101 protein-coding genes (2 of these 101 cut by a window edge) are annotated in these 115,343 nt (G+C 33.9%); 28 read left to right on the top strand and 73 right to left on the bottom strand.

Annotated features, from left to right (window positions below; all coding sequences use genetic code 11):
* Window positions 1–872 carry the 3' portion of an RIP metalloprotease RseP gene (gene rseP / locus WHC90_RS08630; protein ID WP_188598074.1) on the top strand. The gene continues 478 nt to the left of window position 1, outside the view, so the window shows 872 of its 1,350 coding nt (coding positions 479–1,350); its start codon lies off the left edge, out of view; it ends in the stop codon at window positions 870–872.
* 83 nt (window positions 873–955) lie between these two features.
* Here rseP and WHC90_RS08625 read toward each other — a convergent pair whose 3' ends face one another.
* From WHC90_RS08625 to WHC90_RS08610, 4 genes are all read right to left on the bottom strand, one after another.
* Window positions 956–1,831: a cupin-like domain-containing protein gene (locus tag WHC90_RS08625; protein WP_188598073.1), complete on the bottom strand. Its 876-nt coding sequence runs from the start codon at window positions 1,829–1,831 to the stop codon at window positions 956–958.
* 213 nt (window positions 1,832–2,044) lie between these two features.
* Window positions 2,045–3,466 (bottom strand): flotillin family protein, encoded by a 1,422-nt coding sequence (locus WHC90_RS08620; RefSeq protein WP_188598072.1) that lies wholly within the window; start codon window positions 3,464–3,466, stop codon window positions 2,045–2,047.
* Window positions 3,467–3,476: 10 nt separating this feature from the next.
* Complete coding sequence (locus WHC90_RS08615; RefSeq protein WP_188598071.1) at window positions 3,477–4,052, bottom strand: hypothetical protein; 576 nt, start codon at window positions 4,050–4,052, stop codon at window positions 3,477–3,479.
* A 226-nt stretch (window positions 4,053–4,278) separates the two neighbouring features.
* On the bottom strand, window positions 4,279–6,096 hold the full coding sequence (locus tag WHC90_RS08610) for a TonB-dependent receptor domain-containing protein (protein ID WP_188598070.1): 1,818 nt from the start codon (window positions 6,094–6,096) through the stop codon (window positions 4,279–4,281).
* A gap of 69 nt (window positions 6,097–6,165) precedes the next feature.
* Between WHC90_RS08610 and WHC90_RS08605 the strand changes: the two genes are divergently transcribed.
* From WHC90_RS08605 to WHC90_RS08585, 5 genes are all read left to right on the top strand, one after another.
* Complete coding sequence (locus tag WHC90_RS08605; RefSeq protein WP_188598069.1) at window positions 6,166–7,662, top strand: PLP-dependent aminotransferase family protein; 1,497 nt, start codon at window positions 6,166–6,168, stop codon at window positions 7,660–7,662.
* 169 nt (window positions 7,663–7,831) lie between these two features.
* A complete protein-coding gene (locus WHC90_RS08600) occupies window positions 7,832–8,392 on the top strand; it encodes a DUF2975 domain-containing protein (RefSeq protein ID WP_188598068.1) in 561 nt (186 codons plus the stop codon).
* Window positions 8,393–8,407: 15 nt separating this feature from the next.
* Window positions 8,408–8,914, top strand: coding sequence for a DUF2975 domain-containing protein (locus tag WHC90_RS08595; protein ID WP_188598067.1), 507 nt, complete (start codon window positions 8,408–8,410; stop codon window positions 8,912–8,914).
* Between the two features lie 2 nt (window positions 8,915–8,916).
* Window positions 8,917–9,123, top strand: a complete 207-nt coding sequence (locus WHC90_RS08590; protein ID WP_188598066.1) for a helix-turn-helix domain-containing protein — start codon at window positions 8,917–8,919, stop codon at window positions 9,121–9,123.
* A gap of 45 nt (window positions 9,124–9,168) precedes the next feature.
* Window positions 9,169–10,971: a M61 family metallopeptidase gene (locus tag WHC90_RS08585; protein WP_188598065.1), complete on the top strand. Its 1,803-nt coding sequence runs from the start codon at window positions 9,169–9,171 to the stop codon at window positions 10,969–10,971.
* 63 nt (window positions 10,972–11,034) lie between these two features.
* Here the strand turns inward: WHC90_RS08585 and WHC90_RS08580 are convergent, their stop codons facing one another.
* The 8 genes from WHC90_RS08580 to WHC90_RS08545 form a co-directional block, all read right to left on the bottom strand.
* On the bottom strand, window positions 11,035–13,524 hold the full coding sequence (locus WHC90_RS08580) for a S9 family peptidase (RefSeq protein WP_188598064.1): 2,490 nt from the start codon (window positions 13,522–13,524) through the stop codon (window positions 11,035–11,037).
* Window positions 13,525–13,675: 151 nt separating this feature from the next.
* Window positions 13,676–13,969, bottom strand: coding sequence for a FoF1 ATP synthase subunit delta/epsilon (locus WHC90_RS08575; RefSeq protein WP_188598063.1), 294 nt, complete (start codon window positions 13,967–13,969; stop codon window positions 13,676–13,678).
* A gap of 64 nt (window positions 13,970–14,033) precedes the next feature.
* Entirely contained in the window at window positions 14,034–15,545 is a 1,512-nt protein-coding gene (atpD, locus tag WHC90_RS08570) for a F0F1 ATP synthase subunit beta (RefSeq protein WP_188598062.1), read from the bottom strand.
* 217 nt (window positions 15,546–15,762) lie between these two features.
* Entirely contained in the window at window positions 15,763–17,103 is a 1,341-nt protein-coding gene (locus tag WHC90_RS08565; protein ID WP_188598061.1) for an OmpA family protein, read from the bottom strand.
* 114 nt (window positions 17,104–17,217) lie between these two features.
* The gene (gene kbl, locus WHC90_RS08560) at window positions 17,218–18,411 is read right to left on the bottom strand and encodes a glycine C-acetyltransferase (protein ID WP_188598060.1); all 1,194 of its coding nucleotides are present in this window, start codon (window positions 18,409–18,411) and stop codon (window positions 17,218–17,220) included.
* Between the two features lie 57 nt (window positions 18,412–18,468).
* Window positions 18,469–21,609, bottom strand: coding sequence for a UvrD-helicase domain-containing protein (locus tag WHC90_RS08555; RefSeq protein ID WP_188598059.1), 3,141 nt, complete (start codon window positions 21,607–21,609; stop codon window positions 18,469–18,471).
* A gap of 70 nt (window positions 21,610–21,679) precedes the next feature.
* Entirely contained in the window at window positions 21,680–22,516 is an 837-nt protein-coding gene (locus tag WHC90_RS08550) for a ZIP family metal transporter (RefSeq protein WP_188598058.1), read from the bottom strand.
* Window positions 22,513–23,169: a metal-dependent transcriptional regulator gene (locus WHC90_RS08545; RefSeq protein WP_188598057.1), complete on the bottom strand. Its 657-nt coding sequence runs from the start codon at window positions 23,167–23,169 to the stop codon at window positions 22,513–22,515. The genes WHC90_RS08550 and WHC90_RS08545 overlap by 4 nt, the downstream gene beginning before the upstream one ends.
* Before the next feature lie 100 nt (window positions 23,170–23,269).
* Between WHC90_RS08545 and WHC90_RS08540 the strand changes: the two genes are divergently transcribed.
* The 3 genes from WHC90_RS08540 (at window position 23,270) to WHC90_RS08530 (ending at window position 28,265) form a co-directional block, all read left to right on the top strand.
* A complete protein-coding gene (locus WHC90_RS08540; RefSeq protein ID WP_188598056.1) occupies window positions 23,270–24,013 on the top strand; it encodes a transporter in 744 nt (247 codons plus the stop codon).
* 62 nt (window positions 24,014–24,075) lie between these two features.
* A complete protein-coding gene (gene mfd / locus WHC90_RS08535) occupies window positions 24,076–27,405 on the top strand; it encodes a transcription-repair coupling factor (protein WP_188598055.1) in 3,330 nt (1,109 codons plus the stop codon).
* Window positions 27,405–28,265, top strand: a complete 861-nt coding sequence (locus WHC90_RS08530; RefSeq protein WP_188598054.1) for a DMT family transporter — start codon at window positions 27,405–27,407, stop codon at window positions 28,263–28,265. The genes mfd and WHC90_RS08530 overlap by 1 nt, the downstream gene beginning before the upstream one ends.
* Window positions 28,266–28,460: 195 nt before the next feature.
* On the opposite strand, the gene dprA is transcribed toward WHC90_RS08530, so the two are convergent.
* Window positions 28,461–29,564: a DNA-processing protein DprA gene (dprA, locus tag WHC90_RS08525; RefSeq protein WP_188598053.1), complete on the bottom strand. Its 1,104-nt coding sequence runs from the start codon at window positions 29,562–29,564 to the stop codon at window positions 28,461–28,463.
* Window positions 29,565–29,660: 96 nt separating this feature from the next.
* Between dprA and WHC90_RS08520 the strand changes: the two genes are divergently transcribed.
* Both WHC90_RS08520 and WHC90_RS08515 read left to right on the top strand, forming a co-directional pair.
* The gene (locus WHC90_RS08520) at window positions 29,661–30,566 is read left to right on the top strand and encodes an SPOR domain-containing protein (RefSeq protein WP_188598052.1); all 906 of its coding nucleotides are present in this window, start codon (window positions 29,661–29,663) and stop codon (window positions 30,564–30,566) included.
* A gap of 82 nt (window positions 30,567–30,648) precedes the next feature.
* Window positions 30,649–31,161 carry an acyl-CoA thioesterase gene (locus tag WHC90_RS08515; protein WP_188598051.1) on the top strand — a complete coding sequence of 171 codons (513 nt, stop codon included), beginning with the start codon at window positions 30,649–30,651 and terminating at the stop codon, window positions 31,159–31,161.
* A 3-nt stretch (window positions 31,162–31,164) separates the two neighbouring features.
* Here the strand turns inward: WHC90_RS08515 and WHC90_RS08510 are convergent, their stop codons facing one another.
* From WHC90_RS08510 to WHC90_RS08495, 4 genes are read right to left on the bottom strand one after another with little or no spacing between them, the layout of a single operon-like run.
* Window positions 31,165–32,379 (bottom strand): murein hydrolase activator EnvC family protein, encoded by a 1,215-nt coding sequence (locus WHC90_RS08510; RefSeq protein WP_229664894.1) that lies wholly within the window; start codon window positions 32,377–32,379, stop codon window positions 31,165–31,167.
* Window positions 32,372–33,151 (bottom strand): DUF4292 domain-containing protein, encoded by a 780-nt coding sequence (locus WHC90_RS08505; RefSeq protein WP_188598050.1) that lies wholly within the window; start codon window positions 33,149–33,151, stop codon window positions 32,372–32,374. The genes WHC90_RS08510 and WHC90_RS08505 overlap by 8 nt, the downstream gene beginning before the upstream one ends.
* A gap of 5 nt (window positions 33,152–33,156) precedes the next feature.
* Window positions 33,157–34,101 carry a tetratricopeptide repeat protein gene (locus tag WHC90_RS08500; RefSeq protein WP_188598049.1) on the bottom strand — a complete coding sequence of 315 codons (945 nt, stop codon included), beginning with the start codon at window positions 34,099–34,101 and terminating at the stop codon, window positions 33,157–33,159.
* 5 nt (window positions 34,102–34,106) lie between these two features.
* Window positions 34,107–35,123, bottom strand: coding sequence for a sugar phosphate nucleotidyltransferase (locus WHC90_RS08495; protein WP_188598048.1), 1,017 nt, complete (start codon window positions 35,121–35,123; stop codon window positions 34,107–34,109).
* Window positions 35,124–35,252: 129 nt separating this feature from the next.
* Between WHC90_RS08495 and WHC90_RS08490 the strand changes: the two genes are divergently transcribed.
* Entirely contained in the window at window positions 35,253–37,109 is a 1,857-nt protein-coding gene (locus tag WHC90_RS08490) for an ABC-F family ATP-binding cassette domain-containing protein (protein ID WP_188598047.1), read from the top strand.
* Here WHC90_RS08490 and WHC90_RS08485 read toward each other — a convergent pair.
* The 3 genes from WHC90_RS08485 to WHC90_RS08475 form a co-directional block, all read right to left on the bottom strand.
* Entirely contained in the window at window positions 37,106–37,825 is a 720-nt protein-coding gene (locus WHC90_RS08485) for a 3'-5' exonuclease (RefSeq protein WP_188598046.1), read from the bottom strand. The genes WHC90_RS08490 and WHC90_RS08485 overlap by 4 nt on opposite strands.
* A gap of 86 nt (window positions 37,826–37,911) precedes the next feature.
* On the bottom strand, window positions 37,912–39,018 hold the full coding sequence (locus WHC90_RS08480) for a hypothetical protein (protein ID WP_188598045.1): 1,107 nt from the start codon (window positions 39,016–39,018) through the stop codon (window positions 37,912–37,914).
* A 117-nt stretch (window positions 39,019–39,135) separates the two neighbouring features.
* Entirely contained in the window at window positions 39,136–41,901 is a 2,766-nt protein-coding gene (locus tag WHC90_RS08475) for a TonB-dependent receptor (RefSeq protein WP_188598044.1), read from the bottom strand.
* 197 nt (window positions 41,902–42,098) lie between these two features.
* Between WHC90_RS08475 and WHC90_RS08470 the strand changes: the two genes are divergently transcribed.
* On the top strand, window positions 42,099–42,794 hold the full coding sequence (locus tag WHC90_RS08470) for a response regulator transcription factor (protein WP_188598043.1): 696 nt from the start codon (window positions 42,099–42,101) through the stop codon (window positions 42,792–42,794).
* A gap of 15 nt (window positions 42,795–42,809) precedes the next feature.
* Window positions 42,810–43,847: a sensor histidine kinase gene (locus WHC90_RS08465; RefSeq protein WP_188598042.1), complete on the top strand. Its 1,038-nt coding sequence runs from the start codon at window positions 42,810–42,812 to the stop codon at window positions 43,845–43,847.
* On the opposite strand, the gene WHC90_RS08460 is transcribed toward WHC90_RS08465, so the two are convergent.
* From WHC90_RS08460 to rnpA, 21 genes are read right to left on the bottom strand one after another with little or no spacing between them, the layout of a single operon-like run.
* Window positions 43,830–44,864 (bottom strand): glycosyltransferase, encoded by a 1,035-nt coding sequence (locus WHC90_RS08460; protein ID WP_188598041.1) that lies wholly within the window; start codon window positions 44,862–44,864, stop codon window positions 43,830–43,832. The two genes, WHC90_RS08465 and WHC90_RS08460, sit on opposite strands and share 18 nt — an antisense overlap.
* A 2-nt stretch (window positions 44,865–44,866) precedes the next feature.
* Window positions 44,867–46,141 carry a phosphoribosylamine--glycine ligase gene (gene purD / locus WHC90_RS08455; RefSeq protein WP_188598040.1) on the bottom strand — a complete coding sequence of 425 codons (1,275 nt, stop codon included), beginning with the start codon at window positions 46,139–46,141 and terminating at the stop codon, window positions 44,867–44,869.
* 54 nt (window positions 46,142–46,195) lie between these two features.
* Window positions 46,196–46,966 carry a glycosyltransferase gene (locus WHC90_RS08450; protein ID WP_188598039.1) on the bottom strand — a complete coding sequence of 257 codons (771 nt, stop codon included), beginning with the start codon at window positions 46,964–46,966 and terminating at the stop codon, window positions 46,196–46,198.
* A gap of 3 nt (window positions 46,967–46,969) precedes the next feature.
* The gene (locus WHC90_RS08445) at window positions 46,970–48,331 is read right to left on the bottom strand and encodes an exopolysaccharide biosynthesis polyprenyl glycosylphosphotransferase (RefSeq protein ID WP_188598038.1); all 1,362 of its coding nucleotides are present in this window, start codon (window positions 48,329–48,331) and stop codon (window positions 46,970–46,972) included.
* The gene (locus tag WHC90_RS08440) at window positions 48,331–49,551 is read right to left on the bottom strand and encodes a WcaI family glycosyltransferase (protein WP_188598037.1); all 1,221 of its coding nucleotides are present in this window, start codon (window positions 49,549–49,551) and stop codon (window positions 48,331–48,333) included. The genes WHC90_RS08445 and WHC90_RS08440 overlap by 1 nt, the downstream gene beginning before the upstream one ends.
* The gene (locus tag WHC90_RS08435; protein WP_188598036.1) at window positions 49,520–50,107 is read right to left on the bottom strand and encodes a WcaF family extracellular polysaccharide biosynthesis acetyltransferase; all 588 of its coding nucleotides are present in this window, start codon (window positions 50,105–50,107) and stop codon (window positions 49,520–49,522) included. Before WHC90_RS08435 ends, WHC90_RS08440 begins: the two co-directional genes overlap by 32 nt.
* Entirely contained in the window at window positions 50,089–51,048 is a 960-nt protein-coding gene (locus WHC90_RS08430; RefSeq protein ID WP_188598035.1) for an NAD-dependent epimerase/dehydratase family protein, read from the bottom strand. Before WHC90_RS08430 ends, WHC90_RS08435 begins: the two co-directional genes overlap by 19 nt.
* Window positions 51,045–52,286: an O-antigen ligase family protein gene (locus tag WHC90_RS08425; RefSeq protein ID WP_188598034.1), complete on the bottom strand. Its 1,242-nt coding sequence runs from the start codon at window positions 52,284–52,286 to the stop codon at window positions 51,045–51,047. Before WHC90_RS08425 ends, WHC90_RS08430 begins: the two co-directional genes overlap by 4 nt.
* Window positions 52,279–53,370, bottom strand: a complete 1,092-nt coding sequence (locus tag WHC90_RS08420; protein ID WP_188598033.1) for a glycosyltransferase — start codon at window positions 53,368–53,370, stop codon at window positions 52,279–52,281. Before WHC90_RS08420 ends, WHC90_RS08425 begins: the two co-directional genes overlap by 8 nt.
* Window positions 53,348–54,535 carry an O-antigen ligase family protein gene (locus tag WHC90_RS08415; RefSeq protein ID WP_188598032.1) on the bottom strand — a complete coding sequence of 396 codons (1,188 nt, stop codon included), beginning with the start codon at window positions 54,533–54,535 and terminating at the stop codon, window positions 53,348–53,350. Before WHC90_RS08415 ends, WHC90_RS08420 begins: the two co-directional genes overlap by 23 nt.
* Window positions 54,519–55,295: a glycosyltransferase family 2 protein gene (locus tag WHC90_RS08410; RefSeq protein ID WP_188598031.1), complete on the bottom strand. Its 777-nt coding sequence runs from the start codon at window positions 55,293–55,295 to the stop codon at window positions 54,519–54,521. The genes WHC90_RS08415 and WHC90_RS08410 overlap by 17 nt, the downstream gene beginning before the upstream one ends.
* Window positions 55,296–56,603 carry a lipopolysaccharide biosynthesis protein gene (locus WHC90_RS08405; RefSeq protein WP_188598030.1) on the bottom strand — a complete coding sequence of 436 codons (1,308 nt, stop codon included), beginning with the start codon at window positions 56,601–56,603 and terminating at the stop codon, window positions 55,296–55,298. It lies immediately after the preceding gene.
* A complete protein-coding gene (locus WHC90_RS08400) occupies window positions 56,604–57,674 on the bottom strand; it encodes a GDP-L-fucose synthase family protein (protein ID WP_188598029.1) in 1,071 nt (356 codons plus the stop codon).
* On the bottom strand, window positions 57,667–58,782 hold the full coding sequence (gene gmd / locus WHC90_RS08395; protein WP_188598028.1) for a GDP-mannose 4,6-dehydratase: 1,116 nt from the start codon (window positions 58,780–58,782) through the stop codon (window positions 57,667–57,669). The genes WHC90_RS08400 and gmd overlap by 8 nt, the downstream gene beginning before the upstream one ends.
* A 4-nt stretch (window positions 58,783–58,786) precedes the next feature.
* The gene (gene rfbC / locus WHC90_RS08390) at window positions 58,787–59,329 is read right to left on the bottom strand and encodes a dTDP-4-dehydrorhamnose 3,5-epimerase (RefSeq protein ID WP_188598027.1); all 543 of its coding nucleotides are present in this window, start codon (window positions 59,327–59,329) and stop codon (window positions 58,787–58,789) included.
* Window positions 59,329–60,183: a glucose-1-phosphate thymidylyltransferase RfbA gene (gene rfbA / locus WHC90_RS08385; RefSeq protein ID WP_188598026.1), complete on the bottom strand. Its 855-nt coding sequence runs from the start codon at window positions 60,181–60,183 to the stop codon at window positions 59,329–59,331. Before rfbA ends, rfbC begins: the two co-directional genes overlap by 1 nt.
* Before the next feature lies 1 nt (window position 60,184).
* Window positions 60,185–61,195, bottom strand: a complete 1,011-nt coding sequence (rfbB, locus tag WHC90_RS08380; protein ID WP_188598025.1) for a dTDP-glucose 4,6-dehydratase — start codon at window positions 61,193–61,195, stop codon at window positions 60,185–60,187.
* Between the two features lies 1 nt (window position 61,196).
* Complete coding sequence (locus WHC90_RS08375) at window positions 61,197–62,237, bottom strand: hypothetical protein (protein ID WP_188598024.1); 1,041 nt, start codon at window positions 62,235–62,237, stop codon at window positions 61,197–61,199.
* Window positions 62,238–62,269: 32 nt separating this feature from the next.
* Window positions 62,270–63,934, bottom strand: coding sequence for a DUF6909 family protein (locus WHC90_RS08370; RefSeq protein WP_188598023.1), 1,665 nt, complete (start codon window positions 63,932–63,934; stop codon window positions 62,270–62,272).
* A gap of 51 nt (window positions 63,935–63,985) precedes the next feature.
* Window positions 63,986–65,626: a S41 family peptidase gene (locus tag WHC90_RS08365; RefSeq protein WP_188598022.1), complete on the bottom strand. Its 1,641-nt coding sequence runs from the start codon at window positions 65,624–65,626 to the stop codon at window positions 63,986–63,988.
* Window positions 65,607–66,008 (bottom strand): ribonuclease P protein component, encoded by a 402-nt coding sequence (rnpA, locus tag WHC90_RS08360; RefSeq protein ID WP_188598021.1) that lies wholly within the window; start codon window positions 66,006–66,008, stop codon window positions 65,607–65,609. The genes WHC90_RS08365 and rnpA overlap by 20 nt, the downstream gene beginning before the upstream one ends.
* 176 nt (window positions 66,009–66,184) lie before the next feature.
* Between rnpA and WHC90_RS08355 the strand changes: the two genes are divergently transcribed.
* On the top strand, window positions 66,185–67,363 hold the full coding sequence (locus tag WHC90_RS08355; RefSeq protein WP_188598020.1) for an acyl-CoA dehydrogenase family protein: 1,179 nt from the start codon (window positions 66,185–66,187) through the stop codon (window positions 67,361–67,363).
* A 36-nt stretch (window positions 67,364–67,399) separates the two neighbouring features.
* On the opposite strand, the gene WHC90_RS08350 is transcribed toward WHC90_RS08355, so the two are convergent.
* The 15 genes from WHC90_RS08350 to WHC90_RS08280 form a co-directional block, all read right to left on the bottom strand.
* Window positions 67,400–68,665 carry a TolC family protein gene (locus WHC90_RS08350; RefSeq protein ID WP_229664893.1) on the bottom strand — a complete coding sequence of 422 codons (1,266 nt, stop codon included), beginning with the start codon at window positions 68,663–68,665 and terminating at the stop codon, window positions 67,400–67,402.
* A 40-nt stretch (window positions 68,666–68,705) separates the two neighbouring features.
* Window positions 68,706–71,888 (bottom strand): efflux RND transporter permease subunit, encoded by a 3,183-nt coding sequence (locus tag WHC90_RS08345; protein ID WP_188598019.1) that lies wholly within the window; start codon window positions 71,886–71,888, stop codon window positions 68,706–68,708.
* Window positions 71,889–71,891: 3 nt separating this feature from the next.
* Entirely contained in the window at window positions 71,892–73,007 is a 1,116-nt protein-coding gene (locus tag WHC90_RS08340; protein ID WP_188598018.1) for an efflux RND transporter periplasmic adaptor subunit, read from the bottom strand.
* A gap of 334 nt (window positions 73,008–73,341) precedes the next feature.
* Window positions 73,342–73,527: a YgaP family membrane protein gene (locus WHC90_RS08335; protein ID WP_188598017.1), complete on the bottom strand. Its 186-nt coding sequence runs from the start codon at window positions 73,525–73,527 to the stop codon at window positions 73,342–73,344.
* 17 nt (window positions 73,528–73,544) lie between these two features.
* Window positions 73,545–73,850: a hypothetical protein gene (locus WHC90_RS08330; protein WP_188598016.1), complete on the bottom strand. Its 306-nt coding sequence runs from the start codon at window positions 73,848–73,850 to the stop codon at window positions 73,545–73,547.
* A gap of 7 nt (window positions 73,851–73,857) precedes the next feature.
* On the bottom strand, window positions 73,858–77,073 hold the full coding sequence (locus tag WHC90_RS08325; RefSeq protein ID WP_188598015.1) for an efflux RND transporter permease subunit: 3,216 nt from the start codon (window positions 77,071–77,073) through the stop codon (window positions 73,858–73,860).
* A 140-nt stretch (window positions 77,074–77,213) separates the two neighbouring features.
* Window positions 77,214–78,293, bottom strand: coding sequence for an efflux RND transporter periplasmic adaptor subunit (locus WHC90_RS08320; protein WP_188598014.1), 1,080 nt, complete (start codon window positions 78,291–78,293; stop codon window positions 77,214–77,216).
* A gap of 43 nt (window positions 78,294–78,336) precedes the next feature.
* Window positions 78,337–79,647: a TolC family protein gene (locus WHC90_RS08315; protein ID WP_188598013.1), complete on the bottom strand. Its 1,311-nt coding sequence runs from the start codon at window positions 79,645–79,647 to the stop codon at window positions 78,337–78,339.
* A 134-nt stretch (window positions 79,648–79,781) separates the two neighbouring features.
* Window positions 79,782–79,910: a hypothetical protein gene (locus WHC90_RS08310; RefSeq protein ID WP_262890146.1), complete on the bottom strand. Its 129-nt coding sequence runs from the start codon at window positions 79,908–79,910 to the stop codon at window positions 79,782–79,784.
* Between the two features lie 58 nt (window positions 79,911–79,968).
* Complete coding sequence (locus WHC90_RS08305) at window positions 79,969–81,426, bottom strand: NAD(P)/FAD-dependent oxidoreductase (protein WP_188598012.1); 1,458 nt, start codon at window positions 81,424–81,426, stop codon at window positions 79,969–79,971.
* A gap of 79 nt (window positions 81,427–81,505) precedes the next feature.
* On the bottom strand, window positions 81,506–81,799 hold the full coding sequence (locus WHC90_RS08300) for a hypothetical protein (RefSeq protein WP_188598011.1): 294 nt from the start codon (window positions 81,797–81,799) through the stop codon (window positions 81,506–81,508).
* Window positions 81,800–81,825: 26 nt separating this feature from the next.
* On the bottom strand, window positions 81,826–82,902 hold the full coding sequence (cydB, locus tag WHC90_RS08295; RefSeq protein ID WP_188598010.1) for a cytochrome d ubiquinol oxidase subunit II: 1,077 nt from the start codon (window positions 82,900–82,902) through the stop codon (window positions 81,826–81,828).
* Window positions 82,903–82,904: 2 nt separating this feature from the next.
* Entirely contained in the window at window positions 82,905–84,236 is a 1,332-nt protein-coding gene (locus tag WHC90_RS08290) for a cytochrome ubiquinol oxidase subunit I (RefSeq protein ID WP_188598009.1), read from the bottom strand.
* 81 nt (window positions 84,237–84,317) lie between these two features.
* The gene (locus tag WHC90_RS08285; protein WP_188598008.1) at window positions 84,318–84,896 is read right to left on the bottom strand and encodes a methyltransferase domain-containing protein; all 579 of its coding nucleotides are present in this window, start codon (window positions 84,894–84,896) and stop codon (window positions 84,318–84,320) included.
* 70 nt (window positions 84,897–84,966) lie between these two features.
* Window positions 84,967–85,686 carry a peroxiredoxin gene (locus WHC90_RS08280; RefSeq protein ID WP_188598007.1) on the bottom strand — a complete coding sequence of 240 codons (720 nt, stop codon included), beginning with the start codon at window positions 85,684–85,686 and terminating at the stop codon, window positions 84,967–84,969.
* Window positions 85,687–85,868: 182 nt separating this feature from the next.
* Between WHC90_RS08280 and WHC90_RS08275 the strand changes: the two genes are divergently transcribed.
* Window positions 85,869–86,867, top strand: coding sequence for a metal-dependent hydrolase (locus WHC90_RS08275; protein WP_188598006.1), 999 nt, complete (start codon window positions 85,869–85,871; stop codon window positions 86,865–86,867).
* 17 nt (window positions 86,868–86,884) lie between these two features.
* Here the strand turns inward: WHC90_RS08275 and WHC90_RS08270 are convergent, their stop codons facing one another.
* The 4 genes from WHC90_RS08270 to WHC90_RS08255 form a co-directional block, all read right to left on the bottom strand.
* The gene (locus tag WHC90_RS08270; protein WP_188598005.1) at window positions 86,885–87,022 is read right to left on the bottom strand and encodes a hypothetical protein; all 138 of its coding nucleotides are present in this window, start codon (window positions 87,020–87,022) and stop codon (window positions 86,885–86,887) included.
* Window positions 87,023–87,090: 68 nt separating this feature from the next.
* Window positions 87,091–87,390 (bottom strand): thioredoxin, encoded by a 300-nt coding sequence (gene trxA / locus WHC90_RS08265; protein ID WP_188598004.1) that lies wholly within the window; start codon window positions 87,388–87,390, stop codon window positions 87,091–87,093.
* A 9-nt stretch (window positions 87,391–87,399) separates the two neighbouring features.
* Entirely contained in the window at window positions 87,400–88,356 is a 957-nt protein-coding gene (locus WHC90_RS08260; protein WP_188598003.1) for a c-type heme family protein, read from the bottom strand.
* Between the two features lie 60 nt (window positions 88,357–88,416).
* The gene (locus tag WHC90_RS08255; RefSeq protein ID WP_188598002.1) at window positions 88,417–89,049 is read right to left on the bottom strand and encodes a Crp/Fnr family transcriptional regulator; all 633 of its coding nucleotides are present in this window, start codon (window positions 89,047–89,049) and stop codon (window positions 88,417–88,419) included.
* A 111-nt stretch (window positions 89,050–89,160) separates the two neighbouring features.
* On the opposite strand from WHC90_RS08255, the gene WHC90_RS08250 reads away from it, so the two are divergent.
* Genes WHC90_RS08250 through WHC90_RS08240 form a run of 3 tightly spaced genes read left to right on the top strand, consistent with a single transcriptional unit; the run spans window position 89,161 to window position 91,616 of the window.
* On the top strand, window positions 89,161–90,357 hold the full coding sequence (locus WHC90_RS08250) for a GNAT family N-acetyltransferase (protein WP_188598001.1): 1,197 nt from the start codon (window positions 89,161–89,163) through the stop codon (window positions 90,355–90,357).
* 36 nt (window positions 90,358–90,393) lie between these two features.
* Window positions 90,394–91,266, top strand: a complete 873-nt coding sequence (locus WHC90_RS08245) for an acyl-CoA thioesterase (protein WP_188598000.1) — start codon at window positions 90,394–90,396, stop codon at window positions 91,264–91,266.
* Window positions 91,266–91,616 carry an SdpI family protein gene (locus WHC90_RS08240; protein WP_188597999.1) on the top strand — a complete coding sequence of 117 codons (351 nt, stop codon included), beginning with the start codon at window positions 91,266–91,268 and terminating at the stop codon, window positions 91,614–91,616. Before WHC90_RS08245 ends, WHC90_RS08240 begins: the two co-directional genes overlap by 1 nt.
* A 4-nt stretch (window positions 91,617–91,620) precedes the next feature.
* Here the strand turns inward: WHC90_RS08240 and recO are convergent, their stop codons facing one another.
* Window positions 91,621–92,343, bottom strand: coding sequence for a DNA repair protein RecO (gene recO, locus WHC90_RS08235; protein WP_188597998.1), 723 nt, complete (start codon window positions 92,341–92,343; stop codon window positions 91,621–91,623).
* Window positions 92,343–94,667, bottom strand: coding sequence for a two-component regulator propeller domain-containing protein (locus WHC90_RS08230; RefSeq protein ID WP_188597997.1), 2,325 nt, complete (start codon window positions 94,665–94,667; stop codon window positions 92,343–92,345). The genes recO and WHC90_RS08230 overlap by 1 nt, the downstream gene beginning before the upstream one ends.
* A 91-nt stretch (window positions 94,668–94,758) precedes the next feature.
* On the opposite strand from WHC90_RS08230, the gene WHC90_RS08225 reads away from it, so the two are divergent.
* Window positions 94,759–95,247, top strand: coding sequence for a CYTH domain-containing protein (locus tag WHC90_RS08225; RefSeq protein ID WP_188597996.1), 489 nt, complete (start codon window positions 94,759–94,761; stop codon window positions 95,245–95,247).
* Window positions 95,248–95,426: 179 nt separating this feature from the next.
* Here WHC90_RS08225 and trhA read toward each other — a convergent pair whose 3' ends face one another.
* Together trhA and WHC90_RS08215 are read right to left on the bottom strand one after the other, a co-directional pair.
* Window positions 95,427–96,065 carry a PAQR family membrane homeostasis protein TrhA gene (gene trhA / locus WHC90_RS08220; protein ID WP_188597995.1) on the bottom strand — a complete coding sequence of 213 codons (639 nt, stop codon included), beginning with the start codon at window positions 96,063–96,065 and terminating at the stop codon, window positions 95,427–95,429.
* The gene (locus WHC90_RS08215; RefSeq protein ID WP_229664892.1) at window positions 96,058–96,831 is read right to left on the bottom strand and encodes a lysophospholipid acyltransferase family protein; all 774 of its coding nucleotides are present in this window, start codon (window positions 96,829–96,831) and stop codon (window positions 96,058–96,060) included. Before WHC90_RS08215 ends, trhA begins: the two co-directional genes overlap by 8 nt.
* 93 nt (window positions 96,832–96,924) lie before the next feature.
* Here WHC90_RS08215 and trpS point away from each other — a divergent pair, with 93 nt between their 5' ends.
* A complete protein-coding gene (trpS, locus tag WHC90_RS08210) occupies window positions 96,925–97,893 on the top strand; it encodes a tryptophan--tRNA ligase (RefSeq protein ID WP_188597994.1) in 969 nt (322 codons plus the stop codon).
* Between the two features lies 1 nt (window position 97,894).
* The gene (locus WHC90_RS08205) at window positions 97,895–98,203 is read left to right on the top strand and encodes a DUF6370 family protein (RefSeq protein ID WP_340818954.1); all 309 of its coding nucleotides are present in this window, start codon (window positions 97,895–97,897) and stop codon (window positions 98,201–98,203) included.
* Between the two features lie 6 nt (window positions 98,204–98,209).
* Here WHC90_RS08205 and WHC90_RS08200 read toward each other — a convergent pair whose 3' ends face one another.
* A complete protein-coding gene (locus tag WHC90_RS08200) occupies window positions 98,210–99,247 on the bottom strand; it encodes an NADP(H)-dependent aldo-keto reductase (protein WP_188597993.1) in 1,038 nt (345 codons plus the stop codon).
* Between the two features lie 44 nt (window positions 99,248–99,291).
* Window positions 99,292–100,479, bottom strand: coding sequence for a phosphoglycerate kinase (locus tag WHC90_RS08195; RefSeq protein ID WP_188597992.1), 1,188 nt, complete (start codon window positions 100,477–100,479; stop codon window positions 99,292–99,294).
* Window positions 100,480–100,586: 107 nt separating this feature from the next.
* Here WHC90_RS08195 and WHC90_RS08190 point away from each other — a divergent pair, with 107 nt between their 5' ends.
* Together WHC90_RS08190 and WHC90_RS08185 are read left to right on the top strand one after the other, a co-directional pair.
* On the top strand, window positions 100,587–101,738 hold the full coding sequence (locus tag WHC90_RS08190) for an ATP-binding protein (protein ID WP_188597991.1): 1,152 nt from the start codon (window positions 100,587–100,589) through the stop codon (window positions 101,736–101,738).
* A gap of 17 nt (window positions 101,739–101,755) precedes the next feature.
* Window positions 101,756–102,154: a DoxX family protein gene (locus WHC90_RS08185; RefSeq protein WP_188597990.1), complete on the top strand. Its 399-nt coding sequence runs from the start codon at window positions 101,756–101,758 to the stop codon at window positions 102,152–102,154.
* Window positions 102,155–102,305: 151 nt separating this feature from the next.
* Here the strand turns inward: WHC90_RS08185 and WHC90_RS08180 are convergent, their stop codons facing one another.
* The 4 genes from WHC90_RS08180 to WHC90_RS08165 are packed head-to-tail and all read right to left on the bottom strand — an operon-like array spanning window position 102,306 to window position 108,580.
* Window positions 102,306–103,166 carry a class I SAM-dependent methyltransferase gene (locus WHC90_RS08180; protein ID WP_188597989.1) on the bottom strand — a complete coding sequence of 287 codons (861 nt, stop codon included), beginning with the start codon at window positions 103,164–103,166 and terminating at the stop codon, window positions 102,306–102,308.
* 54 nt (window positions 103,167–103,220) lie between these two features.
* Window positions 103,221–105,098, bottom strand: a complete 1,878-nt coding sequence (gene mnmG, locus WHC90_RS08175; protein ID WP_188597988.1) for a tRNA uridine-5-carboxymethylaminomethyl(34) synthesis enzyme MnmG — start codon at window positions 105,096–105,098, stop codon at window positions 103,221–103,223.
* Between the two features lie 43 nt (window positions 105,099–105,141).
* The gene (gene ybeY / locus WHC90_RS08170; RefSeq protein WP_188597987.1) at window positions 105,142–105,555 is read right to left on the bottom strand and encodes an rRNA maturation RNase YbeY; all 414 of its coding nucleotides are present in this window, start codon (window positions 105,553–105,555) and stop codon (window positions 105,142–105,144) included.
* Entirely contained in the window at window positions 105,548–108,580 is a 3,033-nt protein-coding gene (locus WHC90_RS08165; protein ID WP_229664891.1) for a DUF4175 family protein, read from the bottom strand. The genes ybeY and WHC90_RS08165 overlap by 8 nt, the downstream gene beginning before the upstream one ends.
* Window positions 108,581–108,947: 367 nt before the next feature.
* Here WHC90_RS08165 and gltX point away from each other — a divergent pair, with 367 nt between their 5' ends.
* The 4 genes from gltX (at window position 108,948) to WHC90_RS08145 (ending at window position 112,493) form a co-directional block, all read left to right on the top strand.
* Entirely contained in the window at window positions 108,948–110,468 is a 1,521-nt protein-coding gene (gene gltX, locus WHC90_RS08160) for a glutamate--tRNA ligase (protein ID WP_188597985.1), read from the top strand.
* A gap of 1 nt (window position 110,469) precedes the next feature.
* On the top strand, window positions 110,470–111,225 hold the full coding sequence (locus tag WHC90_RS08155; RefSeq protein ID WP_188597984.1) for a DUF481 domain-containing protein: 756 nt from the start codon (window positions 110,470–110,472) through the stop codon (window positions 111,223–111,225).
* A gap of 71 nt (window positions 111,226–111,296) precedes the next feature.
* Entirely contained in the window at window positions 111,297–111,614 is a 318-nt protein-coding gene (locus WHC90_RS08150) for a heavy metal-binding domain-containing protein (protein WP_188597983.1), read from the top strand.
* 3 nt (window positions 111,615–111,617) lie between these two features.
* Window positions 111,618–112,493, top strand: a complete 876-nt coding sequence (locus tag WHC90_RS08145; protein ID WP_188597982.1) for a LytTR family DNA-binding domain-containing protein — start codon at window positions 111,618–111,620, stop codon at window positions 112,491–112,493.
* Window positions 112,494–112,654: 161 nt separating this feature from the next.
* Here the strand turns inward: WHC90_RS08145 and tatA are convergent, their stop codons facing one another.
* The 3 genes from tatA to rnr all read right to left on the bottom strand — a co-directional run.
* Window positions 112,655–112,852: a twin-arginine translocase TatA/TatE family subunit gene (tatA, locus tag WHC90_RS08140; RefSeq protein WP_188597981.1), complete on the bottom strand. Its 198-nt coding sequence runs from the start codon at window positions 112,850–112,852 to the stop codon at window positions 112,655–112,657.
* Window positions 112,853–112,891: 39 nt separating this feature from the next.
* Window positions 112,892–113,569, bottom strand: coding sequence for a head GIN domain-containing protein (locus tag WHC90_RS08135; RefSeq protein ID WP_188597980.1), 678 nt, complete (start codon window positions 113,567–113,569; stop codon window positions 112,892–112,894).
* Between the two features lie 64 nt (window positions 113,570–113,633).
* Window positions 113,634–115,343 carry the 3' portion of a ribonuclease R gene (gene rnr, locus WHC90_RS08130; protein WP_188597979.1) on the bottom strand. The gene runs 504 nt beyond the window's last position, so 1,710 of the gene's 2,214 nt are visible here — the last part of the coding sequence; the start codon falls outside the window, past its right edge — the gene reads right to left on this strand; its stop codon occupies window positions 113,634–113,636.

Here is a 115,343-nt window from a genome sequence, read left to right as displayed (position 1 = left end):
TTCTAAGTATTGACGGTAATTCAGTTCGAAAATTTAACAGCCTACCTGTAGAATTCATCAACGGAAACAACTATACCATTGAAAGAAATGGTCAAGTTATCGAAAAAGAAATCCCAATCGACTTTATCTCAAAATTAATAGAACGCGGTAAAAACGAAGGTTCTTTTATTTTACCAAGATATCCTTTTATGGTAGGAGCTCTTTCTAAAGACTCTCCAAATTTAAAAAGTGGTTTGGCTACTAAAGATATTATTACTGCTATTAACGGTGTCTCTATTACTTATTTTGATGAAGCTCAAAAGCATCTAGAAGGTCTAAAAGGACAAGACATTGAGATTAGCGTTAAACGATCAAATAAAACCCTTAATCTACCTGTAAAAGTTACAGAAGATGGAGCCTTGGGTGTTTCCCTGGCAAGATTGTCTGTATCTGACTTAGAAAAGCTTGGTTATTACGAATTGGAAAACAATCAATTTACTTTTGCCGAAGCGATTCCTGCCGGAGCCAATAAAGCTTATGAAACCTTAGCGGGCTACATTAAACAATTGAAAAAAATATTTAATCCAAGCACTGGTGCTTATAAAGGATTAGGAGGCTTTATCTCTATCGGGAGCATCTTTCCTTCTGAGTGGAGCGCAGAATCTTTTTGGAACATCACAGCCTTTTTGTCTATCATGTTAGGGTTTATGAATTTATTGCCAATCCCTGCATTAGATGGAGGTCATGTGGTATTTACCCTTTGGGAAATGATTACCGGAAAAAAACCAGGAGATAAGTTTTTAGAATATGCTCAAATCGCAGGTTTTTTCTTATTAATTATCCTGCTGCTCTTTGCCAACGGAAACGATATATATCGATGGCTCTTTAAATAAGCCAAACCATACAAACAAAAAAGCTCTTGAAAATTCAAGAGCTTTTTTTATAGGGTATAAAATCATTTAAAAACAAGAGGACCTTAACGCCCTTCTTTTTCTAGAACCTTATTTGTTTTTACAATCGCTTGATTATTCTTCCAGTCTATCCATTTTTGTCCTTTAATTCTTCGCATAAGATTGTCTATGCTTCGCATGATAAAAACATTGTAAACGGCCTTTGAAAAGTTCTTTGGTTTTCTTGCAATGGCTCTTAGACTCATAGAAAAGCCTGGAGTAAGATATTTCATATAGTGCCAATAACCCTCAGGCATATACAAAACTTCACCGTGGTTTAATTGGGTTTCATAGCCTTTTGCATTTTTTAAAGCTGGCCATTTTTCAAAATCTGGGTTAGAAAAATCTATATCTTCTCGAGTAATCAAAGAGTGTGGCACCTTGTACAAATACTTGTTCTGTTTTTGATCAAAAAGAATAACTCTCTTGGTTCCTTCAAAATGAAAATGGAAAATATTTGCCAAATCAATATCGTAATGCATAAAAGTATAAGAGTCCTTTCCTCCAAAAAACAACATGGGCAAACCCTTCATTAAACGCAGACCAAAATCAGGATACCGATAATCTTTTTGAAGACTTGGAACCTCTTTTAAAATGTTCCATAAAAAGATTCTAAATTTTGTAGGTTCTCTTTTAAGAAGATTAATATAATCAGCCATTTTCATGGTGGCGTGTGGCTCATTAAACCCATCCTTATAATCTACAGGTCTATCATCATACAAAGGCACTATTTTGTCTCCTACCTGCTCTTTCATATAGTCTAAGCTCCATTTGTTGTAGGCTGGCCAATCAGTAATAAACTGCTCAATAACTACAGGCTTTTGAGGCTTAAAGTAGTTTTTTATAAAATCTTCTTTGGTAATTGTTTTTACCCTCTCAATTTGAGATAACTGTAAATCCATGTAAAAAAATTAAAGCACAAAGTTACTAAATTGTAAAATGTTCTTTAAATAAACAGGCGTATTCTCTCGTTAAAAAGTTCCTAATATTAATCAAGGAGTTCTCAAAGAAGGAATATGAACGGAATAGCTTTAGAAAAACAGCTAAACCTCTAAGCAGGTGCTATAAACCAAAAAATTCCGCAAATGTTGCGGAATTTTTTAGTTTTTGATTTCTTATGATTTGGAAGAAGTATCCTCTGTAACATCTTCTGATGGGTCTGTCGGAAGTTCTTTTCCTTTTAAATAGTCTGGCAATTGCATACCTGCCATATTAAACATCTCTTGCAAAGGCGGTACAGATTTGTACATGCCTGAGATAAAGTTGGACGTTGATGACTTTCCGTTTTCACCTCCACCGTTTTCCCAAACAGTCACCTTATCAATCTTAATGTTTTTAATAGCTTCTGCTTGTGTTTTAACCAGCTCTGGTAATTTATCAGCAATCAATAATAATACAGCATCTTTAGAACTGTTTCCTGCTGCTTTTACAATCTGATCAAGACCTGCTGCCTGCTTGGTTAATACTTCGTATTGTCCTTGTGCCTCAGCCTGCGCTTTAAACAAGATGGCATCTGCCTCTCCTTTTGCAATTCTTCTAATATTTTCTGCTCTTGCCTCTGCATCAATTTCTACTTTTCTTTTATCGATTTCTGCAGGAACAATAACATCTGCTAACTGTGAAGAACGCTCTCTTTCTGCTCTGGCAGTTTCTGCTTCTTGCTCTGCTGCATACGATTCTTTTAAGGCGTTTGCTGTTTGTACTTTTTCTGATGCAATTGCAACACGTTCTGCTTCAGCTTCACGTTGTCTACGCAAGGAGTCAGAGTTGGCAACCGCAATTTTTGCTGTATTCTCTCCTTCAACTGCTTGTGCATTTGCTGCTGCAACTTGGGTTCTTTCATCTTGAACGGCATTGGCTTCACCAATAGAACCATCTCTATTTTTTTCTGCTACAGACTTACGTGCCGCATTAATAGCATGTGCTGCAGCTTCTTTACCCAAAGCTTCAATATAACCAGACTCATCAACAATATCTGTAATATTTACGTTGATCAGTTTTAAACCAACTTTCTTTAATTCTGATTCTACACTTTGAGAAATATTGGTTAAAAATTTATCTCTATCACTATTAATTTCTTCAATATCCATAGATGCAACTACCAAACGCAGTTGACCAAAAATTATTTCTTGTGCCAATTCTTGAATATCTGCTTGTGCTAAACCTAATAAACGCTCAGCTGCATTTTGCATGATTCCTGGCTCAGTAGAAACCCCAATAGTAAATCTTGATGGTACATTAACACGAATGTTTTGTTTAGACAGTGCATTGACCAAATTAACTTCGATAGAAATCGGTGTTAAATCAAGAAACTGATAATCTTGAATCACAGGGAAGATAAATGCTGCTCCACCGTGAATACATTTTGCTGATTCACCACCACCAACTTTTCCATACACCACTAAAATTCTGTCTGATGGACATCTTTTATAGCGTTTAACAAGTGTCACGAAAATGACAATAATCGATAGCACAGCTACCACAATGGTAGGTAACGGCCCAAAAGATTCTAATTGAAATAAAGGTATTTGTAACATAGTCTATTTTTTATTTTGTTTGAGGTTCTATAATTAATATGCCATTCTTGGTTACTTCTATAACCTTGATCACATGTCCTTGTTTTAAATCAGTATCGTGATCTGTCAAGGCTTCTAACTCTCTTAGAGCTCCCTGTACTTTTACTTGTACTTTACCAATAGAAGATCTATTTGCACCTACGGTTAAATAAACTTCGCCAATGGCATTGAGCGCATTATTCATTTTAAGAGTTCCACTAGAGACTAGCTTGCTGATATAATAAAACATAGAAGCCATAATGGCCATCATAATCAATCCACAGATTACAGAAATAATAATGGTAAGGGTCTTTGAGTTTCCGGCATCAATACTTGCGATACCACTCCATCCGAATATGGCGAAAAAAGAAACCATATTTTTTAAAGTAAAAAACTGAAATCCCGCTCCTGTATCGGCATCAATCTCAGCGTCCACATCCCCAACATCCCCTTGATCTGCTCCGATAAAAGTTCCTATCAAAACAAACAGAAAAAGAAGTGTAGCGACACCTGTAATTACCCAATACACTTTTTCGAAGAGCGTAAAATCTGAAAACCATTCTGACATAAAGCAATTGTTTTAAATGAGTTACTAAAGATAGAAAATCTTTGATTAAATAACAGCTGTTCTGTTAATTAAAAAGAAACCTTATTACAGTAAAGAAAAGTCTCTTTTAAGGTCTTCCTACCTAATTAGTATTAAAATTAGACTTTTTGTTACATGAATTCAAAAAAAATAGCTCATTAAATAAAAAACACCTTGATAAAAATTACCAAGGTGTTTTTAAGATTGTTTAAAAGGCGTATCTCAGACCAGCCATAAAACTACTTGGTGGCATGGGTATAAAACCAGATTCTATATAGTCTGCATCAAATATATTGTTGGCAGTAAGTGTAAAATCAAAAGATTTAAAAGCCACTATTATAGAAGCATCCCAAACATTATAACTGGTTCCAATGGTTCGTTCTGCGTGCTTGTAAATAAGGTTTTGTTCTATGTTCTTAAAAAACTTTGTTGTTAGACGAGTTGTAAATTGATGCCTAAGTGTGTTTAAAGAATAGCGTGATAAATCTTTGTTTTGATCTAAAATATCATCGTCCAAATAACTGTATCCTACAGCTATTGATTGTTGATAATCGCTTATTTTAAATTGGTAAGAAGCATCCAACTCAAAGCCTTTGGTGGTTACCTCTGCAATATTAGCAGCTGTAAAAACACTTTGGTTGGTGTTGGGTCTAATATAATCGATTAGGTTTTTAGCAGATCTGTTAAAAAAAGCAATGGATCCAAAAAAGTTAGACTGGTTAAATTTTATACCTAGTTCTTGCGAAAGGGCTTCCTCTGGTTCTAAGTTTTCATTCCCAATGGTTACGGGATCTTTATAAAACAAATCTGTATAGGTTGGGATTCTGTAGGTGTAGCCAATATTACCATACACCTTTAAATTGTCTGATAAGGCATAGCCGATATCCATCCCCGGAAAGGCGTGAAATTTAAAATCCGAAAAATAGGTAATGGCAACTCCTGGAGTAATGTCTAATTTTTCATTGAAAAATTTAAAACGGTGCTCAACAAAAAGCGATGCCATCATACGGTCTCTTTTTCCTAAGTTATTACTGCTAATAGAAACGCCAGAAACATCCAATCCAAAACCTGTTACTCCTAAGTTTGATGTATAAGAAGCATTGGCCTCTACACCCACCTTGTTAGTAATGTGTAAATTTCTATAAAAGCCAGGATCATCTCTTTTTAGCAAAAAGATATCTTGGCCTCTTTTCCAATAAACTCTGGGTGTAATTTTAAACTTTTCTGTACGAAATGTGGTTGAAACACCCACCAAACTACTTTGAGTCTCTTCGTATTCATGAAAAGCAGGATTGGTGGTATAGAAATTTTCTGCGCCATAATTTTTATCAAAAAATGTAGCAATCAATTCTATGGGCTGTTTTTTCTTATTAAAAATTCCTTTTAAAAAGTAATTGTAGTTTTTGTAGTCTGTATTTGTTCGATATCCATCAGAGGTTAAAGCGCTTGCATGTGCAATAAATGAGGTATGCTCATACTCTTTACCCACAGTGATTGCTCCATTTAACTGACCAAAAGAACCCGCTTCTACTTGGGTAATGACCGTATTTTCTAATCTCTTTTTGGTAACGATATTAATGGCTCCAGTAAAGGCATTTTGTCCAAAAACTCTGGCAGCAGGCCCTTTTACAATTTCGATTCGCTGGATGACTTCTAGAGGAAGTGCTGCATTTAAGGTATGATGTCCTGTTTGTGAATCATCCATTTTAATTCCGTCTATTAATAAAAGTGTTTGGTCAAAACCACCTCCTCTAATATAGAGATCTGCCTGGCTTCCGGCGGTACCTCTTGTTCTGATGTCTACTCCTGCAACTTGTTTTAAAAGCGCAACCACATTGGTAGCAGCACTATTTTTAATAGCTGCAGCGGTGATAATATGTAAGGTTCTAGAATTTTCTTTAAAAGGCAAGTCGATTCTTGACGATTTAATTACCACAGTATCCAGTTGTTGGACGGGTATATTTTCTTGAGAAAATAAGGTGAGTTGCATCAGAAAAAATGCAAGAAAAAATGTATTGCGTATCATGTTGTTTTTTATTTAAAAGCAAGACAAAAGTAGTAACTTGCCGGACGATTAAACTAGTCCAGTTTTAAAATGAAAGATAGTCCGGTAATTGCCTTGTTTAAAGAGTTAATAGTTTTTGATAAAACTAGCGCTCAGCCTGTGTACATCCAAGTTTCACAACAGATTATAAATGCAATCCAACGAAGGTACCTAAGCAAGGGGACGCTCCTTCCCGGAACGCGTGTTCTAAGCAAGCTACTAAATATCCATAGAAATACAGCTGTTGCTATCTATGAAGAGCTGGCATCGCAAGGTTGGGTAGAAATACTCCCAAACAAAGGGACCTTTGTTTTAGAGCCAGAGTTAAAGATCGCAAAAATAAAAGCACCCTCTCAAAAAATAAATGAGGCTTACAAATACGCAAAAACAACAGGGTTTCCTTTTCAAAAATCCTTTCACTTAGCATCCACAGCTCAGTTGACAAATGCAAGCTTTACAATTAATGATGGCAAACCAGACTTGCGTTTGCATCCTGTACATCAGTTTACACGATGGTACAGTGCTGTAATGAAAAAAAAGACGTTGATAAAAAAATGGAACAGACCGCAGGAGTTTTCCTATTCTCATTATCAAACGCAGTTGTGTAATTTTTTAAATGCGACTAGAGGTTTTCATATGAGTCCTAGCAATTTGTTAAGCACGCGTAGTACAGAAATGAGTTTGTACATCGTTTCTCAATTATTGATAAAAAAAAACGATGTGGTATTGGTAGGGAATTTAAGTAATTATGCAGCCAATATGATTTTCCAGCAAGTAGGCGCAAACATTAAAACAGTTCCTGTAGATAAAGAGGGTTTAGATATTGAATACATTAAAAAACATTTTGTAAAACAAGGCATTCGATGTGTCTATGTATCTGCCCAGAGAGATTATCCCACCGTAGTAACATTAAGTGCAAAACGTCGTTTGGCATTGCTAGAACTTGCTAAAGAATATGGCTTTGCCATTATAGAAGATGATTACGATTACGATTTTCAGTTTGAAGGCTCTGCAATGTTGCCTATGGCAAGTGCAAATGCCAGCGGAATGGTGATTTATTTAGGGAAGATGGGGCAATCTTTGTTTCCGAGTTTTCAAACAGGATTTATAGTTGCGCCAGAAAACTTAATCTCTGAAGCAACTAATTATTTACAATTGCTTGATACACAAGGCGATTTGATACAAGAGCAAATGCTTTCTGAATTAATTAGCGAGGGCGAAATCTATCGCCTTATGAAAAAAAATATCGTTGTGTATAAGCAACGAAGAGATTGTTTAAGCAAGCTTTTAACTCATTATTTTTCAGAAATCGCAACCTGGGAAATCCCTTCTGGTGGCTTGGCCATTTGGTTAGAGTTTACCGCTAAAATATCCTTAGTACAACTAGCTGAACAAGCAGAGAAGCTCCATTTATTCTTACCAAAAACGATACTTTATCAGGATAAAAACACCTGTGCCATCCGCTTTGGATTTGGACATTTAAATGAAGAAGAACTAGAAACTGTGGTTCAAAAGTTAAAGAGTGCCTATCTTAAAGTAGCTATCTAAGCTATTCTGTTAATATTCATGCTGTTGTTTTTAGGATTATACGACTTTAAACTAGTTCATGAATTGATGTTATCGCCAGCGAACAAAGAATTAAAATCATTCTTTTTTAATAATTTATTATTGTTTTTCAATAATTTGTATATATTTGCTGCATCTAAACTTATCAAACATGAAAACAATTCAAATTTTAAGAACTCTTATCAATCTATTATTTTACACCTTAATTGCGATTTTTGCCCTAGGGTTTGCATTTGGGGTAATACTATTGTTTTTTCCAGAAATATTACCAAGTCCATACAATGCTTATACCATGCTGTTTAGTAGTTTTTTTACTTGGAAAATGTATTTAATGCCCAGCATCGCAATTATAAATTACGTCCTCTTAATTTTGGCAATTTTCTTTTTAAAGAAAAGTGTTTCTTCTTTTTTAAAATCAGATTTTTATAGCGAAAGAGTGACGAAAAACTTACAAAAAGGAGGGTCTCTTTTTATATTTATTGGAGTTTCAACAATTACAATTCAATTCTTTTCTGCAATTTATATTCAAAACATAGCAAACGACATGATTGGTGGTCAATATAATTTTTTAATTCGATGGTCAAATATCCTAGCAGCTGCTATTGATTTAAAAAGTATCATCGCCATCATCATCGGCTTGTTCTTTTTGTTATTTAGCAAAATTTTTGAAAACTCAAGAGTTTTAAAACAAGAAAACGATTTAACAATTTAATAAAACATTTAAACGATGAAAGCTATCAAAACGATACAATGGGTTATCAACTTGCTGTTTTATATCTCAATACTAAGTGTAGGAATCTTTGTATTGTCCTACCCAGTCTGGCTGTTTATGGGCGATAAAATTCCATTTACGTTTAAAGAAATTCAATTTATCTACAACAGCAATTGGTCTACTAAAGTGTTGTTTTTAGTGGTGATCATTTCACAAATACTGTTCACGATCGGATTTTACCACTTAAAGACCGTGACAAGGCTCTTTATTTCAAACAAAACATTTTCATTAGCCAGTATTACTCATTTAAAAAAAGCGGGAAATTTGTTTACTTTTATTGGTCTTTTAATATTGCTCCTTAGAGCTTTCAATTGGATTTTTGATACAAGTATTGTATCTATTTGGAACGGAATAGACATGCTCTACCTTTTTATTTTATTTATAGGTTTGTTCTTTATACTGATTAGTAAAGTACTCATAGAAGCTCGACAACTAAAACAAGAAAACGACTTAACAATTTAACTATGGCAATTATTGTAAATTTAGATGTAATGCTTGCCAAACGGAAAATGAAAAGCAAAGACTTGGCAGAACAGATAGGCATTACCACGGCCAATTTGTCCATTTTAAAATCAGGGAAAGCCAAAGCGATTCGGTTTTCTACACTCGAAGCCATCTGCCAAGCTCTCGATTGTCAACCATCAGATCTTTTAGAATATGTAAATGATTAATCAATTTTCCGTAGTTTTGAGTTCTCGTATTTAAAACTATAGATTATGCGTTTTTCAGTTATCAAAATTTTATTTTTAAGTCTCTGTATTGTTCAAATGAGCGCTGCCCAAAGTTATATCACCTATGATGTTTCTTTTAACAATGCAGCACAACACGAAGCAGAAATTACCGTTTCTTTTACAAAAATTAAAGCCGGTAAGTTTTCATTTAGAATGAGTAGAACCTCTCCTGGTCGCTACGCGATCCATGAATTTGCTAAAAATGTTTACAATGTAAAAGCGGTAAACAGCAAAGGAGAAACTCTGAAAATCACCAGACCAAACCCATACCAATGGGATGTAGAAAAACACGATGGAACTGTAAAGGTAAGCTACACCCTTTTTGCTAATAGAGCAGATGGAACCTATGCGCAAATTGATGAGACCCATGCGCACTTAAACATTCCTGCAACATTTATGTTTGCGCCGTCTTTAGCAGCAACACCAATACAAGTTACCTTTAATCCGAGAGCAGATTGGAAAATTGCTACTCAATTAAAGAAGATGTTTAACAACACTTACTACGCTCCAAATTTGCAATACTTTATGGACAGCCCAGTAGAGTTAAGCAATCATCAGGTTCGCTCTTTTCAGGTAGCTGCAAATGATAAAAACTATACTATTAATTTAGCCTTGCATCACAACGGAACCGAAGCAGAATTGGATGCCTATTTTGAGCAGGTAAAAGCCGTTGTTTTACAAGAAAAAGCCGTTTACGGTACGTTACCTGATTTTGATTATGGAGCCTATACCTTTTTAGCCTGTTATGTGCCTAACGCAAGTGGAGATGGCATGGAACACAGAAACTCTACAGTGGTAAGTAGTTCACGAAGCTTGGCTAATGGAGGAATGAAAGGAAATATAGGAACCGTTTCTCATGAGTTTTTTCATGCTTGGAACGTAGAACGTATCCGCCCTCAATCTTTAGAGCCATTTGATTTTGAAGAGGCTAATATGAGTGGTGAACTTTGGTTTGCAGAAGGCTTTACCAGTTATTACACCAATTTAATTTTATGCCGTGCAGGCATCATGAGCCCAGAAGCTTATATTAATAGCTTAGGAGGCGCTTTTAATTATGTATGGAACTCACCAGGAAGATCTTATTTTAATCCAATAGAGATGAGCTATCAAGCTCCGTTTGTAGATGCTGCTACCTCTGTTGACCCTGTAAATAGAGAAAACACCTTTATTTCTTATTATTCTTACGGAAGCGTTTTGGGCTTGGCCTTAGATTTGTCTTTGCGAAATGAAAAAGGAAATTTAACCTTGGATGGTTTTATGCAAAAGGTTTGGAAAACCTATGGAAAAAATGAAAAACCCTATACCGTAGAAGACCTAAATAAAACCTTAAACAGTTATGCGGGTAAATTGTTTGGAGATTACTTCTTTAACAATTATATCTATAAAAGTGCAATGCCAAACTATACTCCTTTATTTGAATCTGTTGGATTGCTGTTAAAACAAGATAGCAAAAATGTCTTTTTTGGTGTTAGCGCTCCAAATGGTCTTGTTAGTGGAAATGCACAAAAAGGAAGCCCTGCTTATAAAGCTGGTTTAAATAATGGGGATCAAATTGTAGCAATTGACAATCATGCTGTGAGCAGAAACAATTCGGTAAATGCTATTTTAAGCAACTATAAGGCTGGAGATGTAATCAACATTCAATACAGTCGTTATAACAACTTAAAAACCGTAAAAACAACGCTTGTTAAAGACCCTAGATATACCATTCAATCTTTTGAAACAGCTGGTAAAAAACCAACTGAAGCCATGTTGAAAAACAGAAAGGCTTGGTTGGAGAAAAAATAACAGTTCAGTCATAAACAAAAAACGCCGAGCTTTGCTCGGCGTTTTTTTATTTGGATAAGTTCCTTATCTGTTTTGAGGAACGTCTCTATTCATCTCTGTAATGTCTACACTTGTCGCTTCTTTCCCTAAGAAATACTTGCTAAAGTGATCTGCACGCAACCAAAAAGAATACTCTGTCATGCTTCCAAAGCCATGACGTTGTCCTGGCATAATCATAAACTTAAACCTCTTGTTAGCTTTGATCAATGCATTTGCCATTCTAATGGTTCCGGCTGGATGTACATTATTATCTACATCACCATGGATTAACATTAGGTGTCCTTTTAAGTTTTCTGCCAAAGTTTGATTTACATCAATCTTATACACATAACTTGATTTTCCTTTTTCATCGATTTCTTCTTTAACTCCGTGATGCGTTTCACTCCACCAGCTGTTGTAAACAGTATTGTCATGGTTCCCTGCAGATGAAACTGCAGCTTTAAAGAAATCTGGATAAACCAACATTGCAGCAGTAGACATAAAACCTCCACCAGAGTGTCCATAGATACCTACTTTAGAAATGTCAATAAACCTGTGTTTGTTTGCCAACTGCTCAGCAACGTATTTTTTATCATCCAACCCATAATCTCTTAGGTTTCCATATCCATAATTATGATACCATTTAGAACGATCTGGGTGACCTCCTCTATTACCAAGGGTAATTACAATAAAACCTACTTGAGCCATTCTATCCAAACGATCCATGCTGTAAGAAAAAGATTTGTTTACAGACTCTGTTTGTGGACCTGGATATACATATTCTAATAAAGGATATGATAAGTTTGGGTTAAAATTAAAAGGCTTGTACATTACTCCATACAAATCTGTAATTCCATCAGCTGCTTTTACTTTAAACGGCTCTGGGAACTTATAGCCTGTTGCGAACAATTGTGTTAGATCTGCTTCTTCTAAGTCCATTACCAATCTTCCATCAGAAGTACGCAACTCAGATTTTGGTACGGTATTTACTCTAGAATAATTACTTACAAAAAACTTGTTAGAATCTGACATACTAGTTCTAGTTGTAAAATTCCCTGGATTTAGGCTTTTCATGCCAGATCCATTTAAGTTGATTTTATACATGTGCTCATAGTAAGGATCTTGACTTTTATCAGCTCCATTTGCAGTAAAATACAAGGTTCTTGATTTTTCATCCAATCCTGCAAAATTAGCAACGTGATAATCACCATCAGTTACCTGATTTTTTAATTTCCCATTGCTGTCATACAAGTAAAAATGTGCCCATCCATCACGTTCTGCCCAATGCAACATTTCTGTTTCATCATTAAATAAGATTAGAGGTCTAGACTCAATATAGGTGTTAAAACGCTCTTCTATTAGCACTTTAGATTTTCCTGTATTTAAATCTGCTACACAAATATCATATTTTTTACGATCTCTACTGATAACACTATAGTAGACTTTGCCTTTTTTAGACAACAATAATGATGGGTTAAAATCATTAGATCTATCTGACAACTTTATTGGTGCTCTAAAAACTGATACACTTTGTTGTTTGGTGGTATCCAATGCAATATTGGTAACCGATTTTGTAGGAATATCAAAAATTAACAATTCTGTCTTGCTAAATTCTGCTTCTCCTGGCATGTGGTATTTATACGTTTCTAAAACTGGTCTTTTGCTACTTACAGAGTTAATAACCCATAAGTCTTTAAGGGCTCTCGAGTCAGTTTTTTGAAAAACAAACTTTTTAGAATCGTGAGACCAAGTTCCCCAAACACCTTTACGCTTATCTTGGTTTTTAATCTTCGTTTCATTGTTTTCACCACGGCTTCCTCCGCCATAGCTATAATCTTCTACGCCATCTTTAGTCCATTGGTGTTCTACGATGGTAGAATCTTTTTCATCTTCTAAAGCTTTTAAGAAATTAGCCTTATCCATCCAAAAAAGATTGTAATTTTTAGAAAACAAAACAATAGAGCTATCTGGAGCAATGTTTGCCCAGCTCTTTCTTTTGCGATCTTCTTTTTCATTGTCAATAATGGTCAAGCTATTGCCTCCAAGCCTATACTCAAGATGGTATATCTTTTTTTCCATCTTTGGTTTTTTGCTTTTGGCTTTCGCATCCTTTTTACCTTTTTTAGCATCGTCTTCTTTTGCAGGTACTTCTTCAGTAGCCGTTACTCTAAAACGGATAGCAGTTTCACTCTCATTAAATTTAAAACTTAAACGAGGTAAATGTTGAGCATCATAAGGATCTTTAGTGATTTCTGTTAACCATTTGGCCATTTTAACATTGTCAAAAAGTGGAGTTCTGGTTTTTTTATCAGCATCAACCAAATAATAATTAGCCCCATCAGAGGTTTTATATTGATACCAAAATCGATTTCCTTTTTTTAACCAGTTAGGAGAGACTGTTGTAGAGTGTACCAACTTTGCAAGATTCTTTGGCGAATATTTAGCCGCAGCTCTGTAGTTTGGTTCTGGTGTCCGTTGTGCAGTAAGTATACTTGTAGCAAAGACAAATACAAATAGCAGGATAAGTTTTTTCATTTGATTTAGTTGTTAGTTTTTATTAGGTATAAAACTATAAAGTTCATCAAAAGAAATTACATAGCAAATTTTAGGGAAGACTTTTAGTACTATTTTAACAAAAAAAATCCCCGTTATTAACGGGGATTTAAATATTTTATAAGAAACTCAATTAATCGGCTAATAAAATGACTTTATTGTCTTTCATTTCTATAGTTCCCGAATTAATTTTCAATGTTAAAATTTTATCATCATCTGCTTTTGGCACAAGAAGCCCACTCAAATCATTTAACTCTAAATGTTCTTGAGTATGCGTGTGAATTTCAACAGTTCCAGTTCTTAAAATAGAAACGATTGGCGCGTGATTGTTCAACATTTGAAAATCTCCATTGACACCAGGAACTGAAATTGAATCAATTTCTGATGAAAATAAAATAGCTTCTGGTGATACGATTTCTAAAAACATATATCTTTTAATTTTTAGTTTTGAGTTTTTAGTTAATTCTGAACTTAAAACTTAAAACTGATTTTTACGCTTCTGCTAACATTTTTTCACCTGCCTCAATTGCATCATCAATTGAACCACGTAAGTTAAATGCTGCTTCAGGATATTTATCCAATTCTCCATCCATAATCATGTTAAATCCTTTGATGGTATCTTTAATATCTACCAATACTCCAGGGATTCCTGTAAACTGCTCTGCAACATGGAAAGGTTGAGATAAGAAACGTTGTACACGTCTTGCTCTGTGAACTGCTAATTTATCTTCTTCAGACAATTCTTCCATACCTAAGATGGCAATAATGTCTTGTAATTCTTTATAACGTTGTAACAATTCTTTTACACGAGTTGCACAGTCATAGTGCTCATCACCTAAAATATCTGCACTTAAAATTCTAGAAGTAGAATCTAAAGGATCTACTGCTGGGTAAATACCCAATTCTGCAATTTTACGAGACAATACGGTTGTTGCATCTAAATGCGCAAAAGTTGTTGCTGGTGCTGGATCTGTTAAATCATCCGCAGGTACATATACTGCTTGTACAGATGTAATTGATCCTTTTTTAGTTGAAGTAATACGTTCTTGCATTGCTCCCATCTCTGTTGCCAAAGTTGGTTGGTATCCTACCGCTGATGGCATACGTCCTAACAAAGCTGATACTTCTGATCCTGCTTGTGTAAAACGGAAGATATTATCTACGAAAAACAATACGTCTTTTCCTTGAGAATCACCTGCTCCATCACGGAAATACTCTGCAATGGTTAATCCTGACAAGGCTACACGAGCACGAGCTCCAGGAGGTTCGTTCATTTGTCCAAAAACAAATGTTGCTTTAGATTCTTTCATTCCTGGTTTATCAACCTTTGATAAATCCCATCCGCCTTCTTCCATAGAATGCATAAAGTCATCACCGTATTTGATAATTCCTGATTCTAACATCTCTCTCAACAAGTCATTTCCTTCACGAGTTCTTTCACCAACTCCTGCAAACACAGATAAACCACCGTGACCTTTTGCGATATTGTTGATCAACTCTTGAATCAATACTGTTTTACCTACACCGGCTCCACCGAATAAACCAATCTTACCTCCTTTAGAGTAAGGCTCGATTAAGTCAATTACTTTAATTCCTGTAAAAAGAACTTCAGTTGAAGTAGATAAATCTTCAAATTTAGGAGCAGAACGGTGAATTGGTAAACCATGATCACCAGTCTTGTCTAAATTCCCTAATCCATCAATAGCATCTCCTGTGACATTAAACAAACGGCCATAAATATCTCCACCTATTGGCATTTGAATTGGACTACCAGTTGCTTTTACTTCTTGTCCTCTTCTTAAACCATCCGTAGCATCCATAGAGATGGTACGTACGGTATCTTCACCGATATGTTGTTGTACTTCTAAAACCAAAATAGAACCATCAGTTTTTACAATTTCTAATGAATCGTAAATTTGAGGAAGTACTCCGTTTTCTGTATTAAATTCCACATCGATTACTGGACCAATAATTTGAGAAACTTTACCTGTTATTGTAGACATTGTCGTATCTAATTAATGTTAGTTATTTTATATTGTGAGTTTTACCTCTCTTTTTCAGGGTGCAAAGGTAAATTATTTAAAGGAACTTTAAAAGCGTTTTACAGTATTTTTTAATCAAAAGTTTAGTTAGATCAAAGAATAAAAAGAGCTTAACAATAGCACATAAAAAAAGCCTCATGTTTCCATGAGGCTTTTTAATATCTCTAAGAGATTGTTATTATTCTACTACTTTAATAACAACTCTTCTGTTCTTAGCTCTTCCTGCGCTTGTTTTGTTATCAGCAATTGGATACATTTCACCGAATCCTTTTGATTCTAAACGACTAGCGTCAACTCCATTTTTCACTAAGTAATCTCTTACAGCTTTAGCTCTTTTGTCAGAAACTTTTAAGTTTACTGCATCAGTACCAGTGCTATCAGTATGACCTTCAATGATGAAGTTAGCTCTTGGGAATTTATTCATCAACTCAACTACTTGGTCTAACTTAGCAGAAACTCCAGTTTTAAAGGTAGTTCTTCCACTGTTAAACAAGATAGATTTAGCGAAATCTTCTAATTCTTTAGCTGCAGCGTCAGTAATTACTGGCTCTGGACAACCGTTGTTAGATGCAACACCTGCTTCATTAGGACAGTTATCATCTTTGTCTAATACTCCGTCTCCGTCAGTATCTGGCCAAGGACATCCACCGTTTGCAACAGGACCTGCTACATTAGGACATTTATCATCTCTATCAACAACTCCGTCACCATCAGAATCTGGACAACCATTGTTAGCTGCAGAACCTTTAGCATCTGGACACATATCATCTTTATCAGCGATACCATCACCATCTGCATCAGGACAACCGTTTAATGAAGCTAAACCAGCAACATTAACACAAGCATCTTCAGAATCTTGTACTCCGTCACCATCAGTATCAGGACAACCATTGAAAGCTGCTAAACCAGCAACATCTGGACAAGCGTCATCTTTATCAACTACACCGTCACCATCAGTATCAACAGCACCAAAACGGTAAACAACTCCTAAAGAGTGTTGGTAATGACTAACTCTGTTTGAACCAAAAGCTTGTTTAAGTCCAGACTGGAAGTTAATACCATAGTTTTCATCTATCCAACTTGTTACTCCCCAACCAGCGTTAACTGTAAGGAATTTATTTCCGTATAAATGAGTCATCCCTGCTCCTGCAAGAATATAAGGATCAAAATACTGAGTAGTAGATCCAAAAACCATTTCTGACAATTTGTTTAAGCTGTACTTTACATTTGCATCAGCTGACAAATAAGTGTTAGAATTCACTTTTGCATAAGACAAAGCCAATTGCGCAGTAAAGTCTTCATTTAAATATCTCTCACCAGTAATTCTTGGAACACCAAATTCCCAATCACCAGTTCCAAAATAATCTTTAAGGACATTACTAATTGAGTTTCCTCCTTTAACATCAACTACAGTAACCCCAGCACTAACTGCCCAAGGATTTGATGCGTCTTGTGCGCTTACGTTGCTAACTGTTACTAACGTAAACAAAGCTATCACAGCTATTTTAAATTGTTTCATTATCAAATTTTTAAATTAAAAGTTCGTTTATTATGTATGCAAAAATAAGTGGTTAAAACTTATATTCAAAGACAAATCTACAAAAACTTCTAGAATCTACAAGTTTTTTTGTTTTTAAATAACTTTTAAGGCTTTCCCTACCTTAGTAAATGCAGCTATTGCCTTGTCTAAATGTTCTTGTGTATGAGAAGCAGATAGTTGTACTCGGATTCTCGCTTTTTCTTTAGGAACAACCGGAAAGAAAAAACCAATCACATAAATACCTTCTTCCAATAATTGATTTGCCATCTCTTGCGACAACTTTGCATCGTAAAGCATTACTGGAACTATGGCTGCATCAGCCCCAACCAAATCAAAACCAGCCTTTTCCATCCCTGTTCTAAAATAATTAGTGTTCCACTCTAAACGATCTCTAAAACTAGTGTCATTTGCAATTAGATCAAAAACCTTTAAACTGGCTCCAACAATTGCAGGAGCTAATGAGTTAGAAAATAAATAAGGTCTAGATCGTTGACGAAGCAAAGCGATAATTTCTTTTTTTCCAGTAGTATAACCTCCCATTGCGCCTCCAAGAGCTTTCCCAAAAGTACCTGTTACAATATCTACACGGCCCATCACATTTTTAAGTTCTAAAGTCCCTCTTCCTGTTTTACCGATAAAACCAGCAGCATGACATTCATCCACCATAACCAAAGCATCGTATTTATCTGCCAAATCACAAATCTCATCTAGCTTGGCAACAATACCATCCATTGAGAACACACCATCGGTTACAATAATTTTAAACCTGTGGTTTTGTTTATTTGCTTCAATCAGTTGATCTTCTAAAGATTTCATATCATTATTATCATAACGATAACGAGCTGCTTTACACAAACGAACCCCATCAATAATAGATGCGTGGTTTAAACTATCAGAAATAATAGCGTCCTGGGCAGTTAATAAAGGTTCAAAAACACCTCCATTGGCATCAAATGCTGCTGCATATAAAATGGTATCTTCTGTTTGATAAAAATCAGCAACTGTTTTTTCAAGTTGTTTGTGTATATCTTGAGTTCCGCAAATAAAACGAACTGAAGACATTCCAAACCCATGCGTATCCATAGTATCTTTTGCGGCTTGTATGACCTCAGGGTTGTTTGATAAACCCAAATAGTTGTTGGCGCAAAAATTGATAACCTCTTCTCCAGTTGAAATTTTTATGACCGCGTCTTGTGATGAAGTTATGATACGCTCTGATTTGTACAAACCTGCGTCTTTAATATCTTGTAATTCTTGTTCGAGTACTTGTTGTATTTTTCCGTACATAGTAAATATGATGTTGTAATTTTGCTGTAAAAATAGCAAAACTTTTAAAGAAGCAATCTAGAATTCCTCGACTAAAATTTCACTGTCAATATATACGAGTACTTTTTTAAGTGTTTTTAAATTCATCGAGGAAAGTACCTTTTCATACCTAAGCAGTTGTTGTTGATGTTGCTTTTCTGGTTTTCCTGTCTTATAATCTAGCAAAACCACTTCGTTTTTTGAAAGAAAAACCAACCTGTCTGGAATAATAATTTGACCGTCTGTATCTACAATCTCTCGTTCATTGTATACAGAGACCTCTGCTGAATAATATTTTTTTAAAAGTGAATGATTGACAATCTGAAGCACCTGGTTTTTAACCAACCTTTCATTTTGTTGATCTAACAACCCTTGCTGCTTATACACTTGCAAAACAGCATCTACATCATTATGCGTTTTAATTTTAGATAAAAGCTCATGAATAAGATTTCCGTATGCAATAGCCTTTCCTTGTACTGTATCCCAAAGAATCGATGAACTCGCCAAAATAGTGATGGGCAATTCTGCGATTGAATTGCTAATAAATCGCTTTTGAATCTGAGTTTTAATTTTTGTTTTCTCTACAGTACTAAGTCGATTGGCTTGTCCAAAATCATAATGCAATTTATCTTCAGACCAGTGCCCTGTTTCTTGCAAGTAATTAATAAGCAAGCCTGCCGAGGACCTAAGTTTTACTTCGCCTTTGCTAGCTGTTTTTTTATTGGCAACTATATACAACTGCTCAATAGGTCTGGTAAAAGCAACATACATCAGGTTAAAATTATCCAACTCCAGTAAGGTTTGCTGCTCTTGATAAATAGCAGCCCCTTCGTTGTTAATGTCTTGAATGTCTTTTGAGGCAGAAATAAGTAATTCATCAAAACCTTCAAAATTTTCTCCTGGTAAGTTTTGTAGCCAAGCTTTTGGTTCTTTCTGAAAATAGATATCAATATCATAGGGAAAAATCACAATCGGAAACTCTAATCCTTTGGCTTTGTGAATGGTCATAATTTGCACGGCGGCTTCATCAGAAGGTGCAACAATACTTAAACTATCTTTTTTGAGTTCCCAAAAATTTAAAAACTCTTGTACACTACTTCTTTTTTGCTGCTGTTCAAAAACAACATCTAAAAAGAATTGTAAATAGGCATCAGAACTCGGTGCCAATTGAAAGCTTCGAATAAGCATCTCTATCTTTTCGTATAAAGAACTTTGTTGAAAAACCACAAAATCAAATAGGCAACCCAAGTCATTTAATTTAGCAAAGAAACTAGCATTTTCTTCATGGACCAAGTCTGCATAAAACAGCGTTGGATCTGTATTTAGTTGAAGGTTTTTATGGAGAAAATAGAGGGCTTTTAATTTTGCAGATTGATCATTTGGGTGCTCAACAATCTGCAAGAGGTCAATCAAAAAATTAACTTTAGTACTGTTTGCTAACAACAGCGTTTCTGAAGAAACAATCCGGACATCTTTTTCTGAAAGATAATTGGCTACAGTGATGGCATTTTTTTTATTTCGAACCAATACACAGATTGAATTTCTAGAAAATGAAGGATCAATAGTTAAAATAATCTCGTGAACTCTTTTCGCGAATTTTAAATCGTCTTCTTCTTTATCTTCTTCAGTTTCTAAGAAATCAATGGAAACATAACCTCCTTTTTTGTCGGTGGTTTTTTGTTTATTTCCATCCAAAAATAAATGTTGGTAAGAGGGTTCTTGAAGATACTGAGCCACATGTTGAAAAAACTCATTGGTAAAATCAATAATTTGGCTATAACTTCTGCGATTGGTATCTAGTTTTTCAACGGTTTTTGGCACCTGAAACGGGTTGGCTGCATTTGAATTTTGCTCACTACCCAAGGCTATAAATTGCTCAGCCCTTCCTCCTCTCCATCGGTAGATTGCTTGTTTTCCATCGCCTACCAACAACAGGCTTCCACTTTCCTGCGCCAAGCTATTGTGTATTAACGGAATTAAGTTTGTCCATTGCAACACCGAGGTATCTTGCATCTCATCCAAAAAATAATTGCTAAACTTTTGACCAATTCTCTCATAAATAAAAGGCGCTGGTTCGTCGGCAATTGCATCAGAGATTAATTGATTAAACTCCGCGTTTAATCGAATATTATTGTCTTCTTTAATTTGAGAAAGTTCAGAGTTAATTTTAGAAACAACGGCTAGTGGAATCAGGTTTTTTAAAATTAATGCATTGAGTGTATAGAGTCTATAGAGTTCTTCAGACTGTTTATACAACTCTAAAAGTTCTGGCAAAATAAACTCAATGCTCGAAATACTCTCTGCGGATGTCTTTTTGCTGTAAAAAAGTTCTTCCTCAATTCTTTTTTTAAGCGATCCATTATTAAAAAACGCAGCACTTTTAATAGAGGTCCTTAATTTTACAAAGTGTTTTGGTAATAAAGAATAATAAAAATCATTGTGTTTTAAGGCTTGTCCATCAATAAGAGCAAGTCCTTTTTCTCCAAGCTCTTTGGCTTGCTGTTCAATATTTTTTTGCTGTTGTTTAAGTTTTGTTTTTAGTTCTAAAAAATCCTCTAGTGTGGTGCTTGATAATCTTTTAAAATGTTTGGCTTCATCTTCGTTTAAAAGCAATTTGGCAAAACTATTTAAATCTTTTACGATGTCCCAAGATTTATCGTCTGCTGCTTTGTCTATGGAGAAATCTATAAGAACCTTGGTAAGACTTGCGTCTACACCTATTTTAGAAATTAAGACATCAACCGCTTTGCTTAAAAGTGTAGTTGCATCCATTTCTACTTCAAAATTGAGGTTTAATCCCAAATCAAAAGCAAAGGATTTGATAATTTTATGGGTAAAGCTATCAATAGTAGTAATGTAAAAAGCCGAATAATTTTGGAGTATGGCTTTTAAAATAATTGTTGCTCGCTTGGTTGCTATTTTCTGATCTAGGGAAGTTTCTAGAAGTATGATTTTTAGAATATCTGTGGCCTCTCCTTCTGAAATAGCTTGTAAGTTTTCTAACACCCGCTCTTTCATTTCGGCAGCAGCCTTATTGGTAAAGGTGATTGCCAAAATCTTCTGAAAAGCATAAACATCCTCTGTTTGCAGTAGGATTTTTAAGTATTCTTTTACCAAAGTAAAAGTCTTTCCGCTACCTGCGGAGGCATTATAAACTTGAAAGGTTGAAACTGAATTCACAGGTTATTTTTCCTGCAAAATACAAAAAAGCCAAACAATTTTGTTTGGCTTTGGTCTTTCTTTTTTGATCTTAGCCTAAACCAACATCTAAGGACATCATGACGATAAACCCTCCTATAAAACCTAAGGTGGCAATATCTGTATATTTATCTTGTTGTGTTTCTGGAATTACTTCTTCTACCACCACAAAAATCATCGCACCTGCTGCAAAAGCTAAAGCATATGGTAAAATTGGTGTAAAAAATGAAACAGCGACTGCACCTAAAACAGCAGCAACAGGTTCAACAATCGCGGAGAGCTGTCCATACCAAAAACTCTTAAATCGACTTACACCCTGTCTTCTCAAAGGCATCGCAACAGCAAATCCTTCTGGAAAATTTTGAATCCCAATACCAATGGCTAAAGAAATGGCAGCAATGATCATTTCTGTTTGTTCTACACCTACTAAAGTTGATGCAGCACCAAACAAAACCCCGACAGCCAAACCTTCTGGAATGTTGTGAAGGGTAATTGCCAATACCAATAAGGTAGTTTTATGCCAGCCTGTTTTAACACCCTCTGCTTCGCTTTCTTTAAAGTTAATATGAAGGTGGGGTAAAATTTTATCCATCCCAAAAAGTGCCAAAGCTCCTAGAGCAAATCCAATGGCAGATGGCAATACTTTTACAAATCCTTCTCCAGGGCTATTGTCGATAGCGGGAGCCAATAAACTCCAAAAACTGGCAGCGACCATTACGCCTCCTGTAAAACCAAGCATGCCATCTAAGACAGCTCTATTCATTTTCTTAAAGAAAAACACCAATGCCGCTCCTAATGCGGTTAAGCCCCAAGTAAATAAAGAGGCATATAAGGCTGCCCAGATTGGGTTTTCTTTTGCAAATGCAACTATTTGATCAAATGTGCTCATTGTTTTTGTACGTATAAATTGTTTGCTATTTTATTTGAAATTGAAAGTGCTCTACTTCCAATTTCTATGGTTAGAGAGCCGTCAAAAGGCTCCTTATTAAGTACAGTAATCACTTGGCCCAAGGCTATCTCTTGCTTATCCAAAAATTGCAAAAACTCAGAAGAAGAATCATTAACTCCTACACAAAGTCCTTTTTCATTTTTGCTTAAAGACGCTAATAAACACTTCTCTATTTGAGGAAGGTTTCCATTGACGTCTGGAATAGGATCTCCATGTGGATCACTTTTTGGAAAACCTAAAAAAGCATCGAGTTCTGCGATTAGTTTTTTAGATCTAATATGTTCTAGCTGCTCTGCTACATCGTGTACTTCATCCCAAGAAAAATTTAATTTCTCCACTAAAAAAACTTCCCAAAGTCGATGTTTTCTAATAATATTAGCAGCTGTTTTAGTCCCTAGATCAGTCAATTTAACGCCTTGATATTTTTGATAAATCAGCACTTTTTTATCCGCCAACTTTTGAATCATATCAGTAACAGAAGACGCTTTAGTTTCTAATTTTTTAGCAATCGCATTGGTGCTAATCCCTTTTTTGGATAGCAAGCCTAAATGATAAATGCTTTTTAAATAATTTTCTTCAGCTTGGGTAAACATACTTGTATTTAGTTTCGGCAAATATACAATTTATTATTATATAAATAAATTTTTAGACAAACCTAAAAATTTATTTATATTTGACAAAATTTAAACTATCATGCACAAATTACATCCTGTCTTTTTTTTTAGTATGCTTTTAATTCCAAGTCTTATTCTTGGACAAACAATTAGTACTGATCGACCAGATCAGACTGAAGGAGCCTCTTTGGTTGCTTTAAGTAGTTTACAATTTGAAAGTGGATTTGTGTATGGCTCTTTTGATAAAGACGGGTTAGATTCTCAAAACCTGATTGCTCCTTCGATATTAGTTCGTTATGGACTAACTAACAAATTTGAAATACGCTTATTTCAAGAGTTTGAATCCCAAAAAAATGAATTGCAGAGTAAAGTTATAAACGGTTTTAAAAACTTGCAAATAGGTTTTAAATTTCAATTATTTCAAAAAAACAATACAGAAGCTGCTTTTATTTCACATCTAATAGTGCCTTTGGGTTTTAATCTAATTGACCCTGCCTTTTTTGGATCAATAAATAAGTTTGCTGTTGCCCATCGCTTAAGTGATCGTTTTAATCTCGGTTATAATATCGGCTATGATTATGAGGGTAACAACTCTTCTAAAGGAACGTATGCTGTAGCTTTGGCTATTAAAATAACCCAACAGTTGAACTTCTATCTTGAGCCTTATGGTGAATGGGAATCCTTAAAGAAATTTAAAAATAGTTTTGATACCGGTTTTACCTATTTGGTTAACAATACCATGCAATTTGATGTGTCTTATGGATTTGGCATCAACCACAACATGCAGTATCTATCTACTGGTTTTAGCTTGAATCTAGAGTAGAATTGAAAAAAAGGAAGCCAATATTTACAAATAGATAGTACCTTTACACAAATTTTGTATCCTTGAGTAAACAGATTCTTGTAAATCACTACAAAAAATCTGCTAAAACAAAGCAGATTTTAGAAGCCTTACAACACGATAAAAACCATTTTCAGATTTCGAATTTGGTAGGATCGTCGTTGTCTTTTGTTATTTCTGAAACATTTAAAGAGGCAGAAAAACCCTACTTAATCATCCTTAACGATAAAGAAGAAGCCGCCTATTATTTAAACGATTTTGAACAATTATTGGGTGATCAAAACGTACTTTTCTATCCTGGTTCGTACAGAAGACCTTATCAGATAGAAGAGGTAGACAACGCAAACGTCTTACTGCGTTCTGAGGTTTTAAATAGAATCAATTCTAGAAAAAAGCCCGCGGTAATAATTAGTTATCCTGAAGCGCTTTTTGAAAAAGTTGTCACCAAAAAAGAACTGGAAAAAAACACCTTAAAAGTGGCTGTTGGCAATCAGCTTTCTTTAGATTTTGTTAATGAGGTCTTATTTGAATATCATTTTAAGCGGGTTGACTTTGTTACCGAGCCCGGTGATTTTTCTGTAAGAGGTGGAATCATTGATGTTTTTTCGTTTTCGAATGATGAACCATATAGGATTGAATTCTTTGGCGATGAAATAGACAGTATTAGAAGTTTTGATGTAGAGACACAGCTGTCAAAAGAGACCTTAAAAAAGGTCCAAATTATGCCCAATGTAGAAAACAAAATGCTTCAAGAAAATCGAGAAAGCTTTTTACAATATATTTCTTCTAAGACGGTTGTTTTTGCTCAAAATATTGAGATGATTTCAGGTAGCTTAGACACACTTTACGAAAAAGCCCAAACTGCTTTTAAGTTGATCAACTCTGAGCTCAAACACGCTAGCCCAGAAGAACTGTTTTGCAATGGACAGCTAATTAAAGCGCAGTTAAATGAATTTACGCTAGGTCATTTTACTACAACATCAACTGCTGCATCAACAGTTTCATTTAACATGCAGGCTCAACCAAGTTTTAACAAACAATTTGACCTACTAATAGAGAACCTCAATTCTTATGGAAACAAAGGCTATGAAAATTATATTTTCTGTGCTAATGAACAGCAAGCTCAACGTTTTCATGATATTTTTGACGATGCAGAACAAGAGGTAGCCTACCAAACCATCGTCATGTCCTTACATCAAGGCTTTATTGATGAAGATGAAAAAATACTCTGCTATACAGATCATCAAATTTTTGAACGCTATCATAAGTTTCGCCTAAAAAATGGATACGCTAAAAAGCAATCTATCAGCTTAAAAGAGTTAAATAATTTAGAAATTGGCGATTATGTAACCCATATGGACCATGGAATTGGAAAATTTGGTGGCCTGCAAAAAATTGATGTAGATGGCAACAAACAAGAGGCCATTAAACTCATCTATGGCGATCGAGATATCCTGTATATCAGCATCCATTCTCTACATAAGATATCCAAGTTTAACGGCAAAGACGGCAAGGCCCCTAAAGTGTATAAATTGGGTTCTGGAGCTTGGAAAAAAATCAAACAAAAAACCAAAGCACGCGTAAAACACATTGCCTTTAACCTTATTAAACTCTACGCAAAAAGACGTCTAGAAAAAGGATTCCAGTTTGCAGAAGATAGCCATATGCAGCATGAGCTAGAAGCTAGCTTTATCTACGAAGATACTCCTGATCAGTATTCGGCCACTCAGGATGTAAAAGCAGACATGGAAAAAGAGCAGCCTATGGATCGATTGGTTTGTGGTGATGTTGGTTTTGGAAAAACAGAAGTTGCTATCAGAGCTGCATTTAAAGCTGTGGACAACGGAAAGCAAGTGGCAATTTTAGTGCCGACTACCATTCTGGCTTATCAGCATTTTAGAACATTCTCTGAACGTTTAAAAGGCTTTCCTGTCACCATAGATTACCTCAACAGGTTTCGAACAGCCAATCAAAAAACAGGGGTGATTAATGGTGTAGCTGATGGAAGTGTTGACATCGTTATTGGAACCCATCAATTAACCAATCAGCGGGTACAATTTAAAGATTTGGGCTTGTTAATTATTGATGAAGAACAAAAATTTGGTGTTGCAGTTAAAGACAAATTAAAAACTCTCAAAGAAAATGTAGATACCCTAACACTAACCGCAACGCCTATTCCGAGAACGCTGCAATTTAGCTTGATGGCTGCAAGAGATTTATCGGTAATAACCACGCCGCCACCAAACCGTCATCCAATAGAAACGAATGTTATTCGCTTTAGTGAAGAAAGCATTCGAGATGCCGTTTCGTACGAAATATCTCGTGGAGGGCAGGTGTTTTTTATTCACAATAGAATAGAAAATATTAAAGAAGTTGCAGGACTTTTACAACGTCTTTTGCCGTCTGCCAAGATTGGAATTGGTCATGGGCAAATGGAAGGGAAAAAACTTGAAGCATTGATGCTGGCTTTTATGAATAATGAATTTGATGTGTTGGTTTCTACCACCATTATAGAAAGTGGTTTGGATGTGCCAAATGCCAACACCATTTTTGTAAACAATGCCAACAATTTTGGACTTTCTGATCTGCATCAGATGCGTGGCCGCGTTGGTAGATCAAACAAAAAAGCCTTTTGTTATTTTATTACCCCGCCTTATCATATGATGACCGATGATGCCAGAAAACGAATCACAGCCTTAGAGCTGTTTTCTGATTTAGGATCTGGGATCAATATCGCCATGAAAGATTTAGAAATTCGTGGAGCAGGAGATTTACTAGGAGGAGAACAAAGTGGTTTTATCAATGATATCGGTTTTGATACCTATCAAAAAATCTTACAAGAAGCCATTGAAGAATTGAAAGAAAATGAGTTTAAAGAACTCTATCCTCAAGATCAATCAAAACCAAAAGAGTTTGTCAAAGAAGTACAGATTGATACTGACTTTGAAATTCTTTTTCCAGATGATTATGTAAATTCTATAACAGAACGTTTAAATTTATACAATAAACTAGGCCAGTTAACAAACGAAAAAGAACTGCTTGTTTTTGAGTCAGAAATTAAAGATCGCTTTGGAGAACTTCCAAAAGAAGTTGGCGCCTTACTAGACAGTGTTCGCATCAAATGGTTGGCAAAAGAACTGGGTCTAGAAAAAATCATCCTCAAGAAAAAACGTTTAGTTGGGTACTTTGTATCCAATCAGCAAAGTGATTTTTATCAAACGGATGCTTTTGGAAAAATGCTTAAATACGTACAACAAAATGGCAAAAGCTGTGTAATGAAAGAAAAAGAAACCAAAAGTGGTTTGCGCTTATTGGTGACCTTTATCCATATTGATTCCGTTGGAAAAGCCTTGTCTGTATTGAAATCTATTTGATGGAAAAAAGTCATGGAAAACACATCTCTGAAGTTTTAATTGCCACACTTTTTATAAGTACTTCTGGGGTTTTAGGAAAATACATTGCTATTCCACCTCCAGTTTTAGTGTGGTGGAGGGCTTTTATTGCCCTGTTTTTTCTGTGGATGTATTGCAGGATAAAAAAGATTGATTTACGCATTCAATCAAAAAAAGATTACCTTCCATTTGTCCTAAGTGCCGCCTGTATGGCTGCACATTGGATTAGCTATTTTTATGCTTTAAAACTATCAAACGTGGCTTTGGGAATGCTTTCCTTATACACCTTTCCTGTGATTACGGCCTTGTTAGAGCCCTTTTTTATGAAAACCAAACTAAACCCAATTCATCTTGTGTTAGGAGCAGTGGTGTTGATTGGAGTATACATATTAGCGCCTGATTTTAGCTTAGAAAACAACCATCTAAAAGGAATTTTAATAGGCATACTCTCTGCGTTGTTTTATGCGGTACGGATTTTAATTTTAAAGCAACATGTTGCTAAGTATCACGGATCTATGCTGATGTTTTACCAACTTTGTATTGTCGCTGTGCTTTTAACTCCTTTCTTGTTTTTTATGGATGTTTCTGGCATTCAAACCCAGTACCCATATGTCTTACTACTGGCATTGCTAACCACGGCTATCGGGCATACATTAATGGTACTTTCTTTGCGTTATTTCTCGGTTTCTACAGCGAGTATATTGAGCAGTATTCAACCTGTTTTTGGAATCTTTTTGGCTTTTCTTTTTTTAAATGAGGTTCCTACGTTAAATACTTTTTTTGGAGGCTTTTTGATCTTGACCACCGTCGTCATTGAAAGTGTACGGTCTAAGAAGAAGTAGTCTTTTTATTTTGATGTATCTTTTATTTAATCTCTGTGGAGCCTCAATTCTTCCTATCTGCAGACAGCTGCTCATGGATGACATTCTACTCTTTGATATTACTATTATTGTTTTTGCTTTTTTTCCATCAAAAATGCACGTGGCTTGTCATTCCCAACTTGATTGGGAATCCATTTTGGATTCAACAAAAGGGTATTAAACAGCCTCAAATAATTTTCCAGGCAAAGGACGTACAAGTCCTTTCATCTCTAGTTGAAAGAGCAAACTCGCCAAGACAGGAAGTCTAATTTGACAATCAAGCGCAATCACATCCAACAATTGTTTACCCTCTTTTAGCAAATAATCATAGACTTTTTGCTCGGTGTCATCAAGCGTAACAAAAAGCTGTTTTTGGATGGCTGGTTTTGCCTTTACCGACTGATCCCAGTTTAATAATTTTGCGATATCATCTGCGCAGGTAACGAGTGCCGCTTTGTGGTTTTTTATAAGCTGATTACAGCCTTTACTAAAAGCGTCTGAGGTTCTCCCAGGTACTGCAAAAACGTCTCTACTGTATGAGTTGGCCAAATCTGCAGTGATTAAAGAACCTCCTTTCTCAGAAGACTCAATAACCAAAGTAGCTTGTGAGATCCCGGCTACAATTCTGTTTCGCTGGATAAAATGTTCTCGTAAAGGAGGGTCCTCATGCCAAAATTCTGTAATGAATCCGCCGTTTTCTTGCACCTGATGCATGTACTTTTTATGAACCTTAGGGTATATTTCTTCAAAGCCATGTGCTAAGACCGCTATGGTTTGTAACTTGTTTTCTATAGCAGCTGTATGAGCACAAATATCTACTCCATAGGCAAAACCACTAACAACTATTGGGTTATGAATAGCCAAACCATCAATAAGCTCTTTGCAGATAGCTCTCCCATAAGAAGTCATTTTTCTGGTCCCGACAATGCTAATAATTTTTGGATTGCTAAAATTGAGATTCCCTTCTTTAAAAAACAGAATTGGAGAGTCTATACACTGAGCCAAATTTCTAGGATAATCTGGGTCTAAAAAATACACCGTATCAATAGCGTTTTTTTCTATGTACTCAAGTTCTTTAATTGCTTTAGCCTTGGTTTCAGGATCCTTAAGTTGTAGTAACGGACGAAGACCAATCCCTTCTATTTTTGCTAAATTCTTTGTTTTCTCTTCAAAAATTTGCTCCACACTCCCGGTCGCTCGGATGAGTTTTTTAGCTTGAATTGGGCCCACAGATACCGTCTTTTGTAGCCGCAAGGCTGCAAGTAGTTTTTCTTTTTTCAACACATAACAATTTGGAATTCAATATACAACAATTTTTTGTTGATAAGTTTTGGCTTTAGGGATTCTTTTTTGCAAAAAAATACTAACTTTGTTTATATGATTTTAGCCAACTACATCAGTGATTTATTATACCGATACGATTGTGTTATTGTGCCTAATTTTGGTGGTTTTGTAACCAATGCTGTCTCGGCAAAATTGAATGCTTTTTCGCATACATTTTATCCGCCTAGCAAACAAATCACCTTTAATGCACATCTAAAAAACAATGATGGCTTGTTGGCAAATCACATTGCAGTATCAGAACAAATTTCTTTTGATAAGGCAACTGAGTTAATTGCAAACAGCGTTTTAGATTGGCAAAAACAACTAAAAAATTCAGGTGTAGAGTTGGCAACTATTGGACAGCTAACTTTAAACAAAGAACAACAATTAGTTTTTGAGCCTACGCCAAGCACCAATTATTTGACCAGTTCTTTTGGTTTAGAAAGCGTGAGTTCTCCATCTATCAAACGTGCAGAATATCAAGAGCAAGCAACAAAGTTGATGGCTGTAAAAACAGCTAAGAAATCTTCTTCTTTTTTTAAGTATGCCGCTACCGCTGCAGTTGTGCTTACTTTAGGTGCTTTTGGTTGGAATGGCTATCAAGTCAATCAACAAAAAGAGATGGCTGCTCAACAACAAAAAGAAGTAGAAAACAAAATTCAATCGGCAACTTTTGTTATTGATACTCCTTTGCCAACTATTAATTTGACTTTAGAAACAGCGGCTCCAAAAAACTTTCACATTATCGCAGGTGCTTTTCAATTTCCAGAAAATGCGGCTCAAAAACTAAGTGAATTAAAAAAAGCAGGGTTTGATGCTCAGATTATCGGAAAAAATAAATGGGGCCTAATTCAGGTTACTTTTAAAAGTCTCTCAACTAGAAAAGAAGCTGAAAAAGAATTAGCAAGCTTAAAAAAGAGCCACTCAGAAGACGCTTGGCTTCTAATCAAAAAATTATAATCCTTTAGCTAAAAATTTAAAATGAACCCATCATCTCGTTGGGTTTCTATATCTTTGCATCCAATTATAAAAGCCTTTTTTGATGAACGCAAAAACACCTTCACAATCATTAACCATACTAACAGATATGGTTTTACCAGGAGAAACCAACCCTTTAAACAACCTGTTTGGTGGTGAGCTTTTGGCTAGAATGGATAGAGCTTGTAGCATTGCTGCACGACGTCATTCTCGTAGAATTGTGGTTACAGCATCCGTTAATCATGTTTCATTTACAAAGGCAGTTCCTGTAGGAAGTGTTGTTACTGTTGAGGCAAAGGTGTCACGTGCCTTTAAATCATCTATGGAAGTATATGTTGATGTTTGGATAGAAGACAGAGAATCTGGAGAAAGAGCTCGTGCCAACGAAGGAATCTACACCTTTGTGGCAGTGGATGAAACAGGAAGCCCTGTACCGATTCCTCAGATCATTCCAGAAACTGAATTAGAGAAAAATCGTTTTGATGGAGCGCTTCGTAGAAAACAACTGAGTTTAATTTTATCAGGAAAAATGAAGCCTGAAGATGCAACAGAGCTAAAAGCCTTATTTAACAACTAAATTTTATCTTTTTAAAATCCAGCTCGATGGGTTTTGCCTTTGAGTTTCTTTGTGTAGGGCAAAAATAAGAATGGTCTTTCCGGTAACCTTGTTGGTAAATATTTTTCCAAGTACTTGCCCGGTAACAACCTTGTCTCCAGTTTCTACATAGAGATTTTCTAAATTGTTATAGGTTGTAATGTAATTTCCGTGTTGTACTAACACCGCTTTTTTACCTCCAGACAAAACCTGAATTGCGAGCACCGTTCCGTTAAACACACTTTTTGCATTGGCATTTGGGTTGGTTGCGATATGCAAACCGGTACTGGTAATTGTAATCCCTCTTAAGGTCGGGTGGGCTTGAGTACCATAGCGCCTTACTACCAATCCATTATCTACAGGCCACGGTAAACTTCCTTTGTTTTTTTCAAAGCTTGCGGCCAAAGCCTTGGCTTCTGGAGTTAAAGCAAAACCAGTGTTTTTTGTAGTTCCCTTATTTGCATTTGATTTGGCTATCGCATCTTTAATAATCTTATCAATTTTTGCAGATAATACAGCTTCTTCTCGTTGTTTAATTTTGATTTCATTTCTGTATTGCTGCTCTTTTCTTTTTATCTGAGTCACCAAACCTTCTTTGCTCTTTTTATCTAATTCTATTTGAGCTTTTTGCTCTTTTTCTGATAAAATTAAGGTGTCTTTGCTTTTCTTTTGATCTCGTAAGACTTTATTAAGTTCTGAAATTTTTTGAGTTTGAACCCCTATTTCTTCACCTTGTTTTTTTCGAAACGCAGCATATTGATTCATATACTGAGTTCTTTTGTACGCTTGAGTAAAACTGGTAGATGACAATAAAAACATAATCCTACTTTGTCTTGATTTGCTTTTGTATGATTTAAAAATCATCTCGGCGTAATCTTTCTTTAAGACCTCTAGTTCTTTGCTTAGTTTGTCAATTTCCTTTTGGTTGCTATTAATCTCTCTCGTGATGGCTTTTGCCTCTTTATCTATGGTAGCAATCAACTTTTCGCGAACTTCAATTTTTTGGTTTAGATCCTTTAAATCTTCAAGGGCATTTTTTTCATTTTTCTGCGCAGTAAATAGTAATTTATTTACCCTGTTGATTTCTTCTTTAAGTAAGATTCGTTGCGCCTCAAGCTCTTGTCTGGTTTGTGAAAACATTGCTGTGTTTACAAATACAAACAAAAGAAAAACCCAAGGAAACAGCATCTTTTTACTCATCAAAAACTATTTTTTTATATCCTCTAGGAATTGAATAAGGTGTGTTAAATTGCACGTTAAAGTCAACACTTTTATAGGCAATTGTTATCTGAGTCACTTTTTCAGCCTGCTTGCCTTCTATCACAATTTCTTTTGGGAAAAAAGTTCCGTCGAAATCTGAATATCCGTGATATTCTACTTCTAACAATTGATTTTTTGCACTGTTTTTTAAGGCCTGTTTGTCTAATTTAAAATGCTGTGGATTTATCCAAAACAACAAATCAAAAAGAGGATTTTGTTTTTCTGGTGTCAACAAATGTGCATTGTTCTCTAATTTTGAACTAAAGTCTTGGTCTCCAATATTGACAATTGCTTGACCTAAAAGCATGCTTTGAAGCTGATTAAAATTAACTTCTGTACCCAATACATTTCTCAACAAGGTAAAGTCCCCGTCAAAATAGGTTTTGTTTAATTTTTCATAATAACTAACTCGAGTGGGAGTAATCTTTGCACGGGCAACTAAAAAGCCTGCATACGTAGCGTTTAACCAAATAACACTATCTTTTTGTAAACGCAGTTTAACAGAAACACTCTGTTTGTTTTTAGCATCTTGATAGACAACTTTTAACTTAGCCTCTACACTTTCTTTATCAAAGTTGGTTGCTAAGTGTTTTTTAGCAACCTTGTTTGCCGCCAAGCGTTCTGCAACCACAGCAGTACCCATTGCCTTTTTACTAGAGCCACATGAGGCCCCTAAAAAGAGTAAAACAAGTAAAAATAGATATGGTTTCATACGATTTATTTTATAGTACGCAAAGCTAAGGATTTGTTTTTCATTGCAAGGGCAGCTTCTTTATTTCCTAGTCCCTCATAACTGAAAGACATTTCTAGATAAAAATCAGCTTCTAAATTGGTATCGTCTATTACAAAATCAATGCCATTTTGCAAGGTCTCTAAGCTTTTTTTATATGATTTTTCTTTGTTTAATGCCTTTGCATAGGCTAGGTACACAAAAGATTGAGCAGGAAAAAGTTCCACTCCTTTTTTTGCATAGGCTAAAAAGATAGCAGCATCTTCTTTTTCTGACAAACTTAGAATTTTTTGTAGGCTCTCAAAACTTTGAGAGCCTTTAAAGGCTTTTAGCAAGCTTGACAAACTCTTTACTTCTACTACTGACGTCTTGGGCGTGGTTTGTTTTTCTTTTGAAAAGCTTAATAACTTCTTTAAATTAGGTGTTAACAACTGTTTCTCTTGTAAAGACATCAATAGTTCTTTTCCTTTTTTTGCTTGATTGTTTTCAAAATACAACAACACCAATTGCTCATTCCTACCAGGATTGCTCTGAGCAATTATTTCTAGCAGCTCTATAGCTGCTTTATTGTTTTTTTCTGAAAGATAGATTTCAAACAAATGCTCGAGAACCCATCGATTGTTTGGCTCCATTTTTAATGCTTGCTTAGCATAGGATACCGCTTCTATCATTTTGTTTAACAAGCCGTAGTTTTTAGAAAGCTCAAATAAGACAGAAACCGAATTTGGTTTTAACTCATTGCATTTTTCCAAATGTTCTATTGCAACCGCAAATTTTAAAATTGCTTTTTGCGCAAGAGCTTCAAAAAAATGCTCTTGAAAACTCAGGAGCTTTTCTTCTTGTTGATTGACTGCTACAGGGATGCTATCTTGTGAATAGGAATGCCCAACAATCAATATTAAAAATAGTGTATGTGCAAACTTCCTTTTCAAATTGATTAACTTAGTTCTGAATAATCTCCAATGCTTACCGAAGAAAAATCTCCATTAAAAGTAGCGTGATTTCCAATCATTGCTTGTGATAACTTGGCATTTTTAATGCTTACATGATTCTGAATCAAAGAATTTGTAATCGTTGAATTCTCTACAACACTACCAGATCCGATTGAAACAAAAGGTCCTATTTTACTATTCTTTAAAACTACATTTTCTCCTATAAAACAAGGCTGAATAATTTCTGAATTCTCTAATACGACAGAAGAAGCTACCAATTGAGCTCCATTGGCATGTTCAAAACCTAGAACTTGCGTGTTGGTATCTACAGTTGGGTCTTTTTTTCCACAGTCCATCCATGCATCTACTTTTCCGGGAATAAATCGAGCTCCTTGTTGTTTTAAAGATTCTAAAACATTGGTTAACTGATATTCACCATTTTCTCTAAGATTATTATCAATTAAATACTGGATTTCATCTCGTACCTTTTCACCATCTTTAAAATAATAGATTCCAATAATGGCCAAGTCCGAAACAAAGTCTTTAGGTTTCTCTATAAAGTCCGTAATTACGCCATCTTGCAATTTAACAACTCCAAAAGCACTTGGATCTTCAACTTGTTTTACCCAGATAGCACCATCTGCAGATGCGTCTAAAGTAAAATCCGCTTTAAATAAAGTGTCTGCAAAAGCAACAACACACGGGCCACTTAAGGAGGCTTTTGCACAGTAAATAGCGTGGGCAGTGCCCAAGGCTTCTTCTTGAATATAGACAGATCCTTTAGCCCCTAAAGTAGCTGCAATTTCTAACAACTTCTCTTGAGTATCTGCTGGGAATCCTTTGGCGGCTGGGCCAATAATAAAGGCTATTTCTTCTATTTTTTGATTGACTACCGAGGTAATATCTTCTACAAGTCTCTGAACAATTGGTTTCCCTGCGATTACAGTTAATGGTTTTGGAATGGTTAAGGTATGAGGTCTCAATCGAGAACCTATTCCTGCCATAGGAACTATGATTTTCATTTTCTTATTAATTTTTATCCTTGCAAGATACTAATTTAAAAAAGCTTTGTAAAAGCTTTTTTATAAAAGTAAAGTATCAAACACGCAATAGTTTACGAACTTTTTAAGTTCTTTGTAAAAATTATCTGTGTGAATTATTTATCTGTAGAAAACATCGCTAAATCTTATGGTGAAAAAGTCCTTTTTGAGGAGCTTTCATTTGGGATTAACAAAGATCAAAAAGTCGCTTTTGTTGCTAAAAACGGAAGTGGAAAAACTTCTATTCTAAATATTATTGCTGGTCTAGATACCCCAGATACTGGGCAGGTAATCTGTAGAAAAGGGATTCAAGTTTCATACTTAGCCCAAACAGATAACTTAGATCCTAACTTAACAATAGAAGAAACTATTTTTTCTTCAGAAAACACAGTTTTAAACATCATCAGCCAGTACAATAAGGCACTTGAAGACCCTTCGAATGAAACAGCTTATCAAGAAGCATTTGATTTGATGGAGCAGCATCAAGCTTGGGATTTTGAAACCCAATACAAACAGATTCTATCAAAATTAAAATTTGAAGATCTAGATATGAAAGTTTCAAATCTTTCTGGAGGTCAAAGAAAACGTTTAGCCCTTGCAACCGTATTAATAAACAAACCTGATTTACTCATCTTGGACGAGCCTACAAATCATTTGGATTTGGAAATGATTGAATGGCTAGAAGATTACTTTGCTAAAGAAAAGATAACACTCTTTATGGTTACTCACGACCGTTATTTTCTAGAAAGAGTCTGTAATGAAATTGTAGAGTTAGATCACGGAAAATTATATCGCTATAAAGGCAACTATTCTTATTATTTAGAGAAAAAAGAAGAACGAATCGCCTTAGAACAAGTAACGGTAGAAAAGGCTAAAAACCTTTATAATAAAGAACTGGATTGGATGCGTAGACAGCCCAAGGCAAGAACTACCAAATCAAAATCTAGGATCGATGATTTTTACGAAATCAAAGAGAAAGCTCATAAAAGAAGGCAAGATCATGTGGTTCAGTTAGAAATTAACATGGAGCGCTTGGGGAGCAAAATTTTGGAATTGCATAAAATTTCAAAAGCTTTTGACAATACCACTATTGTAGATGGGTTTGACTATGTTTTTAAACGAGGAGAACGCATTGGGATTATCGGAAAAAATGGGACAGGAAAATCTTCTTTCTTAAATTTAATCACTCAAAAGATTCCGGTAGATTCAGGAAAAGTCATCTTAGGTGAAACCGTAAAATTTGGATACTATACCCAAAGTGGAATCCATATTAAAGAAGGCCAAAAAGTCATTGAGGTTATTAAAGAGTTTGGAGAGTTTATTCCGTTGACCAAAGGTCGAAAAATTACAGCAAGTCAGTTATTAGAACGCTTTTTATTTGATCGAAAAAGACAGTATGATTTTGTCGAAAAACTTAGTGGTGGAGAACAAAAACGTTTGTATTTGTGTGCCGTTTTGATTCAGAATCCTAATTTTTTAATCTTAGATGAGCCTACCAATGATTTGGATGTGGTTACCTTAAATGTGCTTGAAGAATTTTTACTAGACTTTCCTGGAAACCTTCTAGTGGTTTCTCACGACCGTTATTTTATGGATAAGATAATGGATTCACTTCTTGTTTTTAGAGGAGATGGTTTAATAGAAAATTTTCCTGGAAACTATTCAGATTTTAGAGCTTACGAAGATTCAAAACCTCCTGAAAAACAAGAGAAAAAAGAATTAAAAGCTCCTGCCAAGCAACAGACAAGCACGGGTCTAAACTTTCAAGAAAAACGTGAGTTTGGTCAGCTTGAAACAGACATGGCTAAGTTGGAGAAAAAGAAACTAGAAATTGAAGCCCTGTTTGCAAACAATACCATTGAGGCAGAAAACATCAACAAAGCTTCAATTGAATTGCAACAAATTATTGATCAACTAGAAGAAAAAGAAGAGCGTTGGTTAGAGCTATCTATGAAACTAGAAGATTAGGCTGTAACGATATCAGTAGCTTCTAATAATGGCTCATTATTAAAGCGCAACAAGAGTTGAGCAACAGCAATGGTGTCTTTTTCACAGTAACGAACAATTCTATTTAGATCCTTTTCCTCATAATATACCTGAGCAACTTCACTCCCGTCAATATCATCTTTGGGTGAAGGAACTCCTAAAATTGTGGTGAGAAGTTTTAAAGAAGAATAGTGTTTATAATCACCAAACTTCCACAATTCCATGGTATCCATATGTGATACTTCCCAAGGTTTTTTTCCAAATAAATTAAGCTTGGCTGGTAAGTCTATTTGATTGACGATCACTCTTCTGGCTATGTAAGGGAAGTCAAATTCTTTGCCATTATGAGCACATAATACGTGTTGCTGTTTTGAAAAATGACTTTCTAATAAAGCCTTAAATTCTATTAACAACTGTTTTTCATCATCGCCATAAAAAGATTTAACCCGCAACTGTCGTTGTGAGTCATTTTGGTTAAAATAGGCTACCGAGATGCAAATAATTTTTCCGAATTCGGCCCAAATACCAGCCCGTTCATAAAACTCTTCTGGACTTAGTTCATCTTTGTTACGTTGATAGGCTGTTTTTTGAGCAAACAGTTCTTGGATAGGCTCTGAGAGCTTCTCCCATGCGTTTTCTTGAGGGACCGTTTCTATATCAAGAAACAGAATATCCCGTAAGTTTTTAGAGAAATTCATAGCAGCATTTTTAAAGTGAATATAGTGAAAATAAAAAAAAGTAGGCCGAGGCCTACTTTTTTTATCAATCAACTAACTCAAATTATTTACAATCCTCTTGTCCAGTTTGCTGCCCAAGTTGGGATATTTTTTCCATTACCAGCTCCAGTATTTGTTCCTTCTGTAAAGTAGGTTTCTGCTCCAGCATACTCATCTTTAGCTGTTACATTGTCAAACTGAATGTTCGTAATTACAATGTTTCCATTTTTGATATTGTCATTTGCTGCAGTATCTGTTGATTTTAATTTGATTCCTAAATCAAAATCTGCTGCGTAGATATTAGATGCAGTCCAGTGTCCTCCACCTTCTTTGATATACAATGCTCCTTCAGAACCAGGTCCTACAATTGTAATATTTTTTAAGACTGCAGTAGTCGTTGGTGTTGCGTTTCCATCATCACCATTGTTTGATCCTTCAATACCAGCTTTTGTTCCTTTGCTGATGTACCAAAACTCTCCAGTTCCAGACCATCCATCTGCAAAATCAATTGAATCATCTCCAGAACCAGTAGCTACTAAATACTTACCGTTTACTGTTCCTCCAAAAAATTCAATTCCGTCATCTCCTCCGTCCAATGATTGAACATACTCAAAAGTGGTTCCTGAACCCACACCGAATAAAGAAATTCCATTAAACTCTTTTGATCCGTTAAAGGTTGCTCCAGTATACTCAACTCTTAAGTATCTAACTGATCCAGAATTGTCATTTGCTACGGTACCTCCGTAGGTTAAATCTGATACCTCTGCAGTAGCTGTTGCTCCTTTATTGGTTGGCGCTTTACCACAGATTACCAAACCTCCCCAGTCTTTTGCTGCAGGACTAGCTTTTGATGAAGTCATCACTACTGGATTAGCAGCAGTTCCATCAACATAAATTTGGGCTCCTTGTGCAATAGCAATATAAGAACTTGTTCCTCCTGATGCCTTAATTACGGTACCTGCTGGAATTACTAATTTAGCTCCGTCTTCTACGATTAATGCTCCTGTCAAGTTATAAACTACACTTGCATCTAAAGTTACGGTTCCATCTTGGATTTTTCCGCTAAAATTTGCAGGATCTGCTGTAAAAGTACTGCTAGGTTCGTCGTTAGAGACGGTACAACTTGTAAAAGCAATTGCTGCAATTGCTAGTATTGATAATACTGTTTTTTTCATTTTTGTTTTAAATTTTATCTACCACAAAGAAATGGAGTGAATTAAAAATTGGTCTTATCTAAACTTTAATTATCTGTTAACTGTTAGGGTTGTTTGTTAAGGAAGTGTTAGCTCTAATTAATCTAATTTATAGCTTAAAGAGATACTTGCATTAACACCATTTTTAAAAGACAAAACCTCAACATTTTGAGTATCTTGAACTCTCTTAATAGAAGGGTTTAATAAGTTTTTCACATTAAGTCCTAGCTTTACTCTTTTAGAAAGCTGTGATTTTAAAACCAAATCTAAACTACCGACTCCTTTGTCAATTAAATCACCTTTACCTGCAGATCCAATAGCATAAACTCTATCAGAAAAATAATTAAAGGAAAGCGTTCCTAAAATGTTTGAAGTTTCATTAAATTCTCTAAAGTAAGTAAGATCAGCATTCGCAATTAAATCAGATGCACCGGTTAACTTACCTTCTAAATTGGTGAAGTTTACATTTAGCTTTGTCTCATTGATAATCTTAAAGCGATCAAAATCTTGATTTGAATACATATACGAAGCATTAAATCCTGCACTTAGTTTGTTTGCAAAATCTCCATCAACTGAAAATAATTGTTTTCTGATTTCAAATTCTGCCCCAAAAACAGTGGCTTGTTTTCCTGTGTTTAAGTAAGAAATATCATTAGTTGCTGATGCTACTACCACTTCATTGATTGGATTTTGAATAATTTTACCAAAACCTGTAAGCGAAATAACTTCTCCGCTTTTTGGAAAATACTCCCAACGTAAATCAACATTGTAATTCGTAGACAAATCTAAATCTGGGTTACCAAATTTAATTTGAGTAACTTCTTCAAACTGAAAAGGAGCTCTCTCTTTATATTGTGGTAATGTGTATGATTTACTAGCGGCTAGTTTTAGATTTTGTTTTTCAGTTACTTCATATTTAAATGATACGTTTGGCAAAAACTCAAACTTTGCAAATGCGTCTTTAGCTCCATTTGGATCTAAGGATGTTTTCCATGCAATATCTTGGTAAATATGCTCAAATCTTAATCCTCCAACTGCTGTAAACCTTGGTGTAAACTTATATTCAACATTTGCAAAACCTCCATTGATAAATTGATTTCCAGAATAGGTTTGAGGATCTAGCGCATTTAAGGTTGAAGCATCTCCTCTAAAAGTTTCTATTTTAAAATAATTGTTTGCCAAGTTTGCTTGGTTAAAGTAGTCATCCAAATTGTTTTCTGAGACTACAGGTTGATTGATGTTTCTAAGGATTTGAAAATTAAATTGAGTTGCTTGAAAAGCTACCTTTTTAAAACGACCACTATATCCCAAAGTAATTTTTCCTTTAAAAAGATCTTCACTGTCTTTGGCAAAAGCATAGCTGGCAGAAAAATTTGCAGCAGCCTCATCTTCAGTTAAGTCTTGATAAAAACGATGGTTGTCTGATGCTGCAAGATCAGAGACTGTTTTTACACCTGTTGGATCTGAGTTGTCTTTAGGAACCAACATGTTTTGTCTTCTATCTGGAATCACATTGTTAACCATATTGTAAGCAACACCCCAATCCAATTCTATTTTTTCACCAATTTTATGATTCCCTAAAAACTGATTGATTAGTAAAGTAGTCTTGTCAAAAGTAGAGCGTCTCACAAAACCTCCGCCGTTACTAGCATTGTCAAAAATATTGATTACCCCAGAATACTCATCTAAGCTTTGGTTTGACGAGTTGATAAACAAAGAACTAAAATGATACTTGTTATTTGCATTTACCTTGTAACCTAAGTTTAACATGGCAGTTGTATTGGTGTTGTAATCATAAGCTTTAAAAGCATAATCTGTAAAAGCCAAGCCTTGTGCATTTACACCTCCTCTGTTAATCCCTTCTTTATATTTAAAGCCACTTTTAAAAGATGCAGTTGCAAACAAATTGATAGATCCTTCTTCTCCTACTTGATATTTTTTTCCTCCTTTAAAAGAGATGTCTGCTCCTATTGGCGATTTTGTCGTTTTATCCCAACTGGTATTAAATGCATAACTGCTTAATGGATTTGTCGGATACTTGTTATTGTAAAAACCAGAAAAGCCAGGACCATCTTGTACATAAAAATTTCCATTACCGCTTAGGTTGGTATTTGTACCAGAACCCACTCCAATTTCTAAAGAAGGTTTTCCAACATGTTCTTTGGATACGATATTAATATTGGCGCCTCCAAAATCACCGTAAATCTCACTTTGATAAATTTTGTTGATATCAATCAATTGAACTATATCTGTAGAAAAAATATCCAAGTTGATGTTCTTTTGTGAAGGGTTGTTTGATGGAAGTGGCAAACCGTTTAAGGTAGTTGAGTTGTAGCGATCACCAAGCCCTCTTACAAACACGTTGTTTGTTCCATCTTGCTTAGAAACCCCTGTTGCTTTTGTTACCGCAGTAGCCAAATCAGAGACTCCTTTATTGTCTAATTCTTGAGCTCCGATAGTGGTCTTAATTGACACCGCTTTCTTCTGAGCCATTAAAATAGCAGAAGCTTTTGCTTTATTGATTGTCGCTTGAATTTGAATTTCATCCAAAGTAACACCTTTACTCGCGCTCAATTTTTGATTCACGACCAATGTTTTGTCTGCGGTAATTACAATTGGTTTTTCTATAGTTTCATAGCCAATAAAACTAAAAACCAACACATAATTTCCTGGAGCTACAGCAATAGAATACTTTCCATCAAAATCTGTACTCGTTCCAATCGTTGTTCCTTTAATAAGAACATTTGCAAACGGTAAAGGTTCATTGTTAACTTCTCCGTCTGTTAATAATCCGGTAACAGTTCCTTTACTTTGCGCAGCAACTAACTGAGAAACGAATACAAATGCTATGATTAATTTTTTCATTATTTTACTTTATAGGGTATATACCTTGTTTATAAAGTGCAAATGTCTCGGTGTTTTGTAAATATAAGGTTAGTTCTAAATTATGCTTGCATTAATTGAAGGTTAAGCCTGTGTTAAGGGATTAAATCATTGTTAACTATTCTCCGTTTTTAAGTTTTTATCCCTACTTTTGAGCTATATTTAGAGATAAACGTCTTATGAAAAAAAGTGACATTAAAATTTTATTGGTTGATGATGAGCCAGATATCTTAGAAATTGTAGGTTACAATTTAAAAAATGAGGGCTATCAGGTGTTTACCGCAACGAATGGGTTAGAAGCCTTAAAAACAGCAAAGAAAGTTATTCCTCATTTAATTTTATTAGACATTATGATGCCAGAAATGGACGGGATAGAAGCTTGTGAAAAAATCCGAAAGGTAACAACCCTAGAGCACGTTATTATTTCTTTCTTAACTGCCCGAGGTGAAGATTACTCACAAGTAGCTGGTTTTGATGCTGGTGCTGATGACTATATTACCAAGCCTATCAAACCTAAAGTTTTATTAAGCAAAGTAAAATCTTTACTTCGTCGATTAAAAAACACGGAAGACCAAGATACATCTACAACTATTGGAGATATCGTAATTAACAGAGAAGAATATGTTGTGTTTAAAAACAACAAAAAAATTGTACTTCCTAAAAAAGAATTTGAATTGTTTTCTTTGTTAACCTCTAAACCAGGTAAAGTCTTTAAACGTGAAACCATTTTAGATACGGTTTGGGGTAACGAGGTCGTTGTCGGGGGGAGAACCATTGATGTGCACATTAGAAAATTACGTGAAAAAATTGGAGATGACCATTTTAAAACCATCAAAGGTGTAGGCTATAAATTTGTATTAGAAGACGAAGATTAATAGAACCGCAAACTTGTGAAGTTTAAAAAAACCTATTCATTTGCATTTATATCAGCCTTGTACCTCACAGCAGTTGCAAGTCTAATTTCTTTACTTGCCTATTATCTATATCACAAATACGGCTTATTGGCTTCTGTTTTAGCAGAAATGAGTTTGTTTGTTGTTTCGTTTTTTATCATCCAGTATCGTGTAGAGTTTTTTATCTACAGAAGGGTGCGAAAAATTTATGAAGAAGTATCGCTTTTAAACGTAGATGATCTCAAAAGAAAATCAGTAACTACTGATATGGAAACCCTAAGCAAAAGCGTACAAAAATTTGCAGAAGGGAAACGTATAGAAATTCAAAATTTAACTGAGCGTGACTCCTTTAGGAGAGACTTTTTAGGGAATGTGGCTCATGAATTAAAAACTCCACTGTTTACAGTTCAAGGGTATATTTTAACCCTTATTGAAGGTGCTGGTAACAATAAAGAAATAAGAGAAAAATACTTAGAACGCGCTAATAAAGGAGTAGAGCGATTAACCGCCATTGTAAAGGATTTAGACATGATTGCTAAACTAGAAACCAATGGTTTGAAAATGAATCTAAAACCTTTTAACATCTTAGAATTGATACAAAATGTATTTGATTTGTTTGAGATGCGTGCTAAAAAAAGAAATATCACTCTAACTTTTGACAAGCAATATGAGTTTCCAATTTATGTAATGGGAGACCAAGAACGTATTGAGCAGGTGTTAATTAATTTGGTTGTGAACTCTATCAAATACGGAAAAAACAATGGACATACGACCATTGGAATCGAGTCTTATAATGAACGGAAATACATTATTAAAGTAGCTGATAACGGAGAAGGCGTTAAGCAAGAACACCTTTCTCGTTTGTTTGAACGCTTTTACAGAGTCGATCAAAGTCGCTCTAGAGAGCAGGGAGGATCAGGACTGGGACTTTCTATTGTGAAGCACATCGTAGAGGCTCATAACGAAACCATCCTCTTAAAAAGCACCTATGGTGAAGGCTCTGAATTTTCATTTACCTTAGAAAAGGCTCAGTAATTCTTTATCTAGCTTTGTTTCACTTGCTTTTAAGCCTTTATAATTTATTAGCTCATCCAAACTTTCAATTGTAAAAGTTTCTTCTGTTTGAAAGGGAGCTCTCTCGCTACTCTTTAAAAAATAGGCTAAATATTCTTGTTCAGACTGATGTTTGGTAGGAATAAAAAATGCTTTTTTTTCTAAGATTGCCAAATCCATCACAGACGAATATCCAGATCTGCACACTACGGTCTTAGTTTGTAATAATTTATCTTCTAAGTCTTTGGTTAGTAAAAAATTAACTATTTCTATTCCGTTTTCTTGGAAAGTCTTTTGCTCAGCTTCTATTTTTCCTAAAACCATAACGACCTTACCTGGATACCCTTGAAAGAGTTTTTTAAGCCTGCTTTCTAATAAGGTTCTATTGGGCTCAACACCAGACAAAAGAATGAGAACATCAATGGTTTGAACAACAGATCTCTTTTTAAATCGACTTAAAACACCAATATATTTTACCTGTATATTTGAATTTTTAAAATGGGATAATTTACCTGAAAAACTAGAATCAACAGTATCAGGAACCCAACACTGATCAAAACCTGCGATAATTTTTTGGTGTATAAAACTCGTAAAAAAAGTTGCTATTCCTGCCAACACCTGAACCTGATGCGTTAGATAAACACTAGGAATATTTGGACTTTTAACACCAAATCGATTGTCTGAAATTAAGCCGACAACCTCTGGGTGTTCTTCAATATAGTTAGAAACAACTTTATGTTCTGCTTTAACGGCTCTCCAGATCTTTGGACCTTTTAAAAACAAGGACCACTTAAGATTTTTTTTATATCGAATTTGATATGTAGGGAGTTCCAAAAAAGGAAGCTCTGGAAACTCTTTTTTTAACAAGTCTAAAGCAGCCCCATCTGATGCAAGCACAGGAAGATACTTGTTTTGAATTAAAAAATGAATAATTGGAACACAGCGTGAGGCATGACCTAATCCCCAATTTAGCGGTGCTACAATTATTTTTTTTACCATTTTTATATCAAATCAAAACCAATATCTTTTCTATAATTCATCTTGTCAAAAGAAATTTTATCAATTGAACTGTACGATAATTTTAACGCTTCTTCAATGGTATCACCAAAAGAGGTAATTGCCATAACTCGTCCTCCGTTTGTAAAAACTTTTCCATTCTCTAATTTTGTTCCTGCGTGAAAAACAATAGAATTCTCGATATTTTCTATTCCTGAGATTTCCTTGTTTTTTTCATACGCTTCAGGGTAGCCTCCTGAAACCAACATGACTGTTGTTGCTGTTTTTGGAGTGATAGAAAACGATTTTTCATGTAGTGTTTGATTGGCTACACCTTCAAATAAATCGAATAAATCAGACTCAATTCTCGGTAAAACAGCTTCTGTTTCTGGATCGCCCATTCTTACATTGTATTCTATTACCTGTGGATTTCCAGCAACGTTCATCAAACCAATAAAAATAAATCCACGGTAATCAATTCCGTCTTTTTGCAATCCATTTACGGTAGGGATTACGATTCGTTCTTCAACTTTCTTTAAAAACTCATCAGATGCAAAAGGAACAGGAGAAATTGCTCCCATACCACCTGTATTTAACCCTTCATCTCCTTCTCCGATGCGTTTGTAATCTTTAGCTGATGGTAAAATCTTATAGCTTTTCCCATCAGTTAGCACAAAAACAGATAATTCAATCCCATCTAAAAACTCTTCAATGACAACAGTTGATGAAGCCTCTCCAAATTTTTGGTTAGTAAGCATTTCTTCTAATTCTTTTTTTGCTTCCGCTAAAGAATCTAAAATTAGTACACCCTTTCCGGCTGCTAAACCATCGGCTTTTAAAACATAGGGAGCAGTTAAGGTTTCTAAAAAGGCAAAACCTGCCGCTAAGTTTTCTTTTGTAAACGATTGGTATCGCGCTGTAGGAATATTGTGTTTTTCCATAAAGATTTTTGAAAAATCTTTACTTCCTTCTAACAAGGCACCATCTTTTTTAGGTCCGATAACAGAGATGTTTTTCAAATCATCATCTGCCAAGAAAAAGTCGTGAACTCCATTTACTAATGGCGCTTCTGGTCCAACAACAACCATGTTGATTTTGTTCTCTAAGACGGTTTCTTTTACCGCTTTAAAATTAGTTGGATCAATAGTAATATTCGTTGCAATTTGAGTTGTTCCTGCATTTCCAGGAGCTACAAAAAGTTTATTTACCTTGTTACTTTCAGCTAGTTTTAATGCAAAAGCATGTTCTCTTCCTCCAGAACCTAAGATTAAAATATTCATGTTCGTGTTGTTCTTTTAAGCTACAAATATACATTCTGAAAATGTATTATCTGTTTAATTTTTCCATTTCTTAAAGTATTGGATAATTGACAAGCTGTGTCTAAGAAAAAGTGAAAGGTTTTTTTCTGAGCCCTTTTTTAGAACATGGTAAATTACTACTTGCGGAAAGTATAGTTTTTTCTTCCCTAATACATCTATTTTTTTACAAATATCCACATCTTCCATATATAAAAAATAACGTTCGTCAAAGCCTTTTAAATCGATAAGATCCCTTGTTCTATACAATTGAAAACACCCTGTTAAATACTCTGCAAAAAAAGGAGCACTTAGGTCTTTATCACTATAAACACCTTTGCTTATTTTTTCTTTAAATGTTCCTGAAAAGAACTTAAATCGCCTTGCAAACAATTCTAAAATAGTTGGATATCTTCTACAAGAAAACTGATGTTCACCGTTCGGGAATAACACCCTTGGGGCTACCATTGCAACACTAGGATCTCTTTTTAATGCTTCTATAAGCGTTGGAATGACCTCTTTTGAAAATATAACATCAGGATTTAAAATTAAGTGAAAACTAGATGTTTTTTCAATCTTGTTTAAGATCATATTGTGGCCCATTCCAAAACCAACATTTTTTCCAAAGCCAATATATTCAATCTGTTTATTGATAAAAACATTGTCAAATTGTTTATCAACAGTATTGTCAATTAAATATAATTTTTTAGGCAAATCTATACTTAAAAAGCTTTCTATTGTTTTTTCTAGTTCTTTTATGTTTTCTTTATAAAGAACTATAGATGCTGATATTTCTATGCTTTCACTCATATATTAATACGCTTTTTCATCACCCCTAAAAACATTAAAAACTGTTTGTATTATAATTTTTACATCTAATAAAAAAGACCAGTTTTCTATATAAAAAATATCATATTTTACCCGATTTTTAATATCTTCTTTTTTCAGAACCTCACCTCGATATCCGCTAACTTGAGCCAAGCCTGTAATACCTGGTTTTACAGAGTTTCTAACGATATAATTATCAATTTCTTTAATGTATTTTTCTGTTTGAATAAGAATGTGCGGTCTTGGTCCTACAACACTCATATCTCCTTTTAAAACATTAAAAAACTGAGGCAATTCATCCAAACTCGTTTTGCGAAGAAAAGTACCGATTTTTGTAATTTTAATGTCGCTATTTGACATGGATGTGCTCTTTGAATTCAATCCATTATTCATCGTTCTTATTTTAAAACACACAAATTGATTTCCCTGAATCCCATCTCTTTTTTGTTTAAATAAAAATGGGCCCCTTGAATCAATTTTCACTAAAACATATAAAATAGGCAAGGCCCACGACAAAATAAAAACACAGACAAATAGTGAAAATAGAAAATCAAAAATCCTTTTTATAAAATGTGTTTCACTTTTTTCAAAAGGCAATTGCTTTGGTTTTAAAACTGGAAGAGTACCATAATATTCTAAAATATAGTCTTTACTATAAATCGCCTTAGTCTCAGGTATCAATCTAATTTCGATTTTATGCAAATTTGCGAAAGCTCTAATTTTTATAAACTCATCTTGTGGTAAAGCAGATACTTCACAATAAATTTCATCTACCGTCTCTTCTAAAAGATACTTAAAAACCATTTCAATGGTTCCTAAATATTTTTTTGATTTTGCTTCTTTATTAGAAAAAAAACCCAAAAATCGATAGCCCAAATCAGGTCTTTGAGTAAATAATTTTGCAATGTTTTTTGCTGAGGTATTGTCTCCAAGGACAATTACATTCCTATAGTTTTTGCCTCCAAGTCGATATTTTTTTAATAAAAAAAACGATAAGAACTTAAAAAAAGAAATTACTGATACTATAGAAACTACTATTTCTAATTGTCTGTTTGCCACATTGCCTTCATTAAAAAGGCTGAAATAAGCATAAAAAGACAAAATAAAAATAAAAAACTGAGCCCCGATTAACGATACCAGCTTTAAGACATGCGTATACCTATATACATTATAAAACTTAGTATAATAAGCGATAAACAGCCATGAAGCTATCATATAGGATATAAACTGAACATTCAAATATGCTAAGCCTGAATAATAATAAACAATACTGTTTAGTATTAAAACATCAAAAAGGATGATCAATGGTTTTATAAAAATAGAATATTTCTTTCCCGTTGTTTTCATTAGATAGTCTCTAGTACTCTTTTAAATTGTTTTAAAACTTCATCTTTCGAAAAATTTTTAGAAACATATTTTCGAGCATTTATGCCAAATTCTTTTCTTAAGCTTAGGTCTCTTTCAACAAGTGACACAAAATCTAGTACTTTGATTAACTCTGAGCTGCTAAAATAAGCTCCTGCTTTTGATTCGCTAATAATTGTTGACACCTCAGAGTTTAGATTTCCAGTGATCAATGAAGGTTTTTCACTCGCCATCATCCCTAAAATTTTTGATGGCATTACTGCGTCTATAATGTCTCCTTTTTGAAAAAGGAAATGTAAATCAGCTGAGCAAAGTAAATCAGATAATTCACTGTATGGAACTGGTGGGTATAGGGTCACATTTTTACTACCTATCAATTCATTTTCTAGCCAAGATCTTTTGCTCCCATCACCAACTATTATTAATTCTATCTGCTTATTTTTCTCTAATTGTTTTGCAAATTGAAGGAAAAACTCCCAATCTTGTTTTTCTCCAATATTACCTGAATACAATATTTTAAACCCATCCGATTTTAAATAATGATGTCTAGTCGATAAAACAGGGTCAATAGTGCTTAAATCTACCCAGTTTGGCAATAAAACACTTTTTTTGTCTGCATTCTTTGATACTAATTTTTTTAACATAGAATGACTAATAGTACTTCTTACATCTGCGGCTTGTAAGAGCCTTTTTTCTACCCGAAACAAAACTTTATAAAAAATAGATGTTTTGGATTTTTTTTTGGTCATCTCTGAATCTGATGCAGCATCAAACTCAAAATCTTGAATATGAATCCACAATTTTGCTTTTTTTAATTTTGCTAAAATTGAGCCTAAAAAAATTGTGCTGGTAAATGGTACAATACACAATACGACATCTGCTTTCTGTATTTTAAAAAGATTGATAAACGTACCAAAAGTAAAGTCTAGTAAATGAAAAATTCGTCTTAAAAAAGTAGGTCTTTGAGGTACATATTGCTTGTATCTATACACCTGGACTCCGTTTATGTTTTCTTTATAAAACCAACTTTTGTTTTTATATGATTTGCTAATTTTCCAGGAAGGATAATACGGAAATCCTGTAAGAACACTTACCTCAACACCCTCGTTATTAAAATAAGTTGCCAATTGTGAAGTGTACAAACCAATTGCTGTATCTTCTGGATAATAATTAATCCCTATAATGGTGAGTTTCTTTTTCAATTCTTTTTTTTATTGGTTTTGCGGGGTTTCCATAGCAGACCCATCCTTCAGGTAAACTTTTAAAAACACTGCTTCTAGCACCTACAACACAGCCCTTTTCTATGGTTACACCTGGCGCAACATACACATCGTTTGTAATCCAACATTCATCTTCTACTATTACTTTTTTTGCTCCAATTTCAAATTTTGTAGATTGATAATCATGCGACCCGGTATTCAAGTAAACATCGTGTGCAATAGCAACGTTTTCTCCAATACTAATTTCTCCTAGACTATATAAAGTACAATTTTCTCCAATCCAAGAATAATCACCTATTGAGATTTTCCATGGATATGTACATCTTACAGATGAACGGATTAAAACATTTTTGCCAATTTTAGCGCCAAAAGAACGCAGCAAAAATCGACGCCATCCATAAAAAAATTGAGGTGACCATGCAAATAGGGTGCTCTCAATAATCCACCAAAGTTGCACCACTAGTTTCGATTTTCCTCTAAACCCTTTAGGTACAGAGAAAGCTTTTAAATTTTGATATTCTAGTGCTCTTTTAACCATGTACAGGTGATCTTTGTCGCTTGCCTTAATGTAAACGGCAATTCTCCTACAATATTTTGCACTTCTAAAGTATTAAAATCCATAGGTGTTACTAAGTTGTTTAATCGGAATGTTGTTAATGGTGGATTTTTATACCCACCCTTTTTAGCTAAATCACCCAATACTGCAATTGCTTTTAACAAAAAATAGGGTAATTGTTTTGTGTTTTTATGATGAAAATCTTGTGAAATTAAATTGGCCCAATGACCTACTTCTAAAGCTTTAAAATCAGATAAATAAACTGTTTTTGAATGCAAGGAGCTGTCTTTTAAAAATGCATCTAAAATATAAACGCTGTTTAAAACAAAGCCAAATTTTTTGTAAATTTCTTTTCCTTTTGGATGAAAATATAGCTTCTTTTTTATGCTTGTAAAAAAATTCTTATACGGTATTTCAAACCAAGGTCCCCATAAAGAAGTTGGTCTTACAAGTATCCAATCTGCTTGTAATGCAGTAGATTCTCTAACAATTTTCTCACCAATTATTTTACTTTCACCATAAATTGTAGAAGGTTTATAATCAAATTCATCTTTTGGCTCATACCCTATTTCACAAACCAATCTGCTAGATGCAAAAATTATTTTTTCTAGATTTTCAACGTTTTCAATAGCAGAAATTATGTTTTTTACTCCCGTTGTATTTGCCTCATACGCTTGCAATGTTTTACCCTCTAAATCGGTTCGTGCTGCCATATGAAAAATAATATCTGGAGAAAATTCTTCAATTTTTTTAGTGAGGTTTTTGAGCTCAAGTATGTCTACTTTTTCCCAATAAACAAGGTGTGCTTTATTGCGTGGCTTTACAATATCAATATTTAAAATTTCGCTAGAATCTTTATAAAAATCAATCAGATTAGTTCCGATAAAACCAGAACCTCCTGTTACTAAGATTTTCTTTTTCATACGATATTTTCTTTCTTTTTTACTTGCTCTTTTTGCAGCACACTAAACAGTGTTACAAAGTACATAAAAATTATAATTCCATAATGTCTAGAAAAGAAGTTTTCGGAAAGATTTATAAGCAATACCTGTGTTAAAAACAACAAAACAATGGTTGATTTGTTAAATTTTCTAAAAAGGAAAAGGAAGTACAGTAGAAAAGTCAATAAAAAAAGCCAACCACCATATAAAAGCAAATGAACATAATAGTTATGTGTATTGTAGGTAGAAATCTTATAAAAATTACTATCGTAGTTGGCCTCATAACATTCATTTAACTCAGCTTGCAAAGAAGATCCGTACCCAAATACGGGCAAGCTAGAAAATAATTTTTTTGAACAATGAAAGATGGCAACACGGATATTTATTGAATTGTGATAATCACCCACCAAAGGTCTATTTATTTCGGTTCGAACCTCATCAAATCGATCTATAAGAATATTTTTAAATGAAAAAATCAGCAAAATTCCAAGTAAAAAAATACCGGCAATTTGTATCCCAGCTTTTTTGGGGTTCTTGCTTTTTAGTAACTGAAAAACATACACCAATACTGTAAGCCCTAAAATAAGCATCACGGCCTTAGAAGCATAGATAAAAATAAAGACAGTTGCACAGAGTATATTAATTCTATTAAACCATTTTTGACTGATTGATTTTTCTTTATACTTATAAAAAAGAGACAAGGACAAACTAATTAGCAAAAGCATAGAAAAATACGTTGGATGAATTTCTACAAATGCATGCTCTGTTACATAGGTTCTAAAAAATGGAATGTTTTCATTACTAATTTCAAACACTTGTGCTAAAGTATTTTCTTTTAAAAAAGTTATTAAGAAAAGAGCACATTGAAGCAATAAGCTTGCTTTATATACAAGGAGTGACTTTTCTAAAAAAGCAGCATTTATATATACTGGTCTATAAAAAAACAATAATGGAAAAATTAAAAAAGGGAGATGAAATAATATGGTATCTAAACTAGAATCAAGTGTGAAAATTGCATGTAGAAAATACATCCAAAACACAAGAGTAAACAAGAGTAATTCTTTTGTTACTTTTCTAGGTTTCTTTAATCTAACAACGTCATAAATCACAAAAAGAGCACATAAAATAATGCTCAAAGACCCAATGTTCTCTTTCATTAATGGAAACATTGCTAGCGCTAAAAAAAGCCCTTTTGTAATTTGTTTAATTGCTTTATCCATCCTTTAAATTTTCATACAAATGTACCCAATCTAAAAGTCGATGTTCCCAAGAATACTTTTTAGTAACAAAATCACTAAGCGTATTTCCATATTCATTTCTTTCTAAAACTGTCCAGCTTAAAGCTGTTTTAAGTGCTGCTGTAACTTCTGAGACAGTTGGATTTACTAACATGCCCCCGTTTGAGTTCCAGCCTGGATCCAATCCTGTTTGATGGGTAGAAATTACAGGTGTCTTTAAGATTGCTGCTTCTAAATTTACCATTCCAATAACTTCAGAATGCGATGGCGTAACAACAATAAAAGCATTCTCTATTAGGACCGTTTTCTCTTTCACAAAACCTAAAAACTCAACCTTGCCTTTATCAAGATTACATTCCTTTACATAGCTTTCTAATTCATTTTTATAAGAGTTAAAAGCACCCGCTATTTTAAGTGTAAACTCATTTGAAGATAGTTGAGAAAAGGCTTTAATAAATACATCTATGCCTTTTATGGGATCTAATCGACCTATAAATAATAGGTATTTTTCGCTGGTTTTTTTTTCTAATTTATCTTCGAAACCAACTTGTCTAGTTTTAATTAAATTTGGAATTTCTTGAACTGTTGAGTCTGCAAATAAGTGCTGTAAATTCTCTTTCTCTGATTTGGTTATCGCATGTAAAACTGCTGATTTACTAAACTTCTTTTTTGCTAAAAGATTAAAATATAATTTCTTTTTTAACCCTCCTTGTTTCCATAACCATGGCTCATACATTCCGTGTGGAGAAAGCACAAAAGGAATCTTATGTTCTATAGCAAATTTTGATGCAATAAATTGCGGATACATCCATACTCCATGAATATGAATACAATCAATGGGCTTGCTCTTGTGTATATCTAATAAGGTACGAGACCAATTCTTTGAGTATTTCCATGGTAAATCTCTACCTTTAACAACAACTACATCGTCTTCTTTTTCTTTCTTTTCAGATAGAATTAAAGAATCGTAGCCGTTAGATATGAGTTCTGAATTCAAGGCTTTAACAACCGTTCTTACCCCTCCACTTTCTAGCGAAAAATCTTCAACTATATGTAGTATCTTCATCAAAATCTTTTAAAAATATAAGGGTTAAAAAATAAAATTCTGGTGGAAAATAATGACCTTCTCTCACTAATTTAATTGCTAAATAAAAGAAGGCTCCCTGTTGTATTACTCTGGTATCCTTTTTAAATAATAAAATACTCTTATACACAAAAAAACCAACAAATAGTAATCCGAAAACTCCTAAATCTGCAAGTATTCTTAAAAATAATGAATTGGCATCCTGCTGATTTATTTTTGACTGTTTCAACTCAATTAAATAAGGCGGCGGGCTTAATAAGTTATATCTTTTTTGATATTCATACTGATATGATCCCAAACCTGTTCCTAGTGGGTGCTCATAAAAAATATGGGAAGCAATAAATGTATTGCTTAATAAGGCATAAGAGCTTAAATTGGTCGTGTTTTCAAATTTTCCTGTATACACCGCCTCTAAAGAGGCTTGGGTATCTTTAATTCTAAGTACCAAAAAATTCTCGTTACCTTCAATTGGTTTTTCATTCCAATAAAGACTAATATAATATCCACTGGCACATAAAACAGCAAAAACCACGATTGCATACTTTAAAAAGTATTTTACCTTTAAAAGGGGAATTACTAGAATTAAAAAAACACCAATAAACCCTATAAAAGATTTTGAAAGCAAAATTGTGACAAAAATTATAGCAGCTTTATAAAAATGCTTTTGTCGAAACAAAACGTACAAGGCAGGAAGCATAACAGTTGCATAATGTGCCGGTTCTGACATGATGCCATTTAATCTTCCTGGTGTAAACATGTTTATTTTTAAAACAAACATCGGTAACGCAAGTATTGCCAAATAAAATGCAGTGTTAGCATATTCTTTAAAAAGAAATTTAGAACCGTAGGTCCTTAAAAAACTATAATAATAAATACTACAAAAACTAATCCCTACTAATTGTGAAATCAACGAAGAAAAAGGATTCTTAAAAATGATAAATGAAACAACTCCATGAACCGCTAAAAACCCTAAAACAACTCCAATATTTTTATGTAAAAAAAGGTTCTTTTTTATAGAAAGTATTAAAAAGTTAATCGCAATAATTAGATAGAAAAGTTTCCAATCAATACCGTAATGAAAACTAAAGTCTTCGGTAAATAATGCAAAAACACTACTAAAAACGATATATCTATCTAACAGTCGCATGGAGTACTTTTTTTATAAAATATTTAGTTAATGCTAGTACATAATCAAAAGAACACAGTATTAAATTTCGTTTTCCGGTCTTCAGTTTTGCATTAAATGTTTCCTTAAAAGCCTTAAAAACTTGATTATTGCTAACGCCCCCAGCACTCATGTACACTGTAGTTTCATCAGCTTTTATGGTTTTTAAATCTTGTCTAGCTCTTAATAGCAATTCATAATCTCCAGCAATTGTATACGATTCATCGAAAAACCCAAACTTTGTAAAATAAGCCTTATTATGAAAAGCCCCTACATGAGCAATATTCATATATTTTTTAAAAATAGACCAATTCCAAACACCATTGATAACATTCATTAGTCTTGGGCCATCAATCATCTGCACATTCGAATAGCAGAAATCAATTGATTGATTGGTGGTTAATAGTTTATTATAATAAACCTCTAAAGCGTTAATCGTATAATAATCATCTGATCCTAAAAACGATATCCACCTCCCAAAAGATAGGTGAATTCCTTTGTTAAACGCATTGTAGATTCCGGTATCTTTTTCTGATATCCACCTATAAGAAATACCCTTTTCTTTAAAACTATTTTCATAACTCTTAATTATTTCAAGAGTTTTATCTGTTGATTTTCCATCAACAAGAATGTATTCAAAATTAGTAACTCTTTGGTTTAATACAGATTCTATTGTGTTCTTAAGAGTCTTTTCTGAATTAAAAGTAGCTGTGATTATTGTAAAAAAGGTTTTTTTTTCCATTTAAACAGCTTTTGTTTCTGATTTCTTTAAAATTCTAAATGTTTGAATAGGCAAAATTAAAGAGAGGCTTAAAATACTAAAGACAGTCCCCAAAATAACTCCGCTACTTCCTAAATCAAAGGTTTTAACAAAGTAGATTGATAGCGGTATATTAACCATCGCTCCAAAAACATACAACCAGAACTGTAGTTTTACTTTGCCAATACTGTTTAAAAATGTCATATAAATAGTTCCGTAAACTCGTATTAAAACAAAAATCGTCATAAATAAAATTAAGCTAGTTGGAATTAATAAATCTCTTTGAATCCAAATTTTAATAAGTGGTTTTGAAGCAAAAAATAATCCAATAATTATAAAAATAAAAACAACAAATAATTTATTTAATCGAATAATCGTCTTCTTAATCCAAGTAAAATCTTTTTTCTGAAAAGCATCTGTATAGAGTGCCCAAAAAGGATCTTGTGCGATTACAGATATAGTAATTGCTACCTGAAAAAGTTTATATACAATATCATAATTAGTTACTTCACTCGGTCCTAATAATTTACTAATGATTAAATTATCAGTAGTAAAAATAACAATCATACATAATTGAATTCCAAAAAAAGCCAAGCTTAATCCCATTAAATCTTTAACTCGTTCTTTGCTAAAAGAAGCAATTGATGGTTTTATATGTTGATTTTTCTTAAAAAAAAGAAATGTAAAAATAAGACCAACCAAAATATTTAAACTTCCATAGAACAAAGCAACATATAATAGTTTTCTAGGAAAGAAATGCAATAAAATCATCGTAGAAATTAACGCACTTATTTGATAAATTAACAGTGCCAATTCTACTTTTGCCGTTTGCTGATTTGCATAATAAAACGACTTATACAAATTCAACACAAAACTTGTTATCACCAAAAAAAGAGTTGTAAAGAGGACCGTTATTAATTCATTTTCTGGAAGATTTGTGTTAAATAAATCTTGTAAATTCATCAAAAAAATAAATGCAACTCCAAAACAAAAAACAACAAATGAAATTAAAGAAATAGAAATATATGCTGTAGAAATATATGTTTTTGCGAGTTTAAAATCCTGCAAACTCAAAGCAGCTGAAAGCTTTGTTTTTAAACCGTTACCAATTCCTGCATCGACAAAAAAAACAATATTCACCAACGAAAAAATGGTTACCCAAATTCCGTATTGTTCCTTTTCTAAATAGTTTAATAAAAGTGGAATTGTTGTAAAGACAATTGCCATGCTTAAGATCTTATAAAAAACCCCTAGAGAAACATTTTTAAATATGATTTTTTTTCTATTCATCTATTTTTGTAGATACCAATCGTACATTTTTCTTATTCCCTCATCAAGCATTACCGAAGATTTCCAACCTAAATTGTGAATTTTACTAACATCAGTTACTTTTCGAAGTGTTCCGTCAGGTTTTTCAGAATTGAATACTAATTCACCAGAAAAACCAACTATATTTTTAATTTTTTCTGCCAATTCTTTGATAGAAAGATCAACACCAGTGCCAATATTTATATGCGTATTTCTAATTTCTTCCCCAAAGCCTTGGTCACCTTTCAAATGGGAAGAAGCGGTCAGGTTTTTAAAATCAACATGCTGCATAATATGTACACATGCATCAGCCATGTCTTCGGACCATAAAAATTCTCTTTTGGGATTTCCAGAACCCCAGATTTCTACACTTTTTGCTGTCACACCATATTTTAACAAAAGAGCTTCCGCTTTTTCTAAGTTTTCAACTTTTAGGTCCTTTAAAACAGCATCTATATTATTACTTGCTAATAATTTGGCTAAGTGAATTTTACGAATTAAGGCCGGCAAAACATGTGATTTTTCCAAATCAAAATTGTCATTTTGGCCATATAAATTGGTTGGCATCACCGATAAAAAATTGGTGTGGTATTGTAAATTATAACTTTCACACATTTTTATTCCTGCAATTTTTGCAATTGCATAAGGCTCGTTTGTATATTCTAATTCATTGGTCAATAACTCGGTTTCTTTTATGGGTTGATGTGCATTTTTAGGATAAATACAGGTACTTCCTAAAAACAATAATTTCTTGACTTCATTCACATAACTCTGATGGATTACATTGTTTTGAATCATCAGATTTTCATATATAAAATCTGCTCTATAGGTATTATTTGCAATGATTCCACCAACTTTTGCAGCTGCCAAAAACACATATTCAGGCTTTTCTTTAGCAAAAAAATCAGCCGTTTCTTGCTGATTTGTTAGGTCGAGTTCTTGATGCGTTCTAATCAAAATATTCTTAAAGCCTCTTTGTTGTAATTTTTTTACAATTGCACTCCCAACTAAGCCTCTATGACCAGCAACATATATTTTTGCATCCTTATTCATAGTTGTTGTTTATTTGATGTCCTCCGTTTTTTAAAAACAATTCCTTTTGCATGATCTTTAAATCATTCTCCATCATTTCTTTAATCAATTCTTCTAAAGTATATTCTGGGGTCCATCCAAGTTTTTCTTTTGCTTTTGAAGCATCTCCTATTAACAAATCAACCTCTGTCGGTCTGTAATAATGTGGATCAATTAAAATTACTTCTTTTCCAGTTTCAAGAGAAAACTCAGAAATACTACATGATTTAACAATTCCTTTTTCTTCTTTTCCTTGACCTATAAATTCTAATTCAATACCAACTTCAGAAAAAGCCATTTTTACCATGTCTCTAACCGATGTTGTTTTTCCTGTGGCAATCACCCAATCTTCAGGTTCATCTGCTTGTAAAATCATCCACATCATCCGAACATAATCCTTTGCATGTCCCCAGTCTCGTTGTGCATCTAAATTTCCTAAAAACAAGGTGTCCTGTAAGCCCAAGGCTATCTTAGAAACCGCTCTTGTAATTTTTCTAGTGACAAATGTTTCTCCTCTAACTGGAGATTCATGATTGAATAAAATTCCATTACAAGCAAAAACATTATACGCTTCTCTATAATTAACAGTAATCCAATAGGCATAAATTTTTGCAACTCCATACGGGCTTCTTGGATAAAATGGGGTCTTCTCTGTTTGGGGTACTTCTTGTACTTTTCCATACAATTCTGATGTTGAAGCCTGGTAAATTTTAGTCTTTTTTTCTAAATGTAAAATACGAATTGCTTCTAACAAACGCAGGGTTCCAAGTCCATCTACATTAGCAGTATATTCTGGTGTGTCAAAAGAAACATGGACATGGCTCATTGCCGCTAAATTGTATATTTCATCAGGTTGTACTTCTTGAATAATACGTATCAAATTTGTACTATCAGACATGTCTCCATAATGCAAAATTAATTTTCTATTTTCTGCATGTGGATCCTGATATAAATGATCTATTCTTTGGGTGTTAAAACTAGAAGCTCTTCGCTTTATTCCATGAACCTCATATCCCTTTTCTAATAATAATTCTGTTAAATATGAGCCGTCTTGACCTGTTATACCCGTAATTAATGCAATCTTTTTCATAAGCTTACCCTAATACATTTAAGAGTTCCAGTACCTTATCTTTTTCTGACAAAACAATCTCTTGTTCATCAAGCATCCAATCTATATTTAATTGTGGATCATTATATACAATTCCAGACTCTGATGCTTTGTTGTAGTAATTATCGCATTTATAAGCAAAAATAGTGTCATCCTCCAAAACAGAAAAACCATGAGCAAAACCCCTAGGAACAAATAATTGTTTGTTGTTTTTACCTGTTAAAATACAAGAAAAATGCTGCCCAAAAGTGCTGGAGTTTCTTCTAAGATCTACGGCTACATCCAATACTTTTCCTTGGATAACTCGTACTAACTTTGCCTGTGCAAAATTACCTGTTTGAAAATGCAATCCACGTACAACCCCTCTTTCAGAAGTTGATTGATTATCCTGAACAAAATGAATAGATAGATTCGTTTTATCTATAAACTCTTTTTCGTTAAAGCTTTCAAAAAAAGTCCCACGATCATCACCAAAAACAGTTGGTTCAATCTCAAAGCAGCCTTTTAAATATGTTTCTGTTATTGTCACTATATTTCTTTTAAATGTTTCCCATAGCCACTCTTTATTAAGGGTTCGGCTAATTCATGCAATTGTTTTTTTGTAATAAATCCGCTTTTATAGGCAGCTTCTTCAATTGAACCTACTTTTAATCCTTGACGTTCTTCAATAACTTGAACAAATTGTCCTGCCTGCATTAAAGAGTTAAAGGTTCCTGTGTCTAACCAAGCCGTGCCTCTATCTAAAATCCGTACACTTAATTTACCGGCTTCTAAATAGGTTTTGTTTACATCCGTTATTTCTAGTTCACCTCGTTTACTAGGATTGATATTTTTTGCAATTTCTACTACAGAATTATCATAAAAATAAATCCCCGGTACCGCAAAATTAGACTTTGGTTTCAGTGGCTTTTCTTCTATCGATATCGCTTTTTGATTTTTGTCAAATTCAACAACTCCATATCTTTCAGGGTCATTTACATGATAGGCATAAACAATTCCACCATCTGGGTTGTTATTTGCCTTTAATAAGTCTGCAAGGCCTGTACCGTAAAAAATATTATCCCCTAAAATAAGTGCAACTTTATCATTGCCAATAAAATCTGACCCGATTATAAAGGCTTCAGCCAAACCATTTGGATCAGCTTGTTCTGCATATTCAAATTTACATCCCAATTGATTTCCATTCCCTAATAATTTTTTAAAATTTGGCAAATCATGGGGTGTAGAAATAATTAAAATTTCTGAAATTCCCGCTGAAATTAATGTTGCCAAAGGGTAATAAATCATCGGCTTATCATAAACAGGCATCAACTGTTTGCTTACCGCCAACGTTAATGGATGCAACCTTGTTCCTGACCCTCCTGCTAATACAATTCCTTTCATGTTATTTTTGATATTTTGTTAAGTACCATTGAATGGTCTTAACAATTCCTGTTTCAAAATTTTCATTTGCTTTCCAGCCTAATTCTATTTCAATTTTTGTAGCATCAATAGCATATCTTAAATCATGGCCTGGCCGATCCGAAACAAAAGTAATCTGCTCTTTATAGGAGTTCTTTTTCGGCACTAATCCATCCAATATTTCACAAATTTTGGTGGCGATATACAAATTGTTTCTTTCATTATTTCCACCAATATTATAGGTCTCTCCAGATCTTCCTTCTGTAAACACAAGTGCTATTCCTTTACAGTGATCAAGTACATATAACCAATCTCTAATATTCTTTCCATCCCCATAAATAGGGATATTTTCTCCAGAAATTGCTTTCCGTATAATAGTAGGTATTAATTTTTCATCGTGCTGTTTTGGTCCATAATTGTTTGAACAATTTGTAGTAACAACGTTAAGTCCATAGGTGTGGAAATAACTTCTAACTAAAAAGTCTGATGATGCTTTAGATGCACTATATGGGCTATTTGGCGCATAAGAAGTGGTTTCTGTAAACAATCCTGTTTCTGGCAAGCTTCCAAAAACCTCATCGGTTGAAATGTGATGAAAACGTGCGTTTTCAAAACCTTTTTTTGGTTGATTTGGTGCTTCCAACCATGTTTTTTTTGCCACTTCTAACAAATTAAAAGTTCCGACAATATTTGTTTGAATAAAAGCACCTGGATTCGTTATTGAATTGTCTACATGCGATTCTGCTGCAAAATGTATTACTCCATTAAAGTTATATTTTTCAAAAAGAGCTTCAACAAAATCTCGATCGCAAATATCTCCTTTAACAAAGGTGTAATCAATATTATTTTCTATTTCTTTTAAATAGGTTAAATCACCTGCATAGGTTAAGTTATCCAAGTTTATAATTTTTGTCCCTACATTTGTTTTCAAAAAATAAGGTAAAAAATTGGCACCAATGAACCCCGCTCCTCCCGTAATCAATATTGTGTTCATATTACTTTTGCTTGTAATTATTTAAATACTTGTTTAGTTTTAACATTAATAAAACGAAAAACATTAGTCCTGCTCCAAGACCAGCCAAAAGGGTAATATAATTATTGTCTATCCCGCTTATAACATAGCCGACTGGTTGGAAACCTGAAATGATGTTTAATACTTCTGTTTTTTCAGATTTCTCTTTTGCTAGTTCCTTTAAGTCTTTGTTAATAATTCTATTGGTCTCAAAGAGCTCAATTTCTTTGGTTGATTTTCTCTGACCACCTAAATCAATAGAAGTACCAGTCGTTGTCTTTTTAGCTTCTTCTAACATCACCTGCATATAGACTTGTCTTAGAGAATCTATTTGAGTTAAATTTTTACGCAATAATGAGTCCGTTCTGTTAAGGTTTTCATTATTTAACTTTTTAACTTTTTTAAAATAATCATTCTCTATAACCGAAGAAACAATGCCTTTTTCTAATTTCGTAAAAACGGCATTTTGTTTTGCCATTACATGAATGTTTTGAACCTTATAATCGTACCTTGTAAAGGTGTTTTTAAATTGAGAAAAAGAATAACTCTTAGCTGTTAATGTATCAACAGATAAAATTAAATCGTCATAAGCCTCTAAAAGGTCATTTTCATTTTTTACTGGTGCTATTTCAAACTTTTTTAAAGAGGCTGCCGATTCATTAGAAATACCAAATGATTTAGAGAGCATCACTGTGTCTTTTTGTTTGACCAGCTCATTATAATACTGAATATTATTATACAACTGTCTAGCACTGTTAAAATTAGGCTGTACTAAAAGATTTGCTCCATAGGTTGGGGTAGTCTGTATTTCTATAACACCCCCGATACCAGCTCCAATAGCAGCTGCCAATAAAAGTTTCTTTAAATGCATTTTTACAAACAATAAAGCAAGAATACACCAATGAAACAATCCTGTAAAAATAGAGGCGATGAATATAAAAACTTTGGAAAAACCCTTTCCAATAAGGATTAATAAGGAACCTAATTCTATATCTTCTTCTTTTGATTTCTTTTCTTTAGACATTTTTTGACTGGTTTGGTTAAAGCAACTAAATGCTAAAAAATTTGTTCTAATATTCGTTGAGTAATAGCATAAGTAGGTGTAACCCCCGACATTCCTAAGCCTCCTGAAGCCAATGTTGCTCCAGTTTCTAAAGGGTTATCAGATGCATAATATGCATATCGCACTTTTACATCACTAGAAATATTTCCTCTAATTCTCGAAGCTGCTTGTATCGCTTTTTGATAATGAGCTCCCTCCATCTCTAAGCCGATCACATTCCAAGTTGAGTCATGGAAGAACTTTAAAAGATCTTTATTTTGTAACGAGGTTCCTAAAACGGTAACCATTGAACCGTCAAAAACTCTCACGCCAAAGTCTTCCAGATCTTCTTTTGACAATTCATTCTCAAATGGATAATTATCTGCTGTACCTTCAAAAATATGAGATGATGGAATCATAATATCGCCTTTTCCTCCTTCTAAGATTCCAGCTTTTCCCATAATAGAAACCGATGCTACATTTAAATGAACAACCTCTTTACCATTTTTATAAGGTTTTAAAAGTTCATCCATGGTTTCATAAGCTTGCTCTCCAAAAGCATAGTCCATTACGATAATAACAGGGTCTTTACCTAGAGAATTCTTTTGACTAAAGAGTGTCTTATCAAAATCAATTTTAGCAGTATCTATAACTTGTACATCAATGTTAGTTCCTGAGGTATCTTTGAGATAAATCAAGCCATTCTGATGCGCATATTCTTTAACTTTTTTTTGTAAATCAACACTAGACGCAGAACTTAACAATTCAAATAACTTAAAGCCTTTGTTACTTTTTGCTTCTTCAGGAAGTGCTGCATTTGCATAAATAAAATTCATCACAGAATGCATATTGGCACTAATTATATGAATTGGTCTTTCTAATAAATTATTTTGCTGAAGTGTTTCTTTAATTTGGTTTGCCCAAATTTCTCCATAAATATGATTCCCTATTTGCTCATTTAACACAGAACTAAAAGTGATTACCCGTTTTTTATTCTCTAAACTTTCATCGATAGCCAATTGACCTAACCAGTACACCAATTGAAAAAAGCGGTCTGGATTCTTTTCTGTCGATAGGGTATTGTAGATTTTAGAGACCTCTTGAAAGGGTCTCCCTAAAATTGTTCCCAAATGCGCAATTGTAACCTCACGCACCTCTTTAGAAATTTTTTTGTTGTTTAACACGATGTCTTTTAAAGCTGCCCATTCTCTAATGCAAGCTGCTCCATCGTCTATTAAAACCTTGCTCTTAATTTTGTGTGACTCGATAAAAAGAAAGGTTAAATGTGTTAGAATATCATAAATATCAGAACGCCCTCGGGTAATTTCAATATTCATTTGATTTTTATCTATTCGATAACAATTCCGTCTTCTTTTAGGTGGTATAATCGCCTTAAAATGAGACTCTTTATAACCTTCATCAGCCGTTAAATTTATAAATTGACATTCTTCAATACCTTCTGGTAAACGCTCAATAATATAAATTAACCCATTAAGCTCTACCTTGTCCTCTGCAATAGAACCATAAATCTCAGGTCTTAATAGTAATAAAGACTTTCTAAGGGTCTCTCCAGAAACTCCCATAGGTTTATAAAAACCTCTACTAAATAAATGACGCATAGAAATGTATAATTTTTCTATAGCGGCAGTGGATTCTTGTGCTCTTGTTCTTTCTCTCATAGATGATAATCTTTCTTAACTATATTCAAAGATAACTTTATTTTAAACATCTTATTTTTTTGGTGATAAAACAGCAGTATACTGTTTGTCGTTGTTTAACAAACTTAAAGCTTCTTGTATGGTTTTGTCTGTTTTTATCTTGTTTGAATACACACCTGATTCATAGCCATATCTTTCTACGATAAGCTCTTTTAAAACACTTTTAACCTGCTCTTTGTTTTGGGTGATAGCATTCAATTTATTTTCTTTTAAGCTAGCCATTAATCGACCATAATCTTTAGAGATTGATTTAGAATCTTCTGTATTGATTGATTGAAAAGCCTCTTTAAATGAACGCTCTTGCTCCGAAACAAAACTCGTATCGTCTTTTAAATAATTTATAAATTTTTGAAAATCTGACTCTGAAACTTGGTATGCTTCCCAAGCTGTTAGACTTGGATTTTGGGTTTTATAAACGCCTGCAAAATTAAACAAAGCCGGAGTTTGTAAAAGTAGTTCTGTTTCTTTATTGAGTTCTGATAAGCCCAATTTTATATCAGGTAAAATACCTCCACCATCAAAAACCGTTCGTCCATTTTTTGTTGTAAATTGATTAATTCCTTGATCAGAAAATTTAGGAACATCTCCGTTAGGAAGTCGATTTGCATAATCCAATTCTTGAATACAACGCCCACTTGGTGTATAATATTTAGAGATGGTTACCTTTAATTGTGTTCCGTAGCTTAAAGGTCTATAGCGCTGAACCAAACCCTTCCCATAAGAACGCTGCCCCATAATAACTGCTCTATCATAATCTTGAAGAGCTCCAGCAACAATTTCTGAAGCCGATGCAGACCTTCCATTTATGAGCACCACAATTGGGGTTTCTAAATCAATGGCTTCTTCTTGAGCCGTATAGATGTTACTCCATTTTTTTATTTTTGCCTTGGTACTAACAATAATGCTTTTTTGAGGTAAGAAGAAGTTTGAAATTCTAATCGATTCCATTAAAGAACCTCCTGGGTTTCCACGCAAATCAAAAATCAATTTTTTTAAGCCACGTTCTTTTAAGTTCAAAAATGCTTTTTTAACTTCTTCTGCCGCTTTTTCATTAAAAGCCGTAAGTACAATATAGCCTGTGTCATCAGAAATCATATCATAAAAAGGAACGGGATTGACTGCAATCTCCTCTCTTTTTAGGGTAAAATTTAAAGCCTTATTTCCGCGTAAAATCTGCAGTGAAACTTCGCTCCCTGGGATTCCAAGTAGCAATCCAGAAACATCTTCATCTTTTAGCTCATTTAAAGATTGATTGTTAATTTTAACAATCACATCACCAATCTCAATACCTGCCTTGTTTGCACTTAGTCCTTTGAAAACAGAAACTACCGTAATCTCATTTTGATTAGAACGAACTGTTGCTCCAATCCCTCCATATTCTCCTTCACTTCGTATTTTTGCCGCCTCAACTTCTTGCTCGTTGTAATAATTGGTATACGGATCTAAATTTTCTAAGGTGTTCTTTATGGCCTTTGTGGTGAGTTCTGCTGGGTTAATTTCATTGACATAATACATGTTCAATTCTTTGAACAAGCTTGTGTAAATTTCTATTTGCTTTGCAACTTCAAAAAATTTTGATTGAAAAGTAAAAGAAGCAAAACCAATCGCTAAGAGCGTGATTAATATGATTTTTTTAGTCCTTGTTGCTTTCATTTAAGGAGTTGTTTTTGACATCATTAACAAAAGAATTGAGCAATTTTTTCATCTTAATTTCTATTTCAGAATAAGGTAAAGCCTCTTTTCCTATAAAGGAAATCATAAATACATAGGGCTTTGCTAATTCAGTATAAACGATGAATTTATCTTTTCGGTATGTTTCTCTCAATAATCTTTTAAGTCGATTTCTATCAACAGCCTTTTTAAAATTCCGTTTTGGAACAGAAAAGCCTGCTTGTACAGGAAAATTAGAGCTGTGGTTTGTTTGAATATAGACCATTCGTAAAGGAAATGCCTTCACAGATTTTCCTTGGGTATATAACTGCCCTATAAGTGTTTTGCTCTTTAAACGTTCTTTTTTTCCTAAAGTTTGCTTCATTAGTACAAACTTACACAAAAGAGTTGCCTTTTAATAAAAAAACTATTTGAATCTTATTTCTTAACCACCCTTATGTTCTTCAATTGTCACGAACTTTAAGGCTTAAAAAAGCTAAAGATTTTTTAGCTATCTCATTTGGAATATTTACTTTTGATGTATTAACAAATAAAAACCACATGAAAGCCGACTTATTTCAAGCACCCGATTATTATCAGTTAGATGATTTATTAACAGAAGAGCACAAACTCGTTAGAGATGCTGCTCGTGAATGGGTTAAAAGAGAAGTCTCTCCAATTATTGAAAATTATGCTCAAAAAGCTGAATTTCCTACACAAATAATTAATGGATTGGCAGAAATAGGTGCCTTTGGTCCTTATATTCCTGAAGAATATGGTGGAGCTGGATTGGATCAGATTTCTTACGGTTTAATCATGCAAGAAATAGAAAGAGGTGATTCTGGTGTTCGTTCTACGGCTTCAGTACAATCATCTTTGGTTATGTATCCTATCTGGAAATATGGAAACGAAGCGCAACGCCAAAAATACTTACCTAAATTAGCTTCTGGCGAATGGATTGGTTGTTTTGGTCTTACAGAGCCAAACCACGGATCAAATCCAAGCGGTATGGAGACCAAATTTAAAGATATGGGAGACCATTACTTATTAAACGGTGCTAAAATGTGGATCTCAAATGCTCCATTTGCACAGGTGGCTGTTGTTTGGGCTAAAAATGAAGAGGGTAGAATTCACGGATTGATTGTGGAGCGAGGAATGGAAGGATTTTCTACACCAGAGACCCATAACAAATGGTCTTTACGAGCATCGGCTACCGGAGAATTAATTTTTGACAATGTAAAAGTTCCCAAAGAAAACTTATTACCTAATAAATCTGGATTGGGAGCACCTTTAGGTTGTTTAGATTCTGCGAGATATGGAATTGCATGGGGAGCCATTGGAGCCGCTATGGATTGTTATGATACTGCACTGCGTTATTCAAAAGAACGCATGCAGTTTGGAAAGCCAATAGGTCAATTTCAATTGCAACAAAAGAAATTAGCCGAAATGATTACAGAAATCACAAAAGCGCAATTGTTAACATGGCGTTTAGGTGTTTTACGGAATGAAGACAAAGCAACTTCTGCACAGATTTCTATGGCAAAAAGAAACAATGTAGATATGGCAATACATATTGCTAGAGAAGCTAGACAAATGTTGGGAGGTATGGGAATTACTGGTGAGTATTCTATTATGAGACATTCAATGAATCTAGAAAGCGTGATCACCTATGAAGGAACCCACGATATTCACTTGCTCATCACAGGTTTAGATATTACAGGCTTAAATGCCTTTAAATAGAAAAGAAAAAAGCTGAGAAAAACTCTCAGCTTTTTTTTATAAAGTATTGTTTAAAAGTTCTCCGCTTAACTGAAGCAATTGGAGTTCAATTAATTTTGCATCGTATTTGGTATTGTTGTAGGCTATTTTGCTATTCGCTAAATTAATTTGTGCCTGTCTAAACTCTATAGAAGTTACCTGACCTAGGTTGTATTTTTCACGAGTTCTATCAAAATTGTTTTGAGTCGAAATCATATTCTGTTCTTGGGCTTTCAAAACAAAGAGTTTGTTGTTGTATAAGGACCAAGCGTTTCTCAAGGTGTTTTCTAGTGTTGCTATTTGCTCTTGAAGCTGAATTTGTTGATTTTCTAATGCAATCTTAGCGTTGGCAATACGAGTTTTAGTGCTTCCTCCATCAAAAATATTCCAGGATAAATTGATTCCAGCATTTAACCCATTAGATGAAGATTGCGCCAAAAAAGAGGTCGCTGGGTTTTGGCTTTTATTCCATCCGTAAGAAGTTGTTAATCCAACAGTTGGCAGATAGTCTGATTTGTTTATTTTAATATTAAACTCACTAATGGCGATGTTTTTCTCGTTTTGTTTTAAGAGGACATTGTTTGTTTTTGACTTGCTTATCAAATCTTCAATGTTCGTCAAGGTTGCAAAATTTACAGTTGTTTCAACCTCAAAATCAGCAGTCTTTTGAACCCCAAGAATTGTGTTTAAACTCCATTTTTGGTTTAAAAATTGTTGCTGTGAATCTAACAAAGCAATGCTGTCATTATTTACATCAACTTCTGCGTTTAACAACTCTAATCGGGTTGATTGACCATATTCATATTGATATTTTGCTCGCTGCAAACGCTTTTTAGAGATCTGTAAGCTTTCTTTAAGGCTGTTCGTATTCTCAGACAAACGTGCTATTTGAAAATAGACCGTAAACAATTGCAAATAGGTGTTTTCTATAGTTTCTCTTGCTTGCAACTCAGTTAATTGATATTGCTTTATTAATTGATCGTAATTATACTTTCTACCCATCCCATCAAAAAGGGTGTAGTTTAAGTTTAAAGAAGCATTATACGATTTTGTAATGGCGCCATCAATACTTGTTGAGGTTCCATCTTGTCGGGTGATGGTTTGATTATCTCTTCTGTAAGTTGCTCCCGAAGAGACTCCTGCTGTTGGCAAATATCCCGTGTTAAAAATGCTTGAATTGTTTTTAGCCACTTCAACATTGTTGTTCGCTATTTTTATCCCGTAATTATTCTCTAAAGTAATTTTTAAAGCTTCTGCTTTTGTTAACACCTGTTGAGCGCTCATATAAAGTGAGGTCAGGGCAAATAACAAAAACAGGTGTTTTTTAAGATCTCTCATCATGTTCAAAGTTTGATTCTACAATTGCTTGTTCTACTTCTTCTTTGGTTACTTTTTTTCCAGTTTTTAACCATTTGAAACCGACTCTTACAGAATTAGATATTGACAGCAACAAAGGCAGCATTACTAAGGTAAGTACTGTTGCTATGATAATTCCGTAAGAAATAGAAATAGCCATAGGAATTAAAAATTGTGCCTGTCTACTGGTTTCTAACATCAGTGGTGCCAATCCTGCCACAGTGGTTAATGAGGTTAAAAAGATGGCTCTAAATCGAGATTGACCTGCTTTGATTAACGCATCATCAAAGGAGATGCCTTCTTTTAAGTAACCATTAAATTTTCCAATCAATACCAATCCATCATTGACCATAATTCCTACCAAAGCAATAATTCCTAACCAAGATAACAAGTTGATTGAAAACCCGTGTAAATAGTGTCCTAACACAACCCCAATCATGCTAAAAGGAATCATTAGCAATAATAAAATTGGTTGACTATATGAACGGAATGTAAAAGCAATGGTAATGTAGATTAACAATAAAATAATTGGCCCAACAATGGCAACAGAATCTGTTGTTTTGTTAGCTTCTCTATTTTGCCCCTCATAAAGCGGAGATACGGTTGGATATTTTGATATGATTGCAGGCATTATTCTGACCTTGATATCATCCAAAATATCTGTAGCGCTCTCTCCAGGGTTTTTCATGTCTGCAGTAATTTGGATTTCTCTCTTACCACTTAAATGATTTATAGCAATATCTCCTCTTTCTATCTCATAAGTTGCTATTTCTGAAAAAGGAATACGCTGACCTGTTGGTGAAATAATACGCATATCGTCTAAATCCTTTAAAGATGACCGATCTGATTTTGCATATCGAACCCAGACTTTAATTTCATCTTGACCTCTCTGAAAACGCTGTGCTTGAAAACCAAAAAAACCATTTCTAATTTGGGCCATCACTGTTTGCAGGTTTAAACCTAGGATATACGCTTTGTCTTTTAACTGGATGTTTATTTCTTTGATTCCTGCTGGGTCATTATCAGAAATATCTTTTAGTAATGAATTGCTTTCCAAAACAGCTTTTAATTCTTTTTTAGCTGCTTTTAATTCAGAAATATTATTCCCTAACAAAGAAACAGCTACAGGACTTCCTCCAAAGTTTCCTCCAGAACCAAAAATCAGGCTTTCTACACTGTATATCTTCCCTACCTTATCTCTAATTGCATTGGTAATTTCTGGTGAAGAAACATCTCTTGATTGACCCGGTAATAAATTTACCGTAAGTGTTGCATTTGCTGTTCCTGGACCAACTCTCTTAATAATGTTTTGAACCACTCGCTCATGAGTAGATTGAGTTTTTGTATACTCATCATTAATCAACCAGACTTTTTCTTCTATTACTGATATGATAGAATCTGTTACCAACTCATTGGTCCCTTGAGGCATCTTTAAAGTAATTTGGATCCGGTCACTTGCTATGGATGGGAAAAATGAGGTCTTTACAAAACCTCCTCCAATAGCTCCAAAGCAAAGGATTAATAAGCCAATTGGAATAGAAAAAGAAAGCAACTTGTTTTTTAAAGAAAACTTTAAAAATGGAAGGTAGAAGGTATCTCTAAACTTCACTAACAAACCGTCTGCCTTTTTGTTGATGCCAGTAAAAAAGGCATCAAGCTTATTTTTTGATTTTTTGTTTCTACTTAGCGCTTTTGAATGCGCAATATGAGCAGGCAATATAATTAAAGCTTCTATCAAAGAAACACTTAGGGTTAAAAGTACGATGGTTGAAACCTCTCCAAAAAAGCTACCAATTCTTCCATCAATAAAAAAGAAGGTAGAAAAGGCTATAATGGTAGTCAAGATTGCCGAAACAATCGGTGGAATTACCTCCATGGTTCCATCAATGGCCGCTCTAATCGGAGTTTTTCCTTTGTCGTAGTAGTGATGATATATATTTTCTCCAATAACGATTCCGTCATCCACCAGAATTCCAATAACAATAATCATCCCAAACAGCGATAATACATTTATGGTTACCCCTAATTGAGCCGCAAAAATAAACATCCCAAAAAATGCGATTGGCAGTCCTGCAGCAACCCAAAAAGCAAGTCGTACATTTAAAAATAATGCCAAGAAAAACAAGACCAATAAAATTCCTGCTGCCCCATTTTCTACAAGCAATCGAGTACGTTGATTTAAGGTGATCGATGAATCGCTAGAAATGTTTAGCACCACATTGTCGTGCTGTTGGTTAAACTTTTCTATGTATTCTTTAATTTTATCTGCAGAAGACAAAAGATCTTCACTGTTGGTGTTGCTTACGGTAATGTCTATGGCAACATTGCCATTATAATACAATCTATCTGGATTTTCTGACCATGAATCTTTAATGGTCGCTACATCCTTTAGTCGAATAATTTTTCCGTTGGTTTCTGTCTTTACAATGATGTTTTGCATCTCCACACCATAATACGATCTATTTCTAGCTCTAATCAAATAATCCTCTACTGAGGTTTTGATATTTCCTCCAGAAATTAAAATATTGGTGTTTCTAACAGCAGTAGCTACCTCTGTAAAAGACAAGTTAAACGCTCTTAGATCATTTTCTCTAACTGAGATTGCAATCTCTTCTTCTGGAAATCCAGAAATTGACACTTGAGAAATTCCATCGACATTTCTCAAATCGTTTTCTATATCTCTGGCGTAGTCTTTTAGTGCTTTTAGAGATAAACCATCACCACTAATAGTAAAGCTAATGGTTGGTCTAATACTTTCTACCTTAGCAATTACAGGAGGCTCCATACCTGTAGGAAAAGACGGCACTCTATCAACAGCATTTTTTACATCTGATAATACAATGTCAATGTTTTGACCTTTTTCTACTTCTACGCTAACACTCGCTGAGTTTTCTCGAGACACCGAAGTAACTCTTTCTACCCCAACAATTCCTTTTAAGTTGTCTTCAATCTTTAAAACCACTCCCTCCTCTATCTCTGCAGGAGAAGCTCCGGGATACGCTAGGGTAATATTGATCAATTGAGAATCAACCAATGGAAAGAAGGACGATTTCATGCTAAAAATCCCAAGTGTTCCAAAAATTAAAAATGCCAGAATTGACACATTAACTGCAACTGGGAATTTGATAAAATAAGTAATAATTTTTTTCATCCCTTAGTTGGTTTTGTTCATCTTAACAATCATTCCATCATAGGCTCCAGGAGGAACTTGAGTGATAATAATTTCTTTGTCCTTGAGGCCTCTAACAACCACGCTTTCACTATTAAAAAAGATAGGTTGGATCGTTTTTAATGTTAATATACTATCATTTACTACCGTGTAAACAGCTGTATTGTTAACGACTAATTTTCTAGACAGCTCTACCACATTGCTTTCAGATTTGGTCACCAAATCAGCTTCTAAATACATCCCTTCTTTTAAATTTTTATCTGCCACCTGAACATATACTTGGGTGGTTTGAGAGGTCAAATCAACTTTTCCGTTGATCCTAACTATTTTTCCAGAGAATTTTTGTGTTTTGTCTAAGCTGTATAAATCAACAGAACTGTCTACTCTTAGTAATGAAGCATAAGCAGCATTAATAGATACTTCCATTTCAAAAACTGTTGGGTCTATAAATTCACCTAGCTTTTGACCTACTCTAATCAAAGTTCCAGGAGAAACCAAAGCTTCTGTTAAGACTCCAGAAAATGGCGCTTTTATTTGATGCTTTTTTAATTTTACTTCTAAATTTTTTAAATTGTAGTAGCTAGTAACAATTCCTTTTCCAGATATAAAATACTTTTCTTTATCAGAAGAAAACTTTGGCAATTCTGGTGTTGTTTTATTAAAATCAAACTCTTGAATATAGTTTTGCCATTTTAAATAATCATTTGGATAATCCAAACGCAAATCTGGAATTACAGAAGTAATCAGGTTAAAAAAACTACTCTTCTGAGATTGTAAACTAGCATAAAACTCTTCTTGATTCACGCGGAGCATTACCTCACCTTCTCTAAAATGAGTTCCTGACTTAAAGGTTTTATCAGAACCTTTAAAAACTCCTTGAACCTCAGAATAGATTTCAATTTTATTTTTTGCCACTAAATGACCACTTGCATTAATTACAATTGGGATTTCTTTGTTTAGGACTTCTTCTACAAAAACAGTTTTTACAATTTTGTTAAAACTTTGTTTCGGTACTTCCTTATTTTCTATTACTTGATTAGAAATTAAAATGGCTGCAAGTATGAAGAGAATACCTAAAACTGAAAGAATAATTTTTCTCATGGTATTTAAATTGATGGATTCTTGTCTAGAATCAAAATGTGTTAGTTAATCCGTTTAAGATATCAAAAAGTTGACAGCTTTGACGCTTTCTTTTGTGACAATAATTTTTAAAATTTCTGCTAAAATAAGATCTTAGATTTCTCTAAATCAGTACCGCTAATTAAAAAAAAGAATTTTGCAAATATAATTTATCCCCATAAGAGTTTGGATTGTCATCTAGTCTTTTTCTGTTAAAGAAACGTTAAGCTTTATTATAAAAATAAAAAACATTCATCTCAAACTTAATTGAAATGAATGTTTTGTGACACTTGGTTTTGTATTTAAATACAGTCGTTTATCGCTTTACGCCTAATTTTATAAGAATCGTTTCTAATAAACACCATTTTGTAAAGGCAGATTGGATTAAATTTACCCCAATAAAAACGGTGAACCACATCCAATTTTGGTTTACATATAAAGTCAGAACAAGGCTTAACAACACCATAACTCCAACAATAACTCTAAAATACTTGTTTAACATTTTTCTAAATTTTAAGTTTATATAAATCTTTCAATAGGAACCACAACCGCTTTTAACGGGCTGTTGGTTTCTAAATTCTGATTGAACTCTTTTATCAAAGAGAAAAGAACATCAATATTTTCTTCTTCAGTAAATGAAAAAAACATGGTTGATTCATTACTAGATTTTTCTGCAGAAAACCAGTTTGAGGCTACTAAAACAGCTGCACTGTTTTTATGTCCATCAATATCAGATTCGCTAAAGTTTTCTATCTCTGCTTTCTTAAAAAGCGCGGTTACTTCTTTGTGAAAAGCTTCTACTGCTGTTACGATTACTAATTTCATATGGTTCTTATTTATAATTTTTTTTCTCTATCATATAATACACTAGTGGTACAACCAGTAAAGTAAGCACTGTAGAAACGATGGTTCCACCCATTAATGAAATGGCCAATCCTTGAAATATAGGATCAAATAAGATGACAAATGCTCCTATAACTACCGTTCCTGCGGTTAGTAAAATTGGTGTTGTTCGCACCGCTCCAGCTTCTATCGCCGCTTGTTTTAACGGAATGCCTTCTGCTGTTCTTAGGTTGATAAAATCAATTAATAAAACGGAGTTTCTCACCATTATTCCGGCCAGAGCAATCATCCCTATAAAAGATGTTGCCGTAAAAAAGGCACCCATAAGCCAGTGTCCAATGATGATTCCGATTAATGATAATGGAATAGCAACCATCATTACAATTGGAGCTTTAAAGTTTTGAAACCATCCAACAATCAAAATGTAGATTAAAATAATAGCACCTAAAAAGGCAATTCCTAAATCTCTAAAAACCTCTAAGGTAATTTGCCATTCTCCATCCCACTTTACAGTGTAATTGTCTTCAAATTCTGGCTGACCTAAATACAGTTCGTTTAATTCATATCCTTTTGGAAGCGGAATTTCTTTTAACTTCTTTTCCATACCTAAAATTGCATAGGCCGGACTCTCTAATTCTCCTGCCATATCTGCCAATACATACACCACGCGCTTCTGGTTTTTGCGATAAATACTTTTAGCAACTGTTGTTTCTTGTATTTCTACCACATCGGCAATGGGTACCATGGTTCCTAAGCTTGATTTTATTTTTAACTGAGAAATATCCATGATGGTTGATTTTTCTTTCTCGTCCAAAGACAATACCAAACCGACTTGCTTTACTGAATTTTCATCATACAGCGTGGTTATGGCATTGTTAGATAGAGCCATATTCATGGTGTATGCAATTTGCTGTGGCGCAACCCCATACAACATTGCTTTTTCTCTGTTGATGTTTAATTGATACTCTTTTTGATCAGCTTCTACCATCCAATCTACATCCACAACATCATCGGTATTTCTTAAAATAGTTTGCAATTGGTCAGCTATGGCTATTTGTTGATTGTAATCTGGTCCGTATACCTCTGCAACGATCGTTGACAATACTGGTGGTCCAGGTGGCACCTCAACCAACTTTACATTGGCATTGTATTTTGCTGCTATTTTTTGAATCTCTGGTCGCAATAATTTTGCGATATCATGACTCTGAGCAGTTCGCTCTCCTTTATCAATTAAATTTACCTGAATGTCTGCTGTGTTGCTTCCGCCACGAAGGTCATAATGACGCACCAAACCGTTAAAGGTAATCGGTGCTGAGGTACCAACATAGTTTTGGTAGTTAACCACTTCTGGGCGTGTTGACAAATATTGAGCAATCTCTTGAGTGACCACAGCCGTTCTTTCTAAGGTGGTTCCTTCTGGCATATCAATAACCACTTGAAACTCATTCTTATTGTCAAACGGGAGCATTTTAACAGCAACAGAATTGGTAAAAAACAAGGTCATTGTTGCCATCAATACCAAAAATGTTCCTCCTAAAAACAACCAGCGTTTTTTTCCGTTTTCTAACAACGGACGCTCCAATTTGTTGTAAATCTTATAAATAAAGGTTTCTTCTAAAGGCTTTTCTACCTTTTCTGTCTGACCTTTCCCGCCTACCGTATGGTCAGGTTTATCTTTTTCTCTCAAGAAAATATAACCCAAGTATGGAGTAATCGTTAAGGCTACAAACAATGATAAGATCATCGCAATAGATGCTCCAATAGGCATTGGTGCCATATAAGGCCCCATCAATCCTGATACAAATGCCATTGGCAATACAGAGGCAATTACTGTAAAGGTTGCCAATATGGTTGGGTTACCAACTTCATTAATCGCATACAAGGCAGCTTGTTTAAACGGCAAGCGTTTCATCTTAAAATGCCTGTGCATGTTTTCGGCAATAATAATAGAATCATCCACTACAATTCCCGTAACAAAAACCAAGGCAAATAAAGTAATTCTGTTTAAGGTATAGTCTAACATATAATAACTTAACAGTGTCAGAGCAAAGGTGATTGGTACTGATAAAAATACCACCAAGCCACCTCGCCAGCCCATGGCCAACATCACTACTAAGGTTACGGCAATAATAGAGCCGATAAGGTGTAATAATAATTCAGATACTTTATGAGAAGCGGTTTCTCCGTAATTTCTTGTCACCTCTACATGAACATCATCTGGAATCAAGCTCGTTTTTAAATGAGCTACTTTATCAATAATGAGTTCAGAAATTTTCATTGCATCAGCTCCCTTTCTTTTGGCAACAGAAATGGTTACTGCTGGATATTCTGACCGATAGGTTTGGTTTTTAGCGCTTGCGTTTCCAAAACCTAAACTCACGTAATTTTGTGGGATTTCTGGTCCATCAACAATGGTCGAAATCTGTTTTAAGTAAATAGGTCTGTTTTGTTGCACGCCCACCACTAAGTTTTCTACATCCTTTGCCGTTTGTAAAAATTTACCGGTATTAACTAAAAATTCCGTATCATTTTTATCAAAACTCCCAGAACTCAATTCTGTATTATTGGCTTGAATCATTTGAGACACTGATAAAAAATCAAGGCCGCTTTCTGCCATTTTATCCTTGTCTAAAACAACGCGTAACTGTCTGTTTCTACCTCCAATTTTATGGGTGATAGACACGTCATTTACCTTTTTAATTTCGTTTTCTAATTCTTCTGCAATCTGACCTAGCTGATAATCATCGTAGTTCTCGCTCCACAAGGTTAGCCCCAACATCGGCACATCATCAATCGCTCGTGTTTTTACCAAAGGAAAGGTGACTCCTTTTGGCATTTTATCCATGTGTTTGTTAATTTCATTGTATAATTTTACAAAAGAGCGTTCAATGTCTTCTCCAACGTAAAACTGTACGATTACCATGGCTTTTTCATTCATCGAGGTAGAATACACATACTCAACACCTTTGATGTTTGAAATTAGTTTTTCTAAGGGCTCTACAACTCTAGACTCAACTTCTTCTGGACTCGCGCCTGGATAACCTACAAAAATATCTGCCATAGGCACATCAATTTGAGGCTCTTCTTCACGCGGAATTAAAAATGAACTGTACACGCCAATCACCATAAATACAAGCATCAAAAGTACTGTCAACTTTGATTGTATAAAGATTTTTGCAATTTTCCCTGCGATTCCTTCTTTCATTATATTTTCTTTTTTGGGCGTTTTAACAGGCTATTCGTTTCAATCTTTTTATGTGTTCTCGATACAAATTTGCAAAAGGCAAATTCACTCCAACTGACATAAAAAGGATTTTCACTGCTATCCTTAACGCAATTTTTTAGTTATTGAATTGTAATTTTAACTCCGTTATACAATTTCCCTTCCGAAGAAATGATATAGGATTCTCCAGAATTCAATCCAGACAAAACCTCAATCTCATCTCCAAAATCTCTTCCTAAACGCAACCATCGCAAAACTGCAGTGTTGCTTTGACTCACTGTATACACCCCAGATAATTGTCCATTGGTAACCAACACTTCTTTTGGGATCAGCACCATGTTTGAGGCTGCTTTCCTTTCTATCGGGAACTGTACGTTTGCAAACATGCCAGATAAAATGGCTGTGTTTGTTTTTTCTAATTTAATTTTTACCAAATACTGACCTCCTGTATTTTTTGCAGAAGAACTTAGTTCTGTCACTTTTCCGCTAATAGCTGCATTGATAGATTTTACCAAAACACGTACTTCAGTTCCTTTTTTTATTTCAGAAATTTCTGTTTCTGGAACCATAGCAATCACTTCAAAATCTGCAGGCTTTTCTAAACTAATTAAGAGAACTCCAGGACTAGCCATATCTCCATTTTCAATGTTTTTACTTGTAATTATCCCGCTAAAAGGAGCTGTAATATTGCTATAAGCAAACTGAGCATTCACTTCGTTTTTCATCTGATTTGCAGCTTCCAATCCCGCTTTTGAAATTTGATAATTTGCAGTCATATCATCCATTTCTTTTTGGCTAATACTTTTACTCTCATACAAATTTTGGTAACGCTTATAGTTTTTTTCGGCATTGTTATACACCACTTTTGCCTGTGTAATGCTTGCTGCAACCTGTGCCTTTTTTGCCTCTAAATCTGCATTGTTGATAGACAGTAATAACTGTCCTTTAGCAACTTTATCACCTACATTTACATGTACTTTATCTACATAACCCGTCATTCTGGTTCCTAGATCTGCGCTTTGCGCTGCTTGAATTTTTCCGCTTACCATTAAAAACGGATTGTTGGTATTGGCGGCTACCTTAGCAACTTTTACTGAGATGCTTGGAGCGCTAGCTATTGGATCTTTTTTCTCATCACTGCCACAGCTGGTTAAAAATAATACTGCAAATGCAAAAGCTAAAAAGTGTATGTTTTTTTTCATTTTATTCGGTTTTATATAGGTCGTAGAATGCTGTCGAACTGTTTTATTTTTTAGTTAAAAATTCTAGATATGCTTGAGTATAATTGTATTGAAATAGGGTTTGATAATACGCCAGTTGTTTTTGAGCGTATACCGTTTCTGCTTGCAATAAATCGGTGGTTTTTTCTAAACCTTCTTTAAATCGATTTTTTCTAATTCTCAAAGATTCTTTTGATTGTTTTACAGACAAACTTGTAAGCTCTAACTGATTTTTTGCATCGATGAATTGACGTTTCGCCTTGTTCAATTCTAAATTGCTTTTTGACAGATATTGGGTATACGCTAATTTTGATTGCTCAAAGGCCGCTTTGCTCTTTTGTACTTTTCCAAAACGCTTAGAGCCTTCAAAAATGTTCCAGCTTAATTGTGCTCCCAACACATAGCCATTTGCACTCCCTTGAAATAGCTTGTTGTCATAAATTTCATAACTTCCAAATGCATTTAAGCGAGGTAAAAAAGTCATTTTATCCGCTTTGTTCATCGCCATATAAGCTTCAGAGGCTAATTGCATGGCTTTAATATCTGCTCTATTTTCTGATACATTGACATCCGTTATATTGTTTGCTATAAGCCTTAAATCATCCATCGGCTTATAAATTACATTTGCATCATCATTCATTAAAAAAGACAGATAATTTGAGGCATTTAAAACATTGCTTTTGGCAGTTTGTAGTTGCCCTGTTATTTCGGTAACTCGTATTTTAATATTTAAAATATCCGCCTGTTGTAAATAGCCTTGTTCAAAATTATTTACGGCAAGTTTTTCATTTTCTTTTGCTGTTTCTAACGCACTTTCCATCACCTCAACAGCTTTGTATGCCAACTGTAATTGCATGTATGCTTTTTCTACCTCTAGAGCTAAATAATCTGCAGTTCGTTGACCTTGTAAAGAAGTTGCTTCCATTTTAGATTTCGCAGCTTTTCGCTGATAAACCCCATCAAGATTAATTAAGGGTTGCTGAATCTCTAGTTTGGTACCAAAATTTTGTGTTTGTGAAGGATTGTTTAACAAAGCTGGGTTAAAATCTGCTGCCGTTAAAATCTCCTGATTTAATTTAGAGCCAAAAGCCATTAAAGGATTTGTAGTTGATATACCTGTGTAACTTGCTGTAATGGTTGGTAAAAAAATAGCAGAAGTTTGAAGGTAGTCAGCTTTTGATTGGTTAAATTCTTGTTCAGATATTTTTAAGCTTAAGTTCTTTTCTAGAATGCTATTTAGCACTTCTTTTTTAGTGATTGAAACTGTTTCTTGTCCGTTTACATGAAACTGAACAGTTGCAAAAACAATGAATAATAAAAAAATTCTTCTAGGCATAGGTATTTCTATTTAATACTACAAAAATAAGCGCTTTTTAAAGATAGTTTGGTAACATTAGTTACCTAAAAAAAGGGAGTTTATAATTCCTTATAAACTCCCTTTTCTGAACTAATTAAAAAACTAACTATTAATTATCTGGTTCCTCCATGGCCTCCAGCCACAACAACCATTATTTTTATACTCAAATAAAGAAACATAAAAAACTGTATGATTGGGTTCATCATTTTAAAACGTTGATATTTTGAAATACGATCTGTCATTGTCTTAATTATTTTAATTTTTACTCCTTTAAACTATGAATGCCAATTTGTGTTTGTTTTACTCCGGAATCAACCACCAAAATGGTCTCATTTTAGCCTTGTAAATAAAGGCATAATGCAATGCTAATTTTAACCAGTGTCCTGCAAGTCCAATTTCTCCAAAAGTTTTTCCTAATTGTCTTCCTTGTGTTTTTGGATATTTATTATAATCTGGAACGATAGGATAGGTGGTAATACTCACACCGCTTCCGGAGAGAAGTCCATAACCCGCTGAAGCAATACAAGCAGCCCCCATGTTGCCCATAGAACCTTTGTGGTTTAAAGACTCCTTTCCGTTTTTAATGCTGTCTACAATATTATCTGCTACAATTTTAGCCGTAATTCCAGACGGCATCCCTGTTCTAGGTGGAGCCGGTGTAATGTCTGTGCCGTTTTTACTTTTTCTAGGTTTAGAAATAGAATGAGGAGGTGCAAATGCAATTCCTGGTGCAAAAATATTTTTATAGGAAGGATTTTGATAAGTTTCTGGCCAATCTTGCACAGACCACTCTTCATAAGGTCTTGGCGTATAGTCAGCATCGACAATCATAAAACCCTTAAATAATTTCTCTGTAATATCTTGATCGTTTTTGTCAAATGCTTTAAAACCATGACCCGAAAAAGAAGGAATCAGCATAGCAAAATCATAGGTTTCTGTTTTAAATTCACCTTCCAAATTTTCATAATGCGCAATTCCATTTTCAATTTTATGAACACCAGCTCCAAGGATCCAATTGATCCCTCTATCTTCAAAAATCATTTCAATCATTTCATGTGATTTCATCGATAGGCTACCATAACTCATCAGCATACCATCCATCCCAAAATCTCCTAGTTGGTATTCGTTAGAAATCCAAGTAATCTCTGCCATATCACGTACTTTGTGTTTCCGTAATTCTTGCTCTACATTTAAAATATATTCAAAAGCAGCTCCCTGGCAAGTAGATTTTGCATGTCCGGTTCCTATAAGAATTTTGGCCTTTTTACCTTGTTTCATCTCTTGGATTAGCGCCTTTAAATTATCCCAAGCATGTTCTGCATGGGTATAAGTACATACCGAATATGCCTTATTAGTTCCGGGAATTAATCCTTCAGTAGCTTCAAAATTTAATTTAGGGCCTGTTCCGTTAATCAAATAATCGTAGGTAACTTTTTCTTGTTGTCCCTTGTTTTCTCCAGCAACATACTCAACTAAAACATAAGGTTTGTTCTCTTTGGTATCGCCTTCTGGGTGGAAAGTCATTGCTTTTGCTTGTTTAAAACCAATTTTTTTCTTTTTGTATAATGGCTCTAGCGGAAAGAGAATCTGTTTTGACTTCATCCGACCAATTCCTACCCAAATATTAGATGGAATCCACTGATAATTACTATTTGGTGAAACCACCACAACTTCGTGTTCTTTAGAAAGTTTTCTCCGTAAATGTGATGCAGCAACATGTCCTGAAATACCAGCACCTAAAACAACAATTTTAGCCATTATTTTAAATTTTTGTTTAAAGTTAACTAGAAAAACACTAACTGTCAGTAACTTATGTTACACAAGAACCAAAGCAAGGTCATTGAATTTTGTTTACAAGCCATTTTACAAAACAAAGACCGATGGCGCCTCCCAAAAATGAGACAAGCAGGTTTGTTGTAAATAATAAACTATGTATTTCACCTGTAATCATGATGCTTCGTGGATCAAAACCAAATCTTCCAAAAGATTTAATAAAAAATATACTTCCAAAAATTCCAGTTATTGTATTTCCTGTAAAGCCAAGAGAGTACTTTTTATATCCAAAACCCATGAGGTTTGCACCTAGGATTCCTATAAAAATACTTATCATAGAAATTAAGGTATCTGTCATGCTGCTATACTTTTTGTACTTATCGTTTAATGATCTCCATAACCCACATCATCCATTTTTCCCTTAAACACTTTATATTGAATCACCATATAAGCCGCAACCAATACTATAGCAATTGCAAACCAATACACACCAATAGACAAGCCATACTCATCTGCTGCAACATTGTAAATAGTTAAATCTGGGTTAATCGTATTGGTAGATGGTAAAACTTTTGGAAAAATAGAGGCAACTGTTGATGTCAATCCTCCAAATAAAAACAAGGATGAAAATAAAAAACCAAAACCGTGTTTTGTAAATGATTGTACTTTAAACAAACCGAAAATTCCAATAAAAGTAATTAAAGGAAAGATCCACATCCATGGGTATTCTATAAAATTATGAAATGGTTTTGGCTCAATAATATGCCATACCAATAAGGACACAATAACTAGCGCAAGTAGTACAAAGTTAAGGCGAAAGACCACTTTTTTAAGTTTTGAATTTAAATCAGAATTGGTTTTAAAAACTATCCAATTAGCTCCGTGAATAGTCAATGAAACAACTCCAATAATACCCAATAGTAAGGTAAACCAATCGATAACACCTAATTGTTCTGCCTCTGGGCTAAATGTTGAGTTCCAAAGAGGTAAAAAGAAGTAATGCGCTTCATGAGTTGAAACTCCGTTAACCACACCTCCTAAATTGACACCTCTTACCACGTTTCCTAAAGCCACTCCAAAAAACAGCGCTAAAAGTAAACTGGAAATACCAAAGGCTTTGTCCCAAATAGCCTCCCACATATTGTTTTTAATTTGTCCTCGTAACTCCAAGCCAATTGCTCTAAAAATAAGCAGCCATAAAATCATAATTAAGGGCAAATAAAAACCGCTAAACGAAGAAGCATATAAGGTTGGAAACGCAAAAAATAATACACCTCCAGAAGCAATTAACCATACTTCATTAGCATCCCAAAAAGGACCTATGGAGTTTGTAATTGCCTTCTTATCTTTTTCTGTTTTTGCAAAAAACAAATGAATAATACCTGCACCAAAATCATAACCATCTAAAATTACATAAACAGCTAACATTGTCATTAAAACGATATACCAAAATAGTTCCATAATTAATGTTTTTCAGGTTCTGGCCCTTTGTTAATAATCTTTCCTGCTAACATTACAAATAGCAAGCCCAACAATAGATATAAACCAATAAAACCAAGTAAAGTAAATAAGGTGTTCCCAGAAGATACTGTTGGTGAAGCTCCATCAGCTGTGCGTAATAAATTATATACCAACCAAGGTTGTCTTCCAAGTTCTGCGGTGTACCAACCTGTAGTGTTCGCTATATAAGGAAATGGCAACATAAACATAAGTACCCATAAAATCCATTTGGTTTTATAAAGTTTTCTTCTAAAAAGCTGTACCGCCGCAAGGAGCATAAGTCCAATAAAAATGGTACCCAAACCAACCATGATATGATAGGCGTAGTACAAGCCTGGAACATTTGTAGGATGAACACTTTCATCAAACTCGTTTAAGCCTTTTATCTGTTTGTCCCATTCTTGATAGGTTAAAAAACTCAAAATATTAGGTACAGCTATTTTATTATCTAGCTTTTTCTCTTGCATATTGGGCTGACCAATAAGTACAATTTCTGAACCCCCTACTTCTGTTTCAAAAATTCCTTCCATCGCAGCAAAGGTCACTGGTTGATGTTCTGCTACATTTTTGGCGGCCCAATCTCCTGTTGGAAAAGCAACTAAAACACTAGATACCAAACCAAAAATTACGCCTGTTTTAACAAAGAGTTTTCCAAACTCACTGTGTTTATTATTTAAGATATAAAAGGCACCGATGGCAGCAACAACAAATGAAGAGGTAATAACAGACCCCATTTGATTGTGTAAGTAAGAAGGCAAAAGCCACGGATTGGAAAACAAAGCAGCAAAATTGTTAAGTACAAATTTGCCGTTTTCTAAAATTTCATAACCAACTGGATATTGCATCCATGAGTGTGTGGCAATGATAAGGTATCCACTAGCCCAAGAACCTAGAAAAACCAAAAAACCAGTGACAAAGTGTAATTTATGTCCAAGCAATTTTTCTCCAAATAGAAAAAGCCCTAAAAAGGAAGATTCTAAAAAGAAGGAAAACATGCCCTCCATAGCTAATGTTTGACCAATAATACCTCCTGTTAATTCTGAAAATTTGGCCCAATTGGTTCCAAATTGAAATTCCATTGGGATACCCGTTACAACGCCCATCGCAAAATTTAAAGCAAAGATTTTCATCCAGAATTTTGCTGCATCGTTGTATTTATAAATTTTTGTTCTTAGAAATTTCCACTTAAAATAGACAATCATTAAAGAGAGCCCCATGGTAAGTTGTGGAAATAAGTAGTGGAAAGTGATCGTAAATGCAAACTGCATTCGATCGTAAAAAAGCATGTCTTCCATCTCTTAGTTTTAGTTTTGATGTTTACTTCTATTTACACCCTTAAAGATACTGATTTACAAGATTAAATCTCAGATATTTAGCTACTTTTTAGCGATAAAAAAAAGTTCCATTCCATCCCTACTCTTAATAGAGTTGTAACAGTTTTTCATTGTAAGAATATCAAAATTCGGTGTAAAATAATTAAGATATTCTTCTTTTGAACCTCCAAAAGGCGGGTGATCTTCATTTAATTTCGCGTCAAAAAGCAAGCCTACCAATTTTCCGTTTTCACTTAGTAATTCTTTCATTTTTAGGGCATAATTGGTTCTTAAATTAGGAGCTATAGCACAAAAAAATGTTTGCTCTACTATTAAGTCAAATTGAGGCTCTAAGTCGAAAAAATTTGCGTGAATTAATTGTTCTGAAGGGAAATCAGGAACTCTTTTTTTTATGTTTTCTAAAGGGATTTTTGAAATATCAACTACAAAAACATTTTTAAAGCCTTTGTTTAAAAGATAGGCTGCTTCATACGAGTTTCCTCCACCGGGAATTAATATTTTTAAATCCTTGTTTGTTAATTGATCGATATAAGCTTTTAGGGGCGGAGAAACTTCTCCCAAATCCCAACCTGTTTTAGCCGTTTTGTATTTATTCTCCCAAAAGGATTCGTTTAAAAGCATGCTGATTTTATCTTTGAGTATTGTAAAAAAGAGAGCTTCTCGCAAGAAGCCCCCTTATACCTTTTTAAAATTAATCTTTTTTCAAAATTTCATTCAAGACCAAATCTTTGTCTAATTTTTTAGTACAGAAAAACCAATCTTCACATTCCAAATCATCGGTTCCTGTCATTCTTTCTTCTGCCACACCACAAGATCCCGCTGGAGACACAATAACATCGTCACCCGGATTCCAATCAGCTGGAGTTGCAACATTAAATTTATCAGAAGTTTGCATCGCTATTAGCGCTCTATACAATTCATCAAAATTACGTCCTAAACTTAAAGGGTAATAAATGATTGCGCGAACAGTTCCTTCTGGATCTACAAAAAATACAGCTCTCACTGCTTGCGTTTTGCTTTCACCCGGTTGAATCATTCCATATTTTTTGGCAACATTCATAGAGATGTCCTCTATCAAAGGAAACTTAACTTCAACGTTTTTCATTCCGTTAAATTTAATTTTATCCTTAATGGTTCTCAACCATGCAATATGACTATAAAGCCCATCAATAGACAGCCCTATAAGATTACAATTGGCCTTTTTAAATTTTTCTTCTAAATGAGCAAAAGTCATAAATTCTGAAGTACAAACAGGAGTAAAATCTGCTGGATGACTAAATAAAATTGACCATTCGCCTTTGTAATCTGATGGAAAATTAATTTCTCCTTGCGTAGTTGTCGCTGTAAATTCTGGTGCTTTATCACCAATTCTTGGCATTGTAAATACTTCTTGAGTTTCTGTTGTTTCCATTTTTTATAGTTTTAATTAATTCTTCTACTATTTACTATAAAGGTAGCTTATAGATTTAAAACGCATTGTAACTAAAGTTACATAATATGTACTTTTGAATATGCTTTATTTTTATATACTTTATTAAAAAAGTAGCTGTTAAACTCAAAGTTTCCACCAAAAAAGAAACTATTTTTGCAAGAATGGATTCATTAACACAAATTGTTTTAGGCGCCGCTATTGGAGAAGTCGTTCTGGGGAAGAAAGTAGGTAATAAAGCCATGCTGTATGGTGCTATTGGGGGTACAATTCCAGATTTAGATATCTTTTCTTCCTATTTTACAGATACTGTTACTGCGCTTAAAATACATAGAGGTTTTACACATTCTATCTTTTTTTCTGTGCTATTTGCTCCTCTTTTGGGTTGGCTTGTTTCTAAATACGAATCCTATAAAAATGTAAAAGATTGGTCTTGGTTGTTTTTTTGGGCCTTGGTTACTCATCCTATACTAGATGCACACACTACCTGGGGAACCCAATTATTTTGGCCATTGGATATGAGGCTTGCCTTTAAAACCATCTTTGTTATAGATCCTCTTTACACGCTCCCTTTTTTGGTGTTTTTACTCTTAGCATTATTTCAAAAACGCGCGACGCCAAAAAGACGTTTTTACAACAATATGGGGTTACTTTTAAGCAGTACTTATCTTTTGTTCACCTTTGCCTTAAAAGCAATCTCATACAATCAATTTGAAAAAGCATTAACAGAACAACAGATAGTTTATACTAATATTGAAACAAAACCATCTCCATTTAATACCCTATTATGGTCTGCTAATGTGGCCACTAAAGATGAGTATTTAATTGGGTATTATTCCTTTTTTGATGAGCGTGCAATCTCTTTTGAAAGTTATCCAAAAAACCATGAGCTTTTAGGAGATTTAATTCATCAAGAGAAGGTACAGCAAATGATCCAAATCTCAAAAGGATGGTATACTATTGTTAAAAAGGGTGATAAACTATTTTACAATGATCTGCGTTTTGGTTTGCTAAGTTTGGATGCAAAGGCAGAAAATTTTGTATTTCAATATGAGATTAAAACCGATACTTTTGGAAAGGTTTCATTTATAGAAACAGCAAAAAAACCTGAAGACGCAAAACAACTCTTACAGGATCTTTGGGTTCGAATTATAGGTAAATAACAGTAGGTTTTTGACTGCTATTTTTCTTCTTTTTTCTTATCGGTAGACATTAACAGAATGACTGCTGCAACAAGACCAACACAGACAACAGCGAAAACTCCAATTAAAATTGTTCCGTTTGTCCAAGAAACTAAAGGGAATGATGAATTAAACATGGCTAATTAATTTTATGCTTCAAATTTCTTATAAATATATCATATAAAACATGATTTGTATCATGTTTTTATTTTTGATGACGCTGTACTAGCTGTATCAGTTCATTTTTTTGAAGCACCCCAGACTGTCTCCAAAGTTGTTTTCCGTTCTTAAATAAAACGAAAGTAGGCACACCTCTTACTTGATATTGGGCAGCTAGTTGTTGATTGTTATCTACATTAATTTTAATAATAGACACTGCATCACCTAATGCTGCTTTCACTTCTTTTAAAATTGGGCTCATCATTTTACAGGGCCCACACCATTCAGCAAAAAAATCTACTAAAACGGGTTTGTCTTGATTAATTAATTCTGAAAACTTACTCATGCCTGACATTTATTGATTAAACGAAATACTCCAAATTCCTCTAACTTCATTGATATTATACCCTATTGCTTTGTCATTTGGATATAATTTTTTTAGAGCTGCTAAGGTGTTTTTTTGAATATTACTGTTTGGTTTACCATGACATTGTAAACAACTTGCATTGGTTTTTATAGGATAATAAAAACTTACGATTCCGTTGTTTTCTACAAGGATGGGCTCGGACTCTTTATTTTTTAAAGCATCCTTTTTAAAAATTTCTATATATTCTTTTTCTTTAAAACTTGCCAAATTAGCAAGGTTACGTGGCTTGTCTGAAACTCGCTTTATAATTGCATTATGTTGTACCGCCATGCTATCGGTTAAAGGGTAGGCCTGTTCATTACAAAACCTTAAAGCTGCAACTGTTCCTTCTTTTTGAATGGTAGCCATTAAATTTTTTCCAAGTACTGCTTGAGTACTTAATGCATAAGCGAGGCCCTTTTCTTTGTTTGAGATTGATGGTTTGTCTGTTGGTGCAACTTTTTTATCTTGATTAATAGAACTTTGAGGATGATTAATTTTATTATCAAAAATATAATCAACAATTAAATCTATCGTTTCTTTTGGAAATGGCGTCTTAGGCATTAGTCCAAATTTTTTAATTGCTCCACGCATTTTTGAATTTTCTTCTGTTGGATTTGCTATCCAGTTTTGAACCGCTTTTCTAAATTCGGCTTTGGTTGTTTTAGAAGAAATATAGTGATTTTTAACAGCAAACATCGGTGGGGCAATTCTATTTTCTGAAGTTGCATTTGGGCTATGACATACATAGCAATTGACTTCCATCAATTTTTTACCTGGGTGTTCTTTTGCTGTGGTGTTTTTTTCTTTTGTTGAGTCTTTAGTCGGCTTAGAGTAATCTGTCTTTTCTGACGTTTGGCAACTCAGAAGTAAAAACACGGTAATAAGGGTGTAAAAAATTCTCATTTTTGTTGTAAAGTTAAGAATGAATTACAACCTATAATGTAACAGATGTTACACAGTGCCTTATAGTTTTAAAACCTGTATTTGATTTCTTTGTAGCATAATTTCTCCTTTAATTTCTAGTGCTTTTAGCAAGCGAGAAACCACCACTCTAGAAGTGTGTAGGTCTAAAGCAATCTGATTATGAGTTACCTGAATCGTTTCATTTTTATTGGCAATTGCCTTGTCTTTTAGATATTTTAGAATCCGCTCATCCATGTTTAAAAAAGCAATGGTATCAATGGCCTCTAGCAATTCTTTCATACGCTCATGGTAACTTTGCAAAACAAAACTTTGCCAAGAGTGGTACTTTTGCATCCAAGACCCTACCTTCTCTATAGGAATCATAATCAATTGGGCTTTGGTCTCTGCAATGGCTCTAATCTCACTCTTCTTTTTACCCAGACAACAGGTAATGGTCATTGCACAGGTATCGCCCTGCTCAATAAAATACAAAACCAATTCATCGCCTTGCTCGTCCTCGCGAAGAATCTTAATTGCACCGTGTAAAATTAGAGGCATATATTCTATATAAGTACCTATATCAATAAGTTCTTCACCTGCTTCAGCCTCTTTAAAAATGCCAAACTGCTCAATCTCATTTAACAAATCCTCTTCAAAAAGATGTTCAAAATTTTGCTTAAAGTCTAAATTCATGTCTCTAATTTAAAGGATTAAAAATACAACAAAAATAACAGGCTGTTTTAAATAGTTTTCTTTTTGTAATTTCACCAAACAAACCTATCTATTGATTGATAGAATTGATCTATGCGTTTTAAAAACACTTCAAACATCTTATTTTTTTGTGCAGTTCAAGAAATACCTCAGCGTATTTGGGCAGCATTAGATTGTTTGGATAATTTATATTTTAATCCACAATATCTAGAGGCTTTAGAAAAAAACAATCCTCAAATTCAATTTTTTTACATCGTTTTACTCACAGATAAAGGCCAACCCACTGCTTTTGCAAGTTTGCAATTAATTGATGTTCCTATGGATTCTTTAGAAGAGTCTTTAAATAAAAACAAAGTGTTTTATCAGTTTAAATGTTTGGGTAGAAAATTGGGTGTTTTTCCAAAAATGACTCCGTTTAAAGTGCTTATTTGTGGAAACTCTTTTGTGAGCGGAGAACATGGAATTTATATCCGTCCAGAGAAAAACAAACAAGACGCTATCAAAGAAATAGCAAAGGCCATGCTTCGATTGGTTAATTCTGATGAAAAGCTTAAGAAGGATATTTCACTTTTTTTAATGAAAGATTTTATCAAAGAGTCTCTTGTTATCTCTGATGAATTGTATGAGCTAAACTATTATTCGTTTAATGTGGAGCCAAATATGGTCTTCTATATAGACCCTAATTGGCATAGTTTTGATGACTATTTAAAAGCGATGAAAACAAAATTTAGGGTAAAAGCAAAACGCGCACTTCAGATTAGTGCTGGCTTAACCCTAAAAAAAGAAAGCATAGAGACCATAGAAAAAAAGTTGCCTCAGATAACAGCCCTTTACCAAAAAGTAGCGAGCAAAGCTCAATTTAACTTCGGTGAATTTAATATCGAAACCTATGTTAGCTTGCTAAAAAACCTGCCTAAAAATTATTTTTTATACACCTATTGGCTCGATGATACGATGGTTGGGTTTATGTCTGGAATGCTCAATAAAAATAGTTTAGATGCGCATTTTGTCGGTATTGATTATTCTAAAAACAGAGCGTTGGGTATTTATCAACGGATGCTTTATGATTATATTTCTATGGGTATTTCTCATCAAGTAGAAAGCATTCATTTTGGGAGAACCGCTAGCGAAATTAAAAGTTCTATTGGGGCAGTACCTCAAGAATTAACCTGCTATATCCGACATAAAAAATCGTTGACCAACCACTTCTTAAAACCTTTTTTAAAACACATAGAACCCACAGTCTTTCAACAGAAATTTCCTTTTAAAACGGTAGCCTCTAAAAACTAAACAGAGTATCTTTGTAATTCTAAAAGATCAAATCTTATGACTGGAATCGATGATTTACTATCCATGTTAGATGTAGACAAGACCAATGAAAATGAATTTACGGGTTTAAGTATTACCATAGGAAGTCCTAATGTTTTTGGAGGTCAAGTTTTGGCTCAATCCATTAATGCTGCCTATAAAAGCATCAAAAACAACAGAGTGTTGCATTCTTTACATGCTTATTTTTTAGAGCCAGGCCATCTAGAAATCCCTATCGTTTATAAGGTTACAGAAATGAGAAATGGAGGGAGTTTTTCTACCCGACGTGTGACTGCTTTGCAAAATGATAAGACCATCTTTATTTTAGCTGCTTCTTTTCATAAAGAAGAAGAGGGCTTTGAGCATCAAATGGATTTAAAAACTGCTGTAAAACAACCCGAAGAGCTACTGAGCTGGGAGGATATGCTAGAGCAAATGGGTGATTTTTTACCAGGAAAATTAAAAGCTTTTTTAGAAATAGAAAGACCCATCGATTTTAAACCCACAATGATTGTAAACCCTTTAGACAAAGAAGATTTACCTCCTTTAAATCAGGTATGGTTTCGTGTAAAAGGTGATGCTAAAGAGCTAGATCTAAGCACCAAGCAAGAAATTTTAACCTATATTTCTGATTATAATATTTTAAACGCTACACTATATCCAAACGGCAGCAAAGCTAATTTTGGCAATATGCAAATGGCAAGTTTAGACCATTCTATGTGGTTTTTTAGAGACTTTGACCTAAGTGATTGGCTTTTGTACGATATGGATTCTCCCAACTCTTTTGGAGCTAGAGGCTTTGCCAGAGGACATATTTATACCCGAGAAGGAAAATTGGTAGCCTCTGTTGCACAAGAGGGTTTAATGAGACCTATAAAAAAGAACCGCTAATGAATCCTTATATATATGTACTTTCTGTAAACGGGCTTCTCCTTTTCTTTAGCCTGTTATTTTATTTTTTTCCTCCAACAAAAATCAATGGATTGTACGGGTACCGTACAAATAAATCCATGCAAAATGAAGATATTTGGAATTTTGCCAATCAGTTTTTTAATAAGACCTTGTTAATATATACAGCTATTGCTTTGGTAGCTGCTTTGCTGTTTGTTTTTGTAACGAACGTAGAAATTACTTGGCAACCTATGGTTCTTATGTTGCTTAGTTTAGCTGTTTCTGTCATTAAAACAGAACAAGCACTCTCGCAAAATTTTGACGATGAGGGCAAAAGAAAAAAACAATAGTTTTTTACGAAAAAACCGTTTCTAAAACAGCCAGTGATTTTGGTTTTTGAAAACCGTCTAACTGCAGTTCAAAATACCGAATTAATAACTGCAAGACTTGTTGTCTTTCTGTTTTATGAAAACTCACCGTATGGTAATTCTCTGTAGTTACATGAAACAGCTTTTTAAACTGTTTTAAGCTTTCACCTGTAAGTACTTCCTTATCTAAGATTTCATCGGTAAAAACACCGTCTAACAAATGAAAACCTTCTCTGTGATTTTCTGATAAATCAGGAAAAAAACCTAAGTATCGGGTTAAATTAAACAAGAAAAAAAGGTGAAAATTTGAGACCTCATCATGGGTGTCTAACCAAATAATAGAAGACTCTAAATAGTCAAATAAGGGCTCATTTTCTTCTTCTTCTCGAATAGTTTTACCCAGCATTTCTGCCAAAAAAAGAACAATGGTTTGTTTAAATATTTGTGCGTGTATGCTTTGAAAAGGATGTGCAATATGCACTTCTCGAATACTGTTTAAAGCTCCTTTAGTATTGTGGTTTGCTTCGATATAAAGCTGATTAAGTGGCTGAAAATAGGCGGGCTTTAATTTGGATTTCCGTGCACTTAAAACACCTTTTAAAAGATAGCTTTTTACCCCTTCTTTTAGTGTAAAACAACGGACAATTAAACTAGTATCGCTGTATTTAATAGCACTTAAAACGATTGCTTTGGTTTGTACGAGTGCCATTAGTTAATTACTGCGATTTTTGTACTTGAAGTTTCTGATCCATCTTCATTAATAATAAGCACAATATACACTCCCGAAGCAACTTTTACGCCCGCTAAATTTTGTTTGTTCCAAACCACTTTACCTCCTTGTACTTCTTGCCCTTCAATCACATTGGTTTCATAAACAAGATTCCCTGATACATCTAAAATTTTAACATTAGCTCCTTTGGGCAAATGCTGGCCGTTTCTACCATCAATCGTAATGGATTCATGCTGCTTTAAGGCTGGATTTGGATAGGCGTAGACCTCTGTCAAAACCTCTCCAAAAGTAGCAACCTCACTATTGTAGGCAACCACTCCTTTATCGGTGGCAAAATAGACCTTACCATTGCTAGTATCAACGCTAATCTTTAAAATTTTATTAGAAGGCAAGGGTGAATTGTCTTTGTTAAAAGCTGCAAGAGTAGTCAAACCGCTTGGGTTTGTATAAACCACTCCTCCGTTTTCTGTACCAAACCACTTGTTGTCTGCTCCATCAACTGCAATGGTGTTAACGGTTTGATCTCCTAAGAGTTTTTTAGGGATTCCATCGTCCAAAATAATAATAGGAGAGGCATCATAAACATTTGCATCAAACAGGCTATTGACATCGCTAAAAACAACCAGACCAGACTGTGTTCCTATCCAGACTTTATTATTTCTATCAACAGCCAAGGCTCTTACATTGGGGTGTGGTAAACTCCCTTTGGTGATTTCTGTAGTTAAGGCTTTCTTTTTTTGATCATTTTCATTAAAAACATAAACTCCATTTCTTCGGGTACCAATCCAAACATTAGAGCTGCGGTCTATAACTACTTTATTTGTTTCTTGGGCGGAATTACTCTGTAAGCTGCTTAAATCAAAACTCAACCAGCTACCATCAGGTAGCAATTTTTTTAACTTTTGAGAACCCAGAGCATCAGCTACCCATAAGTTTCCTTGATCGTCAAAGGCAGAACCGCTTATTCTTGTCGTAATTCTGTTGGGATTGCTAGGAAATAAATCTTCTAAAGGGCTATTCTGTGAAGAATAAAAATTGGCTTGGGTATCATCAATGACTTCTAACAAACCACCTCCTGAAAAATAATTTCCAGAATTAGTATCGGCAAAAGAACTGATAAAAACACGATTCTCATGTTTGGTATCGATCGTAATATTTACAAGGTCATAAATGGGGTTTAGGCTGTTTGGAGTCGTATTTACCCATTCATTTCCATTATAATGACTATACCCTTTCAATAAACCTAATGGTACGTAAGCAGTATTATAACCACCATAAACCACCCAGAAATTGTTTTGATGTGCCTCTATAGCAAATACTTGATTGCTAATAGGACCTGTTGGGTGAATCTCTTTAAAAGAGTTTAAACTTGAAAGTTCTGAAGTTAACAAACCGTACTCCTTAGTTCCTAAAAAGACAACATTATCAACAAAAGTGGCGGTATTTAATGAAAAATTAAATGTGGTATTGGGTTTTACATTTGCCAACTCCGTAAGATTGGCAGCATAAAAAAAAGCTTCTTTTAAAAGGCCAACAGAAAGTGCGTTTGCTGAACTCTGCAAACTTTGAATTGCTGTGGAATAATTTTTTACCGGTAACAGGTTTGCTGCTTGTAGCTCATACAAATCAGTATTTGAACTTGTGTAAATTTTATCTTGAAATACCGCAACCTGATTGAAATTTCCTTGAACAAGGCGGGTCCAGTTATTAAAATCAATTAGGGATTTGTTATTGATATCAGCAGAGTAAATTCCATTTTCTGTTGCTGCATAGATTTGATCAGCATAAATGGTGAGGTCATTAATTTTTAATGATGAAGAACCACTACCTATAAAATAAGTATCGCCAAACTCCAAAGCAGCAATATCATACACAATGATCGCAAAAGGAGTTGCTAAATAAAGTTTTTGGTTGTGCTCATAAATAGCTGTAATTTCCTTTTCGCCAGATTGATCAAAGTTGACAATATCAGCGGCGATGGTTATATTTCCATCGACATCTAGAATTTCTAACAAGCCATTTTCATAGCCAATAACTAAAATATTACTCGATTCACTATAGTGGATTGCAGAGGTTGTTTCTCCAGAAAAACCAGATACTGAAGACATCTTTTGACTAGTATTACTGCTTAGATCATAACTAAAAACTGCATTGTCAGTAATTGCAAAAATACTGTTTCCAACCTTCTCAAAATCCTTGACATTATTGTAGGAGTAAAAATCTTCCCAACGCTGTGAATAATCAGTCTGGGCTGTGATGTTGATTGATATGAATAGCCAGGCAAAAAGGCACAATTTTTTCATGGAACTTTTTTAAAGTACTCTCAAAGATATTTAATAATTGTAAGAATAACGATAAAAACAATACTTTAGTGCAAAAATCAAAAGCCTTCTTATGAATCTTGAAATTGAACGAAAATTTTTAGTAAAAAGTACTGTTTTTAAACAAGAAGCAACTCAAAAGAAGTATATCAAACAGGGCTTTTTAAACAAGGATCCAAATAGAACTGTAAGGGTTCGGATTTTGGATGATTGTGGCTATCTAACCATTAAAGGGCTCTCAAATAAATCTGGAACAACACGTTTTGAATGGGAAAAAGAAATTAGCCGTGTTGACGCTGAAAACCTATTCTTACTTGCAGAAGTGGGGATTGTTGAAAAGTTTCGATATTTTGTAAAATCTAAAGAACATACCTTTGAGGTTGATGAATTTCTTGGAGATAACCAAGGTTTGATCATTGCAGAAATTGAATTAAATTCTGAAGACGAGGTTTTTATTAAACCCGATTGGTTAGGGCCTGAAGTTACAGGAGAACCTAAGTATTACAACACAGTTCTGAGCAACAATCCATTTAAAAATTGGGCACAAAAAAACCTCGAATAAAAATTCGAGGCATATAATAAACCTACCCCCTAAATAAGATTTATCTTTTACCTAAAAGATTTTACAATCAATTAAGCGAAACAAATATAGATTCTTTTTTATTGATTTACAAATAATTAAGGAAATTAATAAAAAGTGTAAAAATGAAGTTAGCTGAGAACTTTATAAAAAGAACAATACTAGCAATACCAATACACGGCTATAAAATGTGAACAAGTTCCTAGTAAAACAAATAAATGAAAAATTGCGTGGTTGTAAGGTATCTTTTTAATGGCATATAAAACTGCGCCAACGGTATAAAAAACACCTCCTGTAAATAACCAAAAAATACCATTAGTTGCAAGTTGTTCTGTGAGTGGTTCAATAGCAAAAACAATTTGCCAGCCCATTAAAACATACATTAGTGTGGATAACTTGTCAAATCTTCCCGTAAAAAAAAGTTTGAGAATGATCCCTATTAAAGCCAATCCCCAGGTAATAAAAAAAATCGTATTTCCTGTGCTTCCAGACAAGCTAACTAATGTAAAAGGAGTGTAGGTACCCGCAATTAAAACGTAGATAGCAGCATGATCTACAATATTTAAAATTCTTCTTTTTTTTGGATCTTTGGCGGCGTGATAAAAGGTAGATGCTGCATATAAAATAATCATACTAAGGCCAAAAATTACAAAGCTGGCTGATTGGGTAAAGCTTTCATAGTCCATTGCTTTTAACCACAAAAAAGGCAAAGAAATAAGGCTTAAAATCAAGCCAAATCCATGACTGTAAATGTTTAAAAACTCTTCCTTTTTAGAATATTTATGTACTGATTTACTCATTGTTTTTTAATCTGTTGGTGTCTTTCATATAGGCCGCATCCTTTTCTAAGGCAGCATAAAGTTTTTGGTACAAACTAGCTTTAAGAGCTGCTGCTTGTTTTTTTTCTAATCCTTGGGTTGGGATGCTTGCAAATTGTTTAACTCTTAAGACTCCTGGAGACCCTTTAAAAATAGTCCAAGAAAACAAGCGTTTACAATCGTAATAAAGTGCAGGCACAATTGGTATTTGATGTTCTATGGCCAAACTAAAAGCTCCGTTTTTAAACGGGCTTAAAACAACATCTTCTGTTGGAACCAACCCTTCTGGAAAAATAGCGACACTAGTACCGTCTTGAAGTCTTCGTTTTGCCTTCATATACACGTCTCTTCTGCTTTTTGGACTTGTTCTATCTACTAAAATGCAAACCTTTTTATAAAAAAACCCAAAAACAGGAATTTTAGAAAGCTCTGCTTTGCCCACAAAAACAATCGGGTTTGGAACCATGGCTATTAAAATAAAAGGATCTAACATAGACGTGTGATTAGGACAAAACATATAACTTTTATGTCGATCTAATGGTTCTTCTATTTGTGTTGATAGGCGAAATCCCATGCAGAAAATCAAAGACTTAGAAAAAAATCGGATGATTTTATACAAAAAAGGATAATAGCTTTCACGTGTTGTTAAAATCAATAAAAAAGGAATCATTAAAAGTATGGATACGCCAAAAAAAACATAAAACCACAGGCGCCAAAGTATGCGTAAAAAATTTCTAATCCATTCCATAAGCGCCAAATGTAGTAATTTATATTCTTATTAGATTTTAATCATTAAAACTGTATTTTTGTGTCAATTACTTAGAGCTAAAAAAACAATCAAATGTCAAGAATTTTAACAGGGGTACAAAGCACAGGAACTCCACATTTAGGAAATTTATTAGGTGCTATTTTACCTGCCATTCAGATGGCAAAAGACGCCAAAGAAGAAACCTTTTTGTTTATTGCAGATATGCATTCATTAACACAAATTAAAGATGCAAAAGAACTGAAGGGAAACACCTATAGTGTTGCTGCTACTTGGCTGGCCTGTGGATTAGACATTAATAACACTGTTTTTTACCGTCAAAGTGATGTGCCAGAAACTACCGAGTTAACCTGGTATTTAAGCTGTTTTTTTCCATACCAACGGTTAACACTTGCGCATAGTTTTAAAGACAAAGCAGATCGTTTGGCTGATGTAAATACAGGACTGTTTGTATATCCAATGCTTATGGCTGCCGATATTCTATTATATGATGCAGAAGTTGTCCCTGTAGGAAAAGATCAATTACAGCACTTAGAAATGACCCGAGATGTCGCTAGTAGATTTAATCATGTTGTTGGAGATACTCTTGTATTGCCAACCGCTAAAATAAATGAAGAAACTCAATTGATTCCTGGAACTGATGGAGAAAAGATGAGTAAATCTAGAGATAACTTTATCAATATATTTTTGGATGATAAAAAACTGCGCAAGCAAATTATGTCTATTCAGACAGATAGCACTCCTTTAGAAGAGCCTAAGGATCCAGAGACTGATAATGTTTTTGCCCTATATAAATTATTGGCTTCTGAAGATCAAATTAAAGAAATGCGCGACAATTATCTTGGCGGAAATTATGGTTATGGACATGCAAAACAAGCCTTGTTTGAATTAATACTTCAACGCTTCGAGAAAGAAAGAGAAACCTATACCTATTATATGAATAACCTTGAAGAAATTGATAAGGCATTAGAAGTAGGTGCACAAAAAGCCAGAGCTGTTGCAAAAGAAGTACTACAGAGAGTTCGATCAAAAATAGGTTATTAAAATGATGAAAAAATTAGTAGTGCTTAGTGTCTTGTTATTTTTTGCATGTTCAGAAAATAAAGAAAAAACCTTTGTTGCCGAAGTTTCTTGTGGGCAATGTCAGTTTCATTTAACAGGACAAGAAGGCTGTGATTTGGCTATCAAGTTTGAAGGTAAAGCCTATTTTGTGGATGGTGCACATATTGATGATTTTGGCGATGCCCATGACAAAAATAGCGGTTTTTGTGAGGTGATAAGAACCGCAGAAGTTACAGGAAAACTAGAGAACAATCGTTTTAAAGCAACTTCTATTAAACTTATTGAAAAGTAAACACTCTTACGGTGCCGGGTTTGGAATCAGTTTATGAACCTCATTTATTTGATCAATTATATCTTTTGATAAAACAATATTGATACTATTAAGGTTCTCTTTTAACTGACTCATTTTAGTGGCGCCAATTATTGTGCTTGTTAAAAAAGGAAGTTGATTGACAAATGCCAAAGACATTTCTGCCAAGCTCAACCCGTGTTTTTGAGCGATCTCTTGGTATTTTAATACAGCAACTTCTGATTGTTTACTCGAATAACGACTGTAATTTGGAAACAAGCTTACGCGAGCATCTTTTGGTTTATTTCCTTGAGTATATTTTCCGGACAATACCCCAAAAGCCAAAGGAGAATAGGCCAATAAGCCTACATTTTCTCTCATAGAAACCTCAGACATTCCGTACTCATAAGATCTATGCAATAAGGAATACGAATTTTGAATACTTACAACTCTAGGGAGGCTATGTTTATGGGCTGTTTGTAAATACTGTAAAGTTCCCCAAGGAGTTTCGTTAGAAAGACCTATTTGTCTAATCTTACCTACTTTTACAAAAGCATCTAAAGTCTCTAGGATCTCTAAAAAATCTCCAGGATGTTCTTTGTGTTTTTTATAGGGATATTCTCTGACCCCAAAACAATTTACACCGCGTTCAGGCCAATGAAGCTGATATAAATCAATATAATCTGTTTGTAGTCTTTTTAAACTGTTTTCTAAGGCTTCATTAAGCGCCCTTTTACTAAAACCGTCGCTGCGAATGTGTGCTGTATGAGCACTGGGCCCTGAGATTTTAGAAGCCAAAACCACCTGATCTCTTTTCTTGGTTTTTTTGAGCCAAGTCCCTATGATTTTTTCTGTAGATCCATAGGTTTCTGGTCTCGCAGGCACAGAATACATTTCTGCAGTATCTATAAAATTAACGCCCTTATCTAAAGCAAAATCTAGCTGTTGATGTCCTTCTTCTTCTGTATTTTGCTGTCCCCAAGTCATAGTTCCAAGGCAAATTTTGCTCACTTTAATATCAGTAGTTCCTAAGGTCGTATATTTCATATGCTTACTCTGCTTCGTTATATGAAGATTGCTCTCCGTTTTTTTTAATTTAAAATCGCTTCAATTCCCGGAAGGGGTTTCCCTTCTAGCATTTCTAACATGGCTCCTCCTCCAGTAGATACGTAACTAACCTTGTCTTCAAAACCAAATTGTTTAACAGCGGCAACAGAATCTCCTCCACCCACTAAAGAAAAAGCGCCTTTTGAAGTTGCTTTTGCAATGGCGTTTCCAAGCTCAATAGTTCCTTTAGAAAAGGCTTCCATTTCAAAAACTCCTAGTGGACCATTCCATAAAATAGTTTTAGATTTCGCAATCACATCTGCAAAGATTTCTGAGGTTTTAGAACCAACATCTAATCCCATCCATCCATCTGGAATGGCATCCGTAGCAACCTCTTTTATATTTGCATCATTGCTAAAAGCATCTGCGATAATTGCATCAACAGGTAAGTGAATTTGTACGTTTTTTTCTTTGGCTTTTGCTAAAATAGCCAATGCAAGATCCAATTTATCTTCTTCAACTAAAGAATTTCCAATTTGGCCTCCTAGTGCTTTTATAAAAGTAAAGGTCATACCTCCTCCAATGATAATATGATTTACCTTGTCTAGTATATTTTCTAAAACACCAATTTTAGAAGATACTTTTGCGCCCCCTAAAATGGCTGTTACTGGTTTTACACTGTCATTTAATACCTTATTAATACTTTCTATTTCTCTAGACAACAAGGCTCCAAAACATTTATTTTCAGGAAAAAATTGAGCAACAATTGTGGTGGATGCATGTGCTCGATGAGCAGTTCCAAAAGCATCGTTTATATAGATATCGCCTAATTGCGCTAATTGTTTTGCAAAATCAAGGTCTCCTTTTTCTTCTTCGGCATAAAAACGAAGATTTTCTAATAATAAAACCTGTCCTGGTTCTAGGTTTGCAACTGCTTGTTGGGCTTTATCACCAATACAATCCTCTACAAAACCTACTTGAACACCAATAATTTCTTCTACTTTATCTACAATGTGTTTTAAAGAAAATTTGTCTTCTTTTCCTTTAGGTCTGCCTAAATGAGACATTAAAACCACAGAACCTCCGTCTTCTAAAACTTTGATTATACTTGGTTTAGCTGCAAAAATTCTGGTTGCATCGGTTACTATAAAATCAGCGTTTAACGGCACATTAAAATCTACTCTAATTAATGCTTTTTTTCCGTCGAAATTAAAATCATTCAGTGTTTTCATTGTACATAAAATTTTTACAAATGTACTTATTTATCCATGGGATAAAAAATTGAAAAACCCAGAATAGACATCCTTAATTAGCACATTTAAAATCCTATATTTGTACTATGTTTTTTAAAGACGTACTTGGACAAGAATATATTAAGAGCTACTTAAAGAGTTCTGCAGATAATCACCGCATCCCTCATGCACAGTTGTTTGTAGGCAAAGAAGGCAGTGGCACCTTGCCTATGGCCATAGCCTATGCCCAATATTTGTTGTGCTCTACCTCTGATAACAAAGAGGCCTGCCAATTAAAATGTGCAAATTTAGCACATCCTGATTTGCATTTTGCCTTTCCGGTTACGACCAACGATCAAGTTAAATCACATCCAATCAGTGCATTATTTATGACCGAGTGGCGTGCCTTTATGAAAGAACAGCCTTACGGGAATTTATACAATTGGCTACAGTTTATTGGGGTAGAAAACAAACAAGGTTTAATTGGTGTCGATGAGGCAGCAGATATTGTAAAATCCTTAAAACTAAAGTCTTACGAAGGAGGTTTTAAAGTGATGATTATTTGGATGCCCGAAAAAATGAACAGTGCTGCCGCAAATAAACTGCTAAAGCTTATAGAAGAACCACCAGAAAAAACCATCTTTATTTTAGTAACAGAAGATGAAGAACAACTTATTAGCACTATTACTTCTCGTTGTCAAGCCATCTACTTTAAAGCCATCTCTGAAAAAGAGATCACAGATGCTTTAATACACAAAGAAAAAATATCAGAAAATGCAGCGATAAAAATTGCACATTCTGCAGAGGGTAATTATAACAAAGCCTTGCATCTTTTGCATCATGATGCTGGCGATGACCTCTTTGAAGAGTGGTTTATTGTTTGGGTTCGAGCAGCTTTTAAAGCAAAAGGAAACGCTGCTGTTATAGAACAGTTGGTAGCCTGGAGTGATACCATCGCTAAATCAGGAAGAGAAACTCAAAAACATTTTTTAAAGTACTGTTTGCAATTTTTTAGACAGGCTTTACTTTATAATTATCAAGCACAATCACTTGTTTTTTTAGAAACTAAAACAGCCAACTTTGATTTAAAAAAGTTTGCTCCATTTGTGCATAGTGCAAACATACTAGACATTGAAAAAGAATTAAACTCAGCACTATACCATATAGAGCGAAATGGAAATGCAAAAATTATTTTACTAGATTTATCTATAAAACTAACCCGTTTATTGCACAGTAAAGAGCCTGCTATAAATAACTAACTTACAACCATTAACCTATGTCACTACTTCAAAATTACCCAACAGAAATTTTAATCTTGATTTTTTTAATTGTCACTTTTTTACAATCTGGAGTTGATAAATTAATTGACTGGAAAGGAAATGTATCTTTTATAAAAGGTCATTTTGCAAACTCACCTTTAAAAAACTCTGTTCCCCTACTTTTGGCTACAATTTTAATTTTAGAGCTTTTAGCAAGTGCTTTGATGATCGTAGGTGTTTATCAGTTATTTGTTGATGGAACAAAAACAGCCGCTTTGCTTGGAGTTGAACTTTCTGCATTAACTCTCATCTTTTTGTTAATTGGTCAGCGTCTTGCAAAAGATTATGCTGGAGCAATGACCTTAGCAGTATATTTTGTAACCACCATTTTTGGAGTGTATCTTTTATCTGCCTAATGATATAAGATAATCTTATTGAAATTTTGTTTGTTATAAAAAAAACAAATAAAAAAACCGCTTAAAATCTTCGTTTTAAGCGGTTTTTTTATTTTTTATTGGTATTTAGGTGTTTTAAAGCTAATCAGCTTAGAAACTAGCTCGTAAACGATTATTTGTCCTTTTTAATCAGGTATATCAATGAAGAATATTCCGAAGACTTCCTAGCCTTGATATTTGATACAAAACCAATATAAAAAGCTTTGATAAAATTATTTTTTGAATTCTTATACTTTTCACTTAACAATGAAACATAATACGAATCAAATTTCATTGGAAGTATTTTAAAAACAGACATGGCTCTTTCTTTCATTAACTTAGAAATAGCTTGTTGTGAAAAATGCCATACATGTCTTGGTACATCATAAGCTGCCCAAAAATTTTTATAATACTCGGCGTCATAACTATTAAAATTTGGAACGGCGATGATTAAAACACCGTCTTCTTTTAACAATTTTTTTATTTGGTTAAGGTATTCATCTAGTTGTTCTACATGTTCTAAAACATGCCATAGAGAAATAACATCATACTGTTGATTTTCTAAAGCTGTTAAATCTTCAAAAACAGAAATCCCTTTGCTAGAAGCTAAATTTCTAGCTCCTAGATTAGGTTCTACTCCTGTCACCGACCAGCCGTTTTCATTGGCTTGTTTTAAAAAATCTCCAGTACCACAACCCACATCTAAAAGTAGTTTAGTAGAGCTGTTAAATGAATTGATCAGCTTTACCTTTTTTTGTAAGGTAAATTTTCGAACCCCTTGATAAATTTTATCTACTATTGTTTTGCTGGTGTTGCTATGAGAAATATAAGCAGGGCTTTCATAGTATTTTGAAAGCTGTTCTGGAACAGGTTGTGTAACTAACAAATTAAACTCTTTGTTTATTAATAAAGAAAAAGGTTCGTTTGAAACACTATAATCTGTACAATCTAAATAGGGTTCTAAATTATTATAAAGTTCTTCTGTGCTAGTCATTTTTTAAAATTTCATAGAATGTTCCACATGGAACATATAGATATATCTTTAAATTTATCGCCCCATATAAACCAACAAAACAGAAATATCACTTGGCGAAACTCCGCTGATTCTACTTGCTTGAGAAATACTGGTTGGTTTAATTTTTAATAACTTTTCTCTAGCTTCATATGATAATGATTTCACTTTGTTATAATCAAAATGTGAAGGAATTACAACATTCTCTAATCGATTAAGTTTATCAGCATTGTTCTTTTCCTTTTCTATATAACCAGAATATTTTAAGAAAATTTCTACTTGTTCAATAATCTCTTGATCAATTTGATTGGCTTCAATATAACTTTTTAATGCAGGAATCTCAACAAAATCAGAAAAGGATAATTGAGGTCTAGCAGCAATTTTAAAAAGCTTCATCGATTGATTAACAAGCGCTAAATTATTGTGCTCAAGTATAGGATTAATTTGTTCTTTAGTAACGCTAAGGTTGTTTAAAAAATCTATTAATTCTTCTGATTTTTTCTTTTTCATTACAACGCGTTCCATGCGTTCTTCTGATGCCAAACCAATTTGATATGACTTAGGTGTTAATCTAAGATCTGCATTATCTTGTCTCAATAAGGTCCTGTATTCAGCACGAGACGTAAACATTCTATAGGGCTCTTCTGTTCCTTTTGTAATTAAATCATCAATTAAAACTCCAATATAAGCTTCGTTGCGTTTTAATATAAAAGGCTCTTTGTTTTGCACTTTTAGAGCGGCATTAATTCCAGCCATTAAACCTTGAGAAGCTGCTTCTTCATAACCAGTGGTTCCATTAATTTGACCAGCAAAAAATAAGTTTTTAATTAACTTAGTTTCTAAACTGTGGCTTAATTGGGTTGGTGGAAAAAAATCATATTCAATGGCGTAACCATATCTAAAAAACTTTACATTCTCAAAACCTTCAATAGATCGAATAGCTTTATCCTGAATATCTTCTGGCATAGAAGTAGAAAAACCATTTACATAGATTTCTACCGTATCCCAACCTTCTGGTTCTACAAAAATTTGATGACGGTCTTTGGTTGCAAACCTGTCAATCTTGTCTTCAATAGAAGGACAATATCTAGGACCTGTACTTTGAATTCTACCATTAAACATTGGAGAACGATCAAAGCCTTCACGAAGCAAATCATGAACCACAGAATTGGTATAGGTTAGATAACATGAACGCTGTTTTTGTAAAGCTTGAGTACTTGGTAAATATGAAAACTTTTCAGGGTTTTCATCACCAGGTTGTTCAACCATTTTTGTGTAATCTAAAGAACGACCATCTACACGTGGAGGTGTACCTGTTTTCATTCTACCAGATTCAAAACCCATTTTTACAAGGTCTTCTGTAATTCCTGTTGAAGCACTTTCACCAGCTCTACCTCCACCGAAAGTTTTCTCTCCGATATGTATTAAACCATTTAAAAAAGTACCCGCTGTTAAGATAACGGTCTTTGCTTTAATATGAGTACCTAATGCAGTTTTAACCCCAACAATAGTATCACCATCAAACAACAAACCATTTACAGAGTCTTGATAAAAATCTAAGTTATCCGTTTGCTCTAACATATTTCGCCATTCTTCTGCAAAACGCATACGATCAGATTGCGCACGAGGACTCCACATAGCAGGTCCCTTAGATTTATTTAGCATTTTAAACTGTATGGCTGTTTTATCAGTAACGATAGCACTATAACCACCAAGAGCGTCAATCTCTCTAACAATTTGACCTTTTGCAATTCCACCCATAGCAGGATTACAACTCATCTGAGCAATATTCTGAAGACTCATAGTGATTAAAAGAGTGTGAGCTCCCATATTTGCGCTAGCTGCAGCAGCTTCACTCCCGGCGTGGCCACCACCTACCACAATTACATCGTATGTTGTTGTAAAAAGACTCATTGTATATGTTTCACGTGAAACTATTTAATTAACTAGTTGTTTATCAATTACTTATAAGCTGTAAATAATAATTTTCTTTAGAACGCATTTCGCTTTTCTCTGCTACCGTTTTATCTTTATATCCAAGATAATGAAGAATACCATGAATCATAACCCGGTGAAGTTCTTCTTCAAAAGAAACCTTAAAGATTTCAGCATTTTCTTTAACACGTTCAACAGAAATAAAAATATCTCCAGAAACTAAAGTACCCATGGTATTGTCAAAACTAATGATGTCAGTTAAGGTATCGTGTTTTAAAAAAGTTACATTTAAATTATGAAGATAATCATCGTCACAAAAAATATAATTGATCTCTCCTAAGCTATGATTTTCTGATTCTATACATTGTGAAATCCAATCTTTTAGATCAGCTTCATTCGTTAGCTTAAACTCAAATTCAAAATTAAATTCAATCATTAGTAGACTTCTCTTGTTGCTTCTTAAAATACTCTTGTACTTTAAGCTTATAAATTTTTTGCAAAGGTAGCGATTGTCTATTTAATATCTCTGTTTGGTTGTAAAACAACTTCTGTATGATTAAATCTTTTTGAAGAGCTTTAAACTCTTTAAAATTAGTCTTAGATTTTCTCTTAGAATCTTCACCTTGTTGCTGACTGGCTTCTTCTAATTTTAATAAATTATACGCTAGCTGCTCCATCCGTTGGATAGTGCCTGGATTAAAACCTTTTTCTAAAATTTCATTTTCTAGCTCTTCCATACTTTTTAACACTTCTTGAGTTTGAGTATTATTTGTTCCTTCTGAACCCATCGATTCTTTCATCGCATCTCTTAAAATACTTTGCTCTTGGTAAATTTGATATAATTTTTCATCTAGTTCTTCTCCCCCACCAGAAGATCCTTTATTTTTTTCTTGTCCTTGCTTATTTTCTTGTTGGATTTTACCAGATTTCATTTGCTTTGTCAACTCTTGTTGTTTCTGAATAAGGTCTGGAAGGCTAAATTGTTTACCTCCTTTTTTCCCTTTTCCTGAAGAAGAATTTTTAGATTGTTGCATATTGTCAAGCAGTTCACTTAAAAAATCAGCCAAGTTATTCACAGAGGTCATTACGTATTGCTGATTAGAAACACCGTTGTTAAAACGGTTATCAGCAAGATTAGAAAGTGCTTGATCAATATTGTAATGCGCATCTGTTAGATCTGCTTGAATTTTTACAGAAATATCAGGAAGTTTCATTGACAAGACATATAAGCTATCGTCTATATGCTCAAAATAGGTTTTAAGGGTGTGTTGTTTTTTTAACTCTTTTCCAAAATCAGGATGTGTCACATCAATCTTAGAAAATTGATCCATTAAATCTTCTTGTTGAAAAGAAAAATTTAAAAGGTTTTTTAAAATCATTTTTAAAGAATCAATGTTAGCATCGAGCATTTCACCTTCCATTGCCATCATGGCTTGTTGAAGTTTTTCACTCATTTGCTTAAGCTGTTTAGAAACCTTTTGTTGATTCTTTTTCTGTTGATTTTTATCTTGCTGTGGCGTCTGAGTCTGTTTTAAGGATTCATTAATTTGATCTTGCTCTTCTTTGGTATCAGGAATTGACATAGGTTCTTTAAGAGCATTATTGTCTTCTTCAAGCGTATTTAGTTCTTTACGGAGCTCTTCAAAATCTTTAGCTATCTGTGATTGTTCTTGTAAAGAATCGGTGTTTTTTTGAGATAGCTGCTCTTGCTTTTTAGCAAGTTGATCTAATTTCTCACTAATCTGCATGGTTTTTTGCTCCACATAAAAACGTTTGGTTAGTTCTAAAATTCGTTCTAAACTGCGTTCTTGTTGTTTGTTTTGAGTACTGAGTTTTTGAACTTTTTTAAGAAGGTCTTCTTTGTTAAGTGATTGAGCAAGTTTTTTAAGTTCTTCTAATAACTTTTGTTCTTTTTCGAGCTTTTTTAATTCTTCTATACGTTGTTGTAATGCAAGTTTTTTTTCCTGAATTGATTTCTGATCTTTAGGTTGTTGTTCTAAATTTTGTTGGAGTTGATCCTCTTGTTGCAGCATCATTTGTTTGTACTGTTCTTGACGCTTAATAAATTGATCAATATTTTTTTTATCAGTCCAATTTATATTTTTAGTGTTTTTAAGGTTTTGCTCGATCTCTTTTAAAGAATTGCTTTGTTTTTTTTGTTTCTCTATAGATTGTTCAATGTTTTGTATTTCTTTTCTTTGATCCTCTAGAGTTTTTTGCGCAATCTCCTCAGCTGTTTTTTTTCGAAAGGAAAATTGTTCACTTAGCGTTTTCTTACTGCCGTTTACAGCATCATTATCAAAGGCTCTAAAAAAGACCACATACTCTTGCCCTTCTTCTATCTTTAGTGCTCCAGGAAATTGTTCATAAAAAGTAAGTTCATCAGCTTCTTGAGTATCTAGCTTTACATAGTGCTTGGCCTCTGGTTGTTTTTTTAAATAGTAAACCAGCTCAAGTTTTTGTATACCATAATCATCTGTGGCTCTACCGGCAAATTCAAGACTTTCCCCATTTAAACTATCACTTAGTGAAACAATCTCTAGCTTTGGATACGCATCAGGGATGACTTTAATATCAAACTGTAAGGTTTCAAAATTAGATAGAGCTTTATTTGATGTACTTATTTCATAAGCAAGTTGCCTTAAAATGGTTTTGTTAAATTGAAAACTATTTTCTGTGCGTTTTTCAAAATTTAAACGATCCTTAGCAGTAATAAAAGAAACAGTGTCAGTTTGTTTTGTCTGAAGATTCCAGGTGATATTTGTCCCTTCAGGCACTGTAAAATTACCAGTGTTGTTAATGGTCTCATTATTCATCCTTAGATACCTAGGGTACGAAAGTAAAATACTTAGGTTTTGAATGGTAGGAGTTGGAATCACATCGATACGATAGTTAGAAGAACGGATTCCGTTTGCTTCTATATAAAAATCAAGAGGTTTAGTGACAGAATTAAAGGTATAAACAAACTCATTAATTTGGTTGTTCTGCATAAAATAACTCTGCTCATCAAATATAATTTTAGTTTGAGATGGAACTTCTTTACCCCTAGTAATAAACTTAACGCTAATAGATTTTCCCTCAACAACTTGTAAATTTTTATTTGATAAAACAAAAGAAAAAGGCGCTGGAGGAGTAAATGCAATTGTTGGTTGAATAACCCTACTTAATGAACTCTCAAAAATGGTAATATTACCCGTAATCCAAATTATAAAATAAATAAAAACAGGAATAAAAGCATATTTTAAATACTTTAGATTGGTTTTAAAATTAACAGCTTTTACAAAGGGTATAGGCTGAATTTCTTTAGATTTCTGAGCGATGCTAGCCAATAACAAATCAGAATCTTGCTTACCAGATTTAAGTTGAAGTAAGTTTGTTAATTTATCGTTGATCTCTGGAAAATGATTCCCTATTAGTTTGGATGAGTCTTCTAGACTGATTCCTTTTTGTAATCCAACCAATTTAAAAAATGGGACTAAAATAAAACGAAAAAACAAAATCAATTCTACTATCAGAAAAAGTCCAAATAGCAGAGTTCTAGCTAAGGGAGCTAACCAAAAAAAATACTCAATAAAAAGGGTAAAAATAAAATACAAACACCCTAAGGCAAAGAATAAAATCAAGCCTTTTATAAGTTCATTAAGGTAGTACTTACGTACAAACTGATGAATTTTTTTTTCTATGTGTTGGTCCCTTGTCATATATAAAACACTAAAATTAATCATTTTACAGAACAAAGTCATTAAGAATCTAATAAAGCAATCTATTTTGTCTTTTTTTTAGGAAGAAACTAAAGTATCTTTGCCTTTTATATTTTATATTTTTTTTATGGAAAACGTTAGAGTGCGATTTGCCCCTAGTCCTACGGGACCATTACATATTGGAGGTGTTAGAACGGCCTTGTTTAATTACTTATTTGCAAAAAAACACGGTGGAACATTTGTTTTACGTATAGAAGATACAGATCTAACCCGATATGTTTCTAATGCAGAACAATATATTAAAGACGCTTTAGAATGGTGTAAGATTCCTTATGAAGAAGGTCCAGGAAAAAATGAAAAATTTGGCCCATACCGTCAATCAGAACGTAAAGATATTTACAAAAAATATGCCCAAACACTAATAGATACTGGGAAAGCTTACTATGCATTTGACACCGCAGAACAATTAGATGCGCATAGAAAAGATCACGAGTCAAACGGAAAAACTTTTATTTACAACTGGCACAATAGAGAAAAAGGACGTTTGGTAAACTCTTTAGTCTTAAGCAAAGAAGAAACACAAAGTAAAATTGAGGCAGGTGAAAACTATGTGATCAGATTTAAATCTCCACAAGATGAAACGCTCATATTGCAAGATGAAATTAGAGGATCTATCAGAATAGATACTAATACTTTAGACGATAAAGTACTTTTTAAATCAGATGGAATGCCTACCTATCATTTAGCAAACATCGTCGATGATCACTTAATGGAAATTAGCCATGTAATTCGCGGAGAAGAATGGTTACCATCAATGCCTTTGCACGTACTTTTATACAATGCTTTTGGTTGGAATGCTCCAAAATTTGCCCATTTGCCATTAATCTTAAAACCTGTTGGAAAAGGAAAATTAAGCAAACGCGATGGAGACCAATTAGGTTTTCCTGTCTTTCCACTAGCCTATACAAATGAAACGACTGGTGAAGTATCAAGAGGATATAAAGAAGACGGATATTTTGAAGATGCTTTTATCAATATGTTAGCACTTTTAGGTTGGAACCCAGGTACTGAGCAAGAACTTTTTTCTTTAGAAGAACTTTCTAATACCTTTGATTTAAATAGAGTAAGTAAATCTGGAGCAAAATTTAGCCCGGAAAAAGCACGTTGGTTTAATCAACAGTATTTACAAACCAAAACAAATATAGAACTTGCTGAACATTTTAATCCTTTGTTATCAGAAAAAGGTGTTCAAACTGAACTGGCTTATGTAGAAAAAGTAGTGTCTTTAATTAAAGAACGCGCCGTGTTTGTATCAGATTTTTGGGATTTATCTAGCTTCTTTTTTGAGGCCCCTAAATCTTATGATGAAAAAGCCTCTAAGAAAAATTGGAAAGAGGGCACATCAGAATTGATGTTAGAGCTAATCAGTGTCCTAGAAAACTGTAGTTCATTTACCTCTATCGATACAGAAAATAAAGTAAAAGAGTGGATTGGTATTAAAGAAATTGGTTTTGGAAAAGTTATGCAACCTCTTCGATTGAGTTTGGTTGGCGCCTTAAAAGGACCTCATTTATTTGACATTATAGAAATGATCGGAAAAGAAGAAACCATCAATAGAATTCAAAAATCAATCAAACAACATTGCTAAAATGCAAAAGCTGCTGTTTTTTTTAGGTTTTCTTTTTTGTTATACCCTTGTAAACGCACAGGTTATTAATATAGAAAATTTACGAAAAGACGTTGATGATACTGGTTTTTATGGAACAGTTTCTCTAGATCTAGAACTCTCAAAAAACACCAATACTATTTTTGCAATATCTAATGAATTAAGATTGCAATACACGAGTGGTAAAAATAACTTTATGCTTATCAACGAAGTTGATTTTAAAGAACTCAATAAAAACAAGTACACTAATAAAAGCGTTCAACACTTGCGCTATAATTATTCACTGACAAAAACAACTACTTTAGAGGCTTTTATACAGATTCAAAAGGATCGAGTGTCCTTTATCAATCACCGAACATTAATTGGAGCAGGTACACGCTTTAAAATCTCAAAAAAACCAAACTATCGTTTTTTTATTGGTACATTAATCATGTATGAGCATGAAAATTCACTTGGAGTTCATCAAGATGTAATAGATCAAGATTTTAGAGCCAATATGTATGTCTCTTTTGGTTTATATCCTTCTAAAAATCTTAGAATCATTAATACTACCTATTACCAACCAAAAATAAAAACCTTTTCTGATTACAGAGTCTCAAGTGAAACAACCCTAGGAATTACTGTTTTTAGAAACTTACTAATTACTACTTCTTTTTCTTATCAATTTGATACGCTTCCCGTTCTAGGAGTACCTTTAACCCAATACAAATTAGAAAATGGAATAACTTATACTTTTTAATATTTCCTATTTTGTAACAACTTTGTAAATTTTCGTCTAATTTTGTAATTAACGACTTAAATTTTTAGATTATGATTATAACGACAACCCCAAGAATTGAAAACAACGAAGTTCAAGAATACTTAGGTATTGTAACCGGCGAAACCATTATTGGCGCAAATATTATCAAAGATTTTTTTGCTGGTATTAGAGATATTGTTGGAGGTAGATCAGGATCGTATGAAAAAGTATTAAAAGAGGCTAAAGACATTTCATTATTAGAAATGGAACAAAGAGCCTTGGCTATGGGAGCCAATGCAATTGTGGGTGTTGATTTAGATTATGAAACTGTTGGTCCAAATGGTGGTATGCTAATGGTAACAGCTTCTGGTACAGCAGTAAAAATATAAAAAATGAATTTTCTAAATACCTGGTTATCAAAACCATATTATTTTAATAATTCTTTTAGCTATAAATTTTTTGTTTGTTTAGGATTTGGTTTTACAATTTTTCTTTTTTTATACATCTTCCAGCCCTTTAATTTTCAGGAGGTAGATAAGCCAATTCAACATGCATTGGGTTTTGGGTTCATAACATTTACCGCACTTTTTTTAACTCATTTTATAGGCCCTTTACTTTTTAAAACCTACTTTAATGAAGATAACTGGGTTATTTGGAAACAAATTGTATTTGGTCTTGTTTCTGTTTTTTTAATTGCGTTAGGAAATGGCATTTATAGAAGTTATTTTTTTGGGGAATATGAAGGTTATTTTTTAGAAACAATATCAAATTGTATTAATCAAACAGTAGCGGTTGGTTTTTTCCCTGTGATTATATTTGTTTTTATTGATGAGAAATTTGCACGAAAAAAACGCTTAAAAAAAGCAGTTAAAATTTCAAAAGAAATTAAAAAATTAACACCAAGTATAAAAACACCTGAACTTATCAAAATATATTCAGAGAATGAAAAAGATTTTTTAGAAATAGTACTTTCTAACTTAGTTTACATCACTTCGCAAAAAAATTATGTAAGCTTTTTTATCTACGATAAAAGAACAAAAGAACTAAAAGAAAAAGTTCTTAGAGTCTCTTTAAAAAAAGTTGAAAACTCTCTAAGCTCGTATGAAAAATTTATAAAATGCCATAGATCCTATATTGTTAATACAAATTATATGGACGCTCTAAAAGGCAATGCACGGAATTATTATTTAGAAACTGAAGTAGTAGATTTTGATATTCCTGTCTCTAGAAATTTTCCTGTTGATCATTTAAAAAAATTAATCAGCTAAGAGCTTCCCATTCGTCCCAAAAACTTCCGTTCTATCACAAACTTTTTAAAAATTTGTGTTTAAGTTGTATTTTTGATGAGTACAATAAATATATATTGGGGGATTTATAGATATTGTAATAAAATGAAAAAGCGCGAACAAATGTTCGCGCTTTTTAGTTTCTATTTTTTCTTTTTATCTATTACCTCTGGTTCATCATCATCTTCTTTAGAGGCTTTCTTAAATTCTTTAATACCTCCACCAAGACCTTTCATTAGTTCGGGAATCTTTCTTCCTCCAAACAATAATAAAATTGCGATTGCAATTAATGCAATTGATGCTCCACCTGGCAATGCTAGAATTATATTTAATGCATTCATTTCTTGTTATTTTAAAGCAAAGATACAAAAAGCTTTTAATTAATTTTTAGGTTCTATACTACCTCCTAAAACTTTTTTTGTTTTAAGATCTTCTGGTGTCCCTTTGTAAAAAATTGAACCACCAAAACTTACTTTTGCTTCTAAGGTTTCTAGCGAATATACTTCTGCCTTACCACCTAATCCAGCACTTACCTTACAAACATTTGAGTTTTTTAATTCAAAGCCGTGGAAAGCACCTCCTGTACTTGCTTCAATGCTTGAATTTTTACTTGTACCAGTTAATTTAATTATTCCTTCACTAACCGCTTTTACTGTTAAGTTTTTAACAGCAATCGTCATATTAATATAAGCTCCTTCTTGAGTTTTAATCGTTACCGTTGTTTGCTCAAAATTTTGAGCGGTAATACTTGAGCCTTCGTTTGCATCAATAACCTTTATCTCTTTATTGTAATAAATAGTCACTTTTACTTTGCTTTTGGAAGGAGTTTTAAAAAAAGGAAAAGATATTCTTAGTGTTTGTTGTACATTTTTTATTTTAACATTTTCAGCCATATCCCCTGTAATCACAATTTTTTGCTCAGGTGATTTTATTAATTCTACATCAATTCCGCTATAAGTTTTAAGTGTAGAAAAATCTGATAATTGTTTACTAACGGTAGTCTGACTAAAAACATTTACCGTTAATAATAAAAAGAAAATAAAAAAATAATTTTTCATAAATTATAAAGTATTCATATCTAATCTGTTAAGCTAATATACTTCTTTAAAGCAAAATTTACTATTATTCCTCTATTAAATAAAAATCTAAATGCTTGCGCTCCAAATCAGTATTTCTAACTTTAACGATTACTTCATCCCCTAATTGCAGCATTTTTTTTGTGGATTGACCAACAATAGCATATTGTTTTTCATCAAAAATATAATAATCACTTTTAATGTCTCTTATACGAACCATTCCCTCACATTTGTTCTCCTTAATCTCTACATAAATACCCCATTCTGTAACTCCAGAAATTACACCTTCAAATTCTTGATCTTTATGATCTTGCATGTATTTAACTTGCATGTATTTAATAGAATCACGTTCTGCTTTAGAAGCTAAATATTCCATTTCAGAAGAATGTTTACATTTTTCTTCATAAATCTCTGATTTAGGTGATTTTCCGCCATCTAAATAATGTTGAAGTAATCGATGTGTCATCACATCAGGATAACGTCTAATAGGTGATGTAAAATGACTGTAGTAATCAAATGCTAATCCGTAGTGACCAATATTTTGCGTAGTGTATTCTGCTTTACTCATAGTTCTAATAGCTAAGGTCTCTACCATATTAGATTCTGCCTTACCATGAACATCAGAAAGTAATTTATTTAAAGATTGAGAAATAACTTCTTTGGATTCTGTTTTTAAAGAATATCCAAATTTACTTACGATCCCTTGTAAAGCATTTAACTTATCAATATTTGGTTCATCATGCACTCGATAAATAAAGGTTTTTTTACTGGGCCTTCCTTTTTCTTGGCCAATAAATTCAGCTACTTTTCTATTGGCAAGCAACATAAACTCCTCAATCAATTTATTTGCGTCTTTAGCTTCTTTAAAAAACACTCCTATTGGATTTGCATCTTTATCTAAATTAAACTTAACCTCTACTCTATCAAAAGAAATAGCACCCGCTTTCATACGTTTACTTCTCATTTTCTTAGCGAGTTCATCTAATTTTAAGGTAGCTTCTACAATTTCTTTAGTCACTGTATATTCTTTATCAAGAATAGAAATATCAGCAGGCATCGTATACGTATCTACTGATTCTAATGTACAGTTTTCTATAATCGATTGTGCTTCTTCATAAGCAAAACGTTGATCAGAATAGGTTACTGTTCTACCAAACCATTGATTGATTAATTGTGCTTTATCATTGATTTCAAAAACGGCAGAAAAAGTTAATTTTTCTTCATTTGGACGCAAAGAACAAACTCCATTTGATAACATTTCTGGTAACATAGGTACTACCCTATCAACTAAATATACTGATGTTGCTCTTTCATAAGCTTCATCATCTAAAATAGTTTTTTCTTGTAAATAATGAGAGACATCTGCAATGTGAATTCCAATCTCATAATTACCATTTTCTAATTTTGTAAATGACAAGGCATCATCAAAATCTTTTGCATCTTTTGGATCAATAGTAAAGGTTAAATCACCTCGCATATCTCTACGTTTAGCAATTTCTTCTTTAGTAATTTCAATAGGAAGATTTTCTGCTTGCTCTTCTACTTCTCTTGGAAACTCATATGGCAAACCATATTCTACCAATATAGAATGCATTTCTGTATTGTGATCACCAGGTTTTCCTAAAACAGTAGTAATTTTTCCAAAAGGATTTTTTGAATTTGATGGCCAGTCAGTTAAGGTTGCCACCACTTTATCTCCATCTTCTGCACCGTTAATTTTGTTCTGTGATACAAAAATATCAGCATACATTTTATT

The organism is Polaribacter pacificus (assembly GCF_038024035.1).
In the GTDB taxonomy this organism is placed as follows: domain Bacteria; phylum Bacteroidota; class Bacteroidia; order Flavobacteriales; family Flavobacteriaceae; genus Polaribacter; species Polaribacter pacificus.
Note: the sequence above shows the minus strand (reverse complement) of the source record. Positions and strands in the feature narration are given on the sequence as shown.

Bases quoted from the DNA above. Each gene is read 5' to 3' on its own strand.
- WHC90_RS08240 (WP_188597999.1), top strand. From the start codon at position 91,266: ATGAATCCTTATATATATGTACTTTCTGTAAACGGGCTTCTCCTTTTC.
- WHC90_RS08345 (WP_188598019.1), bottom strand. From the start codon at position 71,888: ATGAAAAAAATTATTACTTATTTTATCAAATTCCCAGTTGCAGTTAAT.
- WHC90_RS08580 (WP_188598064.1), bottom strand. From the start codon at position 13,524: ATGAAAAAACTTATCCTGCTATTTGTATTTGTCTTTGCTACAAGTATA.
- WHC90_RS08585 (WP_188598065.1), top strand. From the start codon at position 9,169: ATGCGTTTTTCAGTTATCAAAATTTTATTTTTAAGTCTCTGTATTGTT.
- cydB (WP_188598010.1), bottom strand. From the start codon at position 82,902: ATGGAACTATTTTGGTATATCGTTTTAATGACAATGTTAGCTGTTTAT.
- WHC90_RS08310 (WP_262890146.1), bottom strand. From the start codon at position 79,910: ATGACAGATCGTATTTCAAAATATCAACGTTTTAAAATGATGAACCCA.
- WHC90_RS08285 (WP_188598008.1), bottom strand. From the start codon at position 84,896: ATGCTTTTAAACGAATCCTTTTGGGAGAATAAATACAAAACGGCTAAA.
- WHC90_RS08550 (WP_188598058.1), bottom strand. From the start codon at position 22,516: ATGAGCACATTTGATCAAATAGTTGCATTTGCAAAAGAAAACCCAATC.
- gltX (WP_188597985.1), top strand. From the start codon at position 108,948: ATGGAAAACGTTAGAGTGCGATTTGCCCCTAGTCCTACGGGACCATTA.
- WHC90_RS08605 (WP_188598069.1), top strand. From the start codon at position 6,166: ATGAAAGATAGTCCGGTAATTGCCTTGTTTAAAGAGTTAATAGTTTTT.
- WHC90_RS08415 (WP_188598032.1), bottom strand. From the start codon at position 54,535: ATGCGACTGTTAGATAGATATATCGTTTTTAGTAGTGTTTTTGCATTA.
- WHC90_RS08510 (WP_229664894.1), bottom strand. From the start codon at position 32,379: ATGAGTAAAAAGATGCTGTTTCCTTGGGTTTTTCTTTTGTTTGTATTT.
- WHC90_RS08520 (WP_188598052.1), top strand. From the start codon at position 29,661: ATGATTTTAGCCAACTACATCAGTGATTTATTATACCGATACGATTGT.
- WHC90_RS08370 (WP_188598023.1), bottom strand. From the start codon at position 63,934: ATGAGAGAAAGAACAAGAGCACAAGAATCCACTGCCGCTATAGAAAAA.
- WHC90_RS08270 (WP_188598005.1), bottom strand. From the start codon at position 87,022: ATGTTTAATTCATCATTCCCTTTAGTTTCTTGGACAAACGGAACAATT.
- WHC90_RS08620 (WP_188598072.1), bottom strand. From the start codon at position 3,466: ATGTTACAAATACCTTTATTTCAATTAGAATCTTTTGGGCCGTTACCT.
- WHC90_RS08245 (WP_188598000.1), top strand. From the start codon at position 90,394: ATGACTGGAATCGATGATTTACTATCCATGTTAGATGTAGACAAGACC.
- WHC90_RS08485 (WP_188598046.1), bottom strand. From the start codon at position 37,825: ATGAATTTCTCTAAAAACTTACGGGATATTCTGTTTCTTGATATAGAA.
- WHC90_RS08530 (WP_188598054.1), top strand. From the start codon at position 27,405: ATGGAAAAAAGTCATGGAAAACACATCTCTGAAGTTTTAATTGCCACA.
- WHC90_RS08230 (WP_188597997.1), bottom strand. From the start codon at position 94,667: ATGAAAAAATTGTGCCTTTTTGCCTGGCTATTCATATCAATCAACATC.
- WHC90_RS08330 (WP_188598016.1), bottom strand. From the start codon at position 73,850: ATGAAATTAGTAATCGTAACAGCAGTAGAAGCTTTTCACAAAGAAGTA.
- WHC90_RS08305 (WP_188598012.1), bottom strand. From the start codon at position 81,426: ATGGCTAAAATTGTTGTTTTAGGTGCTGGTATTTCAGGACATGTTGCT.
- WHC90_RS08180 (WP_188597989.1), bottom strand. From the start codon at position 103,166: ATGACTAGCACAGAAGAACTTTATAATAATTTAGAACCCTATTTAGAT.
- WHC90_RS08590 (WP_188598066.1), top strand. From the start codon at position 8,917: ATGGCAATTATTGTAAATTTAGATGTAATGCTTGCCAAACGGAAAATG.
- WHC90_RS08470 (WP_188598043.1), top strand. From the start codon at position 42,099: ATGAAAAAAAGTGACATTAAAATTTTATTGGTTGATGATGAGCCAGAT.
- purD (WP_188598040.1), bottom strand. From the start codon at position 46,141: ATGAATATTTTAATCTTAGGTTCTGGAGGAAGAGAACATGCTTTTGCA.
- WHC90_RS08545 (WP_188598057.1), bottom strand. From the start codon at position 23,169: ATGTTTACCCAAGCTGAAGAAAATTATTTAAAAAGCATTTATCATTTA.
- WHC90_RS08290 (WP_188598009.1), bottom strand. From the start codon at position 84,236: ATGGAAGACATGCTTTTTTACGATCGAATGCAGTTTGCATTTACGATC.
- WHC90_RS08355 (WP_188598020.1), top strand. From the start codon at position 66,185: ATGAAAGCCGACTTATTTCAAGCACCCGATTATTATCAGTTAGATGAT.
- WHC90_RS08350 (WP_229664893.1), bottom strand. From the start codon at position 68,665: ATGAGCGCTCAACAGGTGTTAACAAAAGCAGAAGCTTTAAAAATTACT.
- WHC90_RS08150 (WP_188597983.1), top strand. From the start codon at position 111,297: ATGATTATAACGACAACCCCAAGAATTGAAAACAACGAAGTTCAAGAA.
- WHC90_RS08275 (WP_188598006.1), top strand. From the start codon at position 85,869: ATGGATTCATTAACACAAATTGTTTTAGGCGCCGCTATTGGAGAAGTC.
- trpS (WP_188597994.1), top strand. From the start codon at position 96,925: ATGTCAAGAATTTTAACAGGGGTACAAAGCACAGGAACTCCACATTTA.
- WHC90_RS08595 (WP_188598067.1), top strand. From the start codon at position 8,408: ATGAAAGCTATCAAAACGATACAATGGGTTATCAACTTGCTGTTTTAT.
- WHC90_RS08615 (WP_188598071.1), bottom strand. From the start codon at position 4,052: ATGTCAGAATGGTTTTCAGATTTTACGCTCTTCGAAAAAGTGTATTGG.
- WHC90_RS08325 (WP_188598015.1), bottom strand. From the start codon at position 77,073: ATGAAAGAAGGAATCGCAGGGAAAATTGCAAAAATCTTTATACAATCA.
- gmd (WP_188598028.1), bottom strand. From the start codon at position 58,782: ATGAAAAAGATTGCATTAATTACGGGTATAACAGGTCAAGACGGCTCA.
- WHC90_RS08250 (WP_188598001.1), top strand. From the start codon at position 89,161: ATGCGTTTTAAAAACACTTCAAACATCTTATTTTTTTGTGCAGTTCAA.
- WHC90_RS08155 (WP_188597984.1), top strand. From the start codon at position 110,470: ATGCAAAAGCTGCTGTTTTTTTTAGGTTTTCTTTTTTGTTATACCCTT.
- WHC90_RS08495 (WP_188598048.1), bottom strand. From the start codon at position 35,123: ATGAAAATCATAGTTCCTATGGCAGGAATAGGTTCTCGATTGAGACCT.
- ybeY (WP_188597987.1), bottom strand. From the start codon at position 105,555: ATGATTGAATTTAATTTTGAATTTGAGTTTAAGCTAACGAATGAAGCT.
- WHC90_RS08515 (WP_188598051.1), top strand. From the start codon at position 30,649: ATGAACGCAAAAACACCTTCACAATCATTAACCATACTAACAGATATG.
- tatA (WP_188597981.1), bottom strand. From the start codon at position 112,852: ATGAATGCATTAAATATAATTCTAGCATTGCCAGGTGGAGCATCAATT.
- trhA (WP_188597995.1), bottom strand. From the start codon at position 96,065: ATGAGTAAATCAGTACATAAATATTCTAAAAAGGAAGAGTTTTTAAAC.
- WHC90_RS08205 (WP_340818954.1), top strand. From the start codon at position 97,895: ATGATGAAAAAATTAGTAGTGCTTAGTGTCTTGTTATTTTTTGCATGT.
- WHC90_RS08260 (WP_188598003.1), bottom strand. From the start codon at position 88,356: ATGAGAATTTTTTACACCCTTATTACCGTGTTTTTACTTCTGAGTTGC.
- WHC90_RS08215 (WP_229664892.1), bottom strand. From the start codon at position 96,831: ATGGAATGGATTAGAAATTTTTTACGCATACTTTGGCGCCTGTGGTTT.
- WHC90_RS08145 (WP_188597982.1), top strand. From the start codon at position 111,618: ATGAATTTTCTAAATACCTGGTTATCAAAACCATATTATTTTAATAAT.
- WHC90_RS08405 (WP_188598030.1), bottom strand. From the start codon at position 56,603: ATGAATAGAAAAAAAATCATATTTAAAAATGTTTCTCTAGGGGTTTTT.
- WHC90_RS08255 (WP_188598002.1), bottom strand. From the start codon at position 89,049: ATGAATTTAGACTTTAAGCAAAATTTTGAACATCTTTTTGAAGAGGAT.
- WHC90_RS08185 (WP_188597990.1), top strand. From the start codon at position 101,756: ATGTCACTACTTCAAAATTACCCAACAGAAATTTTAATCTTGATTTTT.
- WHC90_RS08225 (WP_188597996.1), top strand. From the start codon at position 94,759: ATGAATCTTGAAATTGAACGAAAATTTTTAGTAAAAAGTACTGTTTTT.
- WHC90_RS08425 (WP_188598034.1), bottom strand. From the start codon at position 52,286: ATGGATAAAGCAATTAAACAAATTACAAAAGGGCTTTTTTTAGCGCTA.
- WHC90_RS08420 (WP_188598033.1), bottom strand. From the start codon at position 53,370: ATGAAGATACTACATATAGTTGAAGATTTTTCGCTAGAAAGTGGAGGG.
- WHC90_RS08190 (WP_188597991.1), top strand. From the start codon at position 100,587: ATGTTTTTTAAAGACGTACTTGGACAAGAATATATTAAGAGCTACTTA.
- WHC90_RS08540 (WP_188598056.1), top strand. From the start codon at position 23,270: ATGCACAAATTACATCCTGTCTTTTTTTTTAGTATGCTTTTAATTCCA.
- WHC90_RS08430 (WP_188598035.1), bottom strand. From the start codon at position 51,048: ATGAAAAAGAAAATCTTAGTAACAGGAGGTTCTGGTTTTATCGGAACT.
- WHC90_RS08565 (WP_188598061.1), bottom strand. From the start codon at position 17,103: ATGAAACAATTTAAAATAGCTGTGATAGCTTTGTTTACGTTAGTAACA.
- rfbA (WP_188598026.1), bottom strand. From the start codon at position 60,183: ATGAAAGGAATTGTATTAGCAGGAGGGTCAGGAACAAGGTTGCATCCA.
- WHC90_RS08135 (WP_188597980.1), bottom strand. From the start codon at position 113,569: ATGAAAAATTATTTTTTTATTTTCTTTTTATTATTAACGGTAAATGTT.
- atpD (WP_188598062.1), bottom strand. From the start codon at position 15,545: ATGTCTACAATAACAGGTAAAGTTTCTCAAATTATTGGTCCAGTAATC.
- WHC90_RS08480 (WP_188598045.1), bottom strand. From the start codon at position 39,018: ATGAAAAAAACAGTATTATCAATACTAGCAATTGCAGCAATTGCTTTT.
- WHC90_RS08450 (WP_188598039.1), bottom strand. From the start codon at position 46,966: ATGAGTGAAAGCATAGAAATATCAGCATCTATAGTTCTTTATAAAGAA.
- WHC90_RS08340 (WP_188598018.1), bottom strand. From the start codon at position 73,007: ATGAGAAAAATTATTCTTTCAGTTTTAGGTATTCTCTTCATACTTGCA.
- recO (WP_188597998.1), bottom strand. From the start codon at position 92,343: ATGGCACTCGTACAAACCAAAGCAATCGTTTTAAGTGCTATTAAATAC.
- WHC90_RS08625 (WP_188598073.1), bottom strand. From the start codon at position 1,831: ATGGATTTACAGTTATCTCAAATTGAGAGGGTAAAAACAATTACCAAA.
- WHC90_RS08475 (WP_188598044.1), bottom strand. From the start codon at position 41,901: ATGAAAAAATTAATCATAGCATTTGTATTCGTTTCTCAGTTAGTTGCT.
- WHC90_RS08575 (WP_188598063.1), bottom strand. From the start codon at position 13,969: ATGTTTTTAGAAATCGTATCACCAGAAGCTATTTTATTTTCATCAGAA.
- WHC90_RS08435 (WP_188598036.1), bottom strand. From the start codon at position 50,107: ATGGTTAAAAGAGCACTAGAATATCAAAATTTAAAAGCTTTCTCTGTA.
- WHC90_RS08410 (WP_188598031.1), bottom strand. From the start codon at position 55,295: ATGGAAAAAAAAACCTTTTTTACAATAATCACAGCTACTTTTAATTCA.
- WHC90_RS08200 (WP_188597993.1), bottom strand. From the start codon at position 99,247: ATGAAATATACGACCTTAGGAACTACTGATATTAAAGTGAGCAAAATT.
- WHC90_RS08280 (WP_188598007.1), bottom strand. From the start codon at position 85,686: ATGGAAACAACAGAAACTCAAGAAGTATTTACAATGCCAAGAATTGGT.
- WHC90_RS08315 (WP_188598013.1), bottom strand. From the start codon at position 79,647: ATGCCTAGAAGAATTTTTTTATTATTCATTGTTTTTGCAACTGTTCAG.
- WHC90_RS08460 (WP_188598041.1), bottom strand. From the start codon at position 44,864: ATGGTAAAAAAAATAATTGTAGCACCGCTAAATTGGGGATTAGGTCAT.
- WHC90_RS08610 (WP_188598070.1), bottom strand. From the start codon at position 6,096: ATGATACGCAATACATTTTTTCTTGCATTTTTTCTGATGCAACTCACC.
- WHC90_RS08320 (WP_188598014.1), bottom strand. From the start codon at position 78,293: ATGAAAAAAAACATACACTTTTTAGCTTTTGCATTTGCAGTATTATTT.
- WHC90_RS08365 (WP_188598022.1), bottom strand. From the start codon at position 65,626: ATGAAAGCAACAAGGACTAAAAAAATCATATTAATCACGCTCTTAGCG.
- WHC90_RS08335 (WP_188598017.1), bottom strand. From the start codon at position 73,527: ATGTTAAACAAGTATTTTAGAGTTATTGTTGGAGTTATGGTGTTGTTA.
- WHC90_RS08195 (WP_188597992.1), bottom strand. From the start codon at position 100,479: ATGAAAACACTGAATGATTTTAATTTCGACGGAAAAAAAGCATTAATT.
- WHC90_RS08505 (WP_188598050.1), bottom strand. From the start codon at position 33,151: ATGAAACCATATCTATTTTTACTTGTTTTACTCTTTTTAGGGGCCTCA.
- WHC90_RS08400 (WP_188598029.1), bottom strand. From the start codon at position 57,674: ATGAATAAGGATGCAAAAATATATGTTGCTGGTCATAGAGGCTTAGTT.
- WHC90_RS08600 (WP_188598068.1), top strand. From the start codon at position 7,832: ATGAAAACAATTCAAATTTTAAGAACTCTTATCAATCTATTATTTTAC.
- mnmG (WP_188597988.1), bottom strand. From the start codon at position 105,098: ATGAGTCTTTTTACAACAACATACGATGTAATTGTGGTAGGTGGTGGC.
- WHC90_RS08445 (WP_188598038.1), bottom strand. From the start codon at position 48,331: ATGAAAACAACGGGAAAGAAATATTCTATTTTTATAAAACCATTGATC.
- trxA (WP_188598004.1), bottom strand. From the start codon at position 87,390: ATGAGTAAGTTTTCAGAATTAATTAATCAAGACAAACCCGTTTTAGTA.
- rfbB (WP_188598025.1), bottom strand. From the start codon at position 61,195: ATGAACACAATATTGATTACGGGAGGAGCGGGGTTCATTGGTGCCAAT.
- rnpA (WP_188598021.1), bottom strand. From the start codon at position 66,008: ATGAAGCAAACTTTAGGAAAAAAAGAACGTTTAAAGAGCAAAACACTT.
- kbl (WP_188598060.1), bottom strand. From the start codon at position 18,411: ATGTACGGAAAAATACAACAAGTACTCGAACAAGAATTACAAGATATT.
- WHC90_RS08375 (WP_188598024.1), bottom strand. From the start codon at position 62,237: ATGTCTAAAGAAAAGAAATCAAAAGAAGAAGATATAGAATTAGGTTCC.
- WHC90_RS08300 (WP_188598011.1), bottom strand. From the start codon at position 81,799: ATGACAGATACCTTAATTTCTATGATAAGTATTTTTATAGGAATCCTA.